This is a genomic window from Armatimonadota bacterium, from assembly GCA_036504095.1.
GTDB lineage: Bacteria > Armatimonadota > DTGP01 > JAKQQT01 > JAKQQT01 > DASXUL01.
This window is the reverse complement of record DASXVS010000045.1, coordinates 115343-223521: the sequence shown is the minus strand read 5'-3', so window position 1 is coordinate 223521 and position 108179 is coordinate 115343. Positions and strand designations below refer to the sequence as shown.

Annotated in this window: 88 protein-coding genes, 5 tRNA genes and 1 riboswitch; of the genes, 33 read left to right on the top strand and 60 right to left on the bottom strand. The window is 62.6% G+C overall.

Annotated features, from left to right (window positions below; genetic code table 11):
• From VGM51_10815 to VGM51_10795, 5 genes are all read left to right on the top strand, one after another.
• Nucleotides 1–211: hypothetical protein (locus VGM51_10815; protein ID HEY3413528.1), on the top strand; the 211-nt coding region annotated here is incomplete at its 5' end.
• A gap of 244 nt (nucleotides 212–455) precedes the next feature.
• Complete coding sequence (locus tag VGM51_10810; GenBank protein ID HEY3413527.1) at nucleotides 456–5180, top strand: carboxypeptidase-like regulatory domain-containing protein; 4725 nt, start codon at nucleotides 456–458, stop codon at nucleotides 5178–5180.
• A gap of 141 nt (nucleotides 5181–5321) precedes the next feature.
• Nucleotides 5322–6128, top strand: coding sequence for a prepilin-type N-terminal cleavage/methylation domain-containing protein (locus tag VGM51_10805; GenBank protein ID HEY3413526.1), 807 nt, complete (start codon nucleotides 5322–5324; stop codon nucleotides 6126–6128).
• Nucleotides 6129–6590: 462 nt separating this feature from the next.
• The gene (locus VGM51_10800; GenBank protein HEY3413525.1) at nucleotides 6591–8444 is read left to right on the top strand and encodes an FAD-binding protein; all 1854 of its coding nucleotides are present in this window, start codon (nucleotides 6591–6593) and stop codon (nucleotides 8442–8444) included.
• A gap of 13 nt (nucleotides 8445–8457) precedes the next feature.
• Nucleotides 8458–9708 carry an SDR family oxidoreductase gene (locus VGM51_10795; GenBank protein ID HEY3413524.1) on the top strand — a complete coding sequence of 417 codons (1251 nt, stop codon included), beginning with the start codon at nucleotides 8458–8460 and terminating at the stop codon, nucleotides 9706–9708.
• 28 nt (nucleotides 9709–9736) lie between these two features.
• On the opposite strand, the gene VGM51_10790 is transcribed toward VGM51_10795, so the two are convergent.
• Complete coding sequence (locus VGM51_10790; protein HEY3413523.1) at nucleotides 9737–13117, bottom strand: glycoside hydrolase family 88 protein; 3381 nt, start codon at nucleotides 13115–13117, stop codon at nucleotides 9737–9739.
• A 231-nt stretch (nucleotides 13118–13348) separates the two neighbouring features.
• Here VGM51_10790 and VGM51_10785 point away from each other — a divergent pair, with 231 nt between their 5' ends.
• The 7 genes from VGM51_10785 to VGM51_10755 are packed head-to-tail and all read left to right on the top strand — an operon-like array spanning nucleotide 13349 to nucleotide 21502.
• Nucleotides 13349–15505, top strand: coding sequence for a hypothetical protein (locus tag VGM51_10785; protein ID HEY3413522.1), 2157 nt, complete (start codon nucleotides 13349–13351; stop codon nucleotides 15503–15505).
• On the top strand, nucleotides 15502–16593 hold the full coding sequence (locus VGM51_10780) for a sugar kinase (protein ID HEY3413521.1): 1092 nt from the start codon (nucleotides 15502–15504) through the stop codon (nucleotides 16591–16593). Before VGM51_10785 ends, VGM51_10780 begins: the two co-directional genes overlap by 4 nt.
• Before the next feature lie 5 nt (nucleotides 16594–16598).
• A complete protein-coding gene (locus VGM51_10775; GenBank protein HEY3413520.1) occupies nucleotides 16599–17255 on the top strand; it encodes a bifunctional 2-keto-4-hydroxyglutarate aldolase/2-keto-3-deoxy-6-phosphogluconate aldolase in 657 nt (218 codons plus the stop codon).
• On the top strand, nucleotides 17252–18070 hold the full coding sequence (locus VGM51_10770; protein HEY3413519.1) for a 5-deoxy-glucuronate isomerase: 819 nt from the start codon (nucleotides 17252–17254) through the stop codon (nucleotides 18068–18070). Before VGM51_10775 ends, VGM51_10770 begins: the two co-directional genes overlap by 4 nt.
• On the top strand, nucleotides 18067–19407 hold the full coding sequence (locus tag VGM51_10765) for an MFS transporter (protein HEY3413518.1): 1341 nt from the start codon (nucleotides 18067–18069) through the stop codon (nucleotides 19405–19407). Before VGM51_10770 ends, VGM51_10765 begins: the two co-directional genes overlap by 4 nt.
• Nucleotides 19397–20179 (top strand): 2-dehydro-3-deoxy-D-gluconate 5-dehydrogenase KduD, encoded by a 783-nt coding sequence (kduD, locus tag VGM51_10760; protein ID HEY3413517.1) that lies wholly within the window; start codon nucleotides 19397–19399, stop codon nucleotides 20177–20179. Before VGM51_10765 ends, kduD begins: the two co-directional genes overlap by 11 nt.
• Nucleotides 20180–20197: 18 nt before the next feature.
• Nucleotides 20198–21502, top strand: a complete 1305-nt coding sequence (locus VGM51_10755) for a DUF4861 family protein (protein ID HEY3413516.1) — start codon at nucleotides 20198–20200, stop codon at nucleotides 21500–21502.
• Between the two features lie 29 nt (nucleotides 21503–21531).
• Here the strand turns inward: VGM51_10755 and VGM51_10750 are convergent, their stop codons facing one another.
• The 6 genes from VGM51_10750 to VGM51_10725 all read right to left on the bottom strand — a co-directional run bounded on the left by VGM51_10750 (nucleotide 21532) and on the right by VGM51_10725 (nucleotide 28557).
• The gene (locus tag VGM51_10750; protein ID HEY3413515.1) at nucleotides 21532–22767 is read right to left on the bottom strand and encodes a glycosyltransferase; all 1236 of its coding nucleotides are present in this window, start codon (nucleotides 22765–22767) and stop codon (nucleotides 21532–21534) included.
• On the bottom strand, nucleotides 22754–24274 hold the full coding sequence (locus tag VGM51_10745; GenBank protein ID HEY3413514.1) for an oligosaccharide flippase family protein: 1521 nt from the start codon (nucleotides 24272–24274) through the stop codon (nucleotides 22754–22756). Before VGM51_10745 ends, VGM51_10750 begins: the two co-directional genes overlap by 14 nt.
• Nucleotides 24275–25174 (bottom strand): GNAT family N-acetyltransferase, encoded by a 900-nt coding sequence (locus VGM51_10740; protein ID HEY3413513.1) that lies wholly within the window; start codon nucleotides 25172–25174, stop codon nucleotides 24275–24277.
• A 27-nt stretch (nucleotides 25175–25201) separates the two neighbouring features.
• On the bottom strand, nucleotides 25202–26332 hold the full coding sequence (locus VGM51_10735; GenBank protein HEY3413512.1) for a DegT/DnrJ/EryC1/StrS family aminotransferase: 1131 nt from the start codon (nucleotides 26330–26332) through the stop codon (nucleotides 25202–25204).
• 76 nt (nucleotides 26333–26408) lie between these two features.
• The gene (locus VGM51_10730; protein HEY3413511.1) at nucleotides 26409–27515 is read right to left on the bottom strand and encodes a DegT/DnrJ/EryC1/StrS family aminotransferase; all 1107 of its coding nucleotides are present in this window, start codon (nucleotides 27513–27515) and stop codon (nucleotides 26409–26411) included.
• Nucleotides 27505–28557, bottom strand: coding sequence for a polysaccharide biosynthesis protein (locus VGM51_10725; protein HEY3413510.1), 1053 nt, complete (start codon nucleotides 28555–28557; stop codon nucleotides 27505–27507). Before VGM51_10725 ends, VGM51_10730 begins: the two co-directional genes overlap by 11 nt.
• Before the next feature lie 436 nt (nucleotides 28558–28993).
• On the opposite strand from VGM51_10725, the gene VGM51_10720 reads away from it, so the two are divergent.
• The 4 genes from VGM51_10720 (at nucleotide 28994) to VGM51_10705 (ending at nucleotide 34998) form a co-directional block, all read left to right on the top strand.
• The gene (locus VGM51_10720; GenBank protein ID HEY3413509.1) at nucleotides 28994–29578 is read left to right on the top strand and encodes an AMMECR1 domain-containing protein; all 585 of its coding nucleotides are present in this window, start codon (nucleotides 28994–28996) and stop codon (nucleotides 29576–29578) included.
• Nucleotides 29575–33882 (top strand): MG2 domain-containing protein, encoded by a 4308-nt coding sequence (locus VGM51_10715; GenBank protein HEY3413508.1) that lies wholly within the window; start codon nucleotides 29575–29577, stop codon nucleotides 33880–33882. Before VGM51_10720 ends, VGM51_10715 begins: the two co-directional genes overlap by 4 nt.
• A complete protein-coding gene (locus VGM51_10710; protein ID HEY3413507.1) occupies nucleotides 33879–34862 on the top strand; it encodes a polysaccharide deacetylase family protein in 984 nt (327 codons plus the stop codon). Before VGM51_10715 ends, VGM51_10710 begins: the two co-directional genes overlap by 4 nt.
• A gap of 60 nt (nucleotides 34863–34922) precedes the next feature.
• Nucleotides 34923–34998 (top strand) — tRNA-Arg (locus VGM51_10705).
• Between the two features lie 40 nt (nucleotides 34999–35038).
• Here the strand turns inward: VGM51_10705 and thiO are convergent.
• The 29 genes from thiO to VGM51_10560 form a co-directional block, all read right to left on the bottom strand.
• A complete protein-coding gene (thiO, locus tag VGM51_10700; protein HEY3413506.1) occupies nucleotides 35039–36148 on the bottom strand; it encodes a glycine oxidase ThiO in 1110 nt (369 codons plus the stop codon).
• Nucleotide 36149: 1 nt separating this feature from the next.
• Nucleotides 36150–36347: a sulfur carrier protein ThiS gene (thiS, locus tag VGM51_10695; protein HEY3413505.1), complete on the bottom strand. Its 198-nt coding sequence runs from the start codon at nucleotides 36345–36347 to the stop codon at nucleotides 36150–36152.
• On the bottom strand, nucleotides 36344–37045 hold the full coding sequence (locus VGM51_10690) for a thiamine phosphate synthase (protein ID HEY3413504.1): 702 nt from the start codon (nucleotides 37043–37045) through the stop codon (nucleotides 36344–36346). Before VGM51_10690 ends, thiS begins: the two co-directional genes overlap by 4 nt.
• Complete coding sequence (locus VGM51_10685; protein ID HEY3413503.1) at nucleotides 37042–37848, bottom strand: thiazole synthase; 807 nt, start codon at nucleotides 37846–37848, stop codon at nucleotides 37042–37044. Before VGM51_10685 ends, VGM51_10690 begins: the two co-directional genes overlap by 4 nt.
• Before the next feature lie 56 nt (nucleotides 37849–37904).
• Nucleotides 37905–38007, bottom strand: a riboswitch (TPP riboswitch).
• Between the two features lie 121 nt (nucleotides 38008–38128).
• Nucleotides 38129–38908, bottom strand: coding sequence for a PEP-CTERM sorting domain-containing protein (locus tag VGM51_10680; protein ID HEY3413502.1), 780 nt, complete (start codon nucleotides 38906–38908; stop codon nucleotides 38129–38131).
• Nucleotides 38909–39219: 311 nt separating this feature from the next.
• Nucleotides 39220–39789 carry a hypothetical protein gene (locus VGM51_10675; protein ID HEY3413501.1) on the bottom strand — a complete coding sequence of 190 codons (570 nt, stop codon included), beginning with the start codon at nucleotides 39787–39789 and terminating at the stop codon, nucleotides 39220–39222.
• A complete protein-coding gene (locus VGM51_10670) occupies nucleotides 39776–41083 on the bottom strand; it encodes an ADP-ribosylglycohydrolase family protein (GenBank protein ID HEY3413500.1) in 1308 nt (435 codons plus the stop codon). Before VGM51_10670 ends, VGM51_10675 begins: the two co-directional genes overlap by 14 nt.
• Nucleotides 41084–41103: 20 nt before the next feature.
• Nucleotides 41104–41898, bottom strand: a complete 795-nt coding sequence (locus tag VGM51_10665; protein ID HEY3413499.1) for an ABC-2 family transporter protein — start codon at nucleotides 41896–41898, stop codon at nucleotides 41104–41106.
• Complete coding sequence (locus VGM51_10660; GenBank protein HEY3413498.1) at nucleotides 41899–42699, bottom strand: ABC-2 family transporter protein; 801 nt, start codon at nucleotides 42697–42699, stop codon at nucleotides 41899–41901.
• 68 nt (nucleotides 42700–42767) lie between these two features.
• A complete protein-coding gene (locus VGM51_10655) occupies nucleotides 42768–43280 on the bottom strand; it encodes an adenine phosphoribosyltransferase (GenBank protein ID HEY3413497.1) in 513 nt (170 codons plus the stop codon).
• A gap of 1 nt (nucleotide 43281) precedes the next feature.
• On the bottom strand, nucleotides 43282–44283 hold the full coding sequence (gene mtnA / locus VGM51_10650) for an S-methyl-5-thioribose-1-phosphate isomerase (protein HEY3413496.1): 1002 nt from the start codon (nucleotides 44281–44283) through the stop codon (nucleotides 43282–43284).
• Between the two features lie 12 nt (nucleotides 44284–44295).
• Nucleotides 44296–45129: an S-methyl-5'-thioadenosine phosphorylase gene (locus tag VGM51_10645; GenBank protein HEY3413495.1), complete on the bottom strand. Its 834-nt coding sequence runs from the start codon at nucleotides 45127–45129 to the stop codon at nucleotides 44296–44298.
• 66 nt (nucleotides 45130–45195) lie between these two features.
• Nucleotides 45196–45882, bottom strand: a complete 687-nt coding sequence (rnc, locus tag VGM51_10640) for a ribonuclease III (GenBank protein HEY3413494.1) — start codon at nucleotides 45880–45882, stop codon at nucleotides 45196–45198.
• A 17-nt stretch (nucleotides 45883–45899) separates the two neighbouring features.
• Complete coding sequence (locus tag VGM51_10635) at nucleotides 45900–47084, bottom strand: pyridoxal phosphate-dependent aminotransferase (GenBank protein HEY3413493.1); 1185 nt, start codon at nucleotides 47082–47084, stop codon at nucleotides 45900–45902.
• Nucleotides 47085–47442: 358 nt separating this feature from the next.
• Nucleotides 47443–48387, bottom strand: coding sequence for a glycosyltransferase family 2 protein (locus VGM51_10630; protein ID HEY3413492.1), 945 nt, complete (start codon nucleotides 48385–48387; stop codon nucleotides 47443–47445).
• A gap of 60 nt (nucleotides 48388–48447) precedes the next feature.
• Nucleotides 48448–49689 carry a beta-ketoacyl-ACP synthase II gene (gene fabF, locus VGM51_10625; GenBank protein ID HEY3413491.1) on the bottom strand — a complete coding sequence of 414 codons (1242 nt, stop codon included), beginning with the start codon at nucleotides 49687–49689 and terminating at the stop codon, nucleotides 48448–48450.
• Nucleotides 49690–49765: 76 nt separating this feature from the next.
• A complete protein-coding gene (acpP, locus tag VGM51_10620) occupies nucleotides 49766–50002 on the bottom strand; it encodes an acyl carrier protein (GenBank protein HEY3413490.1) in 237 nt (78 codons plus the stop codon).
• An 82-nt stretch (nucleotides 50003–50084) separates the two neighbouring features.
• Nucleotides 50085–50834, bottom strand: a complete 750-nt coding sequence (gene fabG / locus VGM51_10615) for a 3-oxoacyl-[acyl-carrier-protein] reductase (GenBank protein ID HEY3413489.1) — start codon at nucleotides 50832–50834, stop codon at nucleotides 50085–50087.
• Entirely contained in the window at nucleotides 50831–51766 is a 936-nt protein-coding gene (fabD, locus tag VGM51_10610; GenBank protein HEY3413488.1) for an ACP S-malonyltransferase, read from the bottom strand. Before fabD ends, fabG begins: the two co-directional genes overlap by 4 nt.
• A gap of 48 nt (nucleotides 51767–51814) precedes the next feature.
• The gene (locus tag VGM51_10605; protein HEY3413487.1) at nucleotides 51815–52768 is read right to left on the bottom strand and encodes a beta-ketoacyl-ACP synthase III; all 954 of its coding nucleotides are present in this window, start codon (nucleotides 52766–52768) and stop codon (nucleotides 51815–51817) included.
• A gap of 61 nt (nucleotides 52769–52829) precedes the next feature.
• The gene (plsX, locus tag VGM51_10600) at nucleotides 52830–53822 is read right to left on the bottom strand and encodes a phosphate acyltransferase PlsX (GenBank protein HEY3413486.1); all 993 of its coding nucleotides are present in this window, start codon (nucleotides 53820–53822) and stop codon (nucleotides 52830–52832) included.
• A 4-nt stretch (nucleotides 53823–53826) separates the two neighbouring features.
• Entirely contained in the window at nucleotides 53827–54027 is a 201-nt protein-coding gene (gene rpmF, locus VGM51_10595; GenBank protein HEY3413485.1) for a 50S ribosomal protein L32, read from the bottom strand.
• Between the two features lie 133 nt (nucleotides 54028–54160).
• Entirely contained in the window at nucleotides 54161–54697 is a 537-nt protein-coding gene (locus tag VGM51_10590) for a DUF177 domain-containing protein (protein HEY3413484.1), read from the bottom strand.
• Between the two features lie 48 nt (nucleotides 54698–54745).
• Nucleotides 54746–55933, bottom strand: a complete 1188-nt coding sequence (locus VGM51_10585) for an acetate kinase (GenBank protein ID HEY3413483.1) — start codon at nucleotides 55931–55933, stop codon at nucleotides 54746–54748.
• An 82-nt stretch (nucleotides 55934–56015) separates the two neighbouring features.
• A complete protein-coding gene (gene pta, locus VGM51_10580) occupies nucleotides 56016–57017 on the bottom strand; it encodes a phosphate acetyltransferase (GenBank protein HEY3413482.1) in 1002 nt (333 codons plus the stop codon).
• Nucleotides 57018–57054: 37 nt separating this feature from the next.
• Complete coding sequence (locus VGM51_10575) at nucleotides 57055–57573, bottom strand: hypothetical protein (protein HEY3413481.1); 519 nt, start codon at nucleotides 57571–57573, stop codon at nucleotides 57055–57057.
• Nucleotides 57574–57591: 18 nt separating this feature from the next.
• Nucleotides 57592–58092 carry a pantetheine-phosphate adenylyltransferase gene (gene coaD / locus VGM51_10570; protein HEY3413480.1) on the bottom strand — a complete coding sequence of 167 codons (501 nt, stop codon included), beginning with the start codon at nucleotides 58090–58092 and terminating at the stop codon, nucleotides 57592–57594.
• A gap of 90 nt (nucleotides 58093–58182) precedes the next feature.
• Nucleotides 58183–60294, bottom strand: a complete 2112-nt coding sequence (gene recG, locus VGM51_10565) for an ATP-dependent DNA helicase RecG (protein HEY3413479.1) — start codon at nucleotides 60292–60294, stop codon at nucleotides 58183–58185.
• A gap of 70 nt (nucleotides 60295–60364) precedes the next feature.
• A tRNA-Pro gene (locus tag VGM51_10560) sits at nucleotides 60365–60441 on the bottom strand.
• A 164-nt stretch (nucleotides 60442–60605) separates the two neighbouring features.
• On the opposite strand from VGM51_10560, the gene VGM51_10555 reads away from it, so the two are divergent.
• The gene (locus VGM51_10555) at nucleotides 60606–62324 is read left to right on the top strand and encodes a glutamine--tRNA ligase/YqeY domain fusion protein (GenBank protein ID HEY3413478.1); all 1719 of its coding nucleotides are present in this window, start codon (nucleotides 60606–60608) and stop codon (nucleotides 62322–62324) included.
• A 220-nt stretch (nucleotides 62325–62544) separates the two neighbouring features.
• Here VGM51_10555 and VGM51_10550 read toward each other — a convergent pair whose 3' ends face one another.
• Complete coding sequence (locus VGM51_10550) at nucleotides 62545–65256, bottom strand: choice-of-anchor Q domain-containing protein (protein HEY3413477.1); 2712 nt, start codon at nucleotides 65254–65256, stop codon at nucleotides 62545–62547.
• Nucleotides 65257–65507: 251 nt separating this feature from the next.
• Here VGM51_10550 and VGM51_10545 point away from each other — a divergent pair.
• Together VGM51_10545 and VGM51_10540 are read left to right on the top strand one after the other, a co-directional pair.
• Nucleotides 65508–65583, top strand: a tRNA-Gln gene (locus tag VGM51_10545).
• 298 nt (nucleotides 65584–65881) lie between these two features.
• Nucleotides 65882–67249, top strand: coding sequence for a UDP-glucose/GDP-mannose dehydrogenase family protein (locus tag VGM51_10540; GenBank protein ID HEY3413476.1), 1368 nt, complete (start codon nucleotides 65882–65884; stop codon nucleotides 67247–67249).
• A gap of 54 nt (nucleotides 67250–67303) precedes the next feature.
• On the opposite strand, the gene VGM51_10535 is transcribed toward VGM51_10540, so the two are convergent.
• The gene (locus VGM51_10535; GenBank protein HEY3413475.1) at nucleotides 67304–68941 is read right to left on the bottom strand and encodes a tail fiber domain-containing protein; all 1638 of its coding nucleotides are present in this window, start codon (nucleotides 68939–68941) and stop codon (nucleotides 67304–67306) included.
• Nucleotides 68942–69244: 303 nt separating this feature from the next.
• Between VGM51_10535 and VGM51_10530 the strand changes: the two genes are divergently transcribed.
• On the top strand, nucleotides 69245–69979 hold the full coding sequence (locus tag VGM51_10530) for an SGNH/GDSL hydrolase family protein (GenBank protein HEY3413474.1): 735 nt from the start codon (nucleotides 69245–69247) through the stop codon (nucleotides 69977–69979).
• Between the two features lie 249 nt (nucleotides 69980–70228).
• Here VGM51_10530 and VGM51_10525 read toward each other — a convergent pair whose 3' ends face one another.
• The 10 genes from VGM51_10525 to VGM51_10480 form a co-directional block, all read right to left on the bottom strand.
• Nucleotides 70229–70978, bottom strand: coding sequence for a prepilin-type N-terminal cleavage/methylation domain-containing protein (locus tag VGM51_10525; protein ID HEY3413473.1), 750 nt, complete (start codon nucleotides 70976–70978; stop codon nucleotides 70229–70231).
• A 215-nt stretch (nucleotides 70979–71193) separates the two neighbouring features.
• Nucleotides 71194–72606, bottom strand: a complete 1413-nt coding sequence (locus VGM51_10520) for an ADP-ribosylglycohydrolase family protein (protein ID HEY3413472.1) — start codon at nucleotides 72604–72606, stop codon at nucleotides 71194–71196.
• Nucleotides 72607–72753: 147 nt separating this feature from the next.
• The gene (locus VGM51_10515; protein HEY3413471.1) at nucleotides 72754–73584 is read right to left on the bottom strand and encodes a prepilin-type N-terminal cleavage/methylation domain-containing protein; all 831 of its coding nucleotides are present in this window, start codon (nucleotides 73582–73584) and stop codon (nucleotides 72754–72756) included.
• 96 nt (nucleotides 73585–73680) lie between these two features.
• Nucleotides 73681–77064 carry a carboxypeptidase regulatory-like domain-containing protein gene (locus tag VGM51_10510; GenBank protein HEY3413470.1) on the bottom strand — a complete coding sequence of 1128 codons (3384 nt, stop codon included), beginning with the start codon at nucleotides 77062–77064 and terminating at the stop codon, nucleotides 73681–73683.
• A 514-nt stretch (nucleotides 77065–77578) separates the two neighbouring features.
• Entirely contained in the window at nucleotides 77579–77944 is a 366-nt protein-coding gene (locus tag VGM51_10505; GenBank protein HEY3413469.1) for a VOC family protein, read from the bottom strand.
• Nucleotides 77945–78037: 93 nt separating this feature from the next.
• Nucleotides 78038–78817 (bottom strand): ABC transporter permease, encoded by a 780-nt coding sequence (locus VGM51_10500; protein ID HEY3413468.1) that lies wholly within the window; start codon nucleotides 78815–78817, stop codon nucleotides 78038–78040.
• Between the two features lie 2 nt (nucleotides 78818–78819).
• Nucleotides 78820–79797, bottom strand: coding sequence for an ABC transporter ATP-binding protein (locus VGM51_10495; protein HEY3413467.1), 978 nt, complete (start codon nucleotides 79795–79797; stop codon nucleotides 78820–78822).
• Nucleotides 79794–80771 (bottom strand): ABC transporter permease subunit, encoded by a 978-nt coding sequence (locus VGM51_10490; protein ID HEY3413466.1) that lies wholly within the window; start codon nucleotides 80769–80771, stop codon nucleotides 79794–79796. The genes VGM51_10495 and VGM51_10490 overlap by 4 nt, the downstream gene beginning before the upstream one ends.
• Nucleotides 80768–81682: an ABC transporter ATP-binding protein gene (locus tag VGM51_10485; GenBank protein HEY3413465.1), complete on the bottom strand. Its 915-nt coding sequence runs from the start codon at nucleotides 81680–81682 to the stop codon at nucleotides 80768–80770. The genes VGM51_10490 and VGM51_10485 overlap by 4 nt, the downstream gene beginning before the upstream one ends.
• Before the next feature lie 107 nt (nucleotides 81683–81789).
• Nucleotides 81790–83307 carry an FGGY-family carbohydrate kinase gene (locus tag VGM51_10480; GenBank protein HEY3413464.1) on the bottom strand — a complete coding sequence of 506 codons (1518 nt, stop codon included), beginning with the start codon at nucleotides 83305–83307 and terminating at the stop codon, nucleotides 81790–81792.
• A gap of 131 nt (nucleotides 83308–83438) precedes the next feature.
• On the opposite strand from VGM51_10480, the gene VGM51_10475 reads away from it, so the two are divergent.
• Both VGM51_10475 and VGM51_10470 read left to right on the top strand, forming a co-directional pair.
• Complete coding sequence (locus tag VGM51_10475) at nucleotides 83439–83948, top strand: hypothetical protein (GenBank protein ID HEY3413463.1); 510 nt, start codon at nucleotides 83439–83441, stop codon at nucleotides 83946–83948.
• Nucleotides 83945–84286: a hypothetical protein gene (locus VGM51_10470; protein HEY3413462.1), complete on the top strand. Its 342-nt coding sequence runs from the start codon at nucleotides 83945–83947 to the stop codon at nucleotides 84284–84286. Before VGM51_10475 ends, VGM51_10470 begins: the two co-directional genes overlap by 4 nt.
• A gap of 66 nt (nucleotides 84287–84352) precedes the next feature.
• Here VGM51_10470 and VGM51_10465 read toward each other — a convergent pair.
• Nucleotides 84353–84429: transfer RNA gene (locus VGM51_10465), tRNA-Glu, on the bottom strand.
• A gap of 140 nt (nucleotides 84430–84569) precedes the next feature.
• Here VGM51_10465 and VGM51_10460 point away from each other — a divergent pair.
• The 6 genes from VGM51_10460 to VGM51_10435 all read left to right on the top strand — a co-directional run bounded on the left by VGM51_10460 (nucleotide 84570) and on the right by VGM51_10435 (nucleotide 89783).
• The gene (locus VGM51_10460; protein HEY3413461.1) at nucleotides 84570–86414 is read left to right on the top strand and encodes a glutamate mutase L; all 1845 of its coding nucleotides are present in this window, start codon (nucleotides 84570–84572) and stop codon (nucleotides 86412–86414) included.
• A gap of 121 nt (nucleotides 86415–86535) precedes the next feature.
• The gene (locus VGM51_10455; GenBank protein HEY3413460.1) at nucleotides 86536–86889 is read left to right on the top strand and encodes an STAS domain-containing protein; all 354 of its coding nucleotides are present in this window, start codon (nucleotides 86536–86538) and stop codon (nucleotides 86887–86889) included.
• Complete coding sequence (gene hemW / locus VGM51_10450; protein ID HEY3413459.1) at nucleotides 86886–88124, top strand: radical SAM family heme chaperone HemW; 1239 nt, start codon at nucleotides 86886–86888, stop codon at nucleotides 88122–88124. Before VGM51_10455 ends, hemW begins: the two co-directional genes overlap by 4 nt.
• Nucleotides 88125–88160: 36 nt before the next feature.
• On the top strand, nucleotides 88161–88649 hold the full coding sequence (nrdR, locus tag VGM51_10445; protein HEY3413458.1) for a transcriptional regulator NrdR: 489 nt from the start codon (nucleotides 88161–88163) through the stop codon (nucleotides 88647–88649).
• Nucleotides 88650–88725: 76 nt separating this feature from the next.
• Nucleotides 88726–89424 carry a glycosyltransferase family 2 protein gene (locus tag VGM51_10440; protein ID HEY3413457.1) on the top strand — a complete coding sequence of 233 codons (699 nt, stop codon included), beginning with the start codon at nucleotides 88726–88728 and terminating at the stop codon, nucleotides 89422–89424.
• A gap of 98 nt (nucleotides 89425–89522) precedes the next feature.
• Nucleotides 89523–89783 (top strand): CPXCG motif-containing cysteine-rich protein, encoded by a 261-nt coding sequence (locus tag VGM51_10435; GenBank protein HEY3413456.1) that lies wholly within the window; start codon nucleotides 89523–89525, stop codon nucleotides 89781–89783.
• Nucleotides 89784–89863: 80 nt separating this feature from the next.
• Here the strand turns inward: VGM51_10435 and VGM51_10430 are convergent, their stop codons facing one another.
• Both VGM51_10430 and gyrA read right to left on the bottom strand, forming a co-directional pair.
• Nucleotides 89864–90400, bottom strand: a complete 537-nt coding sequence (locus VGM51_10430) for a rubrerythrin family protein (GenBank protein ID HEY3413455.1) — start codon at nucleotides 90398–90400, stop codon at nucleotides 89864–89866.
• 114 nt (nucleotides 90401–90514) lie between these two features.
• Complete coding sequence (gene gyrA / locus VGM51_10425; GenBank protein HEY3413454.1) at nucleotides 90515–93001, bottom strand: DNA gyrase subunit A; 2487 nt, start codon at nucleotides 92999–93001, stop codon at nucleotides 90515–90517.
• A gap of 216 nt (nucleotides 93002–93217) precedes the next feature.
• Between gyrA and VGM51_10420 the strand changes: the two genes are divergently transcribed.
• The 4 genes from VGM51_10420 to VGM51_10405 all read left to right on the top strand — a co-directional run bounded on the left by VGM51_10420 (nucleotide 93218) and on the right by VGM51_10405 (nucleotide 97397).
• Complete coding sequence (locus VGM51_10420) at nucleotides 93218–95611, top strand: extracellular solute-binding protein (protein ID HEY3413453.1); 2394 nt, start codon at nucleotides 93218–93220, stop codon at nucleotides 95609–95611.
• A gap of 11 nt (nucleotides 95612–95622) precedes the next feature.
• Complete coding sequence (locus tag VGM51_10415; GenBank protein ID HEY3413452.1) at nucleotides 95623–95877, top strand: DUF4342 domain-containing protein; 255 nt, start codon at nucleotides 95623–95625, stop codon at nucleotides 95875–95877.
• Nucleotides 95878–95893: 16 nt separating this feature from the next.
• Nucleotides 95894–96925 carry a deoxyguanosinetriphosphate triphosphohydrolase gene (locus tag VGM51_10410; protein ID HEY3413451.1) on the top strand — a complete coding sequence of 344 codons (1032 nt, stop codon included), beginning with the start codon at nucleotides 95894–95896 and terminating at the stop codon, nucleotides 96923–96925.
• A gap of 145 nt (nucleotides 96926–97070) precedes the next feature.
• Nucleotides 97071–97397: a hypothetical protein gene (locus VGM51_10405; GenBank protein HEY3413450.1), complete on the top strand. Its 327-nt coding sequence runs from the start codon at nucleotides 97071–97073 to the stop codon at nucleotides 97395–97397.
• 159 nt (nucleotides 97398–97556) lie between these two features.
• On the opposite strand, the gene dnaA is transcribed toward VGM51_10405, so the two are convergent.
• The 9 genes from dnaA to cdaA all read right to left on the bottom strand — a co-directional run bounded on the left by dnaA (nucleotide 97557) and on the right by cdaA (nucleotide 107010).
• On the bottom strand, nucleotides 97557–98990 hold the full coding sequence (gene dnaA / locus VGM51_10400) for a chromosomal replication initiator protein DnaA (GenBank protein ID HEY3413449.1): 1434 nt from the start codon (nucleotides 98988–98990) through the stop codon (nucleotides 97557–97559).
• A 241-nt stretch (nucleotides 98991–99231) separates the two neighbouring features.
• Nucleotides 99232–99891, bottom strand: coding sequence for a response regulator transcription factor (locus VGM51_10395; GenBank protein HEY3413448.1), 660 nt, complete (start codon nucleotides 99889–99891; stop codon nucleotides 99232–99234).
• Entirely contained in the window at nucleotides 99888–101753 is a 1866-nt protein-coding gene (locus VGM51_10390) for a GAF domain-containing sensor histidine kinase (protein ID HEY3413447.1), read from the bottom strand. Before VGM51_10390 ends, VGM51_10395 begins: the two co-directional genes overlap by 4 nt.
• Before the next feature lie 83 nt (nucleotides 101754–101836).
• Nucleotides 101837–101913: transfer RNA gene (locus tag VGM51_10385), tRNA-Arg, on the bottom strand.
• Nucleotides 101914–101974: 61 nt separating this feature from the next.
• Nucleotides 101975–103057, bottom strand: a complete 1083-nt coding sequence (locus tag VGM51_10380) for a PQQ-binding-like beta-propeller repeat protein (GenBank protein HEY3413446.1) — start codon at nucleotides 103055–103057, stop codon at nucleotides 101975–101977.
• Nucleotides 103058–103091: 34 nt separating this feature from the next.
• A complete protein-coding gene (gene pdxT / locus VGM51_10375) occupies nucleotides 103092–103685 on the bottom strand; it encodes a pyridoxal 5'-phosphate synthase glutaminase subunit PdxT (protein ID HEY3413445.1) in 594 nt (197 codons plus the stop codon).
• Nucleotides 103686–103877: 192 nt separating this feature from the next.
• On the bottom strand, nucleotides 103878–105221 hold the full coding sequence (gene glmM, locus VGM51_10370; protein ID HEY3413444.1) for a phosphoglucosamine mutase: 1344 nt from the start codon (nucleotides 105219–105221) through the stop codon (nucleotides 103878–103880).
• A 26-nt stretch (nucleotides 105222–105247) separates the two neighbouring features.
• Nucleotides 105248–106174: a CdaR family protein gene (locus tag VGM51_10365; GenBank protein ID HEY3413443.1), complete on the bottom strand. Its 927-nt coding sequence runs from the start codon at nucleotides 106172–106174 to the stop codon at nucleotides 105248–105250.
• Entirely contained in the window at nucleotides 106171–107010 is an 840-nt protein-coding gene (gene cdaA, locus VGM51_10360) for a diadenylate cyclase CdaA (protein ID HEY3413442.1), read from the bottom strand. Before cdaA ends, VGM51_10365 begins: the two co-directional genes overlap by 4 nt.
• A gap of 212 nt (nucleotides 107011–107222) precedes the next feature.
• On the opposite strand from cdaA, the gene pdxS reads away from it, so the two are divergent.
• On the top strand, nucleotides 107223–108113 hold the full coding sequence (pdxS, locus tag VGM51_10355) for a pyridoxal 5'-phosphate synthase lyase subunit PdxS (protein ID HEY3413441.1): 891 nt from the start codon (nucleotides 107223–107225) through the stop codon (nucleotides 108111–108113).
• Nucleotides 108114–108179 lie beyond the last annotated feature (66 nt).

Genomic DNA, 108179 nt, shown 5'->3' with positions numbered 1-108179 from the left:
GCGGCACGCAGCAATCCTCCTTCGGCAGCGCATGGCGGCTCCGCAATTGCCCATCCGCCACGTCCTGCTGGACACGCCTCTCATCGTTCGGGCGTCGACCGTGCCCGAAACCGTCCAACTCGCGGAACTCCCCGAGGAGACCTGGTCGTCGCAAACGGCCAACGCGCTCACGACGAGGGTTCCAGACGCGCTCGCGCGATTTACCATCTGACTGACACAGATTCAAGGCTCCCGGTAGCGCTTCATCCAGGTATTGATTCATCTTTCCATTCCGGAAGCGGACACAGGCCTTGAACACCAGCGGGCGACGCCGAAACGCGGCGTCCGCACTCTGGGAGGGAGCGCGGCATTCCACCCCGTCACTGCTCCTTCCGCATGTGATCGTTGGCAGACTTCGGCAGAAATGCCGGCAACACTAGATCATCCGTCTTACTCAGAAAGGAAAACAGCCTGTCATGAACAGACGCCTTCCCACTCAATGGGTGCCCGGTCTCGTTGCGCTGCTTTTGCTCGCATTGTGGCCGGCCATCAGCGCCCGAGCCACCAACCTGGCTCTCGGCAAACCCGCCTTCGCGTCGTGGAACAGTCCCGTCGCCGGGACCGGCACGGATACGACAGCCAACCTCACCGATGGCAACTTCACCACGTCCTGGAACAACGCCGGCTCTCCCAACACCGGCAACGACCAGGCGGGCGTAGACCTGGGGGCCATCTCAAGTTTCCGCTACGTGCGTTTGAACTGGACCGGGGATCACGCGACCGCCTTCACCGTTGAAGTTGGAGACGCCGTGGATACGGATCCCACCTCGTTCTTCTATGGAACGGGTGACTGGTCCATCGTCTACACACGCACGGCGGATCCCGCAGGATTCAGCACCGCCAACGATTTCATCGATATTGGCGCGCAGTCGCACCGGTATGTGCGCATTGCCGGTACCGTCAGCAGCAATACGAGCACAGTCTGGGGAATCAACGAACTCCAGGTGCTGGACGTGGCCCCGGCTATCACCGGTACGGCGCTATTCGGCACAAACCCGGTCAACAATGCCTTTATCGAAATCATCGGACCGCAGCCGGTAACAAACGGGCCGCCCTCCAGTGTCTCCAAGGCGAAAACGGATGCCACGGGCGCCTTCAATTTCACCGGGCTCTATGACGGAACATACGTCCTGTTCGCGATCGCCCCAGGGCAGTACGCTCCGGTCCAGTCCACGGCCGCCGTCTCAGGCGGTGGTGTGGTCACGCAAAATCTGACGTTCACCCAGGTTGTTCAGAACACGGCGGCCAACACCGCGCCGCTGCCGAACTACAACCTCGACAATATTTCCAACCCAGGTGAGAGCAATGGTGGCAACGCGTCCTCCGGCGGCCTGAACCTGCCCTCCGACGAGCTCCCTGCCGGCGATTCCCTGTGGTTCACAGGCGCGGCCAATGGCGGCTTCCCGGCGGGCACCACCTTCGGGCTCGGCTCCCTCATGCCTCCAACCCTGAACTTCTGGTTCCCGCCCACCGCCCCCGGCAAAAACAATGTCATCACATCCGTTAACGCCGTCATCCCCGTTCCGCCCGCGAAGTACTCCGCGTTGTACATGATCCAGAACGGCACGGACGGCCAGGGCGATACGCTGGCCTATCTGAACTACACGGACGGCACCGTTCAGCCTGTCGTCTCGGTGGCCGGTAACTCGCTGTATCGTTTCAACAACGGCGGCGGCGGTGCTGGCGATGATGAAATCGTTGCCTTCTCGGTGGACAAACGGCTTAAGTCAACGGACGGAACCGCGGTTCCCGAAGGCAATACGCCGCCGGCATTCAACGTGTTCATGCGCTTCATCATCGCGGACTCTACGAAAGTGCTGAAGAGCATCTCGTTCGGTCCCGACCTGCTGAACGCCAATACCACCCTCAGCGCTTTCATCTTCGCATGGTCGGGCGACACCATCGACGTCCCGGGCCCGGTCGGGTCCATCAGCGGCACGGTGAAGAAGCCTGTCTCCGAAGGAAGCGGCCCCGTAGCCAATGCCTTTGTCAAGATGCTGAGTTACACGATCAACACCAGCGCCGACGGCACATATATGTTCCGCGGCCTGCCGACGGGCACGTACTCGATCTCGGCGAACAAGCCGGCCAACTACCCGGTAACCACCATCAGCGTTCCGGTTGCCGCGCCTGATGCCGTGACCGGGGCTGACATCCAGTTCCCGTACCCCATCCCGGTTATTACCGACCCGCTGACCAACCCGACGCTGGACCAGATTTCGACCGACGATCCGGCGGCCACCACGACGGACCCCGCCAAGTTCGGCGACTTCCAGTTCACGGCGTTCGGCCTCGGCAGCGAATACATGCCTAAGGGGCTTTACAGCCCGAACACGGTTGCCGATCCCCTGCCGGACACCGTTCACCACAACGGCGCCAGCATCAAGAACTGGGAAGCCTCCGCGGGAGCCCCGGGCGCCCTCGCCTTCGACTTCGGCGACCCAACGATCGACTCCCCGGTTGCACCCGGTGTCGCCGGCTACCCCGAAGGCGGCACGCCCAACCTCATCAGCATCCGCGACTACGAACTGCTCGCCCCGCAGACTAACGTTCTGAACTGCTACCTCGCCGTAACCGGCCTGGAAGGCGGCGTGAACATGCGGGCGACCCTCAATTACGCGGACGGTACATCCGAGGTCAAACCGATCGCGATTTCCGACTGGTACCAGCCGGGAACATCGAACGAACTGCCCTACGTGACGATGCACGGACGCCACACAACCGCGGGCGGGCGAACCCCGCCCTGGGAAGACGGCGTGGGCAGCACCACCTCCAGCGCCGCCAACATCTACATCAAGGCCCTGGTCATTCCCTGCAACCCGGCCAAGGTGCTGCACGACATCCGATTCGACCGCAGTAACCAGACCAATAAGTACCCGTTCGTGAGCGCCGTTTCCTGGGAAACAGCGACTCCTCAGCCCGTGAGCAGCGATATCCGCGTCACGGTCAAAATGAGCGATGGCGTCACCCCCGCGGCCGGCGCCTGGATCGCGATGAGCCCGTACAGCACGAAATGCGACGCCAATGGCGTCGGCGTCTTCAAGGGCGTACCGGCCGGCCAGAAGGTCGATCTCGATGCGTTCCTGTACGGTCAAACGAAGCCCGGCGTTTTGGCGGGCCATGTTGTCCCCGTGGGCATGAAGATGCCGGCTCCGGACGACGTCACCATCACACTCCCCGCCGAGGCTCCCGTATTCACCTACCTCCCGCTGAACTACAACTTCGACATGATCGCCATGGCCGACATGACCGGTGACTACAAAGGCAGCTCCGGCGGCGACACGTGCTTCAACGGCGACCTGATGCCGGCTTCCGGCACCATCGTCCAGGACGCGCGCACCAACAACGTGCCGTTTAAGATGCCGAACAAGGAGACCTACTTCAACAACGTTCAGCGCTGCAACGGCCAGACGTGGCAGATCGCCCCGGGCCACTACAGCGCCCTGTCGATCATCGGCGAAGGCCAGGGCAACGGCAATTTCGGAACGCTGGCATATTACGAGCACTTCACACTCACGTACGACGACGGCACCAGCGAGCAGGTCCAGATCGCCCATCATGACTGGGTTGGCAACTGGACGAACCCCGGCACCCAAACGCCGAAGCGCATGTTCTACCGCGAGTTCTCGCCGGCAGCGGCCCCGAACCTGACCGATGTTGGCTTCAACATCCGCAGCCGCCGCGAGAACAACTCCGACGAGAGCCGCAATGCCGACTCCACGGCCGCCTTCGTGCAGCAATTGCTCCCCGTGAACGCCGCAAAGGTCCTGAAGAGCGTCACCCTGCCGTACATGTTCTCCGGCGTTGGCACGAACGACTTCTCGATCCTCGCCGCTACCCTTGAAGGCAGCGACGTGGTGAGCACCACCGTTACCGGCACCGTCGTCGGTCAACCGCTAGGCGCTTCCTCCTCCGGCCCGCTCAACATGGCGCAGGTGATCTTTGACGACGCGCATATGGCCTATACGGCCGCCGACGGAACGTTCAGCATCTCCAGCGTGGCCCCGGGCACATACAGCGTAACCGTTATCCCGGTCGCCACCGGCATCCTCACGAAGACGTTCCCCGCAACCATCGCCGCCGGCGCCAACAGCCTCGGCACGCTGGATGTGGGGGCCGGCCAGACGTACATCTACGCCGTACTCGGCGCGACCAACATCAGCAACGGTTTGAAGCAGATGGAAGGCGTGTTCAACGGCTATTCCTCGGATACAAACCGCCCGCGAAACCTGGTTAACGTCACCGACTCGATGACGTCGCCGGTCGCCGTTGGTGGCAGGCAGAACCGCATCGACAACATCTCCCAAGCGAACGACTACTTCTACTTCCAGGTTGACCCGGGTTGGCTGTATCGCGGCCGAATGGGCGACATCGGCAAGATGCCGTCCGAAGACGGCACGGTTCCGGGTGTTCCCGCGACCGGGCCCGGGATGGACCTGAACACCTTCGTGATGCCCGCCTCGCCCCCCGCGGGCGGCGGCGGACTGCCCGGCACCGCGAACTGGAAGGTCGGACCGCATGTCCGCATACGGATCGAATACTTCGACAACGCGAAGGCCGGACAGACCAATGACAGCATCGGCCTGAACTACAACCGTATGGAAGGCTGGACACATTCCATGTCCGGCACCCCGTGGGTCAGCACCGCGGGCGCGACCGCGACCTTGGGTTCCAACCGCACCATGCGCACAACAGACCCGTATCGAACGATCCAGACCAAGAACGCCGCCGGAACGGGCAACACAGACTGGATCGTCACTAAAGGTTCCACCAACACGTGGAAGACGTTCGAGTGGGACCTGGTCCCGGTCGCCTCGGCCAACACCTACATGGCGCCCGGCACCGCTGTGATGGAAGCCTTCGGCGCCTATAAGAACCAGAACCTCTTCGCCGACTTCCGCCTCAACCCACGCTCCAACACCGGTGACAACCCGGATATCATCCGCAGCGTCATCATCTACCTCGATGGCACTTCAGTGCCGACGCTTCCGGCGGTTCCATCCGCTTCGGACGCGCTGAAGATCGCCGCGGGCCTGCAAGCCGCAACTTCTGGTACAATGGGGGTAGACGATATTGCCGCCCCATCGGGCGTCATCACCATTCAGGACGCTATCGCTCTTGCGAAGCAGGGCCTGAAGTAACTAACTGCCGCGTCCCTCCTCCACCCTGGCGTGGAGGAGGGGCGCCTCTCCCCCTGGTGATCCACCGGGAACGGAACATTACGCCTTCATTACCGCTCTAACAGGCAGAGGGACCACTCACTGTCGGAGGGAGGAAAACGTATGAGAAGAAGAGCTTTTACGCTAATCGAACTGCTAGTGGTCATCGCAATTATCGCCATCCTGGCTGCCATCCTGTTCCCTGTCTTCGCCAGGGCACGCGAACGGGCCATGGTTACAACATGCATCAGCAACAACAAGCAACTGGGCACGGCCATGCTGTTGTACATGGACGATTCTGACAACACTCTCCCCATCTGGGCGCTCGGAAACGTGACGCCGCCTGCAGGGTTCCAATCCTACACGTGGGATGTGGCGATCTTCCCCCTCGTCAAGACGAAGAAGTCATTCACCTGCCCCACGAACAAGGCCGTTGAGGCCCGGCGAGCGACAGAAGCGAACCCTGTACGCTCGTACTCGCTGCCCCAAAACGTTAGCGGGCTTGCCATTTCGAAGATGAAGATCCCTTCGAAAACGGTGATGCTGTACGAGAAGGGAAGAGAACTCTGCGGCGTCGGCTCTGACGCCACGGGAGAGTGGTTCGACCAGACGGGACAAGGCGCTACAGGCGTACTGCACCAGTACCCCAGGGATCCCACGAAGTGGGGCTTCCCGCATGGCAGCGGAATGGGACAGGGCAAGGTATTCCTCTTTGCCGATGGCCACGCGGCCTTCTACACCGTGATGGTGGCGTCTCCGAGCACCACGAACCCATTCTGCTACCTGTTCCCGAACAGCGCTACAGGCTCCGCACCGAACGGGACAGCATACAACTGGCCGCGCACAACGGGCTGGGGCTACTGTGGTTCGGCGGACGGTTCTCACGCCGGCGCCCCGACATATCCGGGTGCAAACCTGCCCGATTCCTAGAACGCGTCGGGCTCCAACCCGCTCCATCGCATCCTTCGGGCGCCCTTTCCAGGGCGCCCGACTCGTTTACAGTTACCGAGCAACGGACAGACTCGAACGGGATGCCCACCGGCGGTTCAGACAAGCCCCCTCGCCGATCGCTATGCCCAGGTTTGTGTCAATTGCCGGGGATTCTGTCATGCGCACCCCGCAGCCCAAATACCGGGCCGCGAATCCCGTGCCTCCGGAGGGAAACGGCGCATCCCGGCGCTTTGTATCGGAGCACAAGTCGGATACAATAATCCTTGAGGAGAGACCTCCGGGACGCCTTCGATCGACTCCGTCACTCCTATCGGGTTTTTCGCGCCGCGTGAAAGCGCGGCTGGCCAACTGGTAGACGCACGGGCCGGCAGGGAGATTCCCGTCGCCCCGCGCGCGTGATCGCGATCAGCATTTCGGGGCTCAGGCCCAGGGAGGTCCCTCATGCCACAGATCGACGTAAAGGCCGCGGCCATGGCGGCACAATGCCGGCACTACGCTATGTGCAAGATCGACTATCTGGCGACCGGCCTTTGCCCCTCAGGTTCCGAAAAGCACTTCGTCACGTTCTACCCCCAGGGACGCATGGACCTTTACCGGGGCCTCGCCGAAGGGCGTATACCGATATCGGAGGCCCTCGTCGAAAGCGCCGACAGCTGTACGCTCTGCGGGATTTGCGACTACCAATGCCATTTCGTGACGGGAATGCAGCCGACCGAGGTCATGCGGGCGCTGAAGGAATACGTCGAGGAGCACGTGGATGGCGGCGGGGACGTCGTTCAACCCGCCGAGGACGATGGGCTCCGGAGACTCAGGGAGATCGTGGGGAAGGAATGGGTTTCGAACGACCCCGCCGTTCTCTGGACGTATGCCGACGACCCTTTTCCACTCGCCGGTCCGAAGATTCCCCGTTACGTCGTTCTCCCGGGGTCCACGGAGGATGTCGTCGCGATCGTCCGCCTGGCCGGAGAGCTTGGCCTCCCCTACGCCGTCAGGGGCAATGGCGGAAGCGTGTTCGGGTTCGTCTTCTCGGACGGAATCGTTTTGGATATGGGCCGGATGCGCCGGATCGAGATGGACCTCGATAACTGGTGCGCCGCCGTTGAGCCGGGCGTCACCGCATTCGATCTTCAACAGGAGGCATGGCGCCGCGGCCTTCGCGTCAATGTCGCCGAACCCGCCGCCACAGTCTGCGGCAATATCGTCTGTACGGGCATTTTCTCGACGTGGTCCAACGTTTACGGCACGGCCGCGGACAACTTCATCGATATGGAGTTCGTCGGCCGCGACGGGAGTGTGTTCCGGCTCAACGAAAAGGCCGCCACGAACCATTTCGCCTTCGAGCAGAGCGGCGCCCCCTCCCCCGGTATCTGCACAAGAGCCTTCGTCAAACTCCACCCGGCGACCGCGGACGAGGAAGGTCTGTTGGTGCCGTTCGCCGGATTCGATGAGGCCGTCCGCTTCGCCCGAACGCTCGGTCAGCGTCGAATCGGCCTCGCCGTGGCCGTCCTCGGCGCACACTATATCGCAACGTTCCTGTCACCCGGCGAGGAACTTGCGCTGAAGCTCAAGGCCGCCCTGCCGGAAGCGCTCGGCATCGAGGCGATGGTCCTCGTCATCGCCGATCAATATGGCAGGGATGCCATCGCGAAGATGGCCCCGGCGCTCATCGACTCCTCGCTCCTTCGCACGCTGATGCTCGGCCTTCCGCGCCTCGTGGAACCACGCTGGCTCGATCTTGTGCGGGATTACGAGGGACAGGAACGTCCCTTTGAACTCCTTTGCCGCCCCGAAATGCGACCGCTGATCGAGGCGATCCTCCAGCCGTCCCCGGAGACGATCGCCGAGGCCGTCCCGGAGTCGCTTCGCCCATTCTACCGGGAGCTCTATTCGCGTCCCGAGATGACGGATACGGTATGGCTCACGATGCACCGTATCGTAAGCGCGCGCATGGCTCGGCGGAAGCACGGGCTCGCGTTCCTCGTCTATCTCCCGCCGGACAGGCTCGACGTGATCCACGAGGTTCTGGATGGTTTCGCAAGAATCGCGATCGCCCAAGACATCGACCATGACTTCGGATTCCTGACCCCTCTGGATTTCGGCAAGCGGGCAATCCTGGAATACGACTACTACTTCGATCACACGGACCCGGCGCAGCGGCAGAAGATCGCGCTTGCCATGTCCGAAGCCGATCCCTGGCTTGACGGACTGACAGACCGGATCCCCGGGGTGAACACGATGAAGCCTGTTTTCTCCCAGGGTTGTTCGAGGCTTGAGCATATCCTCTACCGTGTGTGACTCGAGTGTAGATATGAGGATCGGAACCCTCCCTCTCCGACGAAAGCGGGCGGCGAAGGCGAGCCGATTCCTGGTCACGGGAGGGACAGGCTTCCTGGGCAGCCACATCGCTGTCGCTCTGCTCAGGGCGGGATATCGTGTGACGATTCTCGCGAGATCATCCCGGCGGCTCTCCGCCCGCGACAGGGTCGCGCAGATCGTCGACTGGTTTGGACTCGACAGCGAGTCGCGCGGGCGTTTGGACGTCGCAGAGGGTGACATCCTCGATCCCGGCTGGGCCGCCGCTGCACTCGGCGGCCAGGCGGGGCCGGGAGCAATTGACGAGATCGTCCACTGTGCGTCGAACACCGCATTCGCGGAGCGCAAGCGGGCCGAGATCGAGGCAGCCAACGTCGGCGGCTTGAAAAACGTTCTCGATTTCGCCGCCAAAAGCGGGTGCTGCTATTTCCACCACGTCAGCACGGCCTACGTCGCAGGACGGCGAACCGGGCTGTGCCGCGAGGATTGGGTGGAATCGGGCGAGTTCACGAACGTTTACGAAGAGACGAAGGCCCGCGGTGAGATTCTGGCGCGGGAAGCCTGCGGGCTCCACGGCATCCGGCTGAATGTCTACCGGCCCTCCATCGTCTACGGCGATTCCCGAACCGGGAGGACTCTGCGCTTCAATGCCCTGTATTTTCCGGTCAAGGCGGCCCTCATGATCCGTGACGTCTACCTCGCCGACATTCGCGAGCGCGGCGGGAGGAAGGCCGCCGAACTGGGCATCCACCTGACGGAGGGCGGCGGGGTCTTCATGCCGATCCGTGTCGAAACCGGCGCAGAGGGCGGCATCAACCTCGTCCCGATCAATCACTGTGTAGATGTCTTCATGGCCACCATGGAGGACTGCCTCAACGGCGGCATCTTTCACGTCGTCAATCCCCAGGCCACGAAAATCGAGGAGATCGTCGGGTACGCCATACGACTTTTCGGCCTGGACGGCGTTGAGACGTGCGGGACGGAGTCTTTCAAGTTGCGGCCAAGAAACGCGCTGGAAACTCTCTACGATTCCTACCTTGACGTGTATCGTCCATATATGCAGGACCTGAGGTCATTCGAGATCGAGAACACCGCTCCAGTCCTGGAGACGCACGGGCTGGTTTGTCCGCAACTGAACTTCGACAGCTTCGCCCGATGTATGAATTACGCCGTCGAGACGGGATGGGGGGCGCGCCTCTTCCCGGTCGAAAGGCGCGGGTCACAGACGGCGGACCCGGCTCTATAACCCGCTTGCCCGATACCGCGAACGGTCTTCAACGCGATCGCCGCGCCTTTGGGGCGATACGGAGTGATATGGCGCCGCCGCGAGGGTACTCGGCGGTCACCACGCGCGCCCAGCCGTTCCGGAACGGGTAGAGAGTCTTACCCACGCTGATAGCCGATGCGCCAACCGGTGTGTATGTTTGCGTCTCGCCCCGCAGGGTAACGCTCACCGCGCCGTTCTTGACGCTTATGGATGACTTCGACTTCCCATCGTCCGCCAGAACCGGCCAGACGTACCTCAGAGGGCCGGCGTAATCCGGCGTCTCGGTTCTCAGCAGAACGGAATCGGGCGTGATCGTGTACTTCTCGCTGATGAAAACCGGTCCGCTGAAATAACCCTGGTCGAGCAACTGGAACGCAACGGATTTTGGGCTCTCCTCAACGCCAAGCAGGCTCATCCGGCTGAGCGAATTGTTGGTGTACTCCGCGAGAGACCTCCACCCACCGTTCACATCCTTCCACGCGACGCCAACGGCCGCATTCACGGACGGCCCCTTCGGCAGGTACACCTGCGCGGTCGAAAGCGTCTGGCTGGGGCCGAGTTGAGGGTTGAAACCGGACTTGTGGATCCGAAGCAGGCCAGTGGGCTCGTAGTGGGAATCCGCATTAGTGTCCACCTCAACATACATGCCGCTCGCGTTGGCGAAGACTTTGTGCAGCGCCGGGTCGATCTGGAGCACGAACCCGCCGAGGTCGGCCGGGGCTGGCTGCTCCTTCACGGCCTCCGTCTCCCCGGAGTGCAGGTACACAATAGAGAGCATCGCCATCGGCAACAGATTGTACTGGCTGTGCGACGAGTACCCCTCGTAGCCGTGCTGGGCGGACGGATTCACCCAGTTCTTCACGATCTGCATCTCTCCGCTCGGCCGCATCCAGCGCTTCATGGACGCGAGCGCGAGATGAGCGGCGCGTTTGAAGACGCCGGCCATTTGCTTGTCCCCGTCCTTCAGCGCGCGGGCAGCGTAGATCTCATACGTGCAGGCTTGTTCGGCCTCGTTCCATTGATGATGGGCGCTTCGGCCACCGGCGGGCAGTTCACCGGTCGGGCTCTGCATAAACAGGCTGGTGATGGCGCCCCGTCTTAGCATCTCGGCGAGGTCGCGGGCGTGAACACCGTTGTAACCGTGAGATACCATATCCGCCGCCCAGAGACGCGGGAAATGATCGTACGCCATCGGCCCCTCGAGGTAGAGGCCGAACGACGAGCTGAAGGACTTGCCCTGCGCCGTGAGGCTTTCGGCAATGTACTTCGTGTCCGGGCGCAATCCCAGCCGGTGGAACAGCCACTCGCCGCTGAGCGCGACCACGTTCCAGTTGTTGCCGCCGATACCCGCCCGGTAGACTTTATACGGATCGAAACCGGCAATCTGCGCCTGCCATTTCGCGTACCGGGCCTTGCTGACCAGCGGGCGGAAGAGCGGCATGGCGTGGCCGATCTGCTCGGAGAAGAAATCTTCGTGATGGGTCGCGGCGCGGCCCTGGCTCAACGTGAGCGTCGCCCAGTCCATCGCCTTCGCCGCCGGCTCGAGCAGGTCCTTCCGGCCGCCGTACACCACCAGAGTGGCCGCGGCCAGTGCGAAACATGGCGTAGAATACTGAAACTCCACACGCCGGTACGGATCGATGATCGCGCCGTCCTTGTTCTGATGCTTCCTGAAGAAGTCCACGTTTCCGGCGATCAGCTTCAGGTAATCCTTCCGGCCGAGCCCGGTTGGTCTGAACGCGGGCTTCGCGGCCAGTTGGGTGCGGAATCGCTTCAGGTACGGCGCGATCGCATCCGGGGTCTTCGCGACGTTTATCCATGGGTCTGCCGCTTTGGCCGCGAAGCTCTGGTCGGTAACCCTGGGGGCCTCCGGTCCGGCGGCCGGCTCGATCGTTATCGCGTTAATGACCCAGTTTTCCCTGGGAGAGCTGAACGCGATGTCGAGCCTGTCGCCGGTCACTTTGATGGCGGTTGTCAGTGTGGCGAAGTGCGACTGGCGCGGGTGCAGGATGGGGAGTTGGACCCCGTTCACGCGCGCCTGTGTCTCGTGGTCGCCATAATCCATGTCGCCGGAAATCAGCGTGACGCGGTACGGGCCGGGCGCGACGTTCACGCGGAAGGTGGCCGGCTTATGCCCGAAAAGGTAGTCGCGGCGAAGCAGGTCGGGCGCCTTGCGGTCGCGGAGCACGAGGTCGCCCGGATCGAGCCAACCGTATCCGCGCGCCGGCGTCCAGACCTCGGTCTGAACGGGAATATAGCCGTTCTCGGCGCCGGCGGCTCCCATATCGAACTTCATGGCGTCCAGCCTTGCCATCTCGCTCCCGGCCAGTAGAAAGGCGCCAACGGCGTACTCCTGCGTGCCGCCCGGCGTAACCGGGCCCGGGGCGCCCCCCACCGGCTGGACATATCCAAGCCGGCCTTCCGGTCCGACGCATGCGACCAGCCCCCTCCAGGCGCGCCTCGCCACGGGCAGGTAGTTCTCGCGGTCGAGGAGGCCGTTGTTAATCCCCCATGCGATGGCGTAGCAATCAAACGCCGTCCCGCTCGTTTCCGGTATCGGATACTCGTCGGCGTCCCCCAGATTCGGTCTCCAGAGCCCATCCTCGCCCTGACACCGGGCCAGCGCCCTCGCCATCTGTTGGTGGAGTTGGACGAATCGCGGGCGGCCGGGGTCGTCCGCCGGCAGGTACTGCAGCACACGGACCGTCCCGCCCATCACCCAGCCGTTTCCGCGCGACCAGAAGACGGGCTTCCCGTTCCGAGTCTTCGAGCTGAAGTAGTTCTTATCCCGGTAATACAGCCCTTCGCCCTTGTTGAAGAGGAAGTCCGTAGAGTCCCAGAACATCTCGTTGAGGAACGCGAAGTATTTGCGGTCGCCCGTGATCGCGCCCAGGCGTGCGATCCCCGGCGGCGCCATGTAGAGCGCGTCGCACCACCACCAGTCCTCGCGCCCCTGCCTGGGACTCGCCATCATATTGTCAATGGCGGCCCGGTACGCCGAGAGCATCAGGGGATCGCGCCGGATCTCGTACAACTCCGTGAAGACCTGTCCGCAACACAGGTTGTCCGCGAATCGCTGATCCGTCCCCCAGGGAGCCCATTTGGCCTCGGCGTCTGCCCATTTAAGTGCGGCATCCAGGTACCGCACTTCGCCGGTGGCGCGGTATGCGGCGAGGACTCCGGTATAGAGAGAAGCGCGAACCCAGCCTCCGTCCGGAGGGAGCGCCTTCGTGCGGGAGATTTCGTAATCCGCCACCTTCCGCATAAGCGAACGGATAGCCGGAGGGGTGAGGGACTCGTCACCGGCTGGTGTAACGGTGTTCTGAGCCGGTACAGGAGCGGCGAAGAGCGGGATACAGCCGATCGCCAGAGCGCATCTACGGAACATAAGCATACTCCTCGGCAATTGCGCTGCGGCGAGCGGCCTCGCCGCGGACCATGCACCCAGTATAGTGATCGACCGCTGCGCCAACCAAAGGCCTCACTGCGCTCCCGGCCGCCGGCGGCGAGCTGCCATACGCGATGATCCGTCCCGCAGGATGGATTTCCGCACGTTCCACGGACATACTGGTTTCAAGAACAATCCTCCGGACCACCCGTCCATTATCCCTTAGTCGCAATGCCCGACCTGTTCCGCGGAACCGTAGAGAGCGCGGCGCCAGAGCACCCGAACCGCCGGCGTGCCCTGTTCCCCTCCGTCCGGTCGCCCCAGGGCAAGCGGCGGCAGCGTATTTGGTTCCTGCGGGCGCTGCTCCTGACCACCGCCCTCATTCTGGCTGGCCGTCCCGCGCCCCGCGCCCGAGCGGCAGAGGCCGCCACCGCTACCTACCGCGCGATGCTGAAGGACTATATCCGCTACGCCGAGACCCTGTGGCACGACGCACCCGGGCAGCCCGGAATGGGGTATTGGGGCACCGGCAGATCCGACTGGAACAACGAAGGCATCCGCGCGGTAAGCACGACAGCCGTGGCGTACGCCTATCTGTACCGGCGCGGCGACCATGTCTCCGCGCGCATCGACCCCGCCTTGCGCTGGTGCGCCGAGACCCATGTGACGGGCCCAGCGGTTTGCACGGACGGCAAACACTGGGGGAATTCGTGGCAGAGCGCCATGTGGGCCGGCAACGTCGGCGTCGCGGCCTTTCTGGTAAAGGACGCGTTGAGCCCCGAGACGATGGCCGCGGTCAAGCGGTGCGTCGCCGCCGAGGCAGACCGCTTCAACGACCTGGCCCCTCCCAACATGGCTACGGGTGACACCAAGGCCGAGGAGAACGCCTGGGACCTCACCGCCGCGTCATCCGCCTTGCTTCTCATGCCGGAACACCCCCACTCTGCCATGTGGCGGGAAACGGTGTCGCGATGGGGATTCAACACGCTGTCCTGCTCCGCCGATAAGTACGATCGTACCATCGTCGACGGCAAACGCGTTTGTGACTGGGTTACGACGGCGCAGGTCTTCGACGATTTCACGTTGGAGAACCACGGCATCTTCCACCCTGTGTACGCGATGGTCGGTCCGGCCACAAACGCCCAGGCGGCGGTGGCGTTCAGGCTGGCCGACAGGCCGGTTCCCGGAGGACTGAAGCACAGCGTGCTGAAGGGTTGGGGAATGCTCCGGTATATCGTGTGCGCCGACGGTGAGTGGCTCTACCCGCAGGGGCTCGACTGGGACCTGCACGATTACGAGCACATCCACTACTTCGCGATGCTCGCCACCCTGTACAGCCTGCCGGAGGCGGCGCTACTGGAACGGCGTATGGCAGGGTATGCGCGCCGGCGCCAATTGCTGAACGGCGGCGGGCGTTTCGTTGGCGACTCCGGCAATCTCGGCTTCGCGCGCGAAGCGGTGCAGGCGGAGCGGATCACCTTCGCCGCGATGATGCACGAGCAGTTCGGCGAGCCGAAGACCTCAACCGATGCCGAATGGGGGCGTATGGTGCGTGGCCTCACACCCGCAAAGGCGTTTGACCGGGCCGGTTTCGTCGTTCATCGAACGCCGCGCGGTTTGACGTCGTTTTCCTGGAACCACCAACTGATGGGGCTCGCCCTGCCGGAATCGGCGAAACACCTAGATCGTCCTTACGTCACCACACCGTGGCAGGGCAGCCTGGTTGGGCGGTTCACGGTGGACGGCCAGTCTGGCGCAGAAGCGGCGCGGTTCAAAGTGCTTGACCACACGGTCCAGACCGACAGAACCGGCTTCGCCGTGACCCTGGATGCGGAAATCAATGACGGAGCGCTGCGCCAGAAGATGGCCGTGTTGTCGGTCGCGCCGGGCGTCCTGGCGTACGTTGACAGGGTAACGGCAATGCGCGCTGTCGTGATTACCTTGGAACGCGGCCTGCCCATCGCGATTGAGAACGATGACGTAAGCGGCGGCAGCCGTCAGCTGACCTCCGGGCCGGAGAAGACCGAGATCAAAGCAGGGTTGGAACGCGACGTGCCGTTGATCGGAAACTGGGCGAACGTGGACGGACGCCTCGGCTTGGTCTCTCTTCGCGGCAGCATCGTGTATCGTGCGGCCGGCAAGCCGAACCGTCCGGGCGCGCGGGAGGATATACTCTTCGGATCGTACGATGGCGAGCGCCGCGCGTTCAAGACCGGTGATATCGTTTCCGAGCGGGCCGGCCTCATTCTGCTGGACGGCACGGTCAGGGAGACCGCGGCTCTGGCTAAGAGTGCACGCGTGACCCAGTCGGGGGGTTCGATCACGCTCACGTTCAAGGGACCGGATGGCAAACACCACACGCTGTCGCTGAAGGGAGGCGAACCGTGACTATCAAGCCGCAGGCTGAATGCCGCTGGGACCTGGTGAGCCTCGGCGAGGTGATGCTGCGTCTGGACCCGGGTGACGGCCGGATCAGCACAACGCGGACATTCCAGTGCTGGGAGGGCGGCGGCGAGTACAATGTGGCGCGCGGGCTCAAGCGGTGCTTCGGCCTCGAGACCGCCATCGTCACGGCCCTGACCGACAATCCGGTGGGCCGTCTGATCCAGGACCTGATGTACCAGGGCGGAGTGGACCAAAGTCACGTTGGGTGGGTGCCCTACGACGGCATCGGGCGCGCGGTCCGGAACGGGCTCAACTTCACGGAGCGCGGATTCGGCGTGCGGGGCGCGGTTGGCTGCTCGGATCGCGGGCATACCGCCGCCTCCCAGCTCAAGCCCGGCGACATCGACTGGGAGCGGATCTTCGGCGCGGAGGGCGCTCGCTGGTTCCACACGGGAGGGATCTTCTGCGGCCTTTCCGAGTCAACACCGCTTGTGGCCCGCGAAGCCATGGAGTGCGCGCGACGGCACGGGACCATCGTGTCCTATGATCTGAATTACCGTCCTTCTCTGTGGAAAGGCGTGGGAGGGCAATCGGCCGCGCAGCGCGTCAATCGCGGCCTTGCCCCGCTCATCGACGTGATGCTGGGCAACGAAGAGGACTTCACCGCTGCTCTGGGCCTGGAGACTGAAGGCATCGACGAAGCGTTCGCCGATCTCGACTTATCGGCCTTCAGGCGGATGATTGAGCGCGCCATCCGCGAGTATCCCAACTTCCAGGTTGTCGCGACCACACTTCGCGCGGCCCGCACAGCGACGCTCAACGATTGGGGCGCGGTCTGCTATGCCGGCGGGGAGTTCCACGAAGCGCCGCGACGCGAGGGCCTGGAGATCCTCGACCGGGTGGGCGGGGGCGACTCGTTCGCGAGCGGGTTGATCTATGGGTTCCTGGCGGGCAAAGGGGCCCAATGGGCCGTCGACTGTGGGGCTGCGCACGGCGCATTGGCCATGACGACGCCCGGCGACACGACGATGGCCACGCTGACCGAGGTTGAGCGCTTGATGAAGGGTGCCGGCGCCCGGGTAGACAGGTAACGACGATGAACAAATCGGAGACATTGAGCACGCTGCGCGAGGTCGGTATCATCCCGGTGGTGCGCGCCACGTCGCCGGAAGAAGCGATGGCCGTGGCCGACGCCATCCGCGCCGGAGGGATCCCGATCCTGGAGATTACCATGACAGTCCCGAACGCGGTCGACGTGATCCGGGCCGTGTGCGTGCGATACGGAGACGAGGTCGTAGTGGGAGCCGGTACCGTTCTGGACCCCGAAACGGCGCGCGCTTGCATCCTCGCCGGAGCGCGGTTCGTGGTGGCCCCATCGCTGAACTCTGCGACCATCGAAATGTGCCGCCGGTATTCGGTGGTGGTCGTCCCGGGAGCGTTGACTCCGACTGAGGTCGTCACTGCCTGGCAGGCCGGCGCCGACGCGGTGAAAGTCTTCCCGTGCAGCGCCGTGGGCGGCGCGTCCTATCTGAAGGCGCTCAAAGGTCCCCTCCCCCAGATCGACCTCATCCCCACGGGCGGCGTTTCGCTTACCACAGCCGCCGACTTCATTCGCGCCGGGGCGTTCGCGCTCGGTGTAGGCGGGGACCTGGTGGACCTCGCGGCGATCCGGGCCGGGAACGCAGGAAAGATCACCGACGCCGCGCGGGACTACGTCGAGATAGTTCGAAATACGCGAGGAGAGTGCGCATGAACACGGAACAGCTGCAGACCAATCTCATCTACCACGGGACACACAGCCACGTCGGCCGGTACGAGGCCGTGACGCAGGCCAACAGCGCAATGAAGCACCTGGGCTACGCGCGCATCCGGCTCAACGAAACGAAACCGAGGGTCGGGTTCGACACGGGCGGCCGCGAAATCGGGCTGATGTGCCTCAGCGGTGAAGGAACGGTTGCCGTTGGCGGTCGAACCTATGGCCTTCAGCGATACGATTCGATCTACATCCCGCGCTCAACGCAGGTTGAGGTTTCGACCACCTCCGTTCTGGACCTCGCGGAGTGCTCCGCGGACGTGGAAAACGCTTATCCCGTTCAGTACGTGCCCTACACATCCGTTAAGGACGACCCGACGCTTGTCTTCACGGCCGGTGGGCCGGCCAGCACACGGCACCTGAACATCCTCCTGGGAAAGAACGTTACGGCCGGCCGGATCGTGATGGGAATCACCACGACGGATCCGGGACATTGGGCTTCGTGGCCGCCGCACGAACATACGGATATGCTCGAGGAACTCTACGTGTACTGCGAGATGCCCGCGCCGGCCTTCGGGGTGCAGTTCGTGTATACCGACCCGCTCAATATGGAGTTCATCGGCGCAGTGCGCGAGGGGGACGCAGTGATCATGCCTGCCGGCTACCACCCCAACGTGGCCTGTCCCGGGCACAGCATCACGTTCATCTGGATGATGGCCGCGCACCGCGAAGTGGAGGACCGCCAGTTCGGTGTGGTGAACGTTCAACCCGACTTCGCCGCCGGCGGCAGCGGCCTGGAGGCGAGCCGAAAATGACCGGAGCCACCATTCCCGCGACGGTTCGCTTGGGCAACCGGCGCTGGTCCATATGCGCGCTCCTGTTCTTCGCTACGACCGTCAACTACCTGGACCGCGCTATCATCAACGCCCTCGCCCCACGCCTGATGGCAGACCTGGGTTGGGACAAAACCCAGTATGGCTACGTTACGACCGCGTTCCAGGTGGCGTACGCGATCGGCCTCGTCGCGAGCGGCGGAGTGATCGACAGGCTCGGCACACGCAAGGGGTTCGCATGGGCCGTGGGACTCTGGAGCCTCGCGGCGATGGCGACCGGGATGGCACGCCACATCGCGGGATGGCTGCCGGCGCAGGTGCCGTGGTTCGGCGTCGCCGCGTTCATTCCGGCGACGGTGCTGACGTTTACGGTCGCCCGTTCCCTGCTGGGGCTCGCCGAGGCCGGCAACTTCCCGGCAGCGGTGAAGACGGTGGCGGAGTGGTTCCCGCGGAAGGAACGCGCCCTCGCGACCGGGATTTTCAACGCCGGCACCAACGTCGGCGCCGTCCTGGCGCCGCTTGCCGCGGTGTACATCACACTCTGGTGGGGCTGGGAATGGGCATTCATATCAACCGGGGCGGCGGGGTTCGCCTGGCTGGCCTTCTGGCTAACGATGTATCGCAAACCGGAGGAGGACCCGGGTCTCACGCGCGCGGAACTGGACCACATCCTCAGCGACCCCCCTGAGCCGGCCACGAAGATACCGTGGGCAAGCATCCTTCCGTTCCGCCAGACGTGGGCATTCTCCATCGGCAAATTCCTCACGGACCCGGTGTGGTGGTTCTGGTTGTTCTGGCTGGGTATCTTCCTTAAGGACCGCTTCGACGTCAAACTGGAGGGTATCGCCGCGCCGCTGGTATTCATCTATGTGGCCGCCGATATCGGAAGCGTAGCGGGCGGATGGTTGTCCTCGGACCTGATCCGTCGCGGTTGGAGCGTGAACGCCGCGCGCAAAACGGCAATGCTGATCTGTGCCGTTTGCGTGGTACCGGTTATCGGCGCGCTGTTCACCACATCGATGTGGACGGCGGTCGGCCTCATCGCGCTGGCGGCGGCGGCGCACCAGGCGTGGTCATGCAACCTGTTCACTCTGGTCTCAGATACGTTTCCGCGCCGGGCGGTCGGTTCCGTCGTGGGCTTCGGGGGCATGTGGGGCGCGGCGGGAAGCGTATTTCTCACTCTGCGGGTCGGACCTTATCTCAAATCGCATAAGGACTCCTACCTGCCGTTCTTCCTGATCGCCGGGTGCGGCTATATCATAGCGCTGCTGATCATCCATCTGCTGGCCCCCAGGCTGAAGCCGGCCGATGTCGAGTAGAAAGGACACCGTTGTGGTTCTCGACGATTTCAGATTGGACGGCAAGGTTGCCCTCGTCACCGGCGCGGGCGTCGGCCTCGGACGGGGGATGGCGCTCGCGCTCTCGCAGGCCGGCGCCAACGTCGCCTGCCATGGCCACCCGGACGCACTGGATACCTGCCGCATTATCGAGGGGAACGACCGCAAAGCTCTCGGCCTGTCCGGTGACCTCCGGAACGAGAAGACCCCCGCCAGTCTGGTGGACGCAACCATCCACGCTTTCGGTCGCATCGACATCCTCGTGAACAACGCGGGCATGATCCGGCGCGCTTCAGCAGTAGACTTCACCGACGAGGACTGGATGGACGTCCTCAACCTCAATCTCAACGGAGTCTGGCGCCTCTGTCGGGAAGCGGGCCGCCACATGCTGGAACGCGGCAGCGGCAAAATCATCAACATCGCCTCCCTGCTGTCGTTCCAGGGCGGGGTTTTCGTCCCGGCGTATACGGCCAGCAAGAGCGCCGTTGCCGGGCTCACGAAGGCGCTCGCCAACGAATGGGCGCCAAAGGGCGTGAATGTGAACGCCATCGCTCCGGGCTATATGGCCACCGACAACACCGCGGCCCTGCGCGCCGATGAGACCCGCAGTCGCCAGATTCTGGAGCGCATCCCGGCCGGACGTTGGGGTACGCCGGAAGACCTGGGACCAGTCGCCGTCTTCCTCGCTTCCGAAGCCTCGCGGTACATCCACGGCCACGTCCTGGTGGTGGATGGCGGTTGGATGGGGCGCTGAACCCCGAGGGAGATCACTATGGTCATACGTTATTCGTTCCGGACCGCTGTCGTCACGATGTTCCTGCTGGCAGGGGCTTCCGTGTTAGGCCAGGAAAACCAAGTCAAGCAGATCAAGGTAACGCTGCGAAACCCCACTGCGATCGCGCGCCCAAACGAGCCGATCGTCATCACACTTGCGGATATCGCCAAAGCTGCGCCGGACTTCAAGGCCACCTCGTTCATCGTCACAACCAGCGACGCCGCGACGCCGGCCGATGACGCACGCGCGAAGGCATCCCGCCCTCTGGCTTGCCAGGCGGACGATCTTGACGGCGACGGCAAGGCGGACGAGATCGCCTTCGAGGTCGATCTGGCGCCCCTTTCCACCAAGGTCGTGACCATCTCCTACGGCGCCGAAGAACTCATCAAACCCCTGCGAGTATCATTTCCGAAGCGCGCGCACGCCTCGTTCCAGACGAAGTACGAAGGGATGGGCTGGGAGAGCGACCGCGTGGCCTGGCGCATGTATTTCGACGCGCGAAACGCGTTCGATATGTATGGTAAGCGTCAGCACTGCCTTGCCTTGGACTACTTCGCCCAGCCCGGAGTGGACTACCACGCCGAGTCGCCCATCGGCCGCGACACGTTCAAGATCGGTGATGCGTTGGGCATAGGTTCGGCGGGCGCCTATGTCGACGGAAAGGCGGTGAAGATCAGCGAAGTGACGGATCGCAAGTGGAAGGTCATCGCGGATGGTCCGGTGCGCGCGATCTTCGACCTGATCTACACGGGTTGGAGCGTGGCGGGGAAGAAGGTGGACATTAACAGCCGCGTTACCGTCTGGGCGGGCCAGCACTGGTTCGACCATGCGATCACGGCCCGAAACGCGAACGGCGTGACACTCATTACCGGCCTTCCCCGAAAACCCGGCGTCGCGTTCTCGTCCGGAGTCGCTCTAGAGAACGGGCAGGCCCGTTACACGGAAACCTGGGGTCACCAAGCCCTGATGCCTGGCGCGACAGCGACGGAAGCGCATCCGGACCAGAACCTCGGTCTGGGGATCATCGTGCTTCCAGGTGCCGGCGGATCGGCGGACGAGTTGCCCGATGCCGCGGATCACATCGTTCGCGTGCCGGTGACGACGATGAATGGAACCATAACGACCCAATGGCGTGTCGTCTCCGCGTGGGACCAGGAACAGCCGGATGGTGACAGCGTTCTGGGGTTGGATCCGGCGATGACCCTGCCGGTCGCCCTGCGCTCCGAGGAAGGCTGGAAGCGCTATGTCGCCGGCGTCGCGTCCCGATACGCTCAACCCGTGACCGTCAGCGTCTTGCCGTGAGTTAACGGAGGTTTACAGACGGTAACCTGTCATTTCGCGCGACGCACACATTCGGCAAAACTCCGCCCGTTCTCCTGCAGATAGTGAGTGAGGGCGTGTGTAACCTCAACCATGTTCTCCAACCCTACGGCATTGTACACGGAGCGCCTCCCCGTGAGAATCAGAAGGCGGTTCCATGCCCGACGCGCAAACCTCACACCCGGGCCTGTCAGGTATCCCCACGCAAACTTAATCGCGGCGACGGCGGGGTTTTTCCCCGTGATCCGGATCCCTCTGAACATGTCGCGCAACACGGGCCCGGCGACACCGCGATTGGCTCCGATGCAATAGGCCGCCAGTCTGGGCAGGTTCAACTGGCTCACCAGATCGTCGCGGTCCATGGCGCGAAGGGCCGCAACCGCAGAATCAGCCCAGATCGCCTCGGCGGCGTAGATTCGGGGAACGAGTTCGCACCATTGGTACTCGCCTCTATCGCGGAAATGCGGCGCGTCTTTCAGTTCCTTTGAAGGTTTCTTGAGCAAGCCCTCGCGCACCGAGCTGCTGACGCCGCACACGCCGGGAATCGTGAGCGGATAATCGGTGACAACAACGCGTTTGCCGACGTTCGCGATCGAGAGCGCGGCAAAAACGTCCGGACTCAGGCCCGCAAGGTAGTTTCCTGTCTTCGCACGAACGGACTCGAGGCAGGAGCGGCGCACAAGGCCATGGTAAAGCTTGGGCAGCTCGAAATCCAGGTAGTACAACCCTCCGTTGCGCACCAGATTTCGCATTTCCTTTTCGATGTCCGCATCGTGAAGGTCACCGCTGAACGGGCTGATCTGAAGACACCCGGAGGTAGCTTTGGTGTAAAGCGTGGCAGGGACACCCGTGTCGGGCCAGAGGTAATGGACCACTGTCCGAACGCCCAGGGAATCAACGTTTTCCCGCTTGGCCCATTCCGCTGCCTCAAGTATCTCCGGGTTAACACCGTCATCGTCACCGATCATGCAGACATATTCGCCCGTGGCCAGTTCCAGCACCGCGTTGAAATTGTCGATCGAGGAGAAAGGCGGCGGTGTGTATCGATACCGAAATCGGGTATCCTTTACGTTTTCCTGGACATAGGCTTCCAGGTCCCGGCACTCGCTGTTATCCTGTACAACCAGTTCCAGCCTCGGATCGGGGATTTCCAGGATGCTCTGAATGGCTGAAATCGCAAATGGTATCCGGTTGCGGGTCGCGATGACGATGCTGAGCAGTGGCGAAGCGGCGCTACTCCGTTCCATATGAGACTCCAAAGGCCCGGCGGGTCCGCATCAGGACGCGGTCGCGCAGTTCGGGGACGGCAAACGCCGTCGCCGCCGTGGCCACGCCCGCCACGATGCCGATAAGGAAGAACGACATCAATCGCGAGGCTGTGTGAGGCGCCAGCCAGCGGCCAAGCAAAACGAAGGGAAAAGCGGTAATGAATGGCCGGACGACGCTCCCGAGACACCACTTGCGAAGCTCGCCAGGAACGAAGCGCTTATGCAGAAGGTACATATAAGGCGGCAAAGTACAGAGGTTCATGATCACCCAGGACATTCCCGCGCCTACGACCCCATAAGCCCTTATCAGGAAGAAGAGTAGAGGTGTGATCAGGACTACTGAGCTGACTCCAACGAGTATGTTCAGCTTGATGTTGCCGTGCGCCAGGGCAAGGTAGAATGGCACGACGGTGAGGGCCTGCATCAGCTGACCCACGAGCAACAGGGAGGCTACGAGACCCGCCCTATGGGCGGTGACCGCGGAACCCGTCCACGCGAAAACGAAATCGCCCGCGAAAAACGCGACTGTCAACCCCACCGGGAGGATCGCGACGCCTACCAGTTCACAGGTCCTGTGGTAGAGCCGCACGAGGCCGGTGTGGTCACCCATTTCGACGAGACCGGTAAGCCGCGGGAACACGGCGGAGGCTATGGGACTAGCCAGCATCAGGGGAAGCGACGCCAGCGCGCCGGCAAGCGTATAGTACCCCAGCACCTCGAGGGTCATCATCTTGCTGACCGTCAACTTGTCCGCCTGCGTGAGGAGAGTGGAAACGACCGCCATCCCGGCCATGCCCGCTGCGTAACGCCACGTGTCGTTGAACACCTGCCATTTGAACCGCGGCCGGGGTTGCGCCGGGTCCGGTGACAGGGTGCGCCAGAGGCTCAATCGAACGAGGACGCAATAGAGGGCATTGGAGATCAGCTGCCACAAAGCGAATGCGAAAATGGTCGGAGCCCAAAGCCACAGGACCAATACCGCTCCGAAGCCCCTGAATGCGCCCCAGCCGACCTGAAGGACATTCGCGCGGACCTGCTTCTGCAACCCCATCAGCCCGCCTGTATAGAGTCCGGTGGGCATCTGCAGAGCGATGGCCACCCCCATCAGGCGGATCGCGGAGGACATTTCGTGCGGCCCCAGAACCTTGGAGCGCAGCCAGTGCTCGGCGATCAGCGGAGCCAGGGCCCAACAGATCACGCCTACCGCAAACGAGATACACAGATACGTCGTCTCATACGTCCGCAGCAAGTCCCTCATCTCACCGGCAGAGTCTTCGCGCACCGTCAATCGGGCCATCTGGCGGTTGAGGGTGGCCGAAAACCCCATATCCGCAAAAGCGAACACGGCGACCAACGTGGAATAGAATCCCACAAGGCCGTATGCGTCGATTCCGAGGAATTTCAGATACAGCGGAACAAACAGGTAGACCGAGATGACGCCCCATATGCGGGCTATCACATTGGATATGATGTTCTGTCGTATCATCTATATCCAGTCAAAGTAAGGTATATGCCAGGCATCAAAATCGCTTTCACCTATAGAACCGTTTACGCTGAGCCACATTGTCTTGTGCTGCGGCTCCCACACGACGAAATCTCTCTCAGCAAGCCACTCCGAGAACGGGTCGTCCACTTGCCCGTTTACATAGACCCGGGCGAAGCGCTCGCCAACAGCCCCCCATATCCGGTCCCAGAGAGCCGGAGGCGCCACCATCTCGTACAAGTATCCAACGCCATCCTCTTCGCCGACCAGCGCATAGCCTCCGCTGCCGTCGGGGTTCATCGCGGAGAAACAAAGCACACGGGTGGCGGGAATCGGAACGGTACGGTAGTCGGCGGCATTCCTGACAACACGCTTCGGGAGGTAACGTGACCGCAAATTCTCGAGCCACGCCACATCCACGGAAACGAGAGGCTGGCACGAAACATCGGCGCCGGATGTGCACCCAGCATGGTTTGCCGCCACGCCGAAAAGACCAGAATCGTTCAGCCGCCATCCGGCCCGTTCATAGAACCCCGGCGTTCCCGTCCACAGGACGCCGAAGTCTACGCCTGAATCGTACAGGAAATGTGTTGCCGAAGACAAAAGGCGACCGCCGATTCCCGTTCCGCGGTACTGCGCATCGACCCAGACCATCCCGATCATTGCCCCGTGCCAGTTGCGCTCTGGCGCTGCCCATTCGAACGGTTTGATGGAGAGGGCCCCGCAGATAGCAGCCTCCGATATCGCTACAAGTATTCGTGGAGTGTTCTCACGGCACAGTGTGCCGGGGAACCGTTGGGCCAGGGACAGTACACGGTGCTTGCTGGTTATGAATTCCTGATCGATGCCCTCGATCACCGCGGGCAGTTCTTCGGGTCTGCACCCCCGGATTTCAGTCTTCATTGAATTGCGTATTGTTCCCGGGCCTCATCACGCCTCATCCGCAATAACGTCATGGATCCGAGCGCGGTCCTCATCTGTTACCCACCAACCGGAAGGCACACTCAGGCAACGCTTCGAGAATGAATCCACACCCGGAAGGCTATCTGGCGCACTCCCGAAGGCCGAGTAGACGTCGTTGCGCAAGTGCACTCTGGATGCCTGTACCCCATGCTGACGAAGACTCCTCATGAGACGATCGCGGTCTCGCGCAAGAAAAGTATAGACCCAGTAGGCCGACCGTGAGTCCGGCGGGCGATTCAGAACCGTAACGCCCGGAATCCCGGCGAGCCGTTCGTCAAAATACAATCCATTCGATTGGTACCGGGCGATTATCGAAGGCAGTTGGTCCATTTGCGCGAGGCCGATCGTAGCGGCCACGTGGCTCATGTAGCTGTTCCAACCCGCCACCGGGATGTCCGACGCCGGATCGATTTCGCCGTCCGCGTCGCGAAAACTCGGCTGGTGTATGCCATAGCGCTTAAGCCACCGCAGCTTTTCGCAGTCCTCTTCCCGCGCGCAGGCGATCGCGCCCCCGTCGATGGTCGTCAGGTGGCGATTGGCGTAAAACGAGAACACGGCAAAGTCCGACCCGCCCGCCCCAATCTTCTTTCCGTGGTATTCCGCTCCAAGCGCTTCGCCGGCGTCCTCGATCACAGCGACGTTGTTGGCTCGAGCGACAGCCTGGATGCCCTGCAGATCGGAGGGATTGCCCGCCCAGTGGTAGACGACGACCGCCTTTGTTCGCGGGGTAATTCTCTTTTCGAGGTCCGCCGGGTCGATGTTGCCGGTGGTCGGATCCACATCGCACCACCGGATGTTGGCGAACAGATTCCGCACAGGGCAGCTGGTTGCCAGACACACGAGCGGCGACATGATGACTTCATCGCCGGGCCGCACTCCCGCCTGAAACAGGCAGAGGGTCAGCGCTGTAGAAATATCGCCGTTAACCGTCAACCAGGGAACGCCGAGGTATCCGCGGAGCAGGTCCTCAAACTTCGCCACGTTCGGCCCGTAGGCAATCTGCCCCGACGCCAGCACCTGTGCAACGGGCTCACTAACGGTCGGCGGAATGCCAACCTGGTACAGAGGGATGTTCTTGACTGAGTTCGCCTGGATCATGCCCCACCTATACCGTCAGGAGTACCGCCCCTCGGGTGCTGCCTGCGACGCCGCAGGGACGGCCGACGGCTCCGGATCACCAGCCCCGCCTGATCGTATCAGCGATGAACTCTCTATCCTCATCGCTCACCCACCAACCGCAGGGTATGTGGAGCATGCGTGAGTAGAATGAGTCCAGGCCCGGGAGTTCGCGGCGGCTTGAGGCGAACACCGAATGCAGATCGTTACGCTTGTGAGCCTGCGAGTTTCCGATCCCGTGCTCCGTGAGATATCGCGCCAAGTCATCCCTTCGGTCCGCCAGAACCGTGTAGAACCAGTAAGAAGGTTCGGCGGCCTCGTCCCAGGTGCAGACGTCCAGGCCCGGAATCCCGCGGAGGGCTGCGTCAAAGTACCGGCCGTTGGCGATGTGGCGTTCGATTACCGGCTCGATGTGTTCCAGTTGAGCCAGTCCAATGGTGGCGTTCACATTGTTCATGTGATACTTGTAGCCAACTCTGCTGACGTCCACTTCGGTGCGCGGCGCCTGACGATCGATGCCGAACCATCGCACGGAACGCCCCTTTGGCAGGTCATCCGGATCTTTGCAGGCAAGCATTCCGCCATCCACGGTGGTCATATGCTTGATCGCTTGAAGGGAAAACATGGCGTGCTCGGAAAGGGCGCCGATGGGAAGATTGCCATAACGTGCGCCGAGCGCGTGTGCGGCATCCTCTATCACCGGCACCCCGGCCTTTTCGGAGACGCGCCGGATGCCGTGCATGGCGGCCGGGACGCCGCCATAATGAACGACCATGATCGCCCGGGTTCGCGGGGTGATCATCTCGGCAATGGATTCGCCCGTCAGGTTTCCGTTCGCCGTATCTACATCGGCCCACACGATGTTTGCGCCGGCGTGGCGAATGGCCATATTGGTCGGTTCCGCAGTCATGGGCGTCGAAATGACTTCATCGCCGGGCTGAACACCGGCAAGGATCAGCGCCGCATGGAGCGCCGCCGTTCCGCTGTAGAAGGACAATACGTTCGGGAGTCCCACGAACGCGGAAAACTGCCGTTCGAACTCGTAGACCGCTTCGCCTTCGCTGATCTGACCACTGTAGAGCACGTCGCGCAGGCGCGGCATGAGAACGTCTTCAGGGGCCAGGAACACTTTGAACAGCGGGATGGGCGCGCGGTCAGTTCTCATTTATCTCGACTCCGTGGGCGGCCTTTGCCTTGGCGCCGGGCCCAAACCACCCATCGGCCTCCAGCATGGTGCAGATCTCGTCATGGGTCAGCTGATGGGTCACCGCGGAGGAATACTCAGACACGTTCACCTTCCCGGTGGCCTGCTTCTCCTGCGATTTTGCCCAGGAGGGGATCAGGTAGTAGTCCGGTAACTCGGTGGCGCGCCACATCTCCTCCTCGGAAACCAGGACTTCGTGCATCTTCTCACCGGGACGCATGCCGATGACCTCGAGAGGATAGTCCCGCCGTCCCGTCAGGCCATAGGCCAGCGCCTGACCCAGGTCCGGTATGCGCGCCGCGGGCATCTTCTGTACCCAGAGGTCGCCGGACTCGCCTTCCACTGTCGCGCGGAAGACCAGTTGTACCGCTTCCTTCAGAGTCAACTGGAAGCGCGTCATGTCGGGATGGGTAATCGGCAGAGGTGTTCCCTTCTGAATGTAATCGAAGAACAACGGCACAACGCTGCCACGGCTGCCGAGCACATTACCGTAGCGCACACAGAGGAACCTCGTATTCCCGCCGGAATAAGTGGGGTCGAGCATGATCCGCTCCTGGATCGCCTTGGTCATCCCCATGACGTTCACCGGCTTGACCGCTTTGTCCGTGCTGATCGAGACGACCGTCTTGACGCCCGCTTCTATGGCGGCGCGACGGACGTTGTTAGCGCCGATAATGTTGGTCTCGACCGCTTCAAAGGGAGCGTATTCGCAGTTCGGGACCTGTTTCAGGGCCGCCGCGTTGAACACGATGTCGATACCCCGCATCGCATCCCGCGTTCTTTCCAGATTTCGGACGTCACCAATGTCGAATTTCAGATTCTTGCACTGCCGGTAGGACATCGCCATGTCGTACTGCTTCTTCTCGTCGCGGCTGTATATGTGAATACAATCCGGATTCAGAGGCAATAGATCTCTCAATATCTGGTGCCCGAAACTGCCGGTACCTCCAGTTACGAGTATGTTCCGACCTTCTATTGCGTCCCGCACGTCCCGATCTGTCATCTTCGTTTGCCCGTTCCTTGGCAGGTAGTGCCGCGGCCATCAATGCCCCGGTCCCGATTCACGTCCGCGGCCGTTTGGCCCGCGACCCTTTCCGTCCATCGCGGACGGCATCAACGGCGTGGAAACGCCCATCCGGAAGGCGCCGCCGCGTGGAGTGTCTGCACGCGGCGCAAGCCAATCGTGCGATCACACATATCGTTCATTATTGCCCGTCCCACTCGCGCAAGGAAACGTGTCAGGGCGTGTTTCCACGGACGGGCGGACCACCACGGAGAATGACCCTGTCGCTGCCTGGCGCATCGACGGTTCCGGCTCGGGCCGGAGGCCGGTCCGAGCAATTCCGGTCCCCGGCCCGAACTCCTCGGGTTCGGCATCACGTGACACCGAGGAGCGGCTTGCGTTTCCCTTTCTGAAACTACCACCCCGGAGTATACGCATGCCAACGACGCGAACGATTCTAGCGTGCCTCTTGCTTGGACATCCTGCCGGCGCCCGACAGCCCGCGCAGCCGCTCTGCCCGCCTGTCGGGCCTCAGCCGGCTGCCCTGATCGCGTTGGCCCGAAGCGCCGTCGTGTCCGCCGCACGCGGAACACCCCTTCCGGCCTTGAGACCGCAGGCGCCCCCTCGCCCCGTCTTTGTGACGATCGAGCGCGATGGGCGCGTGCTGGGCTGCCGTGGCAGCCTCGAAGCGCGAACCGGCTCGTTGGAGGCGGAGGTGGTGTTGGCCGCTCAAGCCGCCGCCGTGCACGATCCTCGCTACCGCCGCCTCACCCCCGCGGATACGCAGCGCTTTCTGGTAACTGTGACCATCATGGACCGTCTGGAGCCCATAAGAGACGTCTCCGGTCTCACTCCGTCGGCTGGGCTTGTGCTGCGGTCCGGTGGACGATGCGGCGTCGTTCTCCCATGGGAGGGTAAGGACCCCGCCGTGCGCCTGCGGTGGGCTTACACCAAGGCGGGAGAAACCCAGGGAGCAAGCGTCCAACTGTTTCGCATGATAGCTGAGAGGTACCGCGGATGAAACGCACCGTTCTCCTTCTGATGGCCGTCTTCTCTGCCGCCGGTTCCACGCGGGCCATTGCTCCACCCCAGATCGAAGCCTGGGTAGCGCGGGATGCCGCACCCGGGCCGAAGGTCAGGCTTACGATCAACACGCGCAACGTTCCCGTGGTACAGATTGAAGCCTTTCAAGTGCAGGGGCTGGACTGGCTTCTCAACCGCGACCGCCAGCATAAGCGCCCGCTGCCGGGCGCGGCACCGGTGAAGTCGTGGAGCGTCAGCGCGTCCACGCCGGGCCAGCGCCCCTCACCCAATCAGGCCGATGTGTACCGCAGCCGGCAGGTCAACCTGCCGCCTTTGTCGCCGGGGGTGTACCTGCTCGTGCTCAATGCTGGAGCAGCGTCAGCCTGGGCGGTGGTGAACGTCACCGACCTGGCCGTTGTGGTGAAGCGCTCGCCGCGCGCGGTGGCCGCGTGGGTGACCGACGTGAAGACGGGGTCGCCGGTTTCCGGCGCGGACGCCGGCCTCTACTGGCGGGACGGCCAGCGCCTCGGCGGAGCATCGACACGAGCCGACGGGCTGGCGCAGTTTCCGGCGCCCGCCGCGACAGATCAGGTGGTCATCATCCGGTACCACGGTGACCTGGCCGCCGTGCCGATCGGCGTCTCGGATCCGGACGGTGCGCTCACCATGCACTTCCAGACGGATCGCCCCGTTTACCGGCCGGGCCAGACTGTATTTTTCAAAGCCATCCTCCGCCGGACAAAAGGACGCGGCTATACGGCCGTGGCGGACACCACGTGCAGCGTGCAAGTGCGCGACGCGAAGGACAATCCACTCTCGGAAGAGACAATCTCCACGAACGCGGTCGGCACGCTCGACAGCCGCGTCGACATACCGGAAGCGGGGAGCATCGGGCCGTACACCATCGCAATCCGAACGGGCAAAGACACAGCGTACGGCCAATTCACGGTGGCGGCTTACCGGAAACCGGAGTTCAAGGTGACGGTGCGCCCGGAGAAGGAGCGATATCTGGCCGGAGAAACGCTTCGATTCGCGCTGCAGGCGCGCTACTACTTCGGCGCGCCTCTCCCGCAAGCCGGGATCCGTTACCAGGTGCGGCGCAGCCCAACGCCGTACGGTGCGGTTGATGAGGGCGAATCCTGGTATTCGGGAGGCGACGGCAACCTCTACCCGCACGATACCTACAATGCCCACCCATTTGTCGCCGAAGGCACCGTGACAACCGACGAGTCAGGAAATGCCGTCATCACCGTCCCAGCCCAAAAGGATCTGCCGGATTCCCGTTACGACATCAATTGCACCGTGACCGATGCGTCACGCCGTCAGGTCGAAGCATCCGCCGGCGTTCAAGTCTACGGCGCCGCGAAGCGCATCGCACTCAGCACCGACCTGCTCTTCACCTCGCTCGGCAGCAACATCCCGGTCAAGATACTCGCGGTCGATCTGGACGGCAAGCCGACCTCGGCTCACGTGACGCTGATCGTGAGCCACGCCGTCTGGGATGAGGTGGCGGGTCGTTACCAGAACCGGGAGATCGCGCGCACAACGGTAAACGTCCCCACCTCGGGGATGACAGTCGCCCGCGTCCCCGCGAGAGCCGAGGGATCCCAGACGGTTCGCGCGGTTGCGCCGGACGGCACCGGCCGGGTCGCGAACGCGGCCATGTCCGTTTGGGTTGCCTCACCGACGACGAAACCCGAGCGGATGCAGGCCGGCCCATCGGTCTCGGTTCGATTGGACCGCCGCGCATACCTACCCGGCGAGAACGTGCGCGTCTGGATTACCACGAACACTCCGGAGCGGCCCATCCTGGTAACAGCCGAAGGGCTGGAAGCGTGGCGCGTCGCGATGCTGCCCGCGGGCCGAAGCGGGCGCGCATGGGCCGTGCCGGCCCGCCTTGCGATGTCGCCGAATTTTCAGATCACCGCCTCTCAATGGACGCGAAACGGCCTGATTTCCGGCAGCGCTCTCGTCCGCGTGCCCGACAAGTCACGACACCTGTCGGTTACCGTGAAGCCGGAGCGGAACGACTACCGGCCGGGCGATCTCGCCCGCTACGTCCTGACGACGAGGGGACAAGACGGGATGCCGGTCTCCGCCGATGTCGCTGTCACGGTCGTTGATGAGGCAATCTACGCGGTACGCCCGGACACCACGCCGGATCCTTTCACACTGTTCTGGGGGCTGCGGCCAAATGCGGTCACGACCGCCTTTTCGGCGCCGGAAGAGGTGTCCGGGGGCGCGTATCAACGGGTGAATGCCACGGCACCCGTGCGCGAACGGTTCGTGGACACGGCGCTCTGGCAGCCTCACGCTGTCACGGGTCCGGACGGAACAGCGGCCTTCACAGTGGAGATCCCCGGCAATCTCACCTCCTGGCGCGCCACAGCCACGGCGGTGACCGGTGACACGCGCGTCGGGCGCGCCACATCGAGCGTGCGGGTGTCGCGTCCAGTAATGCTGAGGCTTGCCACCCCACGACAGATGGCCGCGGGTGACCGCATCACGCTTCGGGGCACCGTAAACAACCGCACGGATTCCTCCCATGTCTTCGAGGCGATGCTCTCCTCGGAGGGAGCCCGCGTGGAAGGGGAAACCATGAAGCGCGTCACGGTCCCGGCGAATGGCGAGGGCATCGTTGAGTGGACCTTGAACGCTGATACGTTGCCGGATTCCGGCCAGGCGACGCTCACCGCCCGGGCCATCGCCGCGGACGCTCCCGCCGACAAAGGAGAGGATTTCTCAGATGCCCTGCGCGTGCCGATCCGCATCGTGCCGAACGGTGTCGCCGAGCGCATCCGGCAGGGCGCAACGATGACGTCTGAATCCACATCCACGCTCACGCTGCCGTCGGATCGCATTGAGCCGGCGAGCGAGGTGAAGGTCACCGTGCGCACCGGCCTCGCCGGAGTCGTCTCCGATATGGCTCATCGGTTACTGGCCACGCGCGCGTTTGGGACTGCCGACGCGGCGGACCAACTGCTGACCGCTTCCGCGCCCGGCGTAACCGCAGACCCAAAAGTGTTCCGCGAGGCCGTTGCGCTTCTCGCGCGGAACCAGCAAGGGAACGGAGCCTGGGGCTGGTGGGAGGACGACCCCGCGGATGCGGAGATCACGGCTCACGCACTGACAGCCCTTGCCCGGGCTTCCAGCGCCGGGCTGCCCGTACCGCGCCCGATGCTGCGCCGTGGCGCGAGCGGAGGTGTCTATATGGTCGGGCAGACGGGGCTGTGGGAGCATCGCGCGCTCCTCTCGGCGGCGGTCGCTCTCGCGGAAAGCGCGCTGGCCCGTGAGCAGGCGGGGCCGTCGCCCTCGGAGCATTCAGACGGGCCGCGGCTCCTCGATGACGTGCGCCGGCGCGGTGAGTTCCTTTCGCCATACGCACGTCTTGTCCTCGACGAGGGCTGGCTGGCTGTTGGCAATCGCGCGGCTGCTCAGGACGCCATGGCGTCCGCCCTCAGCTCCGCGGCGATCGGACCGGACACGGCGTACGTCCCCGCCGGCGAACGGCTCGGCTGGGACGCCACCGAGGTCGAGACAACCGCGCAGGCGCTGACGGACATTCAGCTCCTCAAACCGGACAGCGATCTGGCCCCGAAAATGGCTCTCCGTCTCGCGACGCCGGATGAGGGAGTCTGCTGCCGTTCAACCGGCGATGACGCGGTCGCCGCGTATGCCCTCTCCACATGGCTTGCCGCCCATCCCAGCCCTGCCCGATCCGGTACGACCGCTCTTGTGGTGAACGGCCAGGGGGTGGCTGGGAGGACCGGCCTTTCGGGCGACGTCGTGACGTTTGATGTGCCGCGCCGGGTGCTGGCCGACACCAACACATTCACCCTGAAGCGGACCGGCGAAGGCGAAGCATTCACCTCCATTGAAGCGGTCGTCTACCGAACCGCCGCCGATGAGGCGGACCACGGAGTGCGTGTTCTACGCCGCCTGGAGGTACAGGACGCAAACGGTGTGTGGAACAGGGTGGCCGATAGCATCCCGGCGGCCAGCCCGGTTCGCGTTACCGTCGTTGTGTGGCCGGACGATCGGGCCGGGGCGCTTCGTGTAACGGAGCCGCTTCCGGCCGGGTTCGAGTTCGCGGACGGCGAGTACTCGGGAGTCCGGGAAGAGGTGCGAGACGGCGCGGTGATCCACGAATTGCGCGGAAACGGCCGTCCGCAGACCTTCCGCTATTACATCAGGGCCGAATCCGCGGGGCGCGTGACGGCCCCGCCGGCGGTTTCGGAAGTCCTGCGCCGGCCCGGCGTGAATGGCCATTCATCCCCGCAAACGCTCGAGGTGCGGCCGTGAAGGGCCCCCTCCTTCTACTTGCCTGCCTGGTTTCATGCGCCACAACATCTGGCGCGCCTGCGCCTGGAGACTCCATCGCGCCGTTCGCGCTGGCACGGCAGGCCGGTGGCGTGGAGGCATGGCGGCCCGGAAAGGTGACCATCATCTCGTTTTGCGCCTTCTGGTGCGATACCTGGAAGGAGCAGGGACGCCGCATCCGCGAATCGCACTCAGCGCTGGCCGGCCTGCCCGTGACATTCCTCACCATCTCCGTCGATGGGAGGTGGCCGGAGCGCGGTCTCGGGCGTCTGCCCGGCCCGGTCCTCCTCGACACGGGCCGGCAATTGAGCGCGACGCTCGGTGTCACCGCGGTGCCGTTTACACTCGTGCTCGATCCGAATGGGTGCGTCACCTTTGCCTCCCAGGGCATCGTGCGCGGCGAGGACCTACTGGCGGCGGTCCGAACGACATTGGCGGGCGCGGCCGCCGGAACCGCCCGACCGCTCTGCCTCACGTTCGACGATTTCCCTTCAGGGGATAACGACGACCGTCTGCTCGATATCCTGCGCGCCGCCGGAGTGCGCGCTACCTTTTTCTGCATCGGACGCAACGTGGAGGCCCGTCCGGAGGCGGCGAGGCGCGCGGTCGCGGAAGGCCACCTTCTTCAGGTCCACTCGTGGTCGCACAACGCGGACCACCCCGAACTGGACCGCTGCGCCCGGATCCTGCAAAACCTGGCGGGAGTGACGCCCTCGCTTTACCGTCCGCCGGGAAGCACAAAACTTCTCCGACTGAGTGGCGGATCGGAATCGGTGGAAACAGTCAACCCGTTCGACTACACCCGGCCCGGCGAAATCGAACTGAAACGCCGCATCAGTTCCGCCGCCCGGCCCGGAACGGTGCTCCTTCTGCACGCGGGGGTCTCGGAGACGCAGGATATCCTTCCGGACGTTCTTCGTGATCTGAAACGCCGTGGGATCACCTTCGGCGTATTGCGATGACGCTGTGCCGCGCGGCCGGGAAAGATACCTTGCTGAGCGTGTTATAATAGCAGTGGCGTTGCGCCCGTAGCTCAGTGGATAGAGCATCTGTCTTCGGAACAGAGGGTCGGGGGTTCGAATCCCTCCGGGCGCACCAGCCCCCCCCTCGCCCTCCCGTGCATAAGTAATCGACCGCCCTATTGGGCCAGGCGTGACACCAGGAACGGTTCCAGGGCCGCGGACACCGCGTTACTGGCCATGGATTCGGCGACCAGCCGGCTCGTGTACGGACCAAGCAAAACGCCGTTCCGGTAGTGCCCCGTCGCGAGCCACACGTTATCCCATCCGGGCGCCGGGCCGAGGATCGGCATAGCGTCCGGGCTGCCCGGGCGCAGGCCCGCCCAGGTCTCGTCGAGTTCCGCGTCTGCCACGCGTGGGACCAACCGCTTCCCGCCGTTCAGGACCTGCTGGATACCTTCAACGGTCGTGTGCGGCGCGTATCCCGCTTCCTCCTGCGTAGCGCCCACAAGCAGCCTTCCGTCCGGCCACGGCACGGCGTACCCACCATACGAATAGAGGACGTGCCGTACGGGAATGGACAATCCCTTGATGGCGGCGATCTGCCCGCGCACGGGGAAAACGGGAATACTGGTGTTCAACGGCCCGGCAAAACGGGATGACCACGCGCCGGCGGCGATGACCACGCGATCGGCGTCGATGCTGCCGTCCAGTGTCCTGACCGTCGTCACGGACCTGCCGGATGTTTCGAGCGCCATAACTTCCGCATCCTCGCGGAACTCGGCGCCCAGCAGGCCCGCTGCGTGGCGGTATGACTGGACCAACTGGCGGGGAAGAACCTGGCCCTCTTCGGGCGAGAGTATCGCGCTGACCACGCCCTCTCCGAGCGCTGGCTCCTCTTCGCGCGCCTGCGCCCCGTCCAGTCGCTTGTGCGGCAGGCCGGCCAGTTCATACATCGGAAGCGCCAACGCGAACTTTGCTTCGTCCTCTTCGCTGAATGCGACCCTCAGGATGCTTCGCAGGAAATAGCCGGTCGACACGCCAGAAGCCGCCTCGACCTCGCGTACCGCGGTCGGGTAATCACGCAGTGCGGCCACCACAACGTCCAGGAACGCGCCGGGGCGCTTGGCCTCGGCGATAGGCGCCAGCATCCCGGCGGAAGCGCCCGTCGCCTGCTCGCCGATACGTCCGCGCTCCAGGAGTATGACGGATGCACCCTGCTTCGCCAGATAGTAGGCTGTCGCACAGCCGATGATTCCACCGCCGATAATCGCTACGTCACGCTTCAAATCAACCTCCCGCGACCATGTGCGCCATCTGCAGGATGTCGCCTTCTTTCAGCGAGACATCGTCCCAATGCGCCCGCTGAAGTATCTCCCCGTTCAGTTCCACCACGATGAGCCGCGGTTCGAAACCGCGCTCACGAAGGAATCCTTCGATGCTTGTTTGTTCCGAAACGTAAGGCTTGTCGTTAACCGTGATTGTCATACCGCCTCCCTCATCGCTTTCAGAATCCCGGCGACCGCTACGGCCGGGTCCGGCGCCAGCAAAACGCTGCGTATCACCGCCGCCCCAGCCGCTCCCGCACGGATGCAGTCTCCTGCGTTGGATTCGTCGATGCCGCCGATGGCGATCACGGGCAGCGGTTTGCCGGTATTGCGCCGGTTTCGCATCCCGCTGCCCTGGATGTCGGCGTCCCACTCCGCTCCCCAATCTTCGGTATGTAAGCAAGCGTGACGCAATCCCGCCAAACCAGTGACCGGGCCACCGGCGTGCGACTCCGTGGGGAACACGCTCCCGAAGGTCACGTAGTCCAGCCCCGGCGCGTGAGGGTGATTAACCTCCGGCTCCACCTCTCCGGGGTGCACGGAACGCCCGATCAAGACCTTGAATCCCAGCAGCATCCGGGCATCCGCAAGCCATTCGACGCCCGCGGGCATATGGAATCCGTCTGCGTTTGCCTCGTGGGCCGCCATCAGGTCGTAGTTCACCGACACGGTCACGTCCGGGTGGCTCTCCTTCATGCGGCGGACCCATCGGACGGCTTTCTGGCGCTCAGCGGACCTGTCCCGGAACTGCACCCATCGGGCGCCTCCGGCGATGGCCGCTTCCACACGCGCATCAAGGTCCGGTATGCCCGGATCTGTAAGCACGATCAGGATGGGGCCTTCCGGGAGGCGGCTCATTTGACGTTGATGAGACCTTCCGTCGGACTGCTTGCGCTCGCGAACGGGAGCACCGGCATCCGGCCCGCGAAGTGCGCCATCCGGCCGGCCTCGATCCCCATCGCGATCGCCTTGGCCATGGTTGCCGGGTCCCCTGCCCGCGCGACGGCAGTGTTGACGAGACACGCGTCGGCCCCGAGTTCCATCGCGAAGGCCGCGTCGCTCGGGCACCCGATTCCTGCGTCTACAACCACGGGCACCGTCGCGTTCTCAATGATGATCTGTATCTGGCGCCACGTCACAAGCCCCTGCCCGCTGCCGATCGGCGACGCGAGCGGCATCACGGTGTGGGTACCCATGTCCTGCAAGCGCTGAGCGAGGATCGGGTCTGCGTTTATGTAAGGGAGAACGGTGAACCCCTCCTTCAACAGGATCTCGCAGGCTTCCAGTGTACCAACGGGGTCCGGCAACAGGTACTTGGGATCGGGTATCACCTCGACCTTAACCCAGTCGCTGAGCCCCATCGCCCGGGCCATCCGGGCCGTCTTCACCGCTTCCTCCGCGGTCTTCGATCCGGCCGTGTTGGGCAGGATTCGGTATTTCTTCCAGTCGATGAAATCCAGAAGCGTTTTCTTCGAGGGATCGTCGAGGTCGAGGCGGCGGAGCGCCACGGTAATCAGCTCGCTGCCTGAGGCTTCCAGCGCGGCGTTCATATCCTCGTTGGTCCGGTATTTTCCGGTGCCAAGGAACAGGCGGGAGTTAAGCGTCACGCCGTTGATTACCAGCGGCGCCGCTGCGTCATTTCGTGCGGATGTCTCGGACATCGTGTTCTCCAAAATGCGAATTGGGCCCGCCCGAGAGAGGCGCGGCCCTTCAATGATTTGGAGAACTGGCGCTTCCCTACGCCGGCATGACCCGGATCAGGTGCAAAGGGTCGCCCTTACGGGCTCTCAGTCCGCCATAGGACTCCCCCAGCGTTGAAACCATGGTAGCAGGTATCGGCATCCCGCATCCAGCGAGGGGCGCGACGACGGCGCGCCAAAAAAGCACGTGAGGAGCCCGGATGGGCTCCCCACTGCCTGTGCTTCTCTCAGAAGAAGAGACCTATGCGCGTTTGCGGCGAATCACGAGGCCCGCCAGGGGCGCGATGGTGCCGAGAAGGGCCAGTGTGCCGGGTTCCGGAACGGCGGCACTGTGCGGAGTGCCGCGGAGGCGGAGGTACAGGCTCGCGTTATGGACGCCGTCACCGAAGGATGTAGGCGCCGTGGGCGCATCGTACAGGCCGTCATAGCTGTCGTCCGTATACATAAGGTCTGCACTTGACCCGACCGTGGCGTCGTTCACGCCGGAGGGGGCGGCGTTGCCGGCCGCGATGAACGGATTCACAACGTCCGTAATGTCGTTGACCGAAGTGCCGTCGGGCGTGACGAAGAGTTCTTCAATCGCAAAATCCTGCGTCGGGATCGTGAAGCTGGCGGCTACCGACCAAGCATTGAGCTGAGCGTTCGTCGCGGGGGCCGAAACTGCGCGGAACGGGATACGGTACGTGGCAATCAGATTCGCCGCGCTTTTTGCGCTGGTAAACGGCGTACCCAGCGGTTTACCGATGTAAAAGCTGATCAGGGCGTCGAAATCCACCTTTACCGCGCTGCCATCGGGCGCCAGCCCGAGAGGCGACAGGGAGGTGCCAAAGGTGAAGCTGGTGATGTCGGCGCCGGGTGAATTGAGGTGTCCGTCATCAAGGGCTGCCAGCGCGGTGGGGGCAGTGTAGTTGAAGACATAGTAGCTGCCGCGGGTGTTCTGATAAACCGCCGGGTCGACGGCGCGGGCCGCAACCGCGACCGTGACGGCGCATGCGAGGACAATGGCTAGTTTCTTTAGCATTGGACCGAATACTCCTTTCAATGGGAACGAGTAGTCGCCGTGCGTGGGCCACGGCGCCAATAAGTCAAAACGCCGCAAGAAACGCGCCATGTTTGACCGCTTCGGCGGCTGCACATTCATTCCCAGCCAAATTGTTGCCTGATGAGAGCATTTGCCGCTGCTCAGAGCACAAATCCCGGGCGATCTCAGCGTCCATCCGCCTCATGCCCGTCGGAGTCACCGGCCCGCCTCGTGCCGAGTCGGTTCGCATCGAGCGGAGCGCGTTGCCAAAACTGCCGCGGTGCGTCACGCGATCGCGATCTGCCGCGGTATTATGTCAGGCTGGCGCCGATCCGCCTCGCCGGAGGAAACCCGTCGTGCTCGGTGCCGCACACGATCCACCGTTCGCCTTCGCGGTCACCGGCCAGGAGCCAGATCTCCCCGCCCCGGCACCCGGCGTCCAGTATGGTTTGATCCCGGTCAAAAGAAGCCGCGACCATTTCCTGCCCCGACCTCGGCCCCATCCGGCAGACGCGGCAAGCGAACGCCGCGCCCGGCGACCCATCTCTCCAGAAGACCCAGATGTTGTTGAACTCGTCCGCGCGGATGAGCGGTTCCACACCTCTCTCAGCGGACACCTGAAGCGACGGGCCCCATCGGCCCTCGACGGCCCGTCTCACGGCGATGCAGCCGTTCTCCTCCGAAACGAAGACAACCCACGGAGTTCCATCGGTGTCCAGCGTCACATCCCAGCCCCCGCGCGATGAGCCGATGGATTCAGCCTCCCCGCCTCGTCCGGTCGATGCGCACAAACGGGCGGTCAGACCTCCGTCGGCCTCGGCGGACACTACCCAGCAGGCCTTGTCCAGCCGCGGCAATATCCGTGAATCAGTCGCCCGCATCGAGAACCCTCTTGTACTGGGCAAGCGTCCGGGACGCGAGATCGGTTATGAGGCTGTTATCGAACCCGATCACAAAGGAGCGAACCGTGTTGTTGAACGGCGCCGTCCACTGCTGAGGTATGGCCCCGGCGCCAAGCATCGCCCCCAGAACGCTGCCCGCGGTGGCGCCGTTGCAGTCGGTATCCTGGCCGCACCGGACGGCGATCGCGATCGTGCGCCCGAAGTCCTTCCGCCCATAGAGAAGGCCCACCATCACCCACAGCGCATTGTTGATCGTATGGACCCAGTTCAGATGGCCATACTCCCGCATCGCCCGTTCCCAGCACGCTTTCCAGTCCGGGTATTCCTCGCTCCAGGCAAGGAGTTTGCGTCCCGCGTCGGCGAGGCGGCATCCCGCGGGAATCTCGCTGAGACCGATCTCAATCGCCTCACGGGGTTCCGCGACGCTGAACGCCGCGGCGATCATAGCCGCGCTCCACATTTCGCCGTATATGCCGTTGCGCGTGTGGCTGATGCAGGCATCGCGAAACGCCATGTCGGCCGCCTGCTCCGGCCGCCCTGCGTTCACGTAACCGAAAGCGTCGGCCCGGATCTGCGCGCCGATCCACTCCCGGTATGGGTTTTCGTGCGTCGCCGAGTGCGGCGGGCGGAGATCATTCACCAGGTTCTTGTACGCGATGCGTTCCGCCGTGTAGATCTGAGCGTAGGGCAACAGCAGCAACCACTCGTCGGCGACGTTGTCCGAAGTGAACCTGGGGCCGTACTTCTCGAGATAGTGCAGGCCAAGGATGGTGTAGTCGATGTCGTCGTCGCGGACGGCGTGCGTAATTCCGCCGGCAACGGAGCGCTCGATTCGTTCGGACCGCAGCCACGCTTCGTCCGCCCAATCGGGCAGCGAGGCAAGGCGGGGGAAGAAGCCCGTAAGGTCATCCCGCCCGGCGGCGGCAAGGTAGCGGTCGATGTAGTCCCTAGGCTTTCCCTCAACGACGGCTCCGAGAATACATCCGGCGATCCGGCCCTGCCACGCGCCCAGAATCTTGTCCGCGAGCGCTGACGAATCGACCGGGAGGCGTCGAGGCCCTTCCGGGCGCAGAGCGCGGATCGCTTCAAGGGTGGAAGGCTCGGTGGCGTTCCCGGCAGGCTCGGCCTCAGCGTAGAGGCGTTGGTAAAAGGCTCTCCACGTCTCCGCATCAGCGCCGTCACTGACGAGGCGCTGATGCTCCTCGGCCCAGGCGGTCATATCGGCGCCTTCGTCGCGCCGCTGGTTTATCTCTTCGCGTGTATGTTCGATCATGGGGGTCAGAATTCAGGAAATCAGCTGCTGGCGCTTGTGTAAAACCTCGTCGCGAAGCTCCAGAAGAGCGAACTCAAAACGAGCAGAGTAATGGACATGGCCACGCCGACGACGAACAGGAGCGGCGTTAGCAGAGACATAAGGGCCTGCGCAGGAACGTGAGCGATGAAAATCAGCGGCACGACGAAGGTCAGTATCTGGGTCGCCCGCACTCCAAATATGTTGATGGGAACGCGCGCGACCTGGAACACGGTTTCGCCGAGAGTCCAGAGATTATCAACGCGAACGAACCAGAAGGCCGTCGCCATCAGCATGAGATAAATGCCGTAGAAGATGCAGATGGCGCAGGCGAGCATGCAAACGTAAGCCAGCAGGCTTGATCCGGTGATCCGGATATGGTCCATCCTCGCGCCGTACACAATCATCGCAATGGCGGCCAGCGCGCTCCCGATCTCGCCGAAATTCATATAGCGAAGCGACACGAAGAACTGGCTGTTGACCGGCTTGACCAGGACGAAATCAAATGTGCCCATTCGGACGAGGTTGGGCAGTTCGGCCAGGTTGCGGGAGAACGCGATGTCTACGATGCTGCGTGTCAGGACGTAAGTTCCCAGCAGCACGACTCCCTGCCCCTGCGTCCAGCCCCCGACGGATTTCGTGTTCGCGTAGATGATCTTCATAAAGACCAGGTACGCCGATACCCAGATCACGTTGGCGAAGACGCCCATCCAGAAGTTGCCCCGGAACTCCATTTCCTTCACGAGGCACGTCCTGACGAATACCGCAAGCAGGCGTATGACGCGTCGGGCTGACATTTACATGCCTGCTCCCGCGTATTGACGCGTACCCCGTGCCCACCCGATGCGCCCGAGGACGAACAGGACCACAAGCCATATCACCTGTCCCTGAATCCCGTTCCAGAAGAACGCTCCTTCCGCTCGTCCGTTCAATACCTCAAGGGGAAAGGACAGCGTATATCGAAATGGGGTGAGGGCGGCGATGATCTTGAGCAGGCGCGGCAGCATAGCGAATGGCGCCATTGCGCCGCTGAAGATGGACAGGCAGACGTAATAGGTGATGAACAGCGACTGATTCTCAACGAAGAAGAAGCCCATCGTTCCAAGCGCCCACGCGAGGACGAACGCGACGAGATGCCCCAGGCCCAGAGCCAGCCAGAATCCCCCGCCGACGTGGAGAGTTGCGAAGGCCGAGGCGCCCATGTACTTGTGGAAGACGAGCAGCCACAGAAGCAGAAACGGCGTGAACAACACGCATCGCATCACGCGGTAGGCGGCGTTGCCCAAAAACTGGTACCGCATATAACTGAACGGGTACAGGAGAAACTTGGAGAGCTGCCCGTCCTTGATGTCCCGGCTCATTTCCCAATGGATGTGCGAAACGATGAAATTGCTGAGGAACGTCATCGTGAGGTAGTACATCACAAACTGGGCGTGGCCGAACCCGCTTATGTTCGAGCGGCCATTGAAGCCGGCGAACCACACGAACGGCATGATCATCGCGGGAACCAGGTCAACCAGCATCCAGAGCGTCACCTGGCTGCGGTACGCCATGCTGTCCTGAATGAACACCCCAAGTATCGTCCAGTACTTCATCATCGTTGGCGGCGAACGGGCGCGGATGGATGCGGGTCACGGGCCTTCCGTCAGAACCGCGGAGGGCTATGTCAGTACTGAATGAGCGACTCGACCTTGTAGCCTTGCAGCCGGTCGCGGCCCCGCAGATCCGAAAGCTCGATCAGGAAGACCACGCCCGCCACGACACCGCCAAGCTTTTCGATCAGTCTGGCTGCGGCTGCCGCCGTCCCGCCGGTGGCGAGCAGGTCGTCAACGATGACGCATTTCTCACCGGGGGCAATCGCATCCTCGTGGATCTCCACGGTCGCCGACCCATATTCCAGGTCGTAACAGCACTGAACCGTTTTGTACGGCAGTTTGCCGGCCTTGCGCACCGGGACCATTCCGAGGCGGCACTCCAGAGCCACCGCGGCGCCGAACACGAATCCGCGGCTTTCGATGCCGACGATCACTTCGGCTCCCATGTCCTCCGCGTGATCCGCCATCTCGCTGACAACTTCGCGCAGGGCGCGCGCGTCGGCCAGAACGGGGGTTATGTCCCGGAACAGAATGCCTTCCTGCGGGAAATCCGGGATCGTACGCATGAGTTTCTCAGCCAGCATTTCAGTCACCTCGAGAAAAGTCATAGGGCGCCGTGAAGACTCCCCGTTCGGTTATGATAGCCGATACAAGCGCGGCGGGCGTTACATCAAACGCCGGATTGAACGCTTTGACACCCCTCGGCCCGACGCGAACGCCGTCGATATGGGTAATCTCTTCCGCTCCGCGCTCCTCAATCGGTATATCGCCGCCGGACGCAATGCGCCTGTCTACCGTCGAGAACGGCGCTGCAACGTAGAATGGAATCTTGTGGTGGCGCGCAAGGACTGCCACGTTGTACGTGCCGATCTTATTCGCTACATCCCCGTTTGCCGCAATCCGGTCGGATCCGACGATAACGGCGTTGATTCGGCCGGCGCGCATGAGAGAACCGGAAGCGTTGTCGGGGATCACCGTTACGTCAATGCCGTCCCGCATCAGTTCCCACGCCGTCAATCGCAGGCCCTGAAGCCTCGGCCGCGTCTCGTCCGCGAATACCGCGATCCGCTTCCCCCGCTCTACCGCCGCACGGATGACGCCGAGGGCGGTTCCATAATCCGCCGTGGCGAGCGCCCCGGCGTTGCAGTGCGTAAGCACGCAGTCGCCGTCTGCGAGCAGTTCTGCGCCGTGGCGCCCTATCTCCCGGCACATCGCCTCGTCCTCGTCACGGATGGACTGCGCCTCGGCGAGCAGGGCTTCCCGTCGGCCGTGAATCGGCGACGCCAACGCAACGGCTCGCATGCGATCGACCGCCCAGAAGAGGTTCACGGCGGTGGGCCTGGTGGCCGCGAACGCCGCGCAAACTTCCTCGAAATCGGCTTCGAAATGGTCATCCTCTATGCCGCGGGCAGCCAGCGCGATCCCGAACGCCGCGGCGACTCCGATCGCCGGGGCCCCACGCACGGTCATGATGCGTATGGCGTCCGTCACATCCCGCCAGTCGGCAAACGCCAGGTAGCGCTCTTCGAGGGGAAGAGCGTTTTGATCCAGCATCCAGACCTGGTTGTCACGCCAGTACACTGTCATCGGGATCGCTGCCTACCGGCCGTTCATCACGGCCCAGTCGGCTTCCTTCGCGCATTGGCAGGCGCCGTCCACAGCGGCGGGAAGGCGCTCGAGCATCGCCACGATGAGAGCCTGAACGCGATGGTTGTTGTCCGCCATCGTCTTGAGGACGGCCTCCACCGAGACCGCCTCACCGGTTTCGGCGACCAGTCCGGCGTCATAGTCCGTCACAAGGGCGATCCCCGAGTAGCAGATTCCCAGTTCCTTGGCCAGAATCGCCTCGGGATACTGCGTCATGCCAACGACACTCCAACCGTTGCCGGTGTACCACGCGCTTTCAGCTTTCGTGCTGAAGCGCGGCCCCTGGATGATGACGGCCGTACCGTTCTCGTGGACCGCAATGCCGAGTTCCTGAGCCGTCGCCAGCGCAATGGCGCGCATACGCTGGCAATACGGATCGGCGGCGGAGATGTGGTGTGTGATCGGGCCGTTGAAGAATGTGTCCGCGCGCTGGGTTGTTCGGTCGAATATCTGGTCCAGAACCACGAAATCCCCGGGGTGGATATGCTTCTGAAGGCTGCCGACCGCACACGGGGCGATGATCTGTCTCACCCCGAGGGAATGGAGCGCCCACACATTGGCGCGATAGTTCACCGCGTGCGCAGGATGTGTGTGGCCGCGCCCATGGCGCGGCAGGAAAGCCACCCGATGGTTCCCGACCGAGGCGATCGCGACAAGGTCGCTCGGAGCGCCGTAAGGCGTATCAACGATGACCTCGCGCACGTCGGGAAGGAAATCGTAGAACCCCGAGCCTCCAAAGACGCCAATGCTGGCGGATGGCGGAGCGTATGTAGTTGATGCGGGCATTCGCGATTCAGTCTCCTTTCACAGCCGATAACGGTGACAGTTCGGGTATGGTTTGGGCGGGGCAGATCACTCGTCGAGCGGAACGTCTGCCGCGCGCGCCGCGGCTTCGGCGGCATTCTGCTCGGCTTCCTTCTTGGAGCGGCCGGTGCCCTCTCCCGCGCACATGCTTCCGACAATCACCTGGGCGCGAAACTCCTTGCTGTGCTCCGGGCCCATCTCTTCGACGATCCGATATGTTGGCGTTTCCTTATGTACTTCCTGCGCCCACTCCTGGAACACCGATTTGAAATCACGTTCCTTTACCGACTCAATGAGAGGGAGCAGCGTATCGGCGACAAAGGCGCGAGCCGCGTCGATTCCGCCGCCGAGATAGATAGCCGCCGCAACCGCTTCATACGCGTCCGAGAGGATCGACGGCCGGTCCCGCCCGCCCGTCTGCTCTTCACCGCGCGACATCTGGATAGCCTCGCCGAGGTTGATCCGCCGCGCCGCCTGCGTGAGCGTCGGTTCGGAAACGCTGAGCGCGCGCCGCCGGGTGAGTATCCCCTCGCTGGACGCGGGCTCGGAGGTGTACAGATAATCGCTCACCAACAGTTCGAGCACGGCGTCGCCGAGAAACTCAAGCCGTTCGTTGTTCGGTCCGGCATCCTCACGACTACGGTGCGTGAGGGCCTGCCGGAGCAGGCCCTCGGGAACCCCGTAAGGCGCGAGGAGCACCTGGAGGCGTGATGTATGCGATTTGCGGCCGGCCATGGTTGTCGTCCGATCGATCAGGCCAGGTCAGCCGCCGCAAGAGCGAAACGATCGAGCCCCTCGCGGATGTTGTCCATACTCGTTGCGTAGCTCAGGCGGATACACGTGTCCGCCCCGAATCCGGCGCCCGGAATGACTCCCAGGCCGTACTTTTCCAGGAGGACTGCGGCCAGGTCGTCGGAGCCCTTGATTTCGCCTTTCAGCCAGCCGGACATATCCGGGAACGCGTAGAACGCTCCGCCGGGGAGGTTGCATGAAACGCCCTTCAGGCTGTTCAGGCCCATCACCAGCACGTCGCGCCGCTTGAGGAACGCCTGGCGCATCTCTTCCACAACCCCCTGCGGGCCGGTAAGCGCCGCCACAGCGCCTCGCTGGGCGAAGGACGTGGGGTTGGAAGTACTCTGGTCCTGAATGCGCGTCATGGCGGCGATCACGTCGGCCGGTCCGGCGGTATAGCCGATGCGCCAGCCCGTCATCGAGTAGGCTTTAGAGCAGCCGTTCATGGTCAACGTGCGGGCTTTGATGTCCTCACCGAAAGAGGCGATGCTGACGGCGGTTTCCCCATAGGTCAGACGCTCGTACATCTCGTCGCTGATGACCCAGAAGCCCTTCTCCACCGCCAGCGCGGCGATCTTCTTCAATTCGGAGGCGTCATACACGGCGCCGGTGGGGTTGCTGGGAGAGTTCAGCACAAGGACCTTGGTCTTCGGCGTCACGGCGGCGGCGACAGCCTCCGCAGTGAGCTTGAAGCCATCCTTCGCGTGAGTCTGGACGAAGACGGGCTTGCCCTGAGCGAAAACCACCTGCTCCGGATAAGTCACCCAGTATGGCGCCGGGATGATGGCCTCATCGCCGGGATCGAGCAGCGCCAGGAACGCGTTGAAAAGGCTGTGCTTGCCACCCACGGAAACGAGAACGTTTTTGTTCTCGTACTCCAGGCCATTATCGCGCTTCAGTTTTGAGCACACCGCTGCCTTCAGCGGGACGATGCCGCCGGTGGGCGTGTATTTGGTGAATCCTTCGCCGAGAGCGTCGATGGCGGCCTGTTTGATGTGGGGTGCCGTGTCGAAGTCCGGCTCGCCGGCGGTGAAAGCGATGATGTCCTTGCCTTCCGCCTGCAGCGCTTTGATCTTAGCCGTAAGGGACAGCGTAGGGGACGGGTTGACGCGCCTGGCGCGCTCACTGATCACTTGTCCAGACATTCTGTTCACTCCCTGAATAGACTACTTCTTCCCGAAGAGGCCCTTCTTCTTGGCCGGAACCGCGCCGACCGCCTCCGGAGTCGGCTCCATGGTCACTCCGCCGTTACCCGCCAAAAGCATGGGTTTCACCTTCGCGGCGATGGCCCCCGTGAGGGGTGCGAAGCAATCCCAACAGGCGGCTCGGTTGGCTTCATTGTTTGCGCCGCAGCGCGGGCATGTGGTCATAAGTGTGGTAGGCAAGGACTCGACAGCCCTTGCATCTCCTTCCGGTAAACAGCATTCGATACGTGATTATGCTGAACCGGATGGGGTGGATTGTCAAGGCGAGGTGGCGCGGAGGATGGAGGAAGCGACCCGATCAGTCCGACGAGAACGGAACGCCGGGGTGTTCAGGCGAGCGCCAGAGGGCGCGGAAGGCCTCGCCCTGCTGCCTGCGCAACTCATGGGCGGAGAAACCCCAGGCGGCGAAGTGGCGCAGTCGCCGGCGCGAGGTTAGGTAGTGGAGAACCAATCCCAGCCGTCCCTTGTGTTTCCGCACAAAATAGAAGCCATCCGGAATCTCCCACGGCCTGGTCTTCCATTGGAGGCGGCTCTGCTGATCCCAGTGGCGAGCGGTGGCGAGCGGGGTCACGGCGAGCCGCCACCCGGCCTGCCGCATACGGATGGTCAGGTCCGTTTCCTCGTATCCGCAGAAGAATGACGGATCGAACCGGCCAACGGCCTCAAGCGCGGAACGCCGGACCATCAGAGCCGCGCCCTCCAGGAGTTTGCGCGGATACGGGCCGCCCGATGAGGCCGAATGCGCGAGATAATCCGCTGCGGCGCGTTCCCAGTAATCGCGCAGCGCGCTTGAATGTGGGAAGCGCCACATCAGCGTTCGCTGAACGCGCAGTCTGATCGCCAGCCAGCGCGGCGCCCGACCCACGAAATGCGTCGGCGCACCGTCCGCGGTGAGGAGTTTCGGCATGATGGCGCCCAGTTTTGGGTCGGCTTCCATCACGCGGATCATGGCAGCCAGTGACCCTTCATCCAGCGTGGCGTCCGGGTTGAAGAGGAACACGTACGGGTGGTCGAGGTGCGGAAAGACGATGTTGCACGCTCGGGCGAATCCATCGTTACCGGGATTGCGGATCAAATTGACCCAGGGGTAGTCCCTGGCGACGAGGTCCGCGGATCCATCGGAGGAGTCATTATCAACGACCCATACGTCTCCACCGCAGGCTTCGACCTGGGGCTTGATGCTGTCCAGGCAGTGGCCGAGGAGGTCGCGGGTATTCCATGAGACGAGGACGACGGATACCATAGGGAGAGCTGAGACGTCAGGGCTGAGGACCGGGGCCAGATTGTCCCCAGCCCTAGGGCTCTACACTTTCGCGAAAACCAGGGTGGCGTTGTGACCACCGAAGCCGAACGAATTGGTCATGACCGCGTTCAGATCCGCCTTGCGCGGCGTGTGCGGAACGTAATCCAGATCGCATTCGGGGTCCTGGTTCTCGAGGTTGATAGTTGGAGGTATCTCGCCCTTCGTAAGCGCCAGGATGCTGGCCACGGACTCGATCCCGCCGGCCGCGCCCAGAAGGTGCCCTGTCATGGACTTGGTGCTGCTCACTGGCGGAGCCGTATCCGTCCCGAAGACGGCCTTTACTGCCTTTGTCTCGGCGATATCGCCGTGCCCGGTTGACGTACCATGCGCGTTGATATACCCGATGTCGGCCGGCCTCAGGCCACCCTTCGCCAGCGCCATCTTCATCGCCCGTTGCGCGCCTTCGCCGTTTTCGGCCGGCTGGGTCATATGGTATGCGTCACCGCTCAAACCGTAGCCGGCGACTTCGCAATAGATGCGGGCGCCGCGGGCAATGGCCTGCTCATATTCCTCCAGTACCACGATACCGGCGCCTTCACCCAGCACGAAACCGTCGCGGTCGACATCAAACGGCCGGCTCGCGCGCGTCGGTTCATCGTTACGGGTGGAAAGCGCCTTCATGGAAGCGAACCCCGCAACGGCGATCGGCGTGATACAGGCTTCGGTGCCGCCTGTGATCATCACGTCCGCATCACCGCGCGCGATGATGTGCGCGGCGTCGCCGATGGCATGGTTGGCCGTAGCGCAAGCGGTGGTGACCGCTTCGTTGGGGCCTTTCGCGTTGAGGATGATGCTGACGTGGCCGGATGTAATGTCCACGATCATCATCGGGATAAGGAACGGAGTCACACGGTCCGGACCGCGTTCGTTAAGAATCGCAATCTGGTCTTCCAGCGTCCGGAGGCCGCCGATCCCGCTGCCGATGAAAACACCGACGCGTTCGCGGTTTTCATCCGTGATCTCGAAGCCGCTGTCCTTCAGGGCTTCCAGGCTTGCCGCGACGCCGAAATGGGACACGCGGTCCATCCGGCGTGTTTCCTTGCGGTCCAGCCAGTTGGAGGGATCGAAATCCTGCACTTCCCCAGCGAATCGCACGGGGAAGTTCGAGGCATCAAAATGCGTAATGGGCTTGATGCCGGATCGTCCGGCGGTGAGACCATCCCAGAACGCGTCCAGCCCGATACCGACCGGGCTGATGACGCCCATACCGGTAACGACCACGCGTCGATTGAGGTTCAGCATTGCGTTTGTGAGGGTTCTCTATTCTCTGATCCGAGTTCCAGCACAAGCGCCAGAGAACTCGACTACAGGAGTCTGACTATGCCTTGGATTTCTCGTCGATGTACTTGACAGCGGCGCCAACCGCGGTAATCTTCTCGGCGTCCTCGTCGGGGATTTCGAGGTCGAATTCTTCCTCGAGGCCCATGACGAGTTCAACCACGTCCAATGAGTCCGCGCCAAGGTCATCGACGAAACTAGCCTGTTCAGTCACTTCGTCGGGGTTGACGTCCAGTTGGTCCACGACCACTTTCTTCACACGGTCAAATGTCGTCACGAATCTGTTCTCCTTCAGGTGTCGGGGAATCACGCGCCGGTGTGGGAGCCTGTTGTGGAGCCCCTCAGCCGGCAACCTCATTTTACATAATCAATCCGCCGTCTACAACCAACGTTTGCCCGGTGATGTATGCGGCATCTTCAGTACACAGGAAACGAACCGCCGCCGCGACGTCCTCGGGCTTTCCGAGGCGTCCCAGCGGTATGCGAACGAGACTCTGTTCCTTGAACTCGTCGCCAAGATCCGCGGTCATGGCTGTTTCTATCCAGCCCGGCGCCACCGCATTCACGCGGATTCCGCGCGGCGCCAATTCCTTCGCGGCCGATTTCGCCAGGCCGATAAGCCCTGCCTTGGAGGCCGCATAGTTCGTCTGGCCGGCGCTGCCCGTGATGCCGTTGATGCTGGTGATGTTCACGATCGCGCCGGAACGCTGTTTCATCATGGGCCGCGCAACGGCCTTTAGGCAAAGCCAGGCGCCCTTCAAATTGGTGTCCAGCACGGAATCCCACGCGTCCTCGCCCATCCGCATCATCAGCCCGTCCCGCGTGATGCCGGCGTTGTTGACGAGAATGTCCACCCTGCCGAAAGCGCTGAGCGTAGCCGCCACCATAGACTCTACCTGTTCCGCACTGCTCACGTCCACGCCGAGAGCGAGCGCTTCGCCTCCGGCCGCGCGGATCTCATCCGCAACCGTTTGAGCGTTCGCTTCGGTCCGGCTGGCAACCACAACCTTCGCTCCGGCAGCGCTCAAGGCGAGAGCGCACGCCTGCCCTATGCCTTTGCCGGCCTTGCCGGCACCCGTTACTATGGCCACTTTCCCGATGAGACTCATAAGCCTGCTTCCACCTTGAACGACTCCAGCGACGTTGGGTCTCCTACGGAGAACACGGTTGCATCGGGCCGAATGCGCTTGATCAGGCCGGCCAGAACGGTCCCCGGCCCGAGTTCCAGATAGTACAACACACCCGCCGAAGCCATGTTGCGGATGGAATCAACCCATCGCACGCGGCCCGTAACCTGAGCGCCGAGGTTGGCGCGAACCTCAGCGGCAGTCGCCTCCGGCAGTGCGGTCACGTTCGCGTAAACCGGGATGCGCGGGTCGTGGATTGTCACCGATACCAGGGCCGAGGCGACGGATTCCGCCGCGGGCTGCATGGCCGGCGAATGAAACGGGCCGGCGACGTTCAGCCGGAGGACTCTCCGCGCTTTGATCTCTTTGCCACGGGCCTCAAGCGCAGCCAATCCGGCGTCGGTTCCGGACACGACTACCTGTCCCGGGGCGTTGATATTCGCGAGGGCGATTCCGCCGATTTCCGCGCACAACGCCTCCAGCTCACCCTCATCGGCGCCGATCACCGCGGCCATGCCCCCTCCGGAGCGTTCAGCAGCGTCCTGCATCGCCTGGCCGCGGACCCGCACAATCCTGACCGCATCCGAAAATGACAGGGCGCCGGCGGCGACAAGCGCCGCGTACTCACCGAGAGAGTGCCCGGCGGCCGCGACGGGCTTCAGCCCAAATTCCCGGATGACCTGCAAGGCGGCAACCTCGGCGGTCAACAGGCACGGCTGGGTGACGTCTGTGCGGGCCAGCGCTTCCGCGTCGCCGTACCAGGCGATGTCACGGACGGGCAGGTTCAGCGCGTCTTCCGCTTGTTCCCACGTCGCCATCGCCGCCGGATGGGCTTCGGCCAAGGCCTGCCCCATCCCGACTTCCTGCGCGCCTTGTCCCGGGAATAGAAACGCCCAACTACTCAACGTACACACGACCTCCCTGCCAATAGTCCGCTTATACAGACGGGGTTGGGCTGGTCCCTAGGCCCAGCGAAGCACTGCCGTCGCCCAGGTAAGCCCCCCACCGAAGCCCGACAGCGCCACCAATTGCCCGGGCACGAGCAATCCCGCAGCTTTCATCTCTGCCAGGGCAATCGGGATCGACGCTGCCGACGTGTTGCCGGTCCGGTCTAGATTACTATAAACGCGGGCCATGGGGATTTCCAACCGTTTGGCGGCCGCCTCGAAGATGCGTGTGTTTGCCTGATGGGGCACGATCCAGTCGAGGTCCGACGTGCTGACGTCGCACATCCCGCACACCCGCGCCACACTCTCGCCAAGCGTGTGGACCGCGAACTTATAGACTTCGCGCCCGTTCTGGATGATCTTTCGATCGGGCGGTGGAACGCGAAGATGCACGCCGCCCGCCCCGTTGCTGCCGAGTTCCCAAGCCAGCATCCCCTGCCCCGGCTCGCAGCGCTCTATGACAGCCGCGCCCGCGCCGTCACCGAAGAGGATACAGGTTGAACGGTCCGTCCAGTCCGTGATGCGGCTCAAAGTCTCGGCGCCGATAACGAGGGCCTTTCCCAGGCCACCCTCACCCAGCAAGCCGGCCGCCGCAACCAGGGCGTACGCAAAACCGGAGCATGCGGCGCTCAGGTCGAATGCGCCTGCGTTGGGCGCGCCGATGCGGTCCTGCACAAGGCACGCGGTGGATGGGAACGGCATGTCCGGCGTGGCGGAGGCCACAATGACCAGCCCGATTTCGCCCGGATCGGTATTCGCGTCCGCCAGCGCCGCAAGCGCGGCTTCCGTGGCGATATCGGACGTATTGACCCCCTCGCCAACTATCCGGCGCTCGTGGATGCCGGTTCGGGAGACGATCCATTCGTCGTTGGTGTCCACCATCTGCGACAGCTCCTCGTTACCGAGGATGCGGGGCGGAAGGCACGAGCCGAGTCCGGCGATACGTATTCCATACGGGAGTCTGGGCATGCTCTTAATTACTTACAGGTGGGGGCGTGGTTGGTAGCTTTCGGTCGCGACCTGGTCCGGCTCAGCTGCCCACCGCGGCGGAGATTCGGCACACAACGCTGTGTTTGACGGCCTCGTCGGCCTCTCGCACTGCATTCAGGATAGCTTTTGCATTGGAGCGTCCGTGGCTGATGATGACGACGCCGTTCACGCCGAGCAACGGCGCGCCACCGCGTTGGTCATAGTCGGTACGCGCCTTCAATGCTTGAAAGATGGGCTGGCAGAGACGGCCGAGGCTGATGCGCCACGGAGACGCGCGGAACTCCCGGACGAGGATCGCCTGGACAAATTCCGCCGTACCCTCGGCGACCTTCAAAGCCACATTGCCGACGAAGCCGTCGCAGACGATAACGTCCGCATCTCCAGTAAAGAGACGCCCTCCTTCGATGTTTCCGATGAACCGGAGGTCGGCTCCGCCAAGGAGGATCGCAGCCTCCTTGGTGACCGCGTTTCCCTTCGACGACTCTTCACCGATGGAGAGGATGGCAACCCTCGGCTGGCGCACATTGAGCACGCCCCTGGCGAACTCGTTGCCCATCAGCGCGAACTGAAGGAGGTTTTCAGGGCTGCAGTCCACATTGGCGCCGGAATCCAGAAGCACGGTTTCCTCGCCGGTCGGGGTCGGAAAGACCGTCGCAATGGCGGGACGTTCGATGCCTTTGATCCTGCCGAGCGTTCGCATGGCAAGGCCCATCATCGCGCCGCTGTTGCCGGCGCTGACGGCGGCGTCAGCCTCGCCGTGCTTAACCAGTTCCAGTGCCACGGACATGGACGTACTGCGCCGGCTGCGGACTACCGCGGCCGGCGACTCGTCCATGGCAACAACGTCATCGGACCGGACTATGGACAGTCGCGGAGACGTAGTGGCCCCGCATGCTGTCAGTTCGGCTTCAATCACATCGGGTTGGCCGACCAGGATGATGGAGCAACCCGTGGACTGCGCCAGAACGGCGCCCTTCACGATCTCCGCCGGTGCCCGGTCGCCACCCATAGCATCGATGGCGACACGCGTCACGGGATCAGGATTCCTCCATGCCCTTCGTCTTGACCGCGATCACGCGCCGGCCGCGATAGAAGCCGCAGGCCGGGCAGGCATGGTGAAGCAGTTTGGCGGCATGGCAACGGGCGCAGGTGCCGATAGCCGGCTCCGTAATGCGCCAGGCCGAGGCGCGCCGCTGATTGCGTGCGGAGCGCGATGTCTTTCTTTTCGGCAGTGGCATTTGTGATAACTCCCTGGCGGCGGCGCCGCCTCAATATGTCTCGACGATACGTGACAACCGGCATCGTGCCGGACAAGCGCTCACCCGCGCATTTGGCGGGCGAAAGTAAAAATCAGACGCCGGTGTACCATAGTCAATCAGCGTCCTGTTTGTAAAGACCGGCCAGGACCGCGAACGGCGAAACAACCGGCGGAGCGCAGTCGCACTCCTTCTCGTTACGGTTGCACCCGCAGACCGGGCACAGCCCCTTGCAATCCTCGCGGCAAAGCGGTTCCACGGGGAACTCCAGCACGATGCTCTGCCGGACCAGTTCCGTCAGATTCAGGATATGGCCTTCCTGCCAGAGCGCCGTCAGGGCCGGATCCGCAAAGCCCTCATCATCGTCGGCTCTACCGGTTACGTGGTCTTCGTAAACCGTGAACTCGTCATCAACCGGGACCTCCCGCGGCTGGGCCGTTTCGGCCAGACATCGCGGGCACTGAGTTTTCAGCGTCACCGTGACGCTGCCCTGGACAACCAGCAGATTCCCGGTATTTGTGAAGACAAGACGCCCCGGGACCGACCCCTCGCAATCGAGTTCCAGGTCGCTGTCGCATGGAACGTCCACATCGCACGGCACGCGCATCCCGGGCGTGTGAAGCAGTTCCGAAAGATCGAGTTGTACAGGCATCCGTCCATCCTCCCGGCTGTTCACGGGTCCTGGTACCCGTCGCAGCCGTCAGCGCGCCGCCTGAAGCGCGACATCCGCCGTCTGGTGCGCAATGAGCCCCTCTTCGTCCGTGGGAATCACCAGCGCCACCGGGCCATCTGAGGGTTGGCTGATGACGCAAACGTCGCCGCGCGGGTCCGCGTTGGCGACGTCATCGACGCGCAGGCCAAGCCAACCAAGACCGGCCAGCACTTCCCGTCGTACGGCATCGGAGTGTTCGCCGATCCCGCCGCTGAAAACGAGGGCATCCAATCCACCCAGTACGGACGTAAACGCGCCCACGTACTTCCTAATACGATAGCAAAACATGTCAAAAGCCAGCGTGGCGTCCGGGTTCCCCTCGGAACGGGCGCGCTCGATGTCGCGCATATCGGAACTGACACCGCTGACACCAAGGAGGCCACAGTCCTTGTTCAGGAAGCGGTCGGCATCCGCGGGAGACCACCCCTTGCGTTCCATCAGGAACGGCACCACGGCGCAATCCATGTCCCCGCACCGGGTGCCCATGATCAGGCCTTCCAGCGGTGTGAATCCCATGCTGGTCTCCGCGCAGACACCGTCGCGAACCGCGGAGATGCTGGAACCGTTGCCCAGGTGGGCGGTGATGACTCGATGGGGCGCCGGGACGCCTTTGGAGGCGAGCCATTCATCTGCCGTGGCGCTCAAGTACTGGTGCGATGTGCCGTGCGCCCCGTACCGGCGGACGCCATAGTTTTCGTAATACTCCGTGGGAATCGCATAACGGTGGGCGTAGACTGGGATCGTGGCGTGAAACGCGGTGTCAAACACGCAGACGTGGGGAACGTGGGGGAGCGCCTTCCGCGCGGCCCTCAGTCCTTCCGCATGGGCGGGGTTATGCAGCGGAGCGAACGCCGCGCAGTCCTCAACACCTTTTACGACCGAATCATCTACCAGGGTCGGACGGGTGTACAGTTCGCCGCCGTGGACGATGCGGTGACCGACCGCGCCGATCGTACCCAATCCCTCGGCAAGGCCAATGAGGCGGTCCACCGCGGATTCGACGGTAGCGTTGGCCAGGCTGCCCTTGATAGCGTTGCCATCGTCGGTCCATTCCAGCGCCGATTCCGGCGAACCAATCCGGTCCACCAATCCCTTGCCAAGGAGCGCACGGCTTTCGGTTTCGATAAACCGCGCCTTAACGCTGCTGCTGCCACTGTTGATTACGAGTACGTGCATTCAGATTCCTGTATGCCGGCCGAACCGGCGACGTGACAAGGGGGCTGCGCGCGATTCAGCGCTGTAGCCCCCTGGAGTCTTGCTATCTGGCGCCGAGAGCTTGCAGCCCTGTGATCGCCGCCACATTGACGATATCCGCGGCACTGCAGCCGCGGGACAAGTCGTTTACCGGCTTGGCCAAGCCCTGCAGGATCGGCCCCATCGCCTGTGCTCCCGCGAGGCGTTCAACCAGCTTGTAACCGATATTGCCCGACGCCAGATCCGGGAAGATCAGAACGTTCGCGCGGCCGGCGACGGGGCTCCCCGGCGCCTTTTTCTCTCCAACCCACGGCACCAGAGCGGCGTCCGCCTGAAGCTCGCCATCAATCTCGAGAACCGGATACCGCTCGCGTACGATCCGCGTAGCTTCCGCGACTTTATCAACCACGTCGCCTTTGCCGCTTCCCTTCGTGCTGAAACAAAGCATCGCGACGCGAGGCTCAATATCCAACAAGTGGCGCGCCGTCTGAGCCGTCGAAAATGCGATGGCGGCAAGTTCCTCGGCGCTTGGATTCACCACGAGGCCGCAGTCCGCGAAGACGAGAGTCCCCTTCTCGCCGTATTCAGGTTTTGGAGTCTCCATTACCATCGCGCTGCTGACGAGCGGTGTGCCGGGCGCCGCGCCGAGAACCTGCAAGGCCGGGCGCAATGTGTCGGCGGTGCTGTGTACCGCGCCGGAAACCTCGCCGTCCGCCTCGTCCGCGTCAACCATCAAAACGCCGAAATACATCGGGTTGAGGACAAGTTCGCTTGCCTGCTCCAGGGTCATGCCCTTCTTCTGGCGTAGCTCAAATAACCGTTGAGCGAACTGCGCCCGAAGGCTGGAGGTGGCGGGATCGATAATGGTCACACCGTAAGTGTCAGCCTGGCACGCCGCCGCGGCGGCTTTGATGGCGTCCACATTGCCGAGCAGGATAGGATACGCGATCTTGTCGCGCACCAGAATTTGTGCGGCCTGGATGGTTCGTGGCTCTTCGCCTTCGGGGAAGACGATTCGCTGCGGTTGCGCTTTGGAGCGCTGTAGGATATCTGCGAGAGGCATCAGAGCCTTCCTTCATTCATGAGTTTGCCGGACGGGCGCGTTACGGACGCTTCGTGTCCAGTTTGTCCTTGCCCTGGCGGATCGTTGACATCACGCGGGCGATGTAATTATCGAGGTTCTCCAGGACTTCGCGGGCGTAGTCGTCTGCGCCCTTCTTGATCTCGCGCGCGTGGTCCTCGGCGTCCTGCATGAGCTGCTTGGCGCGCATGGTTGCCGCGCGGTTGATCTCGGTTGACTCGGTGGCAAGCCGCGCTTTTTCGGCGGCCTCCGCGATCAGCCTGTCCGCCTCGGCGCGCGCCTCATCCACAATGTGAGCGGCCTGGGCCTGCGCGTCGTGTGTGAGGCGATCGGCGTCTTTCACAAATCTGTCCGCGCGACGGACCTCTTGCGGCAACGCGAGCCGGATCTTGTTCGTGAGGGCGAAGAACTCGTCAACGTCCACCCAGATTGCGCGATTGACGAATGGAACCTTGAGGTCCTCCGAAATGAGGTCCTCCAATTCATCCATCATCTGAAGTACGCTGTCATCGCCCCTGGATTTGGCTATGGAGTCCTGCATACGCTGCCCTTCGCACGATCATCCTCGTGGCTGCTCATTCCTTTTTGCCCGAAGAGCCGCCTCTACCTCGTCGGGAACAAGGCCGTGCACGTTGCCGCCCAGCCTCGCCACTTCCTTCACGGTGCTGCTGCTGAGGAACGCTTTTTCGGCATCCGTCATGATCAGCACTGTCTCGACGTCCGGCGCCAAATGGCGGTTCATCAACGCCATCTGAAATTCGTATTCGAAGTCGGAAACGGCGCGCAATCCACGGATAAGAACCGTTGCCTCGTTCGACCTCGCAAAATCCACGGACAGGCCGTGGAACGACGTTACCGAAACGTTTTCCAGTCCGACCGTCACCGCGCTCAGCAACTCGACCCGTTCCGGGACGCTGAACAGCGGGTCCTTCGATGCATTATCGGCGACCGCGACAACGACCCGCTCGAAAACGCGGGCGGCGCGCTCGATGACGTCAACGTGCCCGTTGGTGACGGGATCGAACGTCCCCGGATAGATGGCTGTGCGTCCGTTTGGCATCTGAACGTGAAACGAAGGTCCGCCGGCCTGCCAATCTTCGGCACGGCTCGGGAACCCCCGCTACATCATTGCTGTTTTGGGTTACCGCTTTCAACTCACGTTCGCCAGCGCGAACTCGGCATAGTCCCGCTCGATGGCGGTCTTCAACGGGTGATGCGCGGGCTTGGAAAGCGTGGGGTCGTCCGCCAGGAGGACGAGAGCCGCCTCCCGCGCTTCGTACAGGATCGCGATGTCCGTGATGATGTTCGCGATCTTCAAACCCGGCATCCCGCTCTGGCGCGTCCCCAGGAATTCGCCGGGGCCGCGCAGGCGCAGATCCTGCTCCGCGATCTCGAAACCATCCGTGGAGTTGGCCAGGATGTCGAGCCGCTGGTCGCTCTGCCCCACGGTGGGGTTCGCGATGAGGATACAGAAACTGCGCTCCGCGCCGCGCCCGACCCGTCCGCGCAACTGGTGCAACTGGCTCAAGCCGAAGCGTTCCGCGCCTTCCACCACCATCACCGTCGCATTCGGTACGTCCACCCCGACTTCGATGACCGTTGTCGCCACCAGGATGTCGATTTCCCCCGCGCGGAATGCGGTCATGGTCTCGTCCTTCTCCGCGGACGGCATCTGGCCGTGGACGAGGCCGATCCGGCGATGCGGGAAGACCGTTCGTTGGAGTTCCTCGGCCAGCATCGTCGCGGCGCGCGACTGCGATTTCTCCGACTCCTCAACAAGTGGACAGACAACGTACGCCTGCCTGCCCTCGTTGATGAGACGTTCGACGGCTGCGTACACCGACTGCCGGTCCTGTGGCCGCTTGATATGGGTCTTGATCGGCTTGCGGCCGGGCGGCAGTTCGTTGATGGAACTGATATCCAGATCGCCGTAGACGGTTAGGCCAAGAGTCCGGGGGATCGGCGTAGCGGTCATCACGAGCGTATCAGGGAAAGTGCCTTTCTGGCTGAGTTTGGCGCGCTGCTCGACACCGAAGCGGTGTTGTTCGTCCACGACCACCAGGCCGAGGTTTCGGAAAACGGTATCGTCCTGGATGAGCGCGTGGGTACCGATGGCGATAGGGCTGAGGCCCATCGCGAGGCGGTCGCGGGCTTCGCGCTTCTCCTTGGCTGTCATGCTGCCCTTGAGCATCTCGACGCTCAGGCCGCGCGGAACGAGCAGCGCGCTCATGCTGCGGTAATGCTGCTCCGCAAGGATTTCCGTGGGCGCCATAACGGCGGCCTGGTAACCGGAGTGCGCGGCGGCGGCCATTGCCGCAACGGCAACCACCGTCTTGCCGCTCCCCACGTCACCCTGAAGCAGCCTGTTCATGGGCCTGGGCAGGCGCATATCGGCGAGGATCTCATCCACGACCCGAGACTGGGCGGCCGTGAACTCAAACGGCAGTGTCTGCTCGAACTCACGTTCAAATCCCGGGGGTATCTCGAAGGCGATGCCGGGGATATCCAGGACTTCATGCTTGCGCCGGATGGCAAGCGCGGTCTGGAGAAGGAACAACTCTTCGAATACGAGCCGCCGCCGCGCGGCCTCGCACGCTTCAAGCGACTCGGGCCAATGGTACTGCCGCAGGGCTTCGTCCACCGACATCAGATCGAGGCGATCGAGCAGGTCCGACGGCAGAGGTTCGGCCGCAAGCGGCGCCAGAGCCGGGATGGCGGCCTGCATAATGCGCCGCATCGTGTTCTGGGGAAGGCCTTCGGTGAGGCCATAGAACGGCACGATGCGACCGAGCATCATCGACGACGCATTGGTGCCGTCATCCACCTCGGCGTCCTTGAGTTCGAGGATACCATCGTACGAATCGCGCGCCACTGTCGCATACACCGGCACGGTCTGGCCGCGCAGGCGGTAGAACTTATCCTTGAGCCAGGGCTGGTTGAAGAACGTCATACCCGCCATCGCGGATGCGTCCTCAACGGTGACCTTGGTGAGCCGTACACCGCTCCGGGTGGCCTTGGTTTCGGCGCCGAGTATCTTGACGTGGAAAACGGCGGCCTCGCCGTCCTCAACGTTGGAAATCAGCGAGACGCGGGAGCGGTCTTCGTGGCGCTTGGGGTAGTACGTCAGGAGGTCGCCGGCGGTGATGAGGCCGAGTTTGGCGAGGAGTTTCGCCCGGGTCTCCCCCACCCCCTTTACGAAAGTAACAGGGGTTTGAAGATCGATGGGCGGGGCAGATGAACGTGCCGGGCGGCGGTTCTCCATGGGGTTCTCCTGCAGGATTCGGTGAGGAAGCCCAATCCAGCGTCCATCTTCCATCATCCGTGTTCCAGTATGGTCGGGGTGACTGGATTCGAACCAGCGACCTTTCGCTCCCAAAGCGAACGCGCTACCAAGCTGCGCCACACCCCGCACATGCACATTATACGGCGCGGGGGTGCGGGGGTCAATCAAGCGCGCCGCCGTGGGGCGTTGGGCCGCCTTTGACCAACCCAGCAAGTCGTGCCACCATGATCTCACTGTGATTTCCCGGACCTGATGTACGGCCGTTTCCGCCGACAAGATAGAATGAGACTATGAACGATACTGACAAAGCAACCACTGAGACTGGCGCCGGGCGCGCCGAACCGACCGATTTCATACGCGAATTCATCAAGCAGGACCTCGCCGAGGGTCGCTTCGACCACGTGCACACCCGCTTTCCCCCGGAACCGAACGCCTATCTGCACATCGGCCACGCCAAGGCGTTGTGGGTCAACTACGGCATCGCCCAGGATTTTGGCGGGTTGTTCAACCTGCGATTCGACGACACCAACCCCGCGAGAGAAGAGCAGGAATTCGTGGACGGAATCGTCGAGGATGTGCGCTGGCTGGGCGTTGACTGGGGCGACAGGCTCTTCTTCGGTTCCGATTACTTCGAGCAGCAGTACGAATGGGCCGTTCAACTGATCAATCAGGGCAGCGCTTACGTCTGCGACCTGACGGCCGAGCAGATGATCGAGATGCGCGGAACGCCTACGGAGCCGGGAGTCAACAGTCCCTACCGTGACCGCGAAATCGCCGAGAACCTCGATCTGTTTCGGCGAATGCGGGCCGGCGAATTCCCGGACGGCGCGAGAACGCTGCGGGCGAAAATCGACATGGCCTCGCCGAACATCCTCCTTCGCGATCCGGTGATGTATCGTATCCGCCACACCGAGCACCACCGCCAGGGCGACAAATGGTGCATCTACCCGATGTACGACTGGGCGCACGGGCTTCAGGACGCCATCGAGGGCGTTACGCACTCATTGTGTTCGCTGGAATACGAGAACCACCGGCCGTTGTATGACTGGTTCATCGACCAACTGGGCATCTACCACCCGCGGCAAATCGAGTTCGCCCGCCTGAACATGACCTACACGGTCATGAGCAAGCGCCGGTTCATCGACCTTGTGGACGGACGTTACGTCAACGGCTATGACGACCCGCGCCTGCCCACCCTCGCCGGACTCCGGAGGCGCGGTTACACGCCCGAAGCCATCCGGGAATTCTGTCGGAGAATCGGTGTCGCCAAGGCGCACAATATGGTCGAGGTTGCTGTGCTGGAGGATTGTGTGCGCGACGATCTGAACAAGCGCGCACCTCGCGTGATGGCGGTGCTCGATCCGATCAAGGTGGTTATCACGAACTATCCCGAGGGGCAGATTGAGGAAATGGACGCCGTCAACAACCCGGAGGATGCCGACGCCGGCACCCGAAAGGTGCCTTTCGGTCGAGAGCTCTTCATCGAGCGCGACGACTTCCGCGAGGATCCGCCGCCGAAATTCTTCCGCCTCGCTCCCGGCAGGGAGGTCCGCCTTCGCTACGCGTATTTCATTCGGTGCGAGGGCGTCGTGAAGGACGCGAACGGCGAAATCGTGGAGCTTCAATGCACGTATGACCCCGCGACACGCGGTGGCGATGCGCCGGATGGCCGCAAGGTGAAGGCGACGATGCACTGGGTCTCCGCGGAACACGCGGTGCCCGCCGAGGCGCGCCTATATGACCACCTTTTCCTGAAGCCGGATCCGGACGACGTAGAGGATGACAAGACGTTCCTCGACAACCTGAACCCGAATTCGCTGAAGGAAACAATCTGCTTCGTCGAGCCAGGCATCGTCGGCGCCAAGCCGGGAACGCGGTACCAGTTCGAACGTCAGGGGTATTTCTGCGTGGACAGCGACTCCACCCCCGACAAACTGGTCTTCAATCGCACGGCAACCCTCCGCGACACCTGGACAAAGATCGCCAGGGCGATGAAGGGTGGCGTCTGAACCTTCAAACCCGACAACCGTGCTTGGCGGTAGTCCTTCGACTCCGTTCCGCCTCCTTAGGCAATCTCAGGACAGGCTGACTTCGCTCCGTTACGCTCAGAATACCTCTGATCAATCAATGTTCGAGGCATCCTGATGCGTAACGAGCGTGCGGACGTAATCGAAGGAGCCGGCAGCATGGCGTCCTTCGACTCCGCCAGCCTGGTTCAAGCGACAGCCTTCAGAGACCCGCGGCCATGCGGAGCAGGCGAACTGCATCGCCGAGATCGATGACCCCGTTCGACGTCCCGGTGCTTTCCACATCAAGCGCCATCTTATCAAACGGCGTTGCCGTCTGCAGCCCCGCGGCGATCTTCAACGCGGTGAGCGCCGCTGCCGCTCCCGTCTGCGCGACAGCCACATATTCATAGGCGCCCATATCGACGTGGCTGCCCTGTATCCTGGGCCGTCCATCGAGGTCCCAGTCGCCGGTGGCCGCGCTGTCCGTACCGACGTCGATGGCGGGCGAGGCGGGAAGCAGCCGATAGTCTCCGCCGGTGGCGTTTACGTACAAGGGATTCACCTGGATATCGGACGCGCCCGGAGCGATGTAGGTATAGTTCGTAATGTTGCCGAAAACGCAGTTTGTGGACAGCGTGACGGTCGATGGGGCCGGAGCGTTTATCAGGATACCGGTGGCGCTTCCAGTGATGATGTTGTTGGCCACGTTGAGCGTATGCGCTGCCGCAGTCGAGATCATCTCCACCGCCTCGTGATCGTTGCTGGCGAATGTATTATTGTAAAGGTTCACGCTTGCTTCATGCGCCCATAGCCCCCCCGCATAAGACGTGGATTTATTCACGGCGATGAGGTTGTTTGCGAGGGTGATCGTTCCGTTTTTTAAAGACAGTCCTCCGACCGAGTTCGAACTCACGTTTCCCCTTATGACGTTATTGAGTATCTGGGCATCAGTTGAGCAATGGATGCCTGCCGAAAACTCGTCAGACGTGTTCTCGACAACAGCATTGTCCCGTACCACGACCGGCAGATCGTAGCAATAGATGCCCCCTCCTGTACTGTCCGCGTGATTGCCTCGGATGGTATTGCCCGTTATCGTCGCCGTCGCGTGTTCGGTGGCAATGCCGCCTCCGAATCCCGGATAGGTGTTACGAGTCTCGGAGTGGTTAATCTCGATGACGTTGTTGCGGACATAAGCATCGGAGTAGGTGATGTAGATTCCCCCTCCCACGCGCGCATAGTTTCCCTGGATGACATTGCAGGAGATATACGGCCTATCGGTGTTCGAGGACGATGAGGTGTATCCCACGTAGAGTCCGCCACCATAGCTGTCAACAGTGGTCAGATAGTTGCCCTCGATCGTGTTCCCAGAGATGATGGGCGCGGAACCGTTGATATCTAGCCCGCCTCCCTCCTGGTAGGACAACCCGGACGAGTATCCCCTGCCGTCGTGGATGGTGAACCCGTCCACTATCGTGCGGTTGTCTTTTCTGGGAAGATCCGCAATCTGCACCAGGCATCGGTCGATGATAGACTTGTTGACAGCGGGATTACGCTGGTTCCGCATCGTTTCGTCGCCGGCGAAGCCGCCGTAAAGCATGACGTTGCCCTTGAGGATATTGACGTCATTGCCATATGTGCCGGCGGCCACCCAAACCTCCCTGTCCAACAGGATGGCGCTGTCCACGGCTGCCTGTATCGTGCGCTTTGGATGCGCCCAATCGGCGCCGTCATTGGCATCGTCGCCGTCAGGCCGCACGCGGACCGCCAGCGGTTTCGGCGCAGTGGGTTGCTGCCACTCCGCCGCTCCGATGTCCGCGGAGACGCCCGATATCCGCGGCTTCAGGTAGTAGTCATTCCACCCGGTCTGGACGAGCGAGTCGTCCCCCTTGTCAATGCAGGGGGACCCGGGACACGGCGTATAGTCTCCCACGAGCGGATCGGCGAGGGCAGGGTCAGCGCTGATGTTACCGTTTTGACCCGTGGGATTCGCGATACCCGAATAATCGAATAACGCGTTCATCACCACGTCGTTATGATGAATGGAAACGCTGCCGCCCGGCGCTATCGCCACGCCGGTCTCATTGCGGGAGACGATGTTGTTGACGACCTGGACGGGATTCCCGGCGTCCACGAATACAGCTCCGGCGGCGCCGGTGTTACGTATGAAGGTATTGTTCAAAAGCGTGCCGCCGTTCACAAACACCGCACCGCCATTGTGCGACGCGCTATTTGCCTCGAACGTGTTGCAGGCCAGCATCATCAGGGGAGTCACGCTGCCCGCCACCGCCCCGCCGTTCCTGTACGCCACATTCCGGAGGAAGGTGCAGATGTAGATAGGGGGCGAGCCGTTATTGGAGAAGATGCCAGCACCGTCCACCGCCCGGTTGTTGGTGAAATGGCACAGGGAGATGTCCGCTGCGGCGTTATCGAGGTAGATGCCGCCGCCGTACGTGGCGCGGCAGCCGGTGATGTGATTGTATTGGAGGGTAGGCTTCGCGTTTGCGCAGTAGATGCCGCCGCCGAACATATCGGGCGACGCCGCATCCCTGCGCGTCCCGCTGCCATTCTGGAGGGTGAAACCGTTCAGCACTGTGCTGGGCCCGGAACCGGGTTGAACCGTGACCACGGAGCCTCCACCGTCACCGTCGATAATCGACCAGAACGGAAGCCGGATCGCGTTGAAGAAATAACCTCCGACAAGGTGGACACCGGACTTCAGGGTGATCCGCTCGTGGTACCCGCCCACCCAGACGGAGATGGTATCCCCGCTGGAAGCGAGCTGCATCGCCTTGGAAATGGTGGGCAGCGCGTTGTCCCAGTCTGCGCCCGTCTGGGTTCCGGTGCCGCCCGTTGTGACGTACCAGTCTGCCGCCGAGGATGGCAATGATGCAAGCGCAAGGGATACCAGGGGCAGCAAAAGCCTGTTTCTCATCCGCATACCTCCTCTCATGAACGCGCCAGTGGCCCAGACGCGGCGGTCGGTGATATGTCATCGGCGCCGAATGATGCCCGGGCGCCGTGGAAATCGGTATCCAATGCGTAATATGCCATGGCCTTCGCCGAAGTGACCACCCTCTTTACGCGCCGCGCGGAAGCGGATATGAGGCGGAGATGAATTCGCTTTCGGTGCCGTGAGCGGTGAATTGACACTTCGGGCCCGGCATGTTAGAATAATGTCAGTATTGCCGACTAGCTCAGCTGGTAGAGCGGCTGCCTCTGGAGCAGTAGGTCCTAGGTTCGAATCCTAGGTCGGCAGCCAGAAAAGAACAAGCACCAAGTGCGTGGGCAGGCCGTACGGCCTGCCCTTTCTGGATTATGGCGTTCACTCCGCCCGGCCCGTTCCCGTGATTCGCGCGGTCGCAAGCGTGAGATTTACGCCAATTCCCGGTCGACCGCAGGCCACCCTTTCCCTTGCGAATCGTGGCGACCGGTTGGTGATCTGATTCGACGGGTTACGCCGGGGAGACGAGGGTCCCCCCGGAAAGCCCGCCAATGCAGGCCCGAACTCCCAGGATATGAAGACTATGGCTGAAGCAGAAGACCGCAGCGGCAGACCGATGTCCGTCGCGATTGTAGGCACCGGATATGTGGGGCTGGTTACAGGGGCCGCAATGGCTCAAATCGGCCATCATGTCATCTGCGTTGATAACGATGCATCGAAGATTGCGGCATTGAAAGCCGGTGCCGTACCCATCTACGAGCCGGGATTGAGCGATATCATCGCGTCTCTCTCGGAATCGGGGCGTCTCACCTTCACGACCGACCTCGCCGCAGCGGTCAGCCGGGCGCAGGTGATCTTCATCTGCGTCGGGACGCCGATGTCCGCGAACGGCTCGGCGGACATGTGCCAGGTCGAGACCGTTGCGCTCGCGATCGGCGCCGCACTCGACGGATCCTATCGCGTCATCGTCAACAAATCCACCGTGCCGGTGGGGTCTGGCGACTGGGTGGCAATGGTGCTCCAGGATGGCTTCACACAGAACCATTCGGCGGGCGATTTCGTGGCGGATTTCGACGTGGTGAGCAACCCCGAGTTCCTGCGGGAAGGGTCGGCCATCGCGGACAGCTTCTATCCGGACCGCATCGTGATCGGCACACGCTCCGAACGGGCTATCCGGGTGATGGAAAGTCTGTACGCGCCGCTCATCGAGGGTCGCGTGGCCGTTCCAGGCCTCATGCCGCCGCCGCACCTCCGTCTGCCGGTTCCGTTCCTCGTCACCGATCTCGCATCGGCGGAGATGATTAAGTACGCGGCAAATTCGTTCCTGGCCCTGAAGGTGTCTTTCATCAACGAAATGGCCACTATCTGCGAACACGTCGGCGCGGACATCACACAGGTGGCCCGTGGCATCGGATACGATCGCCGCATTGGACACCGCTTCCTCGAAGCCGGGCTCGGTTGGGGTGGCTCCTGCTTCAAGAAGGACATCTCCGCGCTCTGGCACATCGCCGCGCAATACGGGCACACCCCGGCGATCATCCGCGCCGCGCTGGATGTGAACATGGAGCTTCGCGAAGAGTGCTTCCAGAAGATACAGCACGAGTTGAAGATGGTCAAGGGGAAAACGATCGGACTGATGGGCCTGGCGTTCAAACCGAATACAGACGACCTTCGCGACGCCCCCGCCCTGACCCTCGCCCACCGGCTCCTCGAGGCCGGAGCGCGCGTAAAGGCGTATGATCCCGTCGCCATGGAAAGGGCCACCGTCGAAATCCCCGAGATCCGGATGTGTTCGGACATCTACGACCTGGCGCAGGATTGCGACGCTCTGGTGCTCGTCACCGACTGGCCTCAGTTCCGCACCGCCGATCCGGCCCGGCTGCGCGAAGCCGTCCGCACGCCGGTTCTGGTCGATGCGCGCAACATGTTCAACCCATCCGAAATGGAGGCCGCCGGCTTCCGATACGTCAGCTTCGGCCGGTAAAGCCCGGGCCCCGGCCATTTCGGCCAGGGCCTTCCTGCGCGTGGCGACACCTGGTCAGCGGCCCGACCGCGTTCGTTTGAGCAGAGCGCGCTCCAGTCGCGTCATGCGGTTCTCCAGTTCCCTTATCCGCGCGTCTTTGTTCCCGATCTGCTTCTGCTGTTCCTTGATGGCCTCCACCAGCACCGGCACCAGGTTCTGGTACGAGAGCGACTTGTAGCCCTCTGCATCGGTTCGCACGACCTCGGGCAAGCTTCTTTCAACCTCCTGGGCGATGAGCCCCACCTGCCGCCCCGTGGGCGGGTGATGGCCCGGGAAGGTCTCGGGACTCCAGTTGTACGTGACTCCGTTCCACGATTCCACCTTCTCCAGCGCGGCGGTAAGCGGGCGGATGTCCTTCTTCAGGCGCGAATCGGACGGGACTGTGACATTCAGGGCTTTCACATTCCCGGCCACATCCAGCATCTCCGTCGGATTCACGTTGCCGATGCCGACGCGTCCTGATGCCGCGATAGTTATGCGCGGGGACCCCAGCGTGCTGATGGACATCACCGAAAGAGGATTCATCGTGATCTGTCCGACGACATTGCTGCCTCCCAGAAACCGGATCTCTCCGAGAAAGTCCGCGTAGATTGTGCCCCAGGTGGGATTCAAGGTCTGCAGTTCCAGGACCGAACCTCCCAACCCGTTGCTCTGGACCCGCAGGGATGATCGCCCACTGTCGCCCTGATACCGGACGTCCAGTGTCCGTTCCGGAGCCTGTGTGCTGATCCCCACCTTGCCATCGTGGGTGAATCGCACGTTTTCCGTGAAGGCGGCGCTCGAGCCGTAGCCGAAGGCGATATCCGACGTGGGGGTGTCGGAGTGGATTTGCAGCAGGCTGGCTTGAACGCCGAACCCTACGCTGTTCACTCCGTCGGCCGCCGTATAGAGGGCTACTTTATCGCCCAGCGCGCTCCCGAACGTCAGCGGGAACCCCGGCTGAGAGGTCCCGATACCTAAGCGCCCCGATGCTGTCAGCCGTGCCTGCTCGGTTCCGCCCACGCGAAAGGCCAGCGCGTCCGGTTTGTAGTAAGCAATCTGGCCGGGGTACTCCAGGCCGCCAGCGTTGAACCTGGTGAAGTTTATAGCCCCGAGCGTACCCGCGGAGGCGGTGTCGTTACGAAGCTCGATCACCGAACCATTCGCGTTCGCGTTGCTCGTGAGCCTCGCCACGGCCTGCGGCGCGTGGGCGTCGAGTTTGAAAGCCGGCGCGTTGGTTCCCAGGCCAAGGTTCCCGGTGAGTGACACATTGCCGGTGCCGGTATCGGGATAGACACCGGGCAGGGTGAGCGCCAGCGGCACGGCGGCCAGCATCGTGCGCGGCGCCATTTCCGCGTCGGACCCCACCTGCACGCTGATGTACCGGCTGCCGCTGAATGTGTCGTGAATGGGGGTCACGGCGCCCAGCATCGTGGAGACGACGCCCTGGCCGGCCGTCAGCGCCTGAGTTTCAGTCCACACCGGCGTTCCCCCGGACTGGACTGAATACATGCGGAACGTCACGGACACTGGGCCGTTCACCGGTTGTCCGCCGGCGGTCTTCAGAACGGCCTGAAAGGGAACTGAAGTGTAGGGATCTGCGGCTCCCACGGCATGCGCGCCGAGACACCCGGTCCAAATCAAAAAGAGAGCGTACCTGATCATGCGGCACATACGAACCTCCTTGTTGCAGAGCCAAGGCGGGTCGCGAGGAGGTCGTCCCGGCGCGTCCCAGTTCGGAACGGCGCTCGCGGCATCTGACCGTTATGTTACCCCGGCCTATCGCAGACTGGCAAGTGAGGCCGCCGTCCGCCCCCCTGTCCAGGGACCGAGCCTGCATCCGACACGGTGCGCCTGACTCATTGCCGCCGCGCGGGCAGTCTATCCCGCCCATCAGGGTTGTATACTGGTTCTATCAGAGCGGGCAGACCTCAGAGCTTCGAGGCGTCGTTTCCGCAAAACCCTAAGGAGTACATCATGTTCAACAAAGGCCTTTCGCGAGCGGTCCCGGCCGCCGCTCTTTCGTTCGCTGTTTGTTCGGCTATAGCGCAGGCTCCCGCGATGGCGCAGCAAGATTGGCCCAATCTCGCCCGCTATTCCGCAGACAACGCCAAATTGGCCGCGCCCAAGCCCCACGAGAATCGCGTCGTCTTTATGGGCGACTCGATAACGGATGGCTGGGCGCTTGCCACCTTCTTCCCGGGCAAGCCATACGTGAACCGCGGGATATCCGGCCAGACAACCCCGCAGATGCTGATCCGCTTCCGCCCCGACGTGGTAGCTCTGAAGCCGCGGGTGGTGGTCATCCTGGCCGGCATCAACGATATCGCCGGCAACACAGGCCCCACAACCCCGGAGGCCATCGAGGACAATCTGATGTCGATGGTTGACATCGCCCAGGCCAACGGGATCGCGGTGGTGCTGGCTTCGATTACGCCGGCATATGATTTTCCCTGGCGGAAGGGACTGGAACCGGTGGGCAAGATCCGCGCGCTGAACACGTGGCTCAAGACATACGCGGCGCGTCACGGCGCGGTGTACCTGGACTACTACACTTCCCTGGTCGATGACAAGGGCGGGTTCAAGGCCGAATGGTCGGGCGACGGGGTTCACCCGAACGCCGAGGGTTATGCGGTAATGGCGCCGCTCGCCGAGAAGGCGATCGCCCAGGCGATCGCGCCTCCGCGCAGCCCCCACGCATCGGTCCGATAGCTCCGCCACTTCGGTTCGCATCAAACGGACAAAGACCACCGAAACGCTGGATTTCGGTGGTCTTTGTCCTTAGGGGCTGTTGGTGGCCCGTTGCGCGGAGCAACGGGTGCACCCCAGAATGGTCAGCCCGGCGAAATCCCATCGCGCCGCCTAGCAGATGGGATCTCGCCGGACATCTTGTCGCGGCGGAACTTATTGTCCGCGCGCGAATCCTGGTTCGCCGCGCCGGCCCGCCGGTTGCCGGCCGTGCTACCCGGGGAAATTGTCGAACATATTGCCAGGGGCGCCGTTGTCGGTGGCCTTGGTGGGAATCTTGTCTGCCGAAAGCGCCTGCGCGTGCGTGTCGAAGAACATCGCGTTCAGACGGCCCTGGTGTCGCGGGAACGGCCGCACCCATTGAAGACCCTTGCCACTCCAACCCCAGGTATCCCACGGCAGGTAGAAATAATAGATGTCGGCTTTGTACGTCGGCGCGATCTTCTTGTCTTCCTTCCAGTCGATCGGCGCCTTGTCGGCTGTTGACCCGTCAATCACCGCGCAGTCACAGGACCAGACGGTGCCGGAAGGGTCCTTGACGAAACTGGTGGGGCGGCCTGCGTAGAACACCCCTGCAAACACGCCGGCGCCGCTGCTGATATACCAATTGAGGCCATAGGTTGTGGGATATTGCGGGTAGCTTGGATCGTTCAGCTTGTCCCGGCGAAGCAGGTCGCTGGGACAGGTGAAGATTTCAAGGCTCTTCGTGTATGGCTGGAGAAGCTTCGTGAAGCGCGTGGCCGTTGTGCCGAGAGCGTACGGAACGAGAAAATCGTCGTAGTCGCCTTCATACATCTTCGAGGCGATCCCCATCTGCTTCAGGTTGGAAATGCAATTGATGGCCTTCGCCCGTTCGCGGGCCTTAGCGAAGACCGGGAACAGGATGGCGGCAAGAATCGCGATGATGGCGATCACCACCAGCAACTCGATCAGTGTAAAGGCTCGTCTGCGAGCGTCATTCATATTTGTCACTTTCATCCGACCATTGGCGTGGAGCCCTGACTCGTGTCCCCGTCTGTTCCGGGACTCGTCCCTGCCATGATGATATAGTGTACTATAACAATTGTCAACCCCTCAGGTGAAATTCTGTGTCACGGTAGACGAATTCAGGGAGGGCATCGCCCTTGTCTTCGCAACCACGTTGAGGCCCGCAACCGAAAGAACGGCCGGTGGCACGTTCAGATATCCCATCGGAACGCAGCCTCCCGGCCTGCACTTGCCAGTCCGAGCGACAAGCGCTGAATGCGTTCGGCGGTGGCCCGAATACTGTTGCGGCCTTCGCCAGGGATGGCGGTCTCAAACGTATCGGCCAATGGATCGGACCATTTCGCGGGGATCCCCGTTCCGCCCAGCCACGCGCCGATGATGGAGCCGGCGGTGCCGCCGGTGCAGTCGGTATCCTGCCCCTGCATGACCGTTATCGCCATGGTTTGTTCAAAATCGCCGGCACCGCTCAGCAGCGCATTTACGATGATGCACGCGTTATTGATGGTTCCGCCCGGCTGGTATTTGTTGTATGCGGGCGCGATACGTGAATAGACGGTCTGCCAGTCGTGCGATTCATCCCACCACGTGAGGGTGTTTCGCACCGCCTCCGCGAGACGGCAGCTATCGGGAATCTCGGAGAGGCCGATCTCGATCGCCTTCCGTGGTGTCTCCGCGACGAACGCCGCCGCGATCGCCGCCGCGAACAGCATTTCGCCGTAGATGCCGTTCTTGACGTGCGTAAGCGCTCCGTCCCGCCACGCCCACTCCGCGGCGAGTTCGGGCTTGCCGGGAAGAACATAGCCGAAAACATCCGCGCGTATCTGCGCGCCGATGAGTTCGCTTGACTCATACAGGTGGTGTGTGATCCGCCAGAGCGCTTCGGGCTCGATGGAGCGCCACCGATCGCCCTGGTCGGTGTAACGCGCGAGATTCAGATACGCGGTCCGCTCGGGGCCCCACGCCCAGTTTACCGGGAAGGATTCCAGCCAGTTGTAGCCGGCATGCATAGTGGTGAAGCCGGCGCCGTATTTCTCAAGAAGCCGAAGATTGATCATCACGTAATTCAGATCATCGTCCGGCTCCGCCCCAGGGAGCATGCGGAGGCCTTCGCGCGTGCTGCGGAAGGAAGCATAGCCGTTTTCCTGGCGAACCCCGCCCTGTGTCCAGAACCGGCGGAAGTAGTCGGCCAACGGATAGTCTCCGGTCGATTCCAGGCGCTGGCGGATGGAGTCTATATCAAGACCCTCGACCGGACGCCCCAATATGACCCCGATGACTCTGCCCAGAAGCGCGCCGTGCACGCGGTCGCGCATTTGGACGCTGCTGTGGTTGACCGGAAGCCGGCGAGGACCGTGCGGGCGCAGGGAACGGATGGCGGCCAGATCGTTCGGTTCCGTGTAGGGATATTCCGGTGCAATCACCGTCTTCAGGAGCGCCTCATAGACCGTCCAAAGCGCATCGACGTTTCCGGACGCAGCGGAAAGGGAGGCGTCAATTCCGTCCAGTTCGTACCCCTGCTGGCTGCGGTTGAGAAACTCGGTTCGGATAAGTCCCTCGACCCAACCCGCGTCAAAGAGCGCAAAATCACCTGTCTGTTGGTTCATGCCGGGTACCCCTGGGTCTTGGCGGCTCGTGGATTCGTCCGCGATCGACGCGTTGTTCTGAAAAGACGTTCAGCCGCGCGAGGCTCCGAGGCATTGGCTGGCGCATGGGTTTCCGCCGGACGTCCCGCGTCGGACCGGGAAACGGCCCTATGGCAGGGTCGTCGGGTTATCCCAAATGCACTCCTGCTGGCCGAACCTGTATTGCGGGTAATGATCGGGGTCGAATTTCGCCCCCGGAACCGCGGCGGCGTGGCCGTCGAAGAACACGCAGTTAACGCGGCCAAAATGCCGTGGGAAGGGCCGCACAATGGCCGGCCTGGGCCGGAGCCAGGGCGATTCCGTATACCAACCGTAATCACCCCGTTTCCCGGACTCAGCGTCCACTGGAAGGTAGAAGAAATAGATGGACAGCGTCCTGGCGATGACGAGGTCTTCCTTCCACTGGCTCACCTCCATTGAGGAGGTGTTATCGTGCTTGATCGCAGCGGTATCCGCGCACCACACGGTGTTTGCAGGTTCCTTCACCCGGGTTTCCTTACGGGAGTACGCCTTGTTTCCGAACCATGCCGAGCCCGTGGCCGAGCATATATACCAGTTACATCCGTAAGTTGTCGTATAGGGCCAATAGATGTTGGGGTCCGTCAGTTTGTCCCTTTGGAGGTGGTCCGACGGACAGGTGAAGATCGTAACGTTCTTCGAGTATTTTTCGAGCAGCTTGGTAAAGGTGGTCGTATAACCGCCGTGCGCCGCATCCTCGCTGATTCCGTACGGCACTAGTGCGCCGTCGTAGTCATCGATGTACATCCGCTCCGCGGTGCCCATCTGCTTCAGATTCGAAAGGCAGCTGGCGGAGTTGGCGCGCTCTCTGGCCTTGGCGAAAACCGGAAACAATATGGCGGCGAGGATGGCGATGATGGCGATGACCACCAGGAGCTCAATCAGTGTGAATCCCCACATCCGTGGCTTGCGATTTGCCATTCCATTATCCAATACCGTGCGATCGGGTTGGCGGGAGTGAGAGTTGGTCCGGGGACCGCTGGCTGCGGTCCCCGGGCCAACTACAAGCAGGTCGCTCTAGAACGAAGTGTCCAGACCGTTGATCTTGCGGATGATCTTTACGGTGTCGGACAGGTCGGCCTTGCCGTCACCATTGATGTCGGCCTGGGCGAAGCGGCCGTCGATCCATTCGAGACCGGCGGCGATGCGCAGGGAGATAGCGGCGTCGGTGAGGTTAACGACGCGGTCGCCGTTCAGGTCACCCTTGGGCAACGCGGCTGACGTGGTTACGAAGTGGGCGATCGAGCTGACGTCCTGGCCGGGAGGAATAACCCCAATGGAGGAGCTTTCGCCAACCGGGTCCGGCTGATGGCGCTGCCGCGCGAGGTTGATGGCCCACTCGTCGCCGACGGCTGGAGTGCCTACGGTCATCCCGTAGGTTGTGGACAGGCTGGCGAACGGGATCTTGACTTCCTGGTACCACTTCAAGCCGGCGGTATCGATGTAGCTTGCGACTTCGTAGCCGCTGATGGGCGAATTGTCGCCCCAGAGGGACGCGGCGACACGGCGCCAGATGATGTTGTCGTTGAACACCGGCGTAGCCGTATTGTTCATGATCTGCCACCACTCGTGGCCCTGGCCCGCGTCGCAGCCGTTGGTCGGGTCGATGCGGAGTTCAGCCATATCGTGGCCGTTCCAGTATGGCGGTGCGCCCCACAGGGAGACGGAGGGGTCGGCAAAGATGCCGGCAGGATTCGGTTCGTCGCAGATGAACGCAAAGTAGACGTTGGTGGAGTCCCACAGCGCATAGATAGTCGTGTTCACAGTGGGGACGCGGGAAGCGCTGGTTGCTACCTTGGTGCGGATCACCTGAGAGCCGGCCCATTCAGAGGGGTTGACATGGCCGTCGATCGTAATGGTGGCGGCAGTCTTGGCGATTTCGATGAAAGCCGACGGCTGGATGAGCGTTATGTCGTTGCCGGCGGAAGTGCCGGATAGCCCGAAGTTCACATCGAGCCGGGCGGAAAGGAACCCCTTCTTATGAGCCACGAGGTGGCTTACGTACTGGCTGGATACGTCAACGGTGTCGGATCCGAGACTGAAGGCGCCGTTCGCGTCAGCGGTGGTCGTGAACTCGGCTACCTGAGCGTCTGCCGCGCCGCACGTGATCAGGCGGACGTCCGCGCCCGGGCACGGCGTTCCATTGGGGTATCTGACTGTGCCTTTGATAATGAGCGCTGCGGCGGCAGGCACAACGTGTACGGTGGGCATCATGTACCCGCCATAGTTGCCAATCGCGAGCGTGTAGTCCGGCTGGCCGGGGGCCTTTATGGTGAGTGTCTGGTCGCCGGTCGGCACGTCTTTAATGACGAACAGATCGGACGAGGTGGTGGCGATGGACTTTCCGCCGCATGTGACCGTGATGCCCGAGGGCACGTGGCCGTTGGTGTCGAGGATTCGGCCCATGACCCAGCCCGTCGCCCCGAAGCGCTTGACTTGAAGAGTGGCGTCGTCGGCGTAGGCGGTAGACGATCCGAGCGTTGTAAGTCCGTCGTTCGGCCAGAGAATGGAGAAGCGCGTGCCCTGGGTGAACTCCCACTCGACGACGTTATTGGTGTTGTAGAGCCAGGTCCACGGCGTGTCTCCGCCGCCGACCGTCAGTCCGTCGGTGTCCCACTGGCTGAGGCCGGGTCCCTGGACCCAGTCCTGAGGATACCACCACGGGATGTATCCGAAGGCGGAGACCCACGGGGCCTGCATAAGTGCGAGCGGCCAGGTGGTATTGGTATCGGTGAATTTGCCCCACACGCCTTCCACCATCGCCACGCCCGGCTGGGTTGGCGGATAGAACGGGAGGTCGAGGTGGTACATTCCGGCGCCGCGTTCCGTTGCGCCGGTCTTGATGAAGATAGAGCGGGTTCCATCGGCTTTGATCGCCGTCGACGTGCCGTGCGTTCCATCGCCGCCCCACGTGCCGTAGGTCCAGCCAATGGGCTCGCCGGTGGTGCTGTCAACCTGTTCGAAGGATGGATTCCACAGCAGGTTGTTGGCCGCCTGGGCTACTTCGGAGAATGCGCTTTCAACGCCGCCGGTGACCCCGGTGACCTTGTAGAACACGGAGGCAAGGTTGCCGGGAGTATTGTCAATGTACTTGACGGGATCGACCGGAGAGACCGGAGTTGAGGTAATTTTGGTCCACGGGCCCGTCTCCGCAGTGGCGCGATAGACGTTGTAGCCGTCGGGGGTTCCGGCGGCCGCCCATTTTACTTCAACCTTGCCGGCCTTGATGGTGGCGATGGTTCCGCGCGGGCGAGGAGAGGCGACGGGGGTGGTAAAGGCGTCCTGAGTGGTTGCGCCGCCAATCTGTACGGCAACGCTTCTCTTGACCTCATAGACGGTGGGTGTGTTGGTTGCGAAGACCAGGGTGTAGCCGCCGGCCGGAAGTGTGAGGGTGTAATTTCCGTTCGCGTCTGTGGTTGCGTCTCCCGCGCCGGTGTCGCCGTCATAGGCGGCAACGGACGCGCCTGCCAGCGGTGCGCCGGCGGAGGTCGTGAGCTTACCGGACACAGTGCCTGTGCCGGCAGCCGTGTTCAGGGTGTAGATCATGACGTCGTAGTTATTGACGCCGTTATTGGGGTCGTTAATCGAGGCTACCAGTTTGTTGCCGGCGGCATACGGGCTGGCTTCATCGAAGTTTCCTCCGGTCACCTGGTGAAGGCCGGAGCCGTCGTTGTTGACGGTGAAGACGTGGCTCTTGCCGTCATTCCCGGTAGCGGCGAAGTAGATCTTGCCGCCCGCAACGGGTTGACTGACGCTGGTGATGAATCGGCCGAGGTTCGTGACCTGCGTGAGGTTATCGGCTACGCCGTCACCGTTGGAGTCCGCGAAGTCACATCGGAAGATCTCCTGCTGGTAATCGCTGATCTTCTTCAGGACGAGAATCTTGCCGTCCGGTGTGCCATACGGCATAGCCGCTTCGCCATCGGCCCAGGTTGTCAACTGAACCGGCACGTTTGTGGCGCTCTCCGGTTCCGGCTTCATCATCATCAACTGGTACGTGCCGTTGGGGCCGTTAAGGCGCTTCGACACGAAGGCGATCATGGTGCCGTCACTCTTCCAGGTGGGCCAGCCGTCGTAATTGTTGGAGGTGAGGCGGGTTGACACGAACGGATTGATCGTCGCGAGGTACAGGCTGGTCGGTTCAACGGTATAGTCACCGGTCTTCTGGAGGACGATTTTGGAGCCGTTCGCGTTGAGCGAGCCCCAGTTATCCATGCCGCCGAAGTAAGTCTGCATCTCCAGCACGTATTTGCCGGAGCCGTCGGGATTCATGACAATGGTGTTGTCATAGGTATATGAGGCGTCCCATTGACCTTTTTGCGCGGCGTAGGAGACCTTTGACGCGTCCTGGCTCAGGCGCGGACAGATGTCTCCCGAGATGCTGCCTGGTGTGAGGTCCACGGGTGCACCTGTGACGCTTTGCGCGTGGGCCGGGGGCCCAAAAGCATAGAGCGCACAGGCGAGCGCGGGAACAAGCAATTGGCATTTCAATGCGGTTGTCCTTTCGCTGCGTGTATTGTACTGGCACTCCGTCGCCGTGCACGGAGTCTTCGCATATGGCGTCCCGCTGCGGTTGTTTTGTCGGCACCGCAACGGTACGCAACCCTTGCCGGCCAACGAGGGTGAACCAACCGGAGGGTGTTCACCTCGGCAAGAGGTCGATGAAGGCGTAGCATTTTGTGACTATCCGAGCAAGGCCGCAGGAAGGGTGAAGCGGGCGGCCATTTGTGCGGCTGGTCGCGCCAACGGAGCTGGTTCACGGCCAATCACGACCCACAGTATTTTATAGTGTTCTATAACAACTGTCAACTTGAATTTCCGGAAGATTTGCCTAAATGTCCGACGGCCGTCCGGCCCGGGGCGTCTCAATCGCGTCTGGGGACCCCGGCGCCGGCGCCGAAGTAACAAGGGGTGGTCAGCCGGCCTTTTCGTCGCTTTGCAGCATACCGAAGCGATTACCCTCGGTATCCGTGCAATACGCCAGCCAGCCCACGGTGGGAATCGGCGTTTTCGGCATCACGATGGAGCCGCCACAGGCGATGACGGCCTGGACGCTCGCATCCAGATCCGCGACATCCACGGTATTGACGACAAAATCGTTGTGAGGCGAGCGCCGCCCCATTCCCCCGTCAATGCCCGGTTCGCCTTCCGCGCCGGTGCCTATCAGCCAGTAATCCTCGTCGCCCCACTTGTCGAAAGTCCAGCCGAAGAGCCTGGTGTAAAACGCGATAGCCCGCTCGGGATCGTCCGCCGGCAGCTCAAAATGCACTACACGCGGCATAAAACTCGCTCCTTTCCTCAGCGTTCCGGATTGAACGCCGTGTAAGCGAGTTATAGGTCTCGTTCCGAGTATTTGTCGACACGACCAGCGTGTCTAAATGGCATCATCCCGCGGAACGTATTCCTTCGTCGAAAAGACGACCATCGCGCCGGCCATGGCGACGACGATGACGGTGAGCAAGACCTCCCACGAGAGAGCGGCGGTGATTTTGGTCGGCACCAGCCCGGACAATATCGCGAAGATGTCCGTGGCTTCCCCGCCGTCCTGGGTGGCATGTGGGGCCAGGACACGGAGATACGCCATCAGTGAAGCCATCCGGAAGTTGCCTGGCAGACTGGGCACCCACCACTCCCAGCCAAACGCAAACAGCAGGCCCCACAGGAGCGGACGGGCGATCAGCGTGGCCAGGCAGAGGAAGACCGCGCCGTACGCCAGCGCGCCGATCGGCAGGATGAGAAGGTCTCGACCTACGGGAGAGCCGTGCAGATGAGCTAGACCGTATGTGGTCAGCGCGAGCGCCAGCGTGGATACCCAGGAGGTAGCCACGATCATCAGGAGCGCCGCGGCGAATCGTGAGAGCAGGATGCTGATCCGGCGCACGGGGCGTGTCAGCAGGTAAACGATCGTCTTCTGCTCCAGTTCCTGCGATATCACCCCCGTTGCGAGCATCACGGTCAGAATGACGAGCGTGAAGCTGAAGACGAAGCCGGATTCCAGCGAGTTGTATGCCAGTTCGCGGGGGAAGTGCGTCGGACCGGCAGACCATCGCCAGGCGAGGGCGATGGCGGCGGGTGCAAGGGCCAGCAGGGTGGCGATGAGTGCGCGCCCGGGTCGCGACACTTCCTTAAGCGCGGGCTTGATAAGGTACAACATGGTCATGGTTTCTTCGTCACGGGCGGGCCGAACACTGTGCGTGGCGCCGAGGGGGTCTGGCTGTCTCCAACCAGGTAGCGGAATACGGCTTCGAGGTTATTATCCGGCGATTCGAAACTGGTGATGTTGTAGCCGCCGTCCAGGACGAGCGACGGGAGCGCGTCGTAGAACCGCTCGGGCGCCAGCGTTTCAACCTCCAGGCCGTCGCCGTACGCGCCTCCAATCCGGATGCTCAGGGTGTCCGGGAACGCAAGCAGTTCACGGGCCAATTCGCGCGGTTTGTCCGTTCCGATGGCCACCCGATGCGGATGGGCGTCGATCAGCGACCTTATCTGGTAGATATCACCCTGGGCCAACAGGCGCCCGTGGTTCATCAGCACGATATTGCGCGTCATCTGCTCGACTTCATACAGGATGTGGCTGGAGACGACGATACACTTCCCCTGTTCCGCCTTGGCGGTGAACAGGTTGGTCATCTCGCGGCGGCCGCCCGGGTCGAGTCCGTTCAAAGGTTCGTCGAGGATAATCACAGCAGGATCGTGAACGATAGCCTGCGCGACCTTTATGCGCTGTCGCATGCCTTTGGAATAGCCGCCGATCTTGCGCCCGGCGCTCTCAGACATCCCGACCAAATCGATGGATTCCGAGACCGCATCGCTGAGAGTGCTTCCGCGAAGCCCGGACATTGCCCCCAGCATCGTGACAAACTCGACTCCGGTCAGGTCGTCATAAAGACTGTCGATCTCCGGACAGTACCCCAGGTGGCGCGCTACGGCCGGGTTGGCGAACGGCATCTGGCCAAGGACCGAAACGACGCCCGTCGTCGCGCGCAACTGTCCGGTGATGAGTTTCAACACGGTTGATTTTCCCGCGCCGTTCGGGCCCAGCAGGGCTGTGATGCCAGGCGTGATGACACACGACACATCGTTGACGCCGATGACCTGTCCATACCAGCGGGAGGCGTGATTGAGTTCGATCATCCTCGTACCACCTCCACGGCGCGGATCCTCCACCTCGCGGCGGCGATCGCGAGCAGGCATGCCCCGAGAGCGATGCCGCCGAGCGCCAGCACGTTGGGTGGAGGGATAATCGGGTCACCCATCATCGCGCGACGGCGAAACATCGGAGACACCTGGACCGCGATTCCATACACCCGCTGGGCCAGGCCCGAGATCACGCCATCGACGCTGCCGTGCTGCAACAGAAGGCCCTTCGCAGGATTGTGGTCGTAGTGGACCATCCAGAGGATGCCCACCAGGATCTTGCTGGCGAATGTGAATGCCGCGTATAGCGCACCCGCGATCCGGCTGCTCGTGCACCACGCGGAAAACCCCACCAGAAGGCTCGCATGGATCGCCCCCGGGATCAGGCATGCGAGGACGACGTGCGGGAAAAGCAACGGTTCATTCTTGAAGAAACCGAGGTTCGCGCAAGCGGCGCCGAGGAACGCGTACATCAGCACGGCCGGCGCCAATGCTACGAACGATACCATCAGGAAAATGCTCATCCACTTCCCGAGCAGGTAGTCGGCCTTTGTGATCGGTTTGGACAGGTACACCTGGAGCGCGTTGGCCCCATTGTCGGAGGCGATCGAACCGGCGCCGACCATCAACGCAATCGCGAACAGCCACAACCACTCAAATCCGGTGAAGGCCTGGAAAAAGACCATCGCGTATCGCTGCCCGTTCGCATCAGAACCCATCATCGGCGGCCCCCCTCCCCCCTGCGGAGCGAAGACGGTGGTCACGTAGAAGATGAGACCGTGAAACACATATGGCAGGAAGGCGCCGGCGGCCAAAGCCCAGAACCACCGATTCTTGAAGGCGGCGCGGATTCCGGCCAGGGCGACGATCCACCAGCGCGCCGGGTGCGCGCGAAGAGGGCCGTCGTACCCCCGGTAACTGAGGTCTGCAATGGGTGATGCGACGACGGGGGGGGCTTCGTTCGGATTCACTGCACTGCCTCCATGAATATCTCCTCCAGCGAGCGCATAGCCGGCTGGAACGACCGGAGCTGGCTGCCGGAATCCCGTGCGCATTGGAAGAGCGTGCGGCCCCAGTCGGCCTCGCCGTCCGGGACCGCCAGGCGGTACCGGCTGCCGGCCTGGCCGATCACCTGCGCCCCGGCCCGCACAACGGCCGCGGCGAACTGCTCCGATGGAATGCGCAGATCGACAACAAACTGCCGCCCGCCCAGGTTTCTCAACTCGCCCATTCCCCCGTGCTCAACAACCTTGCCCTGGCGCATGACGATAACGCTGTCGCAGGTCCTTTCGACGTCCGGCAACAAATGGGATGACAGCACGACGTGTATCCCCTTTCCGTGAGATATGTCGCGTATCAGACCGAGCATATCGTCGCGGCCGGCGGGGTCAAGGCCGTTCGTCGGTTCGTCCAGAAACAGGAGAGTGGGACCGTGAACCAGGGCTTGCGCCAATTTGATGCGCTGCTTCATGCCCGTGGAATAGGTCTCCACATTGCGGTAGCGCGCTTCCCCCAGCCCGCAGTACTCCAGCGTCTCATGGGCGCGCCGCATCGCGTGGTTCGACGGCATTCCGCAGAGTTCGCCCGCGTAGGCGGCGAACGTGACGGCGTTCATGCCGGGGATATGGCAGTCCTGTTCCGGCATCAAGCCCACGCACTGGCGGATCCGGAGACCCTGGGTGGCGATATTGAGACCCAGAACCTCGCCGTTACCGTGGGACGGTCGCAGGAAGCCGAGAAGGGTTTTCAGCAGGGTCGTCTTTCCGGCGCCGTTCGGGCCAAGGAGACCGGTGCAACCCTCGGGTATTTCAACGTTAATATTGCTGACAGCGGCTTTCGAGCCGTAGCAGACCGTCATATCTGTGATTGTGGCAACAGGCATAGCATCCTCATGAGGGGCGGTTACAACACGTATACGCAAACGCGGCGCGCCGAGGTTTCACTGATTGAGACGACGCCGGCCGGCGCCGTGGTTCGGAGACGTAACCCCTACTGCCGCGCCATGTCGCCCAACGCGATTGCCGTTGCGCGAAGCGCGTCGTGAAGGGGCTGATACCCCTGTTCGTACACCCGTCTGTACGCGTCATGACGCGCGGGGTCCGGCGAATAGTGGTCGGCCGATATTCCGTTACCCACAGCCCTCACGGCTGCATCGACATCGGGGTAGATACCGGCGCCGATGCCGGCCGCGATGGCCGCTCCAAGCGCGGCTGCCTCCGGGATGTCCGGCGCGTCGTAATCGCAACCCGAAACGTCCGCCTTGATGCGCATCCAGGAGTGGTTGAGCGTCCCGCCACCCACGGCCCGGATGACGTCTGTGTTGACCCCGGTAGCCTCCACGGCCGCGCGCCGGACCGCTTCGAGTTCGTAGGCCGTACCTTCGAGCACCGCCTTGACGATGTGCGCGCGCGTGTGTTCGTCGTCGAGGCCGATGAAGGCGGCGCGCATCCTGGGCTCGGGCCACGGCGCGGCGCACCCGGCAAGGTACGGATAGTAGAGGATCCCGGTGGGTTCCGGCCCGGCTTCTCCAACGAGCCGTTCGATATCCGCGTAAGAAAGAGGCGGGTCCGCAAGGCGCGTTCGAATCCATTCAACGGAAGCGCCGGACGACGGCGGCCCACCCATCCAGAACAGGCGTCCAGGGGAGATGTGCCTGCCGAAACTGAGGCTGGAATCGAATTGTGCGCGCGTGAGGGGCTTCGCATCCACGACACCGACCAGCGTTTCCGCCGTTCCCATCGAGTTGAGCACCCGGCCGGGTTGTACGACTCCGACGGCAAGGGCTGCGAGAACGTGATCGTGCCCGGAGACGGCAACCGGAACGCCGGCGCGGAGCCCAGCCTGTTCCGCACCCGGGCCACGGGTATCGCCAAGCGTTGTCCCCGACGCCGCGACATGGGGGAACATGGACGGATCGAGGCCCAGGTGGCAAATCCAGTCCGCATCCCACTCCAGCGTGTCCATCCGGTACGCGAATGTTCGCCCGGCCAGGGTGTAATCCGTGCCCTGGACCCCCGTCAGGCGCCACGCGATATAGTCGGAAACGGAGAGCCAGACGGCGTCCTGCACGAGGCGCGGGTCGCGCTGCTTCAGCCAGAGTATCTTCGCCAGTCCGACTTTCCGGTTGGCGCGGAGGCCGGATTTCTGGAAGCGCGAGAAAGGATCGTCCTCTTTGGCGAGGAGCGTGGCCTGCGCCGCCGAGGTGGCGTCAAACCACGGGACGAAGGGATATCTGGGAGCACCGGACCGTCTGTCCAGCAGCACGCCGGTTTCGGCCTGGCTTGCGATGCCCACGACGGCGATATTCCCGCCCGGAACCTTCTCCGCGGCTTCGTGGACGGCACCGGATACGGCGCTCCAGAGTTCCTCCGGATCGTACGTTTCGGGACCATCGGGATCCCAGCGAGTGGGGGTTTCGCGACGGGCCACGTGGACGCACGTCCCGTCCTCCCGGAACAATCCCGCCTTGCTGTGAGTAGTGCCAACGTCAACGCCAATCAGATACATGATCCCCTCGCTTGTCCCCTCAGTTGTCTTTCGCAGTTTAGCGCAATCGGCGATTTCGTGGCGCGAGTTCCACGTCCCGCAGTAGAATGACTATGGGGGGACGTGATTCTTCTGGCGTTCTGGAGGCGGCCATGTGCATCGACAAAGAGGCAGAGGTATTCGCGGACATACCGGAGTTCGCTTCCCTTTCGGAGGCGGCTCGCGAACAACTGCACAGCATGTCGCGGGAGATGCTGCGACGCGGACTGCCGCCGGAGGTCTTCGCATCCGGGCTTCGAAGCACCGCGAACCTGCTCCTGGAGCAGGAAGCGGAAGCGCAAAGCCGTATGGAAGCCACTCACGTGCAGGCGTTTCTCGAGGCGAATGGCGGGAGGCAGATCGCGCGAACCGGCCGGGCGGTTCCGCACCGTGAAAGCAAGGGCATCGCGCGCGCCAGACTGCACGATCGCCTGAATAACCTTCTTGCCCAGGCGCGCACGGCGAGGCGGAGGCACGAGGTGCTCAACGTTCGCCGCCATCTGCTGGGAGTGAACCAGGCGTACGTACGACGGATACTGGGGGCGGAAGCTGACGCCGTCTGCGCGGAGATCAATGAGTGGCTTGCGGATGCGGCGGCCAGGCTGAACAACGGTGGACTATGACCCCTGAGTGGACACCCGATAACGATAGCGACGGGATTCGAAACAACCCGGTGGACGCCGGCTTCCTGATAGAAGTCATGGAGGCGCTGCGCGATACTAATTTCGCGCATGGCTGGGTTGTGCCGGGCATGTACGACGACTTCCTCGCATGGTGCGAGCACAGCGAGGCCGCGGATGAGATCATATCGGAGCACTATGACGAGTTCCCCGTCCTCGTGCTCGATGAAGAAGAGAACCTCCGGGTTATCGGCGTACGCTCGCAGGTAGCCGCCGCGCTGATGAAGGATCTGCTTGAGGCGTTTGAGCAACAGCGCGTTCGCAGCCTGCTGAACGAGTAGCCCGGCCGACACAAAGAAGCGCCCCCGAATCCCTGTTGGATTCGGGGGCGCTTTCGGTTATCTGAGTGGTAGCCCGTACGGGATTCGAACCCGTGGTTTCCGCCTTGAGAGGGCGGCGTCCTGGGCCGCTAGACGAACGGGCCGCGGCACCTGAACAAGTATATCATCGGGCAGCCGGCGAGTCAAACTTCGTGCCCGATACACCGCCTGGCAGCCTTCCTGACACGAGGAGGCCCAAACGTGATAGAATGGTGTAGCATCCTAACCTGGACAGAGGCGACCCTTGAACGAGATATCAATCAACATAGATGATGTGACCACCATTCTGGCTACCGACTGCGGTTCAACCACAACGAAGGCCATCCTGATCGAGAAGCGTGGCGACGAATACCGCCTGACGACCCGCGGCGAAGCCCCCACTACCGTTGAAGCGCCTTTCGACGACGTCACCGTCGGCGTCGTCAACGCCGTTCGCGAACTGGAAGAGCTCTCCGGCCGCACTCTCCTGAACGTGACGGACGAGACGAAGGGCGCCGAGGGCAAGAGCGCGATCATCACCCCCCAGCGCGACGACAAGACCGGCGCCGATCTTTACCTCAGCACGTCCAGCGCGGGCGGCGGCCTGCAGATGAGCGTGGCCGGCGTGGTGAAGACGATGAGCGCGGAATCCGCGAATCGCGCCGCTCTCGGTGCCGGTGCGATCGTCATCGACACCGTGGCCGTGGACGATGGACGCAAAGACCACGAAAAGGTGGAGCGCATACGTCAATTGCGACCCGACATGCTTCTGATGAGCGGGGGGACCGACGGTGGAACCGTTACCCATCTGGTGGACCTGGCCCAGATGCTCGTGGCCGCCGATCCGAAGCCGCGCCTGGGAATCGGGCTCAAAATTCCCGTCATTTTCGCCGGGAACAAGAACGCCGTGGGGCCAGTGGAAGAAGTGCTCGAAAACCGCGTGGACCTCAAGGTTGTGGACAACCTTCGGCCAGAGATGGACCGCGAAAACCTCGGTCCCGCCCGGGAAGCAATCCACGAGCTGTTTCTGCAGCACGTGATGCAGCAGGCGCCCGGTTACGGCAAACTCATGACCTGGACGAGTTCCGGCATCATGTCCACGCCGAACGCCGTTGGCAAAATCATCGAAACCATCGCCGAGCAGATGCAGATCAACGTCCTGGCGGTGGATATCGGCGGAGCGACAACCGACGTTTTCAGCGTCTTCGATGGCGTTTTCAATCGAACCGTATCGGCGAACCTCGGCATGAGTTACTCCATCTGCAATGTTCTCACCGAGGCGGGCGTTCCCAACATTCAGCGGTGGATCCCGTTCCCGATCAGCGACGACGATTTACGCAACCGCCTGCGCAACAAGATGATCCGCCCCACGACCGTGCCGCAAGACCTTGAAGACCTTCTCATTGAGCACGCCGTATCGCGGGAGGCGCTGCGCCTGGCCTTCGACCACCATAAATCACTCGCGCGCGGTCTCAAAGGTGTACAGAAGATCCGCACGGTCGGTGAGGCGATTTCGCAGGAGGCCAGCGGCGCCACGCTGGTGAACCTGTGGAATCTCCATATGATCGTCGGGTCCGGCGGCGTGCTCAGCCATGCGCCCCACCGGGCGCAATCCGCTCTGATGATGCTCGACGCCTACCAGCCCGTGGGTATCACCATGCTGGCCGTTGACAGCATCTTCATGATGCCCCAACTGGGCATCCTTTCCACCGTCCACCCGCAGGCGGCCGCGCAGGTGTTCGAGCGTGACTGCCTGATCAAACTGGGTGACAGCGTTGCCGGCGTCGGTCCCGCCAATGCCGCCGGCACGGCGTTTGTCGTGCAGATGGACGGCGCTGAAATTGCCGTTCAGACAGGCGAATTGAAACTGATCCCCCTCGCCCTCGGCGAGAAGAAGACGGTAACAATCCATCCCGGCAAGGGTTGGAATCTTGGGGCAGGAAAGAACAAAACAGTCGAGCACGCGGTTGTAGAAGGCGGCGTGGTCGGGCTCATTCTCGACGGGCGTGGCCGGCCGCTGGTACTTCCGCCGGCCGATGCGCAAAGAACAGCCAAGCTGAATGAGTGGCTTCGCGCGATGGCTCTGCCAACGGTTCAGCAGAACACATAATATGAACGTGGCGAAAGCCATGAGCAGGCGCGCCTGAGCCATGCTTGCTCGCAAAGGATTGCCTCGGACTGGGTGCTCGTGTGCAGCGGCTTTGGAAGCTGCATCGAGGAGGGAATACAACGTGGACGAAGTCAGGTTAGAAACACAGATTCGCGCCATCAGCCGTTTTGCGGTGATCGATGTGTCGGGCGAGATTGACCTGTACACGGCGCCGCAGTTCAAACGCGCGCTTTCCGACACTATCGATGATGGACACCGGCATATCGTGGTGAACCTGAAGCAGGTCTCATATATGGATAGCAGCGGATTCGGCACTCTGCTGGGCGCGACGAAGAGGGTGCGTCCGGACGGCGGATCCGTCAATCTGGTCGGCTGCAATGACGCCATTCATCGAATGCTCCGCATCACCCGGCTGAATACGGTATTCGGTATTTACGACGACGAAGACGCAGCGGTTCGCGCGTTGGACACGTGATCATTCAAGAGAAGCCGCCGGCCCAGGATACAAAGGAGCGACCCTCCCCTTCCCCCGGCCCCGTTCTGTCGCGTTCCACGGCGTTATTTCCCGGACTGTACATCCACATCCCGTTCTGCGAACGCAAGTGTTCGTATTGCGACTTCAACTCCGGCGTATACGCGCCGGAGGTCCGCGAACGGTATGTCCGCGCTCTCCTGAAGGACATACTCGCTTCCCCGTTCGCCGGAACGCGCGCCCAATCCGCCTTCTTTGGCGGAGGAACACCCTCTGTTTTGCCCGCCTCGTCGATTCAGCGCCTCATGACCGCGCTTACCGGCACCTTTCGCCTTGACGCCGACGCGGAGGTGACCGTCGAATGCAACCCTGGCACGATCGCCTCGGAACGCATGGCAGGCGAGACCACCGAAGCGTTTCTCCGGCATTTGAAGGAAGCAGGAGTCAACCGCCTGAGTTTCGGCGTGCAGAGCCTCGACGCCGGCCTTCTCAAGACCCTCGGACGCATTCACAGCCCGGAGCAGGCTATCGAGTCCGTCCGCCTAGCCCGGGACGCCGGATTCGCCAACATCAACATCGACCTGATGTTCGCCCTGCCGGGTCAGACGAGAGCCCAGTGGGCCGACACCCTGGCCGGCGCACTGGCGCTTGAACCGGAGCACATTTCGGCGTACAGCCTCATCGTTGAGCCAGACACTCCGTTCGCCCTCTGGGACGGGCAGGGCCGTCTGCCAAAAGTCAGCCAGGACGATGAAGCCGAAATGTATGAGACCGCCATCGGGACGCTCACAGCCGCCGGCTACGAGCATTTCGAGGTATCCGCTTTCGCACGGCCCGGGAAACGGAGCGTCCACAACGCCATCTACTGGCGCAATGAGGACTATCTTGGGTTCGGCGTTGGCGCGGCATCCTATACAGACGGCGAACGCAGCACGCGGGAGGGCAGGCTGGAGAGTTACGTTCAGTTGGCCGAAACTGGGAAGGACACCATCGTGTCCCGCGAACGGCTTGACCGACGGGGCCAAATGGGCGAAACCATGATGATGGGGCTTCGTATCCTGGATGGGGTCAACCGCGAGGCCTTCGCCAGCCGGTTCGGCGCGGACCCGTGCGCCGAGTTCGCCGGCGAGATTGCGGCCCTTTCCCGGCAGGGACTTCTCGAAGTGACGCCGGATGCAATTCGACTCACCCACCGCGGCCTTTTCCTGGCCAACGAGGTCTGGGAAGCGTTCGTCTGACGCCTGCGCCGACCCTGAAACCTGAATCTCAAAACTATGAAGTGTCCGTTTTGCGGAGAAGATAACGATCGCGTCATCGACAGCCGTTCCAGCGACGGCGGCGAGACCATCCGCCGCCGGCGCGAATGCCTCGTTTGCCTGCGCCGTTGCACAACCGTCGAACGAGTGGACGTAAACGTGCCGGTCGTGATCAAGATCGACGGGAGACGGGAGCCGTTCAACCGGGAAAAGATCCTCCGCGGCCTTCGCGCGGCGTGCACCAAGCGCCCTGTGAGCACCGAGGTTTTGAACCAGATCGCTGACGAAGTGGAACGCGCGGCCGCAAACTCCGGCCAGTCCGAAATCAAGAGCAGCGTCCTGGGCGCGATGGTTATGCAGAGGCTTCGCGCGCTCGACGATATCGCCTACATCCGCTTCGCCAGCGTCTACCGGAGGTTCGAGGACGTGGATTCCCTGTTGGCCGAAGCCGAGGATGTGCGCTCGTCTCCGAGAGTGACCGAGGACCAGCCGGCACTCCCGCTATAGCCCGGATTTGGAATTGCCCGGCGGTCGGCGGATAGAGTGATAAGGCGTCTCGCCAAGAGGGGAACTACAGGGATACATGAATCTTCGCGTTGCGGCGATAATTCCGGCATATAACGAAGAGACCCGGATCACTCGAGTACTGGAGGCGGTAACGTCTTCTTCGGCAATCTCGGAAATCTGGGTTGTGGACGATGGTTCCGGTGATCGTACCTACCAGGAGGCTTCCGCCGTTCCCGGCGTGAAAGCGCTCCGCCTGAGGGAGAACCTCGGCAAGGGTGCGGCAATGATGGCCGGCGCCCTGCAGACAAACGTGGATGCCCTTCTGTTCCTCGATGCGGACCTCAGCGGCCTGACTCCGAATCACATCGCGGATCTAGTCGAGCCGGTCGTCAGCGGTCGCGCAGACATGACCGTCGGCGTCTTTCGCGGAGGGCGGTTCCTCACGGACCTCGCCCAGAAACTAGCCCCGCACATCTCGGGCCAGCGGTGCATGCTTCGCTCCTCCTTCCTGGAGGCCTCACACGTGTCTGAACTCCGCTACGGGGTTGAAATGGCGCTCTACCGCCACGCGCAGGTCCAGCAACTCCGCATCGAATCGGTCACTCTGCTCGGCGTGACCCACCCGATGAAAGAAGAGAAGATCGGCTACATACGCGGCACCATCGCCCGAATCCATATGTACGTCGAGGTTATCGGCGGTTCGCTTGCCCCCACCATTGAGGCACGCCGACAGACCATCACCCGCCTGCTGCGCGAAACGTTCGGCACGCGGTAAACCCTACCGGATTCCCTCGGCGCAAGAACGCCTCCGGCGTGGCGCCATCTCCTCAAACCATGTGGTCCGCCCTGACGTCGCGCGCTAACATCGATGTCATGAACAACGGAACTGCAGAACTGGAAAACGTGGTGATCCATGACGAGGATGAGGCGGACAGCGCAGAAATGGGGGGTGTGGAGACGTACACCTGCGCCTTCTGCGGTGAGCCGAACGAGTTGTTCGTAGATCGTACCGCCAGCAAGCACCAGCAGTTCACGGAGGATTGCGATGTGTGCTGCCGTCCGAACCTCATTACCGTCCAGATAGACCCGGATGAAGTGTTGTGGATCGACGCCGAGCAGGAGGATGAAGCCTAGGTGAAGGGCTGAGGGCTGAGGTGAGAGGGCTGAGGCCAACCGGATCTCAGCCCTCAGCCCTTACATCTCAGCCCTGCTGCTTAGTACTCTTCTACCATCCGCTCGAAGAACGCCTGCGGATGGCTGCACAGCGGGCAGACGCCGGGCGCTTCCGGGCCTTCGTGGATGTGCCCGCAGTTGCGGCAGATCCACTTCACCGTTTCCGGCTTCTTGAAGACGGTCTCGTTCTTCACGTTCTCCGCCAAAGCCCGATAGCGCGCTTCGTGGTGCGCTTCCACTTCGGCGATCTCGGAGAACATTTTGGCGATATCGGCGAACCCTTCCTCCTGGGCGATTCTGGCGAAATCGGGGTACATCGAGGTCCACTCGTGGTTCTCGCCACCGGCAGCTTCCAGAAGGTTGTCCAGGGTCTTCCCCTTCAGGCCGCCGGCCGCGCGAAGGAGGAGCTTCGCGTGCTCTCTTTCGTTGTTCGCGGTCTCTTCAAAGATCGCCGCGATCTGTTCATAGCGGGCTTTTCGGGCGACGCTCGCGAAGAAGGTGTACCTGTTGCGCGCCTGCGATTCGCCGGCGAATGCGGCCATCAGATTGGCCAGTGTTTTCGAGCCTTCGAGTTCCATCGTGTTGTCTCCTGTGAAATGGGATGATCACTGCAGAATGGTCAAGGCGTCACTGAGTCAACGTGCCGTAGGCATCCCCCGCTGACCCATTGACTCGTTGAGACGTCGATCGATTCATCCGCTGCTTGTCAGGTCGTCCAGAACTTCCGGCTGGTGGATCATCCGCTCGATGCTGCTCACCACATCACCGGTGGCCAGACGCTGAAGCATAACGCCCTGGGCGGTCCGGCCGGTTTGGCGGATGTCCGCAACGTCCATTCGAATCGCGATGCCGTTTTTGGTCACCATCAGAAGGCGGTCTTCCCGGGCCACGGTGAGGGCGTCGTGCACCGGTCCGGTCTTCGCCGTCACATTCATCGTATGGACGCCGCGGCCGCCGCGGGTCTGCAACCGGTAGTAATCCACCGGAGTGCGTTTGCCGAATGCCCGCTCGCTGACCACCAGGATTTCCCCCCGGTGCGGATCGCGGATGCGTACCATCGCGATGCACCTGTCCGCGACGCCGCTCTTGCTCCGTTCCGCGTTGTCCAGCAGGATGCCGCGCACTCCGCCGCTGGTCCGGCCGGAGCATCGCACATCGGTCTCGCTGAACCGGATGCTCATCCCTTCGCGGGTGGCGAAAAGTATCTGGTCGTCCCCGTGTGTGCTGACCACCCAACGCAGCTGATCGCCTTCCTCCACGTCGAAAGCCTTGATTCCCTGGTTCTTAAGGTGGCGGAAATCGGCGATCTGGATGCGCTTGACTTCGCCCATTTCGGTTCCCATCACCAGGTAGCCTTCGGCCGCGAGGTCCGCCATGGGAATGATGGCCTTGACGTTTTCGTCGGCTTCCTTGTTTATGAGGTTGACGATGGCTGTACCCATGGCCTGGCGGCTCGTGAGCGGTATTTCGTAGGCCTTCAGGCGGTACACACGCCCACGATCCGTGAAGAAGAGGATGTAGTCGTGGGTGCGGGCGATGAACAGGTGCTCGACTTCGTCCATTTCTTTGGTCGCGGCCGCGCTTACCCCGCGCCCTCCCCTGCCCTGCGTGCGATAGGTATCGATGGAGACTCGCTTGACGTAGCCCTGCCGCGTGATGGTGACGATGGTATCTTCTTGCGGGATGAGGTCTTCATCGCCGATCTCCTCGGCTTCCAGCGGGAGGATCTTGGTGCGCCGTTCGTCGCCGTACTTGTCTTTGATGTACTTGATCTCGGACTTGATGAGCTCGCGGAGCTTCGCCGGGTTGCTCAGGACGTCTTCCAGGTAGTGAATGAGCTTGAGCTTATCGCGGAACTCGTCACTGATGACTTGGCCCTCGAGGCGGGTCAACTGGAACAGCCGCATCTCGCCGATGCGCTGAGCCTGCAGCGTGCTGAAGCCGTACTTGGCCACAAGGTTCTTTCGGGCGTCGTCCGGACCGTCGGACGCTCGAATCGTGGCGATGACTTCATCCAGGATGTCCAGCGCCTTGAGGAAACCCTCGAGAATGTGCGCCCGCAGCAGCGCGCCTTCCAGATCGTATCGGCTGCGGCGTTCGATCACCTCCGCCCGGTGCAGGATGTACTGGTGGATCATCTGCGGCAGCGAAAGGACCTTTGGCTGCCCCTTGACGAGCGCCAGCATGATGACGCCGAACGTTGTGCGGAGCGGGGTGTGCTTGTAAAGGTGATTCAGGATGCGTTTCGGCTGGGCGTCGCGCCGCAGTTCCACGACGATGCGCATGCCTGTGCGGTCGGACTCGTCTCGCAGGTCCGTGATACCGTCGATCTTCTTCCCCTTCACCATGTCAACGATCTGCTCGATGATGCGGTTGGGGTTCACCTGATACGGCAGTTCACTGATGATGATCCGGTTCTTGCCGTTCTCCATCGGTTCGACAATCGCCTGTCCCTGCATCGTGATCGACCCGCGGCCCGTCTCATAAGCCTCCCGGATGCCCCTCGTGCCGAGAATGAGGCCCTTGCCCGGGAAATCAGGGCCGGTGATGAAATGCATCAACTGCTCGGCCGTGGCGTCGGGATTGTCCACCTGGAACGTGATTCCGTCGCATAATTCCGTGAGGTTATGGGGCGGGATATTCGTTGCCATTCCCACGGCGATGCCGCTTGCCCCGTTTGCGAGAAGGAACGGGAATTTGGCCGGCAGTACGCTTGGCTCTGTCCGGGTATTGTCGTAGTTGGGGACCAGGTTGACGGTGTTCTTGTCCAGGTCCGCGAGCATCTCCATGGCGAACGGGGACATTTTCACTTCGGTGTATCGTTGCGCGGCGGGCGAGTCTCCACCGATGCTGCCGAAGTTGCCCTGCCCTATTACCAGCGGATAGCGCAAGGTGAAATCCTGCGCCATGCGGACGAGAGTCGGGTAGATGACCGTGTCGCCGTGAGGGTGGTAGTTTCCGGAAGTGTCACCGGTAATCTTGGCGGATTTGCGGCTCTGGGCGTTGGGGGATAGGTTCAGGTCATTCATCGCCATCAGGATGCGTCGCTGAACCGGTTTGAGGCCGTCGCGCACGTCCGGCAGGGCACGCGCCACAATAACGGACATCGAGTAGAGCAGATAACTCTGCTTCATCTCATCCTGGATATTGATAGGTATGACAAGTTTGGCGATGTCCATCTATTGTCCCTTCTGTCCTGGCGGCCGTCTCCCCTTCAAACAGGATCATGGCCCCGCTTTCGCGAGGCCACAGCCGCCCATAATTCCCACTATTTGTCAGTCATATTATAGGCATTTTGAGCGTGAAATTGGTAGTGCAGGGCACGATACGGAGCGCGCACGGCGGTGCGGGCTCAGCGCCTTCTGGCGGGGCGGCGCCGCTATAATGAACCAACCATGAGAACTCTCGCTGCTTTGGCCCTGACGGCATCGATCCTCGCGCCGGTTTGCGCTGCACCGCCCCTGACCCTGGTCATGTGGGGACCCGGATTGGAGCGGACGCGCGATACTGAGGGGTTCGATGCGGAAGTCGCCGCCTTCGAGAAGCAGCACGGCTGCCGCGTCCGCAGGCTGGATATGGCCGCCGGGCACATGGACGCCCAGAAGCTCTCCACGGCGATTGCGGGAAACGTTCCGCCGGCGCTCGTCCGCCAGGGGCGCTTCAATATCGGGGATTTCGCGTCCCGTGATGCCTTTCAACGCCTCGACGACCTTATCGCCCGCGATGAGGGCCGCCCAGATGGGGTCCACAAGCGCGATTTCTACGCGGCGGCGTGGAACGAAGCGACCTTTGACGGGAGCGTGTATGGTATCCCCGACAGCCTGGATGACCGTGCGCTGTACTACAACCGCGATGCATTTCGCGCCGCCGGCCTGGATCCCGACCGTCCCCCGCGAACGTGGAGCGAACTCAAACGGATGGCGGTCAAACTGACGCGGTTTGACCGCAACGGAAACATCGAACGCGTTGGCTATCTCCCGAACTACGGCAATGTATGGTTCTATATGTATGCCTGGCAGAATGACGGCGAATTCCTGAGCCCGGACGGGAGGCGATGCACGCTTGATGACCCGCGTAACGTCGAGGCGCTGGCCTATATGGCCGGCCTGTACAACGCGATTGGCGGCCTTTCGAAAGTGGATGCGTTCACCAGTGGCATGCGCGACGGGGTACAGGACCCGTTCCTCACCGGCGACGTGGCGATGAAGGTTGACGGCAACTGGTTCCTGGAGTCGATCGTTCGCTACAACCCGACCCTGGATTTCGGAGTCGCGCCGGCACCTGTGCCGGACGCAAGGTACCGCCACGAAGGACGCTATCGCAACGAGACTACATGGGTCACGTGGTGCGGCGGGTTCTCCTGGGTCATTCCGCGCGGCGTGCCCGCCGGCATGCGCGACCTCGCGTGGGACTTCATCCGATGGGACAACAGCCTGGAGGCGCAACGCCTCCGATACAGAGTGCAGCGCGCAGAGTTTGCCAAGGTCGGCCGCAAACTCGTGCCGGACATGCGCGCGAATCGCATCGTAAACGAAGCGCTGCTTCGCGATTTTACGCCCCGTATGCCGCGTATCCGCCAGGGAATTGGCGTCTTCAGGGACCTCATGCCATACGCCCGTTACCGGCCGGTCACTTTTGTGGGGCAGCGGCTGTGGGATGAGCACGTTCGAGCGATGGACCAGGCCGCGCGAGGGGTGGATCCTGCCGTCGCCCTGCACCAGGGTACGCTGTCGGTCCAGCGGGAACTGGACCGGACGTTCGCCCGGGCTCAACATCCGGAACTGCCGCGGTCCGTCTACGTCACCCTCACAGCCCTCGTCGCTGCCCTCCTCGCTGCCGGCAGCGGGTGGCTTTACGGGACGACGCGGCGGCAGCCCCGAAACGCAAGGGCGGAAACACGGGCGGCTTATCTGTTCGCCGCGCCCTGGATCGCCGGGTTTGTTGTGTTCACGCTGGGACCCATCGTGGCGAGCATCCTGCTATCGTTCTGCGACTACGATGTCCTGCATCCGCCGCGTTGGGTGGGGATGCTCAACTACACCGAGCTCACAAGCGCGTCGGGTGACGGGCCGCTTCTGCTGAAATCGTTCGGCAATGTTGCCTTCATGAGCTTCTTCGGGATTCCGCTGACGATGTTCACTGGTCTTGCGATCGCGATGCTGCTGAACGCCCGGGTTAAGGCTATGCATTGGTACCGGACGGCATACTACCTGCCCGCGATCATGCCGGTTGTCGCGGGCGCGATACTTTGGGTCTGGCTGCTGAACCCGCAATACGGCGTCATCGACATCGTGTGGAGAGCGACTATCACGCGCTGGCTTGGACAGGCAGCGCCCAACTGGCTGGCCGAAGAGGCGTGGGCAAAGCCGGCGTATATCCTGCTCGGGCTTTGGAGTGCGGGGAGCGGGATGATCCTCTGGCTCGCCGGCCTGCAAGGTATCCCGCAGCATCTCTACGAGGCCGCGGAACTCGATGGCGCCGGCGCCTGGAGCAAGTTCCGGCATGTGACACTGCCACTGCTCACTCCCACCATCTTCTTCCTGGCGGTGATGGGCGTGATTGGCAGCCTGCAGATCTTCGAGGTCGCCTATATCATGCGCGGTGCGGGACCGCTCGGCTACCCGAACGACTCCACGATGATGCCGGTGGTCTTGCTCTTCCAGAACGCTTTCACGTACTTTAAGATGGGATACGCAAGCGCGCTTGCGTGGATGCTGTTTGTGGTGATTCTGGGTATTACGCTGATACAACTGCGTTTCGGATCCAGGTGGGTCCATTACGGTGAGTAAGGAAATATGAAATGAGCCAGGAACGAACCGATAATGGGGCCGCGTCGGCCAGTCCCAGGGTCGAGGCCGCGCTGGCGGTTGGGTCGGACATTCTGGATGAAGTCCAGTCAACGCTGAGCGGCGGGCGCATCCGGCGCGTACGCATCAAACTGGGACGCCGCACTATCCGGGAGATCCCGGTTCAGGCGGCAGCCCTGACCGCGATCCTCATAGCAGCGGCGGCCGTCATTGTCAGCCAACTTAGCATCGAGATCGACAAGGACTGACACCTCGCGTTTGCCCATGAACATTCGCGAAAGGACGGAGGATAAGGAGGATCGATTCCTTGGGCCCAGGGGGGCCCGTAGCGCGTCCTCACGTGGCCGTGCCCGTCCCGAGGAGCCGGACACCATCCGTACCGCCTTTGCCCGCGATCGGGACCGTATCCTACACTGCAAGTCCTTTCGGCGCCTGAAGCACAAAACCCAGGTGTTCCTGGCAACCGAAAACGACCACTATCGAACGCGCCTCACGCATACCCTGGAGGTCGCCCAGATCGCCCGGACCGTCGCCCGGGCGCTTGAATTAAACGAGGACCTCACCGAAGCCATCGCGCTGGGGCACGACCTTGGCCATACGCCGTTCGGGCACGCCGGCGAGAGGGCTCTCGACGCCGCGTTGCAATCCCACGATCCCGCGGCCCGATTTCGCCACTTCGAACAGAGCCTGCGAGTTGTGGAGGTTCTCGAAAACCAGGGCGCCGGATTGAACCTCACGTGGGAGGTCCTGGACGGGATCGGCCATCATTCCAAAGGCCGTGCCGGCATTGCCGGGAAGGATCTGCCCGCCACGATGGAAGGGCAATGCGTCCGCATCGCAGACCGGGTGGCATACGTCCACCACGATTTCGAGGACGCCGTCCGCGCGGGGTTCCTGTGCGAAGATGATCTGCCCGAGGATGTTCTGCGCGTATTCGGACGGACGCCCGGGCAGCGGATGGCCTATGTCATCACCGATCTGGTGGAGCATTCGCAGAACGCGGACCCGATCGGATTCTCCCCGGAGACAGCCCGTCTGCTGGACACGCTCAAGGAGTTCCTCTTTGAGCGCGTCTACACGCGGGAGCTGGACAAGAACCTGGGGCTGGACGTGGAGAACGTCGTGCGCACACTTTTTGACCGTGCACTGGCGGACCCGGGTTTCGTGCCGGATTGGCTGCGCTCCGTCGCCGCGAGGGAATACGGCGATACCGACCGCGCCGTTGTTCAGGCGGCCGTCGATTTCGTGGCAGGCATGACCGACCGCTACGCCCTCAGCCTCGCCTCAAAAGCGTGATCTGCAACGTGTCCCCCGCTGATGGAATCAGCCGCGGCTTCGATGTAAACGCGTTCGCCGCCCCGCGCCACGCGCTGCTATAATTGCCCACTGTAACTCTGCGAGGACTACGTGATCCGATTGCGGCCGCCTGGAGTATTCAACCATGGACACAGAGACTGTAATAACCTGTCACTGCGGGCAAATTGTGCAGGAGAAAGACATCCTGCAACATGGCCGGTTTCCGCGGCTGATGAGCCCGGGATTTCTTTATGTGAAGTTCCGCTGTCCGCGATGCAAACGCCTGGGCGAGAGGTTCGTACCTCAGGGCGCAGGCAGCGGGAGGGCGGCAAGGGCTGGGCTGGAGATCTCCGGCGATGACGCCATCCGGTTCAAAGCGATGGGCGATATTGAGCTGGACGAAGTGATCGATTTCCACTTCCAGTTGGAGTCCCGACCGCTTCGCGACCTCGTTGACAGCAGTGATGGCTAGAGCCCGGCATGCGTTCTTCCCGCCCGAAACATCTGGGCGTCTGAGCGTGAAATCTGTCTTCCGGCCAAGACGGTTGATGAGGCATAGCCGGATTCCTTCGGCCGACCAGGCGCCGCGGATCGCTCGGAGCTCGTGACTCGCTTCAACCCGCGCCGAAGCCTATGCGCTCTTGCGCAGTCCCTCCGTCAGTTCGGCAAGCCGCTTGGACAGATCGAGGTCTGACTTGAGGAGCGCGCGGATCTTCTGGCAGGAGTGGACAACGGTGCTGTGGTCCTTTCCGCCGAAATTGCGGCCTATCTCCGGCAGGCTGGCGCCCGTGAGCTCGCGGATGAGGTGCATGCTCACCTGGCGGGCGAAGACGATGGCCCGCGAGCGGCACGTTCCGTTGATCTCGGCGACGGTGACATCGAATGCCTGGGCGACGGCCTTCTTCACCTCGTCCGGAGTCACCCCCTCCTCCCCGCAGCGCTGGGAGAAATAGGAGCCCAAGACGTCCCCGGCGAGTTGCTGCGTAATGGCGCTGTGTGTCACGCTCGCATACGCCAGCAGTTTGATCAGGGCGCCCTCGAGTACGCGTATGTTGCTTTGTACTAACTCCGCCATGTACAGGAGCACATCATCGGGGATCGGAGCGCCTTCAACCTGAGCCTTGGCCTGAAGTATGGCGATGCGCGTCTCAAGGTCTGGCGCGCCGATATCCGCGATCAGGCCCGCTTCGAAACGGGAACGAAGACGGTTATCGAGACGCAGGTCCTTGGGAGCACGGTCGCTGCTCAGAACGATCTGTTTGCCTGTGTCCCGCAGTGTGTTGAACGTGTGAAAGAACTCCTCTTCGGTCCGTTCCTTGTCCGCGATGAACTGGATATCGTCTACCAGCCAGACATCGGCGTGCCGGAAACGACGGCGGAACTCGTCCATCTTGCGTTCACGGATAGCGGCGACGTACTGGGTGGTGAACGACTCTCCGGACATGTAGGCGACGCGGCAGCGGGGATTGTCCGCCTTGGCACCGTGGCCGATCGCGTGCATCAAATGGGTCTTGCCGAGCCCCGCGCCCCCGTAGAGGAACAACGGGTTGAAAGCCGCGCCAGGTTTCCGGGCCGCGGCGATGGCGCCGGCCTGGGCCAGGCGGTTGCAGGCCCCGACCACGAAAGTATCGAAGGTATACCGTTCGTTAAGCGGCACACCGCCGAACATGGCCTCGTCGGAGATCGCTTCCGCGGTCCGGGTGGTCACCGCGGCGACGGGCCTCGATGTGAACGTGTCCCTCTTCGTTGCGCGGGGCTCCGGCGCCGCATCGGACGCGGCGTGCTCTGTTACCGAGAAGCGAAGCCGCACCGGCTCTCCGAATGCAGCCTCCACACACTCCTCGAGCAGGGACGCGTACTTCTTTTCGACCCACGAGCGCTTGAACTCGGACGGCGCACCGATTACGAGGGCGTTGTCCTCAACAGCGCTTGGCTTAAGATCGCGCAGCCAGGATTCGAAAGTAGGGACGCCTGTTCGCTCGCGAGCCAAGTGTAAGGCGGCAGCCCACGCTTCCTGCGTGGTGGTCTCGCGCAATCCAAAATCAAGTTGAGAAGCGGTTGGCATGGATGGTTTCGGGACACGTACAGACCGGGCTCACAAACCTGGGGGACGTCAGAACAGGCTTACTCATGCTACCGTTGGGAACGCACCTAAAGCCATTCTTAAGGCCGCTCAAATTGGGCCGAAAGGTGTTATTGAAGGACATACCTTTCGCCGAAAATCGGCCTCCCGGATTTGATGTCCAAGAGGCCGCGAATGCAAGTTATACAGCGTGGATTACGCAGAAAAAGTCAAGTCCAATTTGCTAATCACTGATCTGAATGTATCCTCGTTTGAAGGCCGTCATGGCCGCCTGCGATCGGTCCTCGACATTCAGTTTATCGAAGACATTCGTAAGGTGGGATTTGACTGTCTTCTCGCTGATAAACAAAGCTTCCCCGATCGCCGAATTCGTCTGACCCTGGGCCACCAGGGTCAGGATCGCCCGTTCCCGGTTGGTGAGCGGATTGTCCACGGGGCTTGTGACGGCCGTCTGCAACCGTGACAGCCGAACGAATTCGTCCACGAGGCGGCTGGTAAGATCCTTGTCCGCCCAAACCTCGCCTTCGTGCACCGCGTGAATGGCCTTCACGAGGCTCAATGACGCGGCGTCCTTTAGCACAAAACCTCTCGCGCCACGCTTGAGCGCTTCAAACCCGTACTCCCCCTCGCTGAAGCCGGTCAGTATGATGAACCGGGTTGCCGGCGAGGCGTCGATCATCTCGGGAAGAGCATCAAGCCCGCTTCGCCCCGGCAATTGAACGTCCAGCAGAACGATATCCGGTTTGAATGTACGAACGGCGGCCAGCCCCGCGGCGGCGTCCGGGGCAGTGCCGAGGACCTCGATATCGTCTTCCAGATCCAGAATCTTCGTGAGGCCGTCTCGGACCAGTGCGTGGTCGTCCACGATGAGAACGCGAATCATACGGGCACTCCTTTCAAGATATCCGACGGGATGCGGCGCGGCACCAGGATTGTGAGGGTCGTTCCCTTGCCGGGCGCGCTTGCCCAATCCACCGCAGCGCCCATACCATTGGCGCGCTCGCAGATGTTGGCCAGCCCGAAATGGCCGTCACGCCGGAAATCATCAACCAGCGCGGTATCGAACCCCACCCCATCATCCTGGACGCGGAGTTCCACGTGAGACTCGGTAGTATTGACGGTGATGCGAACGCATGTCGCGCTCGCATGCTTGGCTACGTTGTTGAGTCCCTCTCTCATCATGGCGAACAGTTCGCTCAAATCATCAGCACCGAGGTCCAGTTCACGGTGATCGGTCTCGAACGAGATCGGGATGCGATGCTTGAGGCCGAATTCGTCGAGGTATCGCTGCGCCACCGAGCAAAACTCCCCGGGCTCGATTCGGAGCGGCTTCAATTCCGCCATGTAGCTGCGCGCTTCAACGAGGCCGGCCCGCACGTTCTTCTGCAGTTGTTCAATCTCGCCCCGGACGGCATCGGGCCGCTTGTCCATCAATCCGACGAGGTAGGCAAGGTGCAAGTCGACCTGTACGAGGGATTGAACGAAACTGTCGTGCAGGTCGCGGGAGATACGGTTCCGTTCCGCATCCAGTGCACGCTGTCGGAGGCGCTGCTGTTCCCTGTCCAGTTCCGTCAGCCGCGTGTTCTCAAGAGCGACGCCCAATTGCCGCGCGAACAGCGCGAAGGCGCGAAGGTCGCCCGGAGTAAACGCGTCCCAGGCGCGCGGCTTCTCCGCCCTGAGCACGCCCATCAACTGCCCCTCATATTCCACGGGCGCGGCCATCCTGTTGAGACGAGCGCCGCGACGCCACGCAATTGCGTGCGCCGGCTCTGTCGTACTTAACAGCACGGGCTCCTGCGCTCCCTCGGTTTCGCGCAATGAGCCGACGCGCCGCGACACGGTGGTCACCTGGTCGTCCTGGTCCAGGCGCCATTCCGCGAGTGAGTCCGGCGTGGCGGCCATCGCCAACCGCACTTCTCGCGAGGAGAACGTGTCCAGAATTTTGGAAAGGGCCAGAGGGATCAGGGTGGCTTCCGTGGCGGTGCTTGTCAGGAGGCCGTTTTCGTAGAGCCGCGCCAGCGTATTGGCGTCCCGCATCTGGCCGATATAGGCCTGATAGGCCACGTAGACGACGGCCAGGATGCTCATCGGGACCCACAGGAGGTATGGTCGGTCAAGCAAAAACGCCATCACGGCGGTCATTCCCACCGCGAGGTTCATGAAGAGCATCACGACGTTTTCGACGAAGAGGCTCTTGTAGTAACGCGAGTGGAACTTGCCCGCGTTCAGGCTGATAACGGTTCCGACCAGAAGGCGATTGGCGATGCTGTGTGTAAGCATCGCGGCGACGATGGCGGCCACGATGAACGTACCGCCAAGGCTCGTTGTGATAGCTTTGAAAACCAGGCCGGCCAGCGCCACGGAGACCATGATCTCGGAGGTGTTGAAGACCACCTGGATCTTCCGCCTTCGATGGGCCTGCATCTCGCGAACGAAATGAGCGAGGCCGCTGAGGAGTACGATCACGCCCGGGTCGAAATTGAAGAACAGCGCGACAAGGGCGGCTTCCGTGAACGTCAGCTCCACGTTATCGGGCTGTCCGCTGAAGCGGATGGTGAAGTTCAGCTGGTTGAGGGCATGCAGCACCAGGCCGGCGAACGCCAAACCCAACAGACGCCACGCGTCGTAATGGCCTGGCGGGTAGATTCGGAGCAGAACCGTGGGGAGAACCACCGCCAGAACCACGATGACCCCAACGAAAATCGTAAGGGGCGACAGCCGGGAGTTGCTTCTGCGTTCCGACATTTTGGGCGAAAGCCGAACGACGTAAGACCTGGTCCGCGAGGAAACGAACACGGGCTACAGCCTGACGCTATAGCCCGAAAATGTGGTGCGCTCGGAGGGACTCGAACCCCCGACCTCCAGGTCCGCAACCTGGCGCTCTATCCAACTGAGCTACGAGCGCACGCCTTCTGCATTATATCAAAGGGGACGCTGTGCGGCAAGTTTTGGCCGGGAACCGGCGCCTATCCCCGCCGCCGGAAAAGATACAGCACACGGGCGTCGGTGAGGACCGTGAAGTGTCGCCCGGCCCGGGCCATAACGCATGAGCGGATGGGCGCAATCAAACGGTGCCGCGCCCTCATGTGGCCTCCGGAATCGAGCGCGGCCAGAACACGCGCGTTGTCGTGCGTCATCACGAGAGTCGGTCCCGGGCTTGTACCCACCAGCTGCGCGGGAAAGATCAGGCCGCCAACCTCCCACAATCTTCGGCCGGAGTTCGAAAACAGGGTAACTCGCGACTCGACCACCGATTTTCGGCCGTGCCAGAGACGGGTGCGGTATCCCGCAGCCACAAAATCTCCCGCGGGAGAAAGGCTGATGCGGGCCAGATCGCCCCGGATGGTTCTCCTCCAGACTGGCGCCGCATTGTCGGTACGCCAATAGAAGGCTTCCGCAATCCCGCCCGGCGGTGGCATCGTGAGGGCGGCAAGAACGTCCCCGTTCGGCGAAATCTGAAGTCGGTAGGATTCGGCTGGCGATCCGGCGAACCGCCAAACGGTTTTCAGAGAACTCGTCAAGAGCACGATGCCGGCGGGGTCCCGGTGTGCCACCGCGATGCGTGAACCGGTGGAGTCGAGCGAAAGTGACGTTACGGTCCCTGGCAGCAGGGTGCGCTGCCAGCGCCAGCGGTGGCCCAACCGGCGCACGACCGTAACACGGGCGGGCTCGGATAGAATGACGGCGGTTTTGCCGTCGTCGGACACTTCCACAGTGCGAACATTGCCGGGAGCCTTTTCGATGCGAAGCGTCCGGCCGTGCTCGTCCAGCAGGTAAACCTTGCGGTTCGTGGAAGACTGCGGCGTGAACGCCACGCTCAACACTCCACCGTTCGCCGGAACACACGTTACCTTGTCAGGGAATCGCGTCCGCCACAAAACGCGCCCGTCTTCCGCGTACGCCTGCACCGCGCCATCCCAGTCCGCCGATACCACCACCGTCCCATCCGCGGAAACCGCGAACGACTCGCACCGGGGAAGGAAACGCGCCCAGACCCGCTCCAGAATCTGGCCCCGCACGGCGGACGCGCCCGCCAGCAGCAGGATCATCGAGGTTAAGCGGCGCGCGGCCCGGGCGGCTGTGTCAGCGCCGGTCCTCGGAGGCCATCTGAACGAACAGGTTGTGAATGCGGGTGTCATCGGTGAGTTCCGGGTGAAACGCGGCCCCAAGGAAACGCTCCTGGCGCACGGCCACCGGCATGCCGTCCCATTCGCCCAGCACGCTGACGTCGGGGCCGGCATCCAGCACGATCGGCGCGCGGATAAAGACGGCCGGCACGGGATCTTCGCCCAGCGAAGGGATGTCGATGTCCGCCTCGAACGAGTCCACCTGCCGCCCGAACGCATTTCGCCGGACGCAGATGTCCATGAGGCCAAGGCGCTGCTGGTCGCTGCCCTCGATCCGCTGGGCCATCACGATCATGCCCATGCAGGTACCAAAGACAGCCATCCCCTCCCCGGCTCTCCGCTGGATCGCGACGTCCAGGCCGTAACGCTCCATCAGCTTCCCGACGGTGGTGGACTCCCCCCCCGGGATGATGAGACCATCCAATTCTTCCAATTCCTGCGGCAACCGCACCCTGCGCACGTCTACGCCCAGGCGTTCCAGCACGGCGATATGTTCCCGGACGGCGCCCTGCAGGTCGAGCACGCCGATAACGGTTCTATGTGACTCCATACCTTCATCATAGGAAAGGAGACAGCGTACAGGGGGCGGCGTCGGTGCGACGGTGCCGGGCAAAACTCGGTCTCTTCAACATCCACCATGCTCCCCAGCAGGCTTGGTTCGCTCTGTCGCGGGGTGGCCCTCCGCATTCCGGTAAGAGGCGCAGGCGCGGCCTTTCGCGGTCGAAACGCTCACGCCAGTGTGTTAAGCCCCGATGTGGGCGCGGACGGCGTCGGCGATATGGTGAACGATGCCATGGAGCTCGTCCTGATCCGGGCCCTCCGCCATGATCCGGACGATGCTCTCCGTGCCGGATGGCCGGACATTCAGCCGGCCGCGGCCGGCCAGAGCGGCGTTGCCCTGTGCGATGGCCTTCTGTACGCCGGCGTCCTGGTCCCAGTTCTCCTTCGTTCGCACACGCACGCCGATCAGTATCTGCGGATATTCGGTCATCACCGAGGCGAGGTCACCCAGGGACCTGCCAGACTCGGACATGACGGCCAGAATCTGGAGCAGCGTCAGTAGACCGTCGCCGGTGGTGGCATATCTGGACAGGATGATATGGCCGGATTTCTCTCCGCCTACCGCCGCGCCGGACTGGCGCATCAGTTCGGCAACGTAACGGTCGCCCACGTCGGCGCGCAAGAGTGTGACCCCGATGCCGGACAGGCACTTCTCGAGGCCGAGGTTGCTCATCACCGTTCCCACGATGGTATTTGCCGGCAATTTCGGGGAATTCGCCCACTGATGGCCGAAGATGGCCATCACGTGGTCGCCGTCCACAATAGCGCCGTCGGAAGCGCATAGGATCACGCGGTCGCCATCTCCGTCGAAGGCCGCACCGAGATCGGCGCCGATGCCGCGAACCGCCACCTGAAGCGCCGTGGGATGGGTTGAGCCGCAGTCTGCGTTGATGTTGGCCCCATCCGGCGCGCAGTTGATGCGGTGGACGTCCAGGCCGAGCCGGTCCAGAACCGCGGCGTTGAGGTTGGATCCGGCTCCATTCGCGCCATCGACAACGATCCGGATGCCGCGCACCGTCGCGCCGCAGGTACGAACGCAGGCGGCGGCATATTGTTCGTGCAGGCTGTCGTCGTACGCAAAGCGGCCGACCTTTCCGGAGGGCGCCGGCCCCTTTTCATTGGAGATAGCCTCAAGCAAGTCCTCGATGCGCTGCTCGGTCGCGTCGGCCAGTTTGGCCCCGTCGGGACCAAGGAATTTGATGCCGTTTTCCGGCGCGGCGTTATGGCTGGCCGAAATGACCGCGCCCGCGGCAAATGCGCCTGTGCCGGTGAGCATCGCCACGGCGGGGGTCGTGATGACGCCGGCGGACACTACACTCACGCCGGCAGAGCAGAAACCGGCTGCCAGCGCCGCCTCCAGCATGTCTCCACTCGCGCGGGTATCCCGCCCGATCAGCACTTTTGCCCCGGGTGTGTCGGACGCCAGCGTGAGCCCGGCAGCCCTCCCGAGGGACAGCGCCAGATCCGGGGTGAGGTCGATATTGGCGGCGCCACGCACCCCGTCAGTGCCAAAAAGTTTGCCCACGTAAGGCCTCCTGCTTGAAGACGCGACTATTGCTTCGGTCGTATTCTGATGTGAATCTGCACGGATGCAGGCTGGGCGGTAACCCCATCGGGTACGACAATTTCAACTGTGCGAGAAATATCGGATCGTGAATTTGCGATGCTCAATCGACGCGTGGGAATGCTCTTGACGCCCTGCAGCAATTCCGGAGCGCCGATGAGCGTCACCATCTGCGGGTCCGTTACAACGCCGTCAAGGGTATATCCCCTGGCCGGTTTGCCCACGTACGCCGGCGAGACGAACACCTGCCGCGGCGTGTTGGTGGGCCGTTGGGTGGCCTCCACGGTGACCCACGCCGGGGCCATTTCGACTTCGGACACCGTATCGCCGTTCCGGTCCACCGCGGAAACCGCGTACTGCCCGGTGACTTGCTGATCTCCGTTCGGCAAAGCCACCATCGCGCGGTCCACATCGTTCACAGCCTCATCCGGGCCGGAGACGACCACGGAGCCCGGGCTCACTCCCCGGACATCATATCGGGTGCCGGGAGTGCTTTTTCCGGTCCACGAGATGGTGACGGGGATCGTCTTGCGGCTGATCCGACGGATTTTGACATCAACGTGATCCGGCGCGATCGAGAGGACGGACACCAGGCCCGCAAGGCTCGGCGGCAGGACCACCTTGACTTCTTCCTTACGCTGCCCCGGCAAGGCGGCATTCCGGAAGTCAATATAGGCATGTACGCTGTCGGAAGGGAGCCGGCCTGCGTAGACCTTGGGGCCATAGACGACGGCGGTGACCTGCGAGACGCCTGTCGTCGCCACGAGGTCGGGCTGGAGGCCTTTCACCTCAAGGCGAGCCTGGATCGGTTTCGTGAGCGGTTCCTGATGCAGCTTAACATCGGCCCAGAGCGCGATCGAAAGCACGAGCGCGAGGATCTTATACGCAAGGTTGTGGCGAATGACGCGTATCATGGGGCGCCCTCCGCCGGCCGCGGGGCGGGTGAGGCAAGATTCGCATCACGCCCAGGAATGCCTTCCATGAGCGTGACCAGGCGCTCGCGAAGGGTGTCCTCACGGAGGCCTCTGATCAGTCTCCCATCGTGGGAAATAGAGATGTTACCCGTTTCCTCGGAGACGACGACTACGATGGCGTCGCTGTTCTCCGTAGTGCCAAGGGCCGCGCGATGGCGCGTATGGATGCTTGTTCCGATGCCCGGGTTGCTGGTGAGTGGAAGGACGCAGCCCGCGGCGATCACCTTGTCTCCTCGGACAATCACTGCGCCGTCATGCAACGGGCCGCCCGGGTAAAAAATCGCGCTCAGCAAATCCGAGCTCAGCGCCGCCTCCAGCATGCGCCCGGACGCGATGTACTCATTGAGGCCGGTCTCGCGTTCGATGACGATAAGGGCGCCCGTGTTCCTCGAAGACAGGTTCACGGAAGCGTGTACGATCTCGTCGACTATGCGCGTGACGTCCTTGCGGTCCAGCACGCGAAAACGACTGCCCCAGAAGCCGATGCGCCCCATCTCTTCGAGAACGTGGCGCAGTTCCGGGAAAAAGAGGATCACGATGGCGACCGGCCCCAGGACCTCGAACTTCTGCAGAATCCATGACAGGGTGGAGAGGTCAAGGGCATTGCTGATCCAGAGGACGGACAGGTAAACGAGTATTCCCCACATGATCTGCCATGCCCGCGTGCCGCGCGCCCACATCAGCAGCTGGTACACCAGCGCTGCCACAAGAACGATGTCCAGCACGTTGACCAGGATGGATGTGGCGTCGAGGGACGGAAGTCCTGTTGTTATCATGCGGATGAGTTGTTGCATTTTGATCCGTGGCCGGACGGCAGAGTCGCGCCGCGCATGGGCGGGCGCGCCGGCGCGTGCCGTCGCTCGTCTGTAATATAGTTCAGCAACGCCGTCGCAAACGAACGCCTTTGTCGTTTGGGGCTATAATGGCGACAGATATCAGAGTACAACGGTGCGGCCGGGAATTCCGGCGCAAGGAGTGAACGATACTTATGACGGAAGCACAGAAATCCACCTGGAAAACCAAGGTGGGCCTCGCGGAGATGTTGCGGGGCGGCGTGATTATGGATGTTGTCACCGCGGAGCACGCCCGCATCGCCGAGGACGCCGGCGCTGTGGCGGTAATGGCTCTGGAGCGGGTCCCCTCAGACATCAGGGCGCAGGGCGGCGTGGCCAGGATGAGCGACCCGTCAATGATTCAGGCGATCAAGGACGCCGTTTCCATCCCCGTGATGGCGAAATGCCGCATCGGCCATTTCGCCGAAGCGCAAATCCTCGAAGAGCTCAAAGTCGATTTCATCGACGAGTCCGAGGTCCTTACGCCGGCTGATGAGGCCTACCACATTAACAAGCACGCATTCAAGGCGCCGTTCGTGTGCGGCTGCCGCGACCTTGGTGAAGCGCTCCGCCGCATCGGCGAAGGCGCCGCGATGATCCGCACAAAAGGCGAAGCCGGCAGCGGCAACATCGTGGAAGCCGTGCGCCATATGCGCGCCGTTACGGATGGCATTCGCCGCATACAGATGCTGCCGGATGAGGAACTGATGACCGAAGCCAAGAACCTGGGTGCGCCGTACAACCTGATCGTCGAGATCAAGGCTACCGGCAAACTCCCGGTTCCCAACTTCAGCGCCGGTGGAGTTGCCACTCCCGCCGACGCCAGCCTGATGCGCCAGATGGGCGCCGAAGCCATTTTCGTCGGCTCCGGCATCTTCAAGAGCAGCGATCCCGCGCCTCGCGCAAAGGCCATCGTGGACGCATGCACATACTTTGACCGCCCCGACATCCTCCTTGAAGCCAGCAAAGGCCTCGGGGATGCGATGCCGGGCCTCGACGTGCGCACCATGCCGGAATCCGAGAAGCTCTCGACCCGCGGCTGGTAAATATCAGGGGCCGGGGGTTGGGAGCGGGGAAACGCTGTAGTACCCTCACTCCGTTCCGTGACCCCC

Bases quoted from the DNA above. Each gene is read 5' to 3' on its own strand.
- VGM51_10810 (HEY3413527.1), top strand. From the start codon at position 456: ATGAACAGACGCCTTCCCACTCAATGGGTGCCCGGTCTCGTTGCGCTG.
- VGM51_10805 (HEY3413526.1), top strand. From the start codon at position 5,322: ATGAGAAGAAGAGCTTTTACGCTAATCGAACTGCTAGTGGTCATCGCA.
- VGM51_10800 (HEY3413525.1), top strand. From the start codon at position 6,591: ATGCCACAGATCGACGTAAAGGCCGCGGCCATGGCGGCACAATGCCGG.
- VGM51_10795 (HEY3413524.1), top strand. From the start codon at position 8,458: ATGAGGATCGGAACCCTCCCTCTCCGACGAAAGCGGGCGGCGAAGGCG.
- VGM51_10790 (HEY3413523.1), bottom strand. From the start codon at position 13,117: ATGTTCCGTAGATGCGCTCTGGCGATCGGCTGTATCCCGCTCTTCGCC.
- VGM51_10785 (HEY3413522.1), top strand. From the start codon at position 13,349: ATGCCCGACCTGTTCCGCGGAACCGTAGAGAGCGCGGCGCCAGAGCAC.
- VGM51_10775 (HEY3413520.1), top strand. From the start codon at position 16,599: ATGAACAAATCGGAGACATTGAGCACGCTGCGCGAGGTCGGTATCATC.
- VGM51_10770 (HEY3413519.1), top strand. From the start codon at position 17,252: ATGAACACGGAACAGCTGCAGACCAATCTCATCTACCACGGGACACAC.
- VGM51_10765 (HEY3413518.1), top strand. From the start codon at position 18,067: ATGACCGGAGCCACCATTCCCGCGACGGTTCGCTTGGGCAACCGGCGC.
- kduD (HEY3413517.1), top strand. From the start codon at position 19,397: ATGTCGAGTAGAAAGGACACCGTTGTGGTTCTCGACGATTTCAGATTG.
- VGM51_10755 (HEY3413516.1), top strand. From the start codon at position 20,198: ATGGTCATACGTTATTCGTTCCGGACCGCTGTCGTCACGATGTTCCTG.
- VGM51_10750 (HEY3413515.1), bottom strand. From the start codon at position 22,767: ATGGAACGGAGTAGCGCCGCTTCGCCACTGCTCAGCATCGTCATCGCG.
- VGM51_10745 (HEY3413514.1), bottom strand. From the start codon at position 24,274: ATGATACGACAGAACATCATATCCAATGTGATAGCCCGCATATGGGGC.
- VGM51_10740 (HEY3413513.1), bottom strand. From the start codon at position 25,174: ATGAAGACTGAAATCCGGGGGTGCAGACCCGAAGAACTGCCCGCGGTG.
- VGM51_10735 (HEY3413512.1), bottom strand. From the start codon at position 26,332: ATGATCCAGGCGAACTCAGTCAAGAACATCCCTCTGTACCAGGTTGGC.
- VGM51_10730 (HEY3413511.1), bottom strand. From the start codon at position 27,515: ATGAGAACTGACCGCGCGCCCATCCCGCTGTTCAAAGTGTTCCTGGCC.
- VGM51_10725 (HEY3413510.1), bottom strand. From the start codon at position 28,557: ATGACAGATCGGGACGTGCGGGACGCAATAGAAGGTCGGAACATACTC.
- VGM51_10720 (HEY3413509.1), top strand. From the start codon at position 28,994: ATGCCAACGACGCGAACGATTCTAGCGTGCCTCTTGCTTGGACATCCT.
- VGM51_10715 (HEY3413508.1), top strand. From the start codon at position 29,575: ATGAAACGCACCGTTCTCCTTCTGATGGCCGTCTTCTCTGCCGCCGGT.
- thiS (HEY3413505.1), bottom strand. From the start codon at position 36,347: ATGACAATCACGGTTAACGACAAGCCTTACGTTTCGGAACAAACAAGC.
- VGM51_10690 (HEY3413504.1), bottom strand. From the start codon at position 37,045: ATGAGCCGCCTCCCGGAAGGCCCCATCCTGATCGTGCTTACAGATCCG.
- VGM51_10685 (HEY3413503.1), bottom strand. From the start codon at position 37,848: ATGTCCGAGACATCCGCACGAAATGACGCAGCGGCGCCGCTGGTAATC.
- VGM51_10680 (HEY3413502.1), bottom strand. From the start codon at position 38,908: ATGCTAAAGAAACTAGCCATTGTCCTCGCATGCGCCGTCACGGTCGCG.
- VGM51_10675 (HEY3413501.1), bottom strand. From the start codon at position 39,789: ATGCGGGCGACTGATTCACGGATATTGCCGCGGCTGGACAAGGCCTGC.
- VGM51_10670 (HEY3413500.1), bottom strand. From the start codon at position 41,083: ATGATCGAACATACACGCGAAGAGATAAACCAGCGGCGCGACGAAGGC.
- VGM51_10665 (HEY3413499.1), bottom strand. From the start codon at position 41,898: ATGTCAGCCCGACGCGTCATACGCCTGCTTGCGGTATTCGTCAGGACG.
- VGM51_10660 (HEY3413498.1), bottom strand. From the start codon at position 42,699: ATGATGAAGTACTGGACGATACTTGGGGTGTTCATTCAGGACAGCATG.
- VGM51_10655 (HEY3413497.1), bottom strand. From the start codon at position 43,280: ATGCTGGCTGAGAAACTCATGCGTACGATCCCGGATTTCCCGCAGGAA.
- mtnA (HEY3413496.1), bottom strand. From the start codon at position 44,283: ATGACAGTGTACTGGCGTGACAACCAGGTCTGGATGCTGGATCAAAAC.
- VGM51_10645 (HEY3413495.1), bottom strand. From the start codon at position 45,129: ATGCCCGCATCAACTACATACGCTCCGCCATCCGCCAGCATTGGCGTC.
- rnc (HEY3413494.1), bottom strand. From the start codon at position 45,882: ATGGCCGGCCGCAAATCGCATACATCACGCCTCCAGGTGCTCCTCGCG.
- VGM51_10635 (HEY3413493.1), bottom strand. From the start codon at position 47,084: ATGTCTGGACAAGTGATCAGTGAGCGCGCCAGGCGCGTCAACCCGTCC.
- VGM51_10630 (HEY3413492.1), bottom strand. From the start codon at position 48,387: ATGGTATCCGTCGTCCTCGTCTCATGGAATACCCGCGACCTCCTCGGC.
- fabF (HEY3413491.1), bottom strand. From the start codon at position 49,689: ATGCTGAACCTCAATCGACGCGTGGTCGTTACCGGTATGGGCGTCATC.
- fabG (HEY3413489.1), bottom strand. From the start codon at position 50,834: ATGAGTCTCATCGGGAAAGTGGCCATAGTAACGGGTGCCGGCAAGGCC.
- VGM51_10605 (HEY3413487.1), bottom strand. From the start codon at position 52,768: ATGCCCAGACTCCCGTATGGAATACGTATCGCCGGACTCGGCTCGTGC.
- rpmF (HEY3413485.1), bottom strand. From the start codon at position 54,027: ATGCCACTGCCGAAAAGAAAGACATCGCGCTCCGCACGCAATCAGCGG.
- VGM51_10590 (HEY3413484.1), bottom strand. From the start codon at position 54,697: ATGCCTGTACAACTCGATCTTTCGGAACTGCTTCACACGCCCGGGATG.
- VGM51_10585 (HEY3413483.1), bottom strand. From the start codon at position 55,933: ATGCACGTACTCGTAATCAACAGTGGCAGCAGCAGCGTTAAGGCGCGG.
- VGM51_10575 (HEY3413481.1), bottom strand. From the start codon at position 57,573: ATGCAGGACTCCATAGCCAAATCCAGGGGCGATGACAGCGTACTTCAG.
- coaD (HEY3413480.1), bottom strand. From the start codon at position 58,092: ATGCCAAACGGACGCACAGCCATCTATCCGGGGACGTTCGATCCCGTC.
- recG (HEY3413479.1), bottom strand. From the start codon at position 60,294: ATGGAGAACCGCCGCCCGGCACGTTCATCTGCCCCGCCCATCGATCTT.
- VGM51_10555 (HEY3413478.1), top strand. From the start codon at position 60,606: ATGAACGATACTGACAAAGCAACCACTGAGACTGGCGCCGGGCGCGCC.
- VGM51_10550 (HEY3413477.1), bottom strand. From the start codon at position 65,256: ATGAGAAACAGGCTTTTGCTGCCCCTGGTATCCCTTGCGCTTGCATCA.
- VGM51_10540 (HEY3413476.1), top strand. From the start codon at position 65,882: ATGTCCGTCGCGATTGTAGGCACCGGATATGTGGGGCTGGTTACAGGG.
- VGM51_10535 (HEY3413475.1), bottom strand. From the start codon at position 68,941: ATGTGCCGCATGATCAGGTACGCTCTCTTTTTGATTTGGACCGGGTGT.
- VGM51_10530 (HEY3413474.1), top strand. From the start codon at position 69,245: ATGTTCAACAAAGGCCTTTCGCGAGCGGTCCCGGCCGCCGCTCTTTCG.
- VGM51_10525 (HEY3413473.1), bottom strand. From the start codon at position 70,978: ATGAATGACGCTCGCAGACGAGCCTTTACACTGATCGAGTTGCTGGTG.
- VGM51_10520 (HEY3413472.1), bottom strand. From the start codon at position 72,606: ATGAACCAACAGACAGGTGATTTTGCGCTCTTTGACGCGGGTTGGGTC.
- VGM51_10515 (HEY3413471.1), bottom strand. From the start codon at position 73,584: ATGGCAAATCGCAAGCCACGGATGTGGGGATTCACACTGATTGAGCTC.
- VGM51_10505 (HEY3413469.1), bottom strand. From the start codon at position 77,944: ATGCCGCGTGTAGTGCATTTTGAGCTGCCGGCGGACGATCCCGAGCGG.
- VGM51_10500 (HEY3413468.1), bottom strand. From the start codon at position 78,817: ATGTTGTACCTTATCAAGCCCGCGCTTAAGGAAGTGTCGCGACCCGGG.
- VGM51_10495 (HEY3413467.1), bottom strand. From the start codon at position 79,797: ATGATCGAACTCAATCACGCCTCCCGCTGGTATGGACAGGTCATCGGC.
- VGM51_10485 (HEY3413465.1), bottom strand. From the start codon at position 81,682: ATGCCTGTTGCCACAATCACAGATATGACGGTCTGCTACGGCTCGAAA.
- VGM51_10480 (HEY3413464.1), bottom strand. From the start codon at position 83,307: ATGTATCTGATTGGCGTTGACGTTGGCACTACTCACAGCAAGGCGGGA.
- VGM51_10475 (HEY3413463.1), top strand. From the start codon at position 83,439: ATGTGCATCGACAAAGAGGCAGAGGTATTCGCGGACATACCGGAGTTC.
- VGM51_10470 (HEY3413462.1), top strand. From the start codon at position 83,945: ATGACCCCTGAGTGGACACCCGATAACGATAGCGACGGGATTCGAAAC.
- nrdR (HEY3413458.1), top strand. From the start codon at position 88,161: ATGAAGTGTCCGTTTTGCGGAGAAGATAACGATCGCGTCATCGACAGC.
- VGM51_10440 (HEY3413457.1), top strand. From the start codon at position 88,726: ATGAATCTTCGCGTTGCGGCGATAATTCCGGCATATAACGAAGAGACC.
- VGM51_10435 (HEY3413456.1), top strand. From the start codon at position 89,523: ATGAACAACGGAACTGCAGAACTGGAAAACGTGGTGATCCATGACGAG.
- VGM51_10430 (HEY3413455.1), bottom strand. From the start codon at position 90,400: ATGGAACTCGAAGGCTCGAAAACACTGGCCAATCTGATGGCCGCATTC.
- gyrA (HEY3413454.1), bottom strand. From the start codon at position 93,001: ATGGACATCGCCAAACTTGTCATACCTATCAATATCCAGGATGAGATG.
- VGM51_10420 (HEY3413453.1), top strand. From the start codon at position 93,218: ATGAGAACTCTCGCTGCTTTGGCCCTGACGGCATCGATCCTCGCGCCG.
- VGM51_10415 (HEY3413452.1), top strand. From the start codon at position 95,623: ATGAGCCAGGAACGAACCGATAATGGGGCCGCGTCGGCCAGTCCCAGG.
- VGM51_10410 (HEY3413451.1), top strand. From the start codon at position 95,894: ATGAACATTCGCGAAAGGACGGAGGATAAGGAGGATCGATTCCTTGGG.
- VGM51_10405 (HEY3413450.1), top strand. From the start codon at position 97,071: ATGGACACAGAGACTGTAATAACCTGTCACTGCGGGCAAATTGTGCAG.
- dnaA (HEY3413449.1), bottom strand. From the start codon at position 98,990: ATGCCAACCGCTTCTCAACTTGATTTTGGATTGCGCGAGACCACCACG.
- VGM51_10395 (HEY3413448.1), bottom strand. From the start codon at position 99,891: ATGATTCGCGTTCTCATCGTGGACGACCACGCACTGGTCCGAGACGGC.
- VGM51_10390 (HEY3413447.1), bottom strand. From the start codon at position 101,753: ATGTCGGAACGCAGAAGCAACTCCCGGCTGTCGCCCCTTACGATTTTC.
- VGM51_10380 (HEY3413446.1), bottom strand. From the start codon at position 103,057: ATGATCCTGCTGCTGGCGGGCGCGTCCGCCGTGCGGGGCCAGATTCTG.
- pdxT (HEY3413445.1), bottom strand. From the start codon at position 103,685: ATGGAGTCACATAGAACCGTTATCGGCGTGCTCGACCTGCAGGGCGCC.
- VGM51_10365 (HEY3413443.1), bottom strand. From the start codon at position 106,174: ATGATACGCGTCATTCGCCACAACCTTGCGTATAAGATCCTCGCGCTC.
- cdaA (HEY3413442.1), bottom strand. From the start codon at position 107,010: ATGATAACAACAGGACTTCCGTCCCTCGACGCCACATCCATCCTGGTC.
- pdxS (HEY3413441.1), top strand. From the start codon at position 107,223: ATGACGGAAGCACAGAAATCCACCTGGAAAACCAAGGTGGGCCTCGCG.